We start from the raw sequence: 115343 nt of genomic DNA, 5'->3' as shown, positions 1-115343 counted from the left end.
GTGGTGAGGCGGACGAAGGGATAATAGGCCCGCACCCGCGTCGTGATCGCCTCGCCGCTGACATAGGCCTCGAACCGATCGCGCAGGAATTTTGTGTTGCGCTCGTAGATCTCTTCGAGACGGGCGACCGCCGCGGATGCTTCGGAGAAGGATTTGGTGGCGATGGAGGGTGGAGATTGCATCGTTCGACCGCCGGGTTGTTGCGCCTGAGTCGAACTATAACAAAGAACGAGGTCGCGTAGGGTGGGCAAAGCGGAGCGTGCCCACCTTCTTCAATTTCCGCGGGGAATGGTGGGCAGGGCGTTTTGCGCCGTTGCCCACCCACGAGATCGAATCTGCCGCTCGAGATCCCGGATACACGCTAAGCGCGCTCCGGGATGGCGCGCTTTTCGCGCGTCACTTCTCGCGGAAGGCCCGCATGAACTGGTCGTGCAGCGGCTTCAACAGGTACGACAGCATGGTGCGGTCGCCGGTCTGGACGAATGCTTCCACCGGCATGCCGGGGATCAGCTTGGAATCGCCGAGCCGGGCAACCTCCTCGGCGGACATCGAGACGCGGATGGTGTAGTAGCTCTGCCCCGTGCGCTGGTCCGTGGTGACGTCGGGCGAGACGCGGCTGACGACGCCATTGAGCTCGGGCGTGGTGCGCTGATTGAACGCGGAGAGACGCAGCAGCGTCTTTTGGCCGATTTGCAGCTTGTCGATATCGACCGGATTGACCTTGGCCTCGACCTGGAGGTCGTCGGCCTGCGGCACGATCAGCATCAAGGTATCGCCCGCAGTGACGACGCCGCCGACGGTATGCACTGTCGATTGCAGCACCATGCCGTCCTGCGGCGCGCGAATGTCGACGCGGCGGAGCTGGTCTTCGGCGGCGACTTTACGCTCGATCAGCTCGCCGCTCTTGTCGTTGGTCTCGCGCAGATCCTTGGAGACCTCGCTCACCATGTCCTTGTCGACCTGGATGATCTGAAGCTCGGTCTCGGTGATCTTGCCCTTGGCTTGTGCTCGCGAAGCGATGTACTGCGCACGTTCGCCGTTGAGGCGGGCGCTGTCGCGCTCGAGCGTGGTCAGGCGCGAGATCTGCACCAGATGCTTGTCATAGAGATCGCGCACGCCGGTCAGCTCCTGCTGCACCAGCACGATCTCCTTGTCCTTGGCTTTCTCCTGCGCCTGGAGACCCTCGATCTCCTCGTTGAGCTGCTGAATGCGCTCGCGGAGCTGCGCCTTCTGGCCGGCGCGGCCATTGACGCGAACGTCGAACAGCTTGCTTTCGCTGTCGAGCAGCGTCTTGACGTCCGGGTCGGCGGCACGATCGAGCAACGATTGCGGGAACTCGATCTTGTCGAGACCACGCTGCTCGGCCTGAAGCCGCGCAGCGCGCGCCTGCGCGGCGTCGAGATTCTTGACGACGATGGCGAGGTTGGCCTTGGTGACGGTGTCGTCGAGCCGCACCACGATGTCGCCGGCCTTGACCACGTCGCCGTCATGGGCGCGCACCTCGCCGACCACGCCGCCGGTCGGGTGCTGCACCTTCTTGACGTTGGATTCGACCACGACCTGGCCCGGCGCGATCAGCGCGCCGGAGATCAGCACCGTCGAGGCCCAGCCGCCGAGGCCGACGGCGAGGAACGCCACGATTCCGATCCCGAGGATCAAATGAAATCGGATCGATTCCCGCACGGTCTTGTTCGCAGCAGGCTTCGTTCCGCCAACCGTCATCGTGCTCATGGTTTGGCCACTCCGCCTTCGCTGACGATCTTGATCGGCGCCGGCGGCGCCACGCGGGGCTGAAGCACCTGGGCGAGCACCTGCTCCTTAGGACCGAAAGCCTGCATGCGGCCGTCGCGAAGCACCAGGATCTGGTCGACCGCCTCCACGCCGATTGGGCGATGCGCGACCACGACGACGATCGCACCGCGTTCGCGGGCGCTGCGGATCGCGCGGGTCAGCGCCTCGTCACCTTCGGTGTCGAGATTGGAATTGGGCTCGTCCAGCACGATCAGGAACGGATTGCCGTAGAGCGCGCGCGCCAGCGCCACGCGCTGGGCCTGGCCGGCCGAGAGCGCAGCGCCCTGCTCGCCAACTTGCGTGTTGTAGCCCTCGCGCATCTTGATGATCATCTCATGCACGCCGGCTTCCTTGGCTGCCGAGATGATGCCGTCGGAGGTCGCCTCCGGATCGAAACGGCTGATGTTCTGCGCGATGGTGCCGCCGAACAGCTCGACGTCCTGCGGCAGATAGCCGATGTAGCGACCGAGCACGTCGGACGACCATTGGTCGAGCGCCGCGCCGTCGAGCCGGACCTTGCCGCGGACCGGGTGCCAGACGCCGACCAGCGCGCGGATCAGCGAGGATTTGCCCGAGCCGCTCGGTCCGATCACGCCGAGGCCGTTGCCGGCTTCGAGCGCGAAGGTGACGTCCTGGACGATGAGGCGCTGGTCGCCCGGCGCCACCATGGCGACGCCTTCGATCGACAGACGGCTGGTGGGCGCCTGCAACTGGGTCGGGGTTGCCTGCGCCGGCATCTGTTCCAGGAGGCGGCTGAGGCGATGCCAGCTCTGGCGGGCCGCGACGAAGGACTTCCAGTGCGCGATCGCGAGATCGACCGGCGCCAGCGCGCGGGCCGAGAGGATCGAGCCCGCGATGATGATGCCGGCGGTCGCCTCCTGGTGGATGACGAGATAGGCGCCGACCGCAAGCACCGCCGATTGCAGCATCATGCGCAGCACTTTGGCGATCGCGCCGAGACCGCCGGCGACGTCGCTCGCACGCTGATTGCCGGCGAGGTATTTTTCGTTGGCCTCGCTCCAGCGCTGGTTCAAGCGGCCGGCCATGCCCATCGAGACCAGCACTTCGGCATTGCGGCGGCTGGACTGAGCTAGGTCGTTGCGCTGGGCGGCGAGGCCCATTGCCTCCTTCGCCGGCTGGCGGGACAGGAACTCGGTGACCAGCGTCAGGCCGACCAGGATGAGGGCCCCGACCAGCGCGGTCACGCCGATCATGACATGGAAGGCGAAGCAGATGCCGAGATAAAGCGGCAGCCAGGGCAGATCGAAGAACGCGCTCGGGCCGGCGCTGCCGAGGAAGGAGCGGACATTGTCGAGGTCGCGCAACGGCTGCAGCCCTTCGTTGCGGTTGCCGACCAGGAGCGGCAGGCGCACGATGGTGTCGAACACGCGCTTGTTCAGGGCTTCGTCGAGCGCCGTGCCGACCCGTCCCAGGATGCGGCTGCGGATCATGTCGAGCACGCCCTGCGCCATATAGAGGCCGCCGGCAAGGACGATCAGGCCGACGAGGGTCGGGATGCTGCGGCTCGGCAGCACGCGGTCGTAGACCTCCAGCATGAAGATCGACCCGGTCAGATAGAGCAGGTTGATCATGCAGCTCATGAAGCCGACGCCGAGGAACGCCGTGCGGCAGGCACGCAGCGCCTCACCGAGCTCTGAACGGCGGAGGCCGGGAACGGCTGCCATCAATCTGATCTCTTTCGGGTAAGGGGCAAAACCCCTGATTTCCAAAGCCCTGATTGCAAAGGCAAATCGAGGCGTACTCGCCGCGGATTAATATCGGGTATTCCCCGCGTGCAACGCAATCGAATTCATCCGGGCTCTGGTCACATCTACCCCGGATGGCCCGATGCGCAAGTCCGGTATTTCACAGTCTTTGCGGCTTTTTCTAGCAAAGACGGCCGCCTCTCCCCAAAGCGCGCGGGGAGAGGCGGCCGTTCCGCGTCAATCGAACCTGTTAAAGCCGGCCGCCGCCGCGCACCAGCCGCACCACCAGCAGCAGAATGATGGCACCGATGGCGGAATAGATGATCTCCGAGACCAGCCCGAGGCCGAGATGGATGCCGAGCTTCGGGAACAGGAAGCTCGCAACGAACGCGCCGGCAATGCCGATCACGATGTCGCCGATGATGCCGAACCCGCTCCCCCGCACGACCTTGCCGGCGAGCCAGCCGGCGACCAGGCCGACGAACAGGATGATGATGAGGCTTTGACCAGAAATGTACATAAGTTGAAGTCCCTCTCCGTGAACGGGGGGCATGGAACCGGAAACGGGATGAATGGAGTCTGAATGGTGTTCGGGGCGAACCGAGACGAAGTCATTCAGACACAAAACGCGAAAACAACCCCATGCACAGTAGAAATGCCCCTCCGGCGCGGCCCGGAGTGGATTGTGACAACACCAAGCCGGCGCAGAGGATTTTCAAAGGAAACCGCTCGAAGCCGCCGGCTCGGCGAGAGCTTTGTCATGCCGGCAGATTGGGCACCCGGTCGTGATAGTCGGTGACGCGCTGGAAGGCGGCGCCGATGGTGAGCAGGGTTGCTTCATCGAAGGAGCGGCCGATCAGCTGCATGCCAACCGGCAGGCCACTCTTGGTGAAGCCCGACGGCACGGTGAGCGACGGCAGGCCCAAAAAGTTCACCGGGCGGGTGAACAGCGTCAGCCGCTGCAACAGCGCCGGCGCGTTGGGTCCGCCGCCGACATCGCTTTCCTCGATGGTTGGCGCCGGTATCGGCGAGGCCGGGGCGATGATCGCATCGACGGCTGATGTCGCGGAATTGTGCGCAGCGAGTGCCGGGCCGCGCCAGCGCATCGCCTCGAGATAGGTGACCGCGGGAACGGCGAGACCGTTCTGAAGCCGCATCAACGTCTGCGCGCCGTAATCCTGCGGACGCTCGATCATCCAGCGCTTGTGGAAAGCGGCGGCTTCGGCGGCGAGCACCAGCTGGCTCGCGGAGGACAATTGCCGCTGGTCCGGCAACTCGACCTTGACGATGTCGGCGCCTTCGCGCTTGAGCACCGCGATGGTCTCGTCCAGCACGCGCGCAACCTCGCTGTCGAGATCGTCGACATAGAAGGATGCGGGCACGCCGATCTTGAGGCCCGTCAGCGAGCCCTTGGTCGCGGCCACATAATCCGACAGCGGCGCGTGGCTGCAGGTCGCATCCTCCGGATCGGGCCCGGCCATCAGCGCCAGCAACAAGGCGCAGTCCTCTGCGGTGCGTGCGAGCGGGCCGACCGTGTCGAGCGATTGTGACAGCGGCATTGCGCCGGCGCGGCTGACGCGGCCGACCGTGGTCTTCAATCCGGTAACGCCGCAGAAATGCGCGGGCATCCGGATCGAGCCGCCGGTGTCGGAGCCCAGCGCCGCATAGGTCAGCCGCGCCGCGACCGCCGAGCCGGAGCCCGACGACGAGCCGCCGGTGATATGCGCGACATTCCAGGGATTGCGCACCGGGCCGTAATGCGCATTGTGGCCGGTCGGGCCATAGGCGAACTCGGCCAGATGCAGCGTGCCGAGGCGGATTTGCCCGGCATCCTTCAGTCGCTGCAAGGCGGTCGAGGTCACCGTCGGCACGAAGTCGCGACGGATCAGCGAGCCGCAGGTCGCGACCTTGCCGGCGTCATAATACATGTCCTTGTGCGCGAGCGGCACGCCGTGCAGCGGACCGCGCACCTCGCCCCTGGCGAGCTCGGCATCCGCGGCTTCGGCGGCCTTCAGCGCGGCTTCGGACTCGATCGACATGAAGGCGTTGAGATGCGGCTGCCATTGCGCGATGCGATGCAACAGCGCGCGCGTCACCTCATGCGAGGATAATTGCTTCATCGCGATCGCACGCGCGACCTCGGTGAGCGTCATCAATGCGGGCTCAGAGCTCATTTCGACACTTTCTGCATCTGCGCAAGCGGAAAGAGTGCGGGCTCGAGGTCGAACGGCAGCGTGCCGGCGACGGCCGCGAAGCCTTCGAAGGCCGGTCCAATCGAATTGGAGATCCGGGTCGCGATCTCATCGTCCACGGCAATGCCGGCGATTTGCGCAATCGGCCTGATTTCCTTCGGTGTCGGTCTCGTCATGCGGTCATCTCCGTGGGCGCGAGGCGGCCCATATTATCCAGTGATCGAGTGAGCGCGGCAAGCACCGCTGTCGTAGGGTGGATATGGCTACGCTCGCGGCTCCACCTCCACTGTCGTCCCGGCGCAGGCCGGGGCCCATAGCCACAGGATTGGGTTTGGCGACGGCGGCCAACTCCGATCTCGCACAACAACTTCTGCTGCGGAGTATGAGTCCCGGCCTGCGCCGGGACGACACTGTAGTTGAGGCGCGACCGAGAACTCTCACGCCCTACTTCGTCAGCAGCGCATAGGCGCCGGTCCAGCCGTCCGGCGGCGGATTGGTCTGGAAATCCCTGATGCGTGCCTCGTACAGCTTGAACAGCTTTTCCAGCGTGTCGGCATCCTCGCTGCGGCGGCCACGCGCGATGGCGTTCAGCGCGCCCTGCCAGTCGCGGCCGCGGTAGCAGCCGAGCATCTCGATGGTGATGTTGCGCAGGCGCTGGAACGCAGCGGACTGCATCACGTCTTCGCGGCCGGCGATCGCGTAAATCACCTCCGGCTCGCTCTTGCCCTTGACCATGATGAAGTCGAGCTCGAGGATCGCAAACCTGTCCTTGACGGCGAGCGCGGTGCGGGAGCCGACGATGATCGGGAAGCCATATTCCTTGGTCTGGCCTTCCAGGCGCGAGGCCAGGTTCACGCTGTCGCCGAGCACCGAATAGTTGAATTTCTTGTCGGACCCCATGTTGCCGACCACGCCGATGCCGGTGTTGAGACCGATGCCGACATTGAGCGGAATGTAGACGTGACCGCCCTCGGCGGCCTCCTGCTCGCGCTCCTTGTTGACCTCGTCGATCTTCTCGAGCATGCCGACGGCCGCCTCGCAGGCGTTGACTTCATGCGTCTTGTCGTCGACCGGCGCATTCCAGAACGCCATGATGGCGTCGCCCATGTACTTGTCGATGGTGCCCCTGTGCGCCCGGATCACGTTGGTCAACGGCGTCAGAAAGCGGTTCATCAAGGTGATCAGGCCTTGCGGATCGTGCTTGTAGCTCTCGGAGATGGAGGTGAAGCCGCGCACGTCGGAGAACATGATCGTCATCTCGCGCTCCTCGCCGCCGAGCTTGAGCTTTTCCGGCGACTGCGCGAGCTGTTCGACCAGCTCCGGCGACATGTATTGGGCGAACATGCCGCGGATCTGCACGCGCTGCCGCTGCTCGCGCACGAAGCTTGCGAAGATGAAGGTCAGGTAGATCGCGGTGGTCGACAGCAGCGGATAGGTGAAGTCGATGAGATAGCGGTACTGCGCGTAGAAGAACCAGGACGTGCCGACCAGGATGGCGGCGAACATCGCCCCCGCCAGCACCAGCCGGACCGGGCCGAGATTCGGCGTGAAGATGATGACGAGGATGCCGATGATCATCGCGGCGAGCAATTCGACGCCGAGCGCGTAGTTCGGCTGGGAGATCACGGCGCCGCTCAGCACGCTTTCGAGCACCTGGGCGTGGATCTCGACACCCGGCATGTTCGCCGTCACCGGCGTAGTCTTGAGGTCGTTCAGCCCGACCGCGGAGGTGCCGATCAGCACCAGCTTGCCGTTGATCTTGCCCGGCGGCACGGTGTTGTCGAGCACGTCGGCCGCCGAGACGTAGATCGACGGATCCTGGCGCGCATAGTGCACCCAGAGCTGGCCATTCTTGTCGGTCGGGATCTCGACGCCCTTGAGGCGCACGGCGCGGATGCCGGTCTTGTCGGTGCGAACCAGCAGCGTCGGCGTTCCCGTGACGACCCGCAGGATCTCGAGACTGAGCGAGGGCATGATGTTGCCCTGGGCGCGCATGATCATCGGCACCCGGCGGATCAAGCCGTCGCGTTCGGTCTTGATGGTGAACAGGCCGCGACCGGCCGCGACCTTCTCGATGACGGGAACGTTGCGCAACAGGCCGGGGAATTCGAACAGGAATTTTTCGGCATTGTCTTCGCCGACCGTCGCGACGCCTGTGAAAGGAAGGGTCTTGTCGAGCTCGGCCCCGATCGCCGGCTGGCCGGTCTCGCCCAGCACAACGCGCGAGCGCTTGATCGCATCCGAGAGAATCTGATCGTTGCTGGGTAACTCGCGCAGCTTGGTGCGAGTGACGTCGTCCAGATAACGCATCTGGTTGGCGACCAGATCAGGATTGAGCCGGTCGGGCTCGGAGAATACGACGTCGAATCCGATCGCAACTGCACCGCTGTTGGTGAGGTTGATGATCATGTCCGCAATCCGGGTGCGCGACCACGGCCATTGGCCAAACTTGGCAAGGCTCTTGTCGTCGATGTCGACGATGGTGACCGGCCGCACCGTCTTGTGACGGGGATCGACCAGCTGGAACAGGTCGAAGGTGCGCAGCCGCAATTCCTGGACCGGCGGCGGATCCCAGACGCGCAAGGCCGCAAAGAGGACCAGCAGCACCAGGCACACCAGCCGCGCAAAGCCGAACTTCTGCGCGAACCACCGGCGCCAGATTTTGAGACGTTTCATGATGATGGGATATCACGCTTTCGCGCTGAACGGCAGGGACATCCGGCGGACCGACCACCCGCCCCCCCTCCCCGACACGCCGTCAGGCATGGAGTATGTCGGTCGCCGAGAGGTGCGTGACGCCCTTCAACACGATGGTGTCCGCCGCATCGATCGTGATCAGGGTATCGGCCGGGTTCGTCGGCGAAGCGCTCACATGCTGCGCCATCCAATCGGACATATTGCTGGTGGTCACGACCGCCGTCAGATCGATGCGGTCCTCACCCGAGGTGAAGTTCACGATCGTATCGTGGTTCGAGTCGGCCCCGAATACGAACTGATCGGACCCGACCGTTCCGAAGAACACGTCCTTGCCGCTCGTTCCGGCAAGAGCGACATTGCTCCCGTCCCCGCTTTCACGGAGATTGAAGATCAAATTGAGCGTGTCGGTTGCGCCGTGACCATCGGTCACCGTCAACGTGACTTTGTCGGTCGCAGGCTCGCCGGTGCCTTCATTGTAGGTGACGGTGCCCAGCATCGCATTGATGTCGGCCAAAGAACCCGAGCCCGTCGACGGGCTGACATTGCTGCCCAGCTCCGCGGTGGCCGCCTGAAGCATGAAGGTTTCATTCGCGGCGGCATCCGCATCGGTTACGGTGAGACCTTGAACGAAGATTTGCTCGTCGGTCAGCTGGATCACGCTGATATTGTCGACGTTGATCACGGGCGCATCGTCCGCACCGGTCACGCCCACCGTGAGCGTCGCCGTACCGGTCGCACCATGCACGTCCGTGGTCTGGACCACGAAACTGTCGGTGTAATTGCCTGCCGAGAGGGCGTCGATCGCTGCGGCATTCGGAACATAGCTGTAGCTGCCGTCGGCTGCGACGGTCAGCGAGCCATACAGGCCGGCAACCGTCGTTGTGGCATGATGATCCGCGTTCAGAACGGCATAGGTCAGCGTCGCCGTCTCCCCCGCATCGGCATCGGCGCCCGCCAGCTTTCCGGTGAGATCGGAGAAGCTGTCGGCAGCGGCCGTGTCGGTGAGGGTACCAATATTGAGATTCGACAGCGTCGGCGCGTCGTTCGCGCCGGTGATCGTGACGGTGACCTGCGCCGTGTCGGTTCCGCCGTGATGGTCGTCGAGCGTGATGGTCGAAACCACCGTCGCGGTCTGGCCCTCGCCGAGAAAGTCCAGCGCGCTGTCCTTGATCGAGTAGCTCCAGTCGACGGCGCCGTTGTTCTTGCCGGTCGTCAGAACCGCCAGCGCATTTCCCAGCGCACTTGCCTGCCCCGACGTCAGCGTCAGCTCTGTATGTCCGTCGGAGGCGAGCCAGGTCGCTGATTGCTCCGTGATCGTCGCCGTCGGCCGGTCGGTCAGGTCGACATCGGTGAAATGGATGGTGCCACTCGCCGGCGTCGACTGATCCAGGGTCGAGGATCCCGTCAGACCGGACTGCTCCGCCACGACGGCACTTTGCGAGGTCTCGGCCGGATTGAAGGCCGGGGTGTCGTCGGCCGCGTTGTAGGTGATCAGCGTGCCACCGTGACCGTCGGAGCTGAGGCTGCCGGCGAGATGGGCGTTGCTGTAGTCGGCGCCGACGAGCTTCACCGTGATGGTGTGGTTGTAGGCGTCGCTCACGACGAGATCGCCGGTCAGGGGGTCATACGTCGCCGATGTCCCCGCATCGTAAACGATGCTCGACAGATCCAGCTTGTCGGTCGCGGCGAATCCCGCGACAGAACCGGAGAAGCTCGTCGTGTCGATCTGCAACTCGGCACCATCGCCACCAAAGGTGATGGTCTGCGACACCGTGGCATCGACATCGAGCGTCGCGCCGGCGTCGATCGTGACCGTGCCGGACCCCGACAGCGTGCCGTAAAGCTTCAGGGTCCCCGCGTGAACTTCGATCGCACTGGTGTCGGTGGTGGTGATGGCGCCGGTGATGACCGCCGTGCCCCAGCTCTCGATCTCGCCGGAATTGGTGATGGCAAAGGTCACGCCGTCCGCGCTGGAGACCGATGCGCCGTTGAGGAGATCGATCTCGCCGGCATTATCAATCGTGGACAGCGTGCCGAACACGCTGATTCCCGAAACCGTCCAGGTGCCGCCGCTCTGGTTGTTGAACGTCGCGCTCGCGACCGAGATGTTGCCGTTGATGTGGTCGCTGTTGTTGATCGTGATGGCTCCGCCGGTCTCGACGATCGCGTAAGTCGTCGAGGTCACACTGCCGGCGGCAGCGGGGCCGATGGTGCCGGAATTGTCGATCAGCGCTGTGCCGGTCGCGTTTTCATCGATCGAGATCGCGGCAAAGCCGTTGGCGCCGACGACAGAGCCGGTGTTGATGATATGCGTCGAGCCGGTCGCGCCGGAATCGTCCTGGTCGACGTGAATGCCGAACGAAGTCGTACCGGTGATGTGACCGTTGTTGGTGATGTTGACGGCGCCGCCGCCATGGGAGACGACATCGAGACCGGCCGCCCCGGAAACGCCGCCGCCGATCGTCGCGGCAATGTTGCCCGCGCCAGTCGCGCTGTCGTGCAGCACGATGCCGTTACCGCCCTGGCCGGTGACGTCTCCCGACGTCGTCAGTGTGATGTCGCCGATGCCATTCTGAGTGGCGACGATGCCGTTGTCGTGCCCGGTCAGCGTGCCGGTCGGCGTCAGCACGATATTGCCACCACCGTCGCTGGTCCCGCCAGATGCGTTGAATTCGAGCGCGTTGCCGATCGAGGTCGAGATATTGGCCGCGCCGGTAATCGTGAACGTGCCGTCCTTCGATGACGTTCCCGCGATGGTGCCGGTGAAGCTCTGACCAGCCACCTCGTCGAGCCTGAGCGTATCGGTGCCGCCCGCGAAGGTGACGGTCTGGGCGTCGGCGCCGCCCAGCTCCAGCGTCGCGCCGTCGTCGATGATCAGCGTGCCGGCGCCGGTCAAGCCGCCGGAGAGGTTCAGCGTGCCGGCCTGCACCTCGATGGTGCCGGTGTTGGTCACGACACCTGCAACGCCGTTGCTGCCCGAGACACTATAAAGACTGCCGGAATTGTTCAGGCTACCGCCGTTGATCGCGACGTCGGTCAGATAGAGCTTCGAGGTGCCGTCGACCGTGACCGTTCCGCCATTGTTGGTGACGGTCAGGGACGTGAGCTTCAGGATCCCGCCGCCGATCGCCTTGATATCGGCGGTGTTGACGATGTGCTCGCCGGATATGTCGAGCTCGCCACCATTGGCCTGGAGCAGGTGGCTGTTGGTGATCGTATGCAGCACCGCGGGATCAATCGTCAGCGTGCCGGAGGTGGCGGATATCGTGCCGGTGTTGGCGATATCGGCATCGGTGATGGCGCTCGTGCCGGTGGATTCCAGCGTGCCGGCAATGGTCAGGGTCCCGCCATGGATGGTCGCGCCGGAGAGATCGAGCGTCGAGCCCGATTCGATCGATACCGCACCACCGGTGTTGGTCACCGTCGTCGCGATCAGCTTCAGCGTGCCGTCGTTGATTGCGGTCAGCGCACCGGTGTTGGTGACAGCCTCGCTGTTGATGTCGAGCTCGCCACTGTTGGCCCGGATCGTGCCGCCGTCGTTGCTGATCGCAGGCGTGGACGTCGTCGCCGTCAGCATCAGCAGCCCGCCGATCGCCTCGATCAGATAGCTGTTCGAGATGTTGGCGTCGGTGACCGTCGTGATGCCGGACGAGGCGAGCGTCCCGGCGATGGTGAGCGTGCCGCCGGTCAGAGTGGCGCCGGCGAGCGCCAGCTTCTTGCCGGTCTCGACCTTGACGGTGCCTCCATTGGCGATGGCGGTCGACGACACCGTCGCATCGCCAAATGTCAACGTCACGTCGCTCTCGACCGTCACGGCGCCCTTGTTCAGGGTCGCATGAGCATCGATCGTGCTATCGCCGGTGACATCGATCGCGCCGCCCGAGGCACCGCTAAAGTCGTCGATGGTACCGCCGGAGATCTCCGAGCCGGACAGCGTCAGCGTCTGGCCGTCGTCGATCTTCACCGTGCCGTTGTTGGTGACGATGTCGTTGAGCAGGGTCGCAGCCCCCGCGATCTCCAGCGTGCCGTTGTTGGTGACCGGGCCGCTCTGGATCCTGACGCCGTTCAGAAGCTTGACGGTGTTATCGAGCTCGATGCTCGCATGGTCGGTGATGACCGAGCCCGACACCGCAATGCCGTCCAGCGTCAGCGCGGCGTCGGCGGTGACCGTTGCCACACTGAGCGTGGCACCGCCGTCGATCTTGCTGGCGCCGGTGACGTCGATGCTGCCGTCGCCCTTGACGGCGCCGCCGCTGATCGTGGCGCCGTTCAGGGTCAACACGGCATGGTCATCGACGATGACATTGCCGCCTGCATTGTCGGCGGTCGAGCCCTGCCCCATCGCGAGCGCGGCGTTGGCCAGCACCTCGATGGTGCCCGCATTAATGATCGCCTCATCGTTCAGCGCGTTGCCGGTGCCGCCCACCTTGACGGTCGAGTTGTTCCACAGATTGCCACCGCTCAGCGCAGCGGCTCCCGTGAGATCGACCTCACCATTATTTTGTAGCACGCCGGTGCCGCCGATGCTGGCGTCGTCGATGATCAGTATGCCGCTGATGTCGACAAAAATGCTGCCGGTGTTGGCAACCGTCGTTCCCTGGTCAAGGGTCAATACGCCATTCGCCGACACCAGGATCGAGCCGCTGTTAGTGACGGCTTCGTTCTCGAACGAGTTTCCGGTACCGGAGATATAAAGTCCCGGAAGAGAAGAATTGACCAGGGTAGAGATAACACTGGCCGCACCGTTCGGCACCAGAATCAGCCCTGTAGCCGTGTTGGTGAGCACGCCCCCCTTCAACACGGCACTGCCGGTGAGATTGAACGTGCCGTCGTTGCGCACCATGCCACCGGTGATCGTCGCTCCGTGGAGCGTCATCGCAGCGTCGATCTCGAACGTGCCACCCGCATTGTTGACGTTGCTCTGCAACGCCAGGGTTCCGCCGGACAGTTCGATGAGACCGGAATTGGTGACCGTGGTCAGGGTATCGATGGTGCTATCGGAAGGCAGGATGCCGTCGGTCGTGCCGAGCAGCGTCAGCGTCCCGGCATTGGTGAAGCTGGCGGTCCCCGTGATCGTGATGGAGTTGCCAACCGTAATCTGGGCGTTCTTGAAGTTGTTGAGGATCGAGTCCGCGCTCATGGTGAGCGTCTGCGCGATCGTCAACGTGCTCTTGTTGATGAGCTGCGGCGGCGGGCCGCCAAAGTCGTTCATGGTGATCGACTTGGCGTAGGCCGCCGCGTCGATCGTCACCGGATAGGACGGCGTCAGTCCATGCAGCTGATCGGTGATGACGATGACGTCGTCGTCGATGGTCGGGACCGTGCCGGTTTCCCAGTTGGCGCCGTCCTTCCAGAAGCCGCCCGCGGGAGCGCCCGGAGCGTTCGTCGCGATCCACACCACTGCGGGCGCATCGGTGCCGGTGATCGTGACCGTGATGGTCTGGTCCGCGGTCGCGCCTTGCGAATCCGTGACCGTCACGGTGTAGGTCAGCGTCAGCACCTCGCCCTTCGGGATGAAGTCGGCGAGGTAGACCGGGATGTCCTTCAGCGACCAGTTGATCGTCCCCGTACCGGTTCCGGTGCTGTCATTGCCGGAGGCGATCGAGACCAGCAGGGCATTGGCGAGGAAGTCGGAGATCGCCTTGGGGACGGTGCCATCGGGCAGGACTGCGCTGAACTTGGACACCGACACCGTATGCGTGTCGGTGAGATCGACATCGCTGAAGGTCAACGTGCCCGAGGTCGGCACATTGGTGGTAAGCGGACCGCCCGGGACGCTGGTGCCGCCGGAAAAGGTGATGGTCGGAACGCTGGTGGTGATCACAGGCTTGTCGTTGGTGCCGGTGATCGTGATGGCGATCGTGATCGGGAAGGATTCGGGGTTGACCGAGAAATTGTCGTTGACGAGGATGGTATAGGTCAGCGTCAGCGTTTCGCCGGCCGCGAGGAAGTCGAAGACATGGTCGGGGATCGTATAGGTCCAGACCGCCGAGCCGTTGTTGGTGTTGGCCGCGTCCGGGACGACGCTGATCTGGATCTGCGTCGCGACGATGTCCTGGATCTGCAGCGCGGTGAGCGAGCCGGTGACGTCCTGCTGGTCGGCGTTCTCGTAGACGAAGTTCGGCGCCTGAGCGAGATTCACCGAAACCGTCGGGCGGTCGCCGATATTGAGATCGACGAACGTGATCCGGCCGGACACCGTGTCAGCATTGACGGTGTCGCCGGTTGCATCCGAGCGGTCGGCAGTCGTGCCCGAATGCTCGGTGAGCTTGAACTTCGACGTCACACCGCCGTTGAGATCGAGGCTCCGCGCCTGGGGCGGGCCGGGAAAACGGTCGGCCGTCTTGTTCGCGCCATCTTGCCCCGTGCCGGTGCCGTTGTTGGCGGTGTTGGTGAAGGTCGCGGTCGCCGTGGCACCGGTGTCCGTCTTGATAAAGACGATGTTGCCGTTCTGCGTGATCGTGTCGGTGAAGTTCGTGGTCAGCTTGGTGTTGGTGTTGTTGTCCGTGAACTTCAGCGTGAACACGTCCGTGATCAGCTTCTGCACGTCCGGCGACAGCAGCGCATTGGTGACCGAGACGTTGCCGCCGCTGATCTGCACCATCTGGCCGGCCTGGTTGACCGTCGCGATCGGCAGCAGGGTCAGCTTGTCGAACAGGATGTAGGAGCCGGTGGTGCCGTTCGGCTCGACCAGCACCTGGAAGTTCGCCTGCGGCTGCGGATCGCCGCCACCGGAGGGAACGACGAAGTTGATCTCGGTCAGCACGGCCGTGCCGCGGATGCCCATCGTGGCGACAGGCGTATCGATCTTCATGTCGCCGTGCTTGGCGGTCTCGCCGGCGACGAAGGTGATGGTTCCCGCGACCAGGCTGAGCAGCGAGGAATTGTTCGACCCGTTGGGGTCGTACACCATCTCGTTCAGCACCATCCGCGCGTTGGAGGACAGGCCGAACACGGTTCCGTCGATGAAGGTGACGCCGAGCGTCGAGTCCGAGCCGGTCGAGACCACGTCGCCCTTCTCGACGTTGTCGCCATTGTTCAGGATGACCGAGACGCCGTTGCGGATCGCGGTCGCGCTGCCGGTCAGCTTGGTGACGTGGCCGATGACCTGCGCCGCCGCGGCGCCGGGTGCGGCCTGCGCGACCTGGACGTAGCCGGTGAGCGCGCTGACGATGTCGCCGGTGAGATGGGCGCCGTCGGGCGACGCGATCGCCGCGCGCTTGTCGCCTCTGAAATAGTCATGGACGACGAACTCGTGGCCGTCATGCGACAGCACGAGATCGAGACCCGTGCGCTTGAACTCGCCGTTGAAGATGAGGTTGGGGTCGGCAATGACGACCGCGCCATCGGGCACGTGGCCGTGTGCCTTGGCGGTGAAGGAATCGACATGGTCGTAGGCGGACGTACGGAGACCGTGGCCATCCAATGAGAGCGCGGCGTCAAATTTGCCAGCGTAATTCAACTGGGCACCGTCAATCGGGGTAAAATTTATGTAAGTATCATCCGCCTAAGCTTGCATAGCATTACCAAGTCCTTAGCGAAACCATCTATTGCTTGTGTGATTTCGCATCACTTGGCCGCCGACGACTATGCCTACAGCGACATTCCCAGAGGGGCAGCAGTATTCTTTTGACTATTTCGTAGTCGAATTTGGCTCGTTGCGCGCATTTCCAGTCATCCAAAGTAATCAGCCCCACAAACCTCAGGGCAGATACTTGTCTCATCTCCGCTTCGTAGTGCCCCGTCGCATCCTGCGGCAAATACGGAGCCAAATCTGTGACCCAACTAACAGAACCAGGAAAAATACGGACCGTTAGCCCCAAGGGCCGGCTCCAGCAATCTCACAACTTGTGCTTGCAATTGTCTCAAAGGCAGCCGGACGCTCCGGGATCCTAAAATTTTATGCAATTTGGACAGGCCCGCTTCAGCTTGCCCCGCGGTTTTGGCGTCCGGCCCACGCGCATTAAGCAGACCAGAACGGCTCGTCTCGCACTATCTCCGCGAAAGCAACAAGCCCGGCACGTCGAGGTCGAGAGGGACCTGGCGAAGCCGGTAGGGGATGTCAGATGGAGACCGCCGCTCACCGGCGCGCCTGGCGCGTCATCGCTGCCCTATGGGGATTGATCCTGCTCGGGTCGGCCGCCGATCTTCGGGCCGGCACATTGCTGTCGCCGGGCCCGGGCGTGCTCGTGCGCAAATCCGCCGAGCCGTTCGGCGTGTTCGCCTTCGCCATCTCCACCGGCAGCCTGCGGCAGAAATGGTTCGCGCTGAAGGAGAGGCTCGACGACGACATGGTGCAGCTCGCGCTGTGCGACGGCGATCGCAGCAATTGCGCCTCGCCCGCGGCGCTGAAGCTGCTCGCCATCGTCGACCAGGCCCGCGCCCGCGACGGCCGCGCGCGGCTCGGCGAGACCAACCGCGCCATCAACCTCGCCATCCGCGCCGCCGGTGACGGCGCCGACGACGTCTGGAGCTCGCCGCTCGCGACCTTGGCGCGCGGCGCCGGCGATTGCGAGGACTATGCCATCGCCAAGCTCGCCGCGCTGCGGCTGGCCGGCGTCGCCGCGGAGGATCTCCGCATTGTCGTGGTGCGCGACGTCAGGGCCGGCGAAGAACATGCCGTTGCCGCGGCAAGGCTCGACGGAAGCTGGCTGATGCTGGACAACCGCCGCATGGCCATGGTCGAGGACGACAACGCGCGCACCTATCAGCCGCTGTTCGTGCTCTACCAGTCCGCCGTGCTGAAGTATGTCGACGAGCCCGTGCAGTTCTCGACGACCGCCCCCGAGGCGCACTGAACGATCTCGGAGCCCGCCACAAAGCCATTTCGCAGGCCGATCCCGGACGCTAGCATGGTGCCCTCTGGGCGGGGGCGACTGGAATGCGGTGGATCGTGCTGACTGTGCTCGCGCTGCTGGCTTGGCCGGCGGCACCAGGCTTGGCGCAATCCGGCGCTTCCGACCCCGCCATCGCCGACCGGCTGCCGCTGTTCTCCAAGAACAACTGCCAGCAGATCCGCGACCCCGGCAATCAACTGTTCTGCGGTGACGCCGAGCTGTCTGCCGCCGCCGAGAAGCTGAACACGGCAATCGAGGCGCGGCTCGCCCGCCTGCCCGATCGCCTGCCCGCGATCGAGGAGAATGCGATCTGGATCCGCCAGCGCAATCTCGGCTGCGGCATCGTCGGCCAGAGCGCGATCCGCGCGGAGGATTTCGACCGGGTGAAGGCCTGCCTGCTCAAGGTGACCGAAGATCGGGCCACGATCGTGCGCGATCCCGATTTCGACTGCCTTGCGGCCAACACCGCGGCCGGTGCGCTGATCTGCGCGGACCCGTCGCTGGCGCTCACGGAGACCGAGCTCAACAGCCAGGTGCTCGGCCTGATCCGCAAGCTGGACCCGACCGCAGCCCGCTTTGCCTTCGCCGAATACGGCCGCTGGACGCGCGAGCGCGACCGCAAGTGCAATCTGGTCGGCAAGGAGAACGTGCCGGCCCAGGAGCTTGGCTCCGCGGAAGATTGTCTCGCCGATCATCTCAAGCACAAGACGGACGAGATTGCGGCCGCCAAGGGCGATCCGAAGAAGGTGTTCGGCCGGCAGGTCGCAGCCAGGGAGCCCGACACGGATGCTGTCGATTTCTGCGCCGCGCGCATCCACGCAGCCAATTCGTGCGGCAACTTCCTGCGCATCAACCGCGTCTACGCGCTCGACAGTCAGGTGACCGACCAGGAGGCGCAGGTCACCGGCGAGATCGAAATGGTCGTGCTGGCGCCGTTCGCCGCCTGCAGCAAGGTCGCGTCCACCTGTACCGGCACCTGCTGGGACCCCGGCAGCGGCCGACCGCTACCGGGTGCCGCAAGCAAGGAACGCTCCGCAGCGGCCTTCAACGTCACGCGCCGCCTGCGGATCCAGCGGACGTTTGCTTTCGTGAAAGCCGCCGACGGCTGGCGCTGCCGCGAAGACGAGCTGGCGCCGGTGAACTCGGGGACTGCGGGCGGGGGGTCGTAGATTTTTACCCTCCCCCGGAGGGGAGGGTAAAAGCGAAGCGAACATCAAAACATCAGATTGTCCTTCACCAGCACCCAGCGGCCGCCCTTGACCTGCTGCACCTGGGTGATGGTGTTGGCGAGGTGGTCGGTCTTGGAGAACTTGGTCGGCGGCGAGTTGAAGATGTCGAGGAACTTGTCGCCGGACTCCAGCGCATCGAGCATCTTCTGGCCGGTCAGATCCTTGCCCGCCTTGTTGGCATAGAAGGCGAACGTCTCCACCGCGTTGTAGCCGATGATGGCCTGGGTATTGGCGTCGGTGCTGAACATCTTCTTGTAGTTGGCGAGCCAGTCCTTGACCTTGCCCTTGGCCGTATCCTCATACGGGATCTCGAAGCCCGAGGCCGCATAGAGACCTTCGACCGCCTCCTTGCCGAGCATCGGCACTTCCATCACGTTGGTCGGGGTGGCGCCGAGGAAGGTGACGTCCCAGCCGAGCTTCTTGGCCTCGCCCATCGCGCCGATAGGCTCGCGCAGCACGGCGCCGAGCACCACGAGATCGCAGCCGTCGGACTTCATCTTGGCGACCTGCGCGCTGAAATCGGAGGCGCCGCGCTTGTAGCTCGTGGTCGAAGCCGCCTGCACCTTCATCGCGTTGAGCTGCTGGGTGAAGCCGTCGAGCACGTTCTTGCCGTACTCGTCGTCCTGATACATGATGCAGGGCTTCTGGAAGCTCTTCCACTCCATCATGTATTTCAGCGCAGCGCGCGTGCTCTCGACGTAAGGCAGAAGATTGTTGAACTTCAGCCGCTCCTGCGGCTTGGCGGGATCGAACTTGAAGGTGAACTCCGCCGCCGTCAGCGGGAAGAGTTGAAGCACGCCGGCGTCGAGCAGGATGTCCTGGGCGGCCAGCACGGTCGGCGACCCCATGGCACCGACCATCGCGAAGATCTTGTCACGCTCGATCAGCTTTTGCGAAGCCAGCACCGCCTTCTTCGGATCGTAGCCGCTGTCCTCGATGACCAGACGAATCTTGCGGCCGTTGATGCCGCCGGCCGCATTGATCTCCTCGACCGCCATCTTCATGCCGTTGGAGACCGGCACGCCCCAGCCCTTGATCGGACCGGACAGATCCTGATGGGTGCCGATGACGATCTCGCTCGCCGAGATGCCTTCATTGGTAACCTTGGTCTGCGCCGCGGCCGGCAGGCAAGTCAGCGCAAGCGCGCTCACCGCAAGGCCGAACGCCCTGAACGATTTCGACATTGACGTCTCCTCTCCTAGCGGCCCTGTTTGCGCGAAGGGCGGGGCCATCACTCCTTCGCATCCCGTCTGCGCATGTCCCCGGCCGGAAAGCCGGTATCCGCTTTTCCGCGGCATGCGCCCTCAAGCCACCGCGCGCTCGCGATACATCGCATCGATCTCCGCGGAATAACGCCGGTTCACGAAGCTCCGCTTCAGCTTCATGGTCGGCGTCAGCTCCTCGTCCTCCGGCGTGAGCTGGCGCTCGATCAGATAGAACCTCTTGATCGTCTCGACGCGCGCGAAATTACCGTTGACCTGCTCGATCTCGCGCCAGATCAGATCCTGGATCTCGCGGGCACGGCACAGGCTCGCATAATTGGTGAAGGGGATGTCGTGGTCCTGGGCGAACTTCTCGACATTCTCCTGGTCGATCATGACGAGGCAGGTCAGATACGGCCGCTTGTCACCGATCACGACGGCATCGGAGATGTAGGGCGAGAATTTGAGCTGGTTTTCGATCTCCGACGGCGTGACGTTCTTGCCGCCCGAGGTGATGATGATGTCTTTCATCCGGTCGGTGATCTTGACGAAGCCCTCATTATCGATGGTGCCGACGTCACCGGTGTGCAGCCAGCCGCGCGGATCGATGGTCTCGGCGGTCTTCTCCGGCTGGTTCAGATAGCCCATGAACAGGAAATCACCGCGGATCAGGATCTCGCCGTCAGGCGAAAGCGCGACCTCGCCCCAGGGAACGGCCTTGCCGACCGAGCCAAGCTTGATCCGGTCCGACGGCATCATGGTCGCCACCCCGCAATTCTCGGTCTGACCGTAGACCTCGTGCATGTCGATGCCGAGCGCGAGATACCAGCGGATCAGATCCGGCGCGATCGGCGCGGCTCCGGTGAAGGCGATGCGGCAGCGGTCGAGCCCGATCATGCGGCGGATGTTGCGGAACACCAGCCAGTAGGCCACGCGGTTGGCGACCTTGAGCGACAGCGACGGCGTGCCGCCCTCGAGCTGGCATTCGGTCCTGCGGAAACCGATCGCGATGGCGCGGCGGTAGAACCACTGCTGAAGCGGCGTCGCGTCCTTCAACGCGATGGTGACGGCCGAATAGAATTTCTCCCAGATCCGCGGTACCGCCAGAAACACCGTCGGCTGCACCTCGCGCAGATTGTCCGGTACGGTCTCCGGGCTCTCGGCGAAGTTCATCACCGAGCCGAGCGCGACCGAGATGTAGTAGCCGCCGACCCGTTCGGCGACATGGCAGAGCGGCAGGAAGATCAGGCGCTGATCGTCATCACGCGCGGGAATGAAATCATTGGCATGCCGCATCTGATGCGTGACGCTGCGATTGGCATGCATGGCGCCCTTGGGCGGGCCGGTCGTGCCGGAGGTGTAGACCAGCACCGCGAGATCGTCCGGCCCGCGGCTGTCGATCATGTTGCGCCACAGCACGTCGTTGCCGACCATGGCGTTGCGGCCGAGCGCGCGAAACTCGTCGAGCGACATCACCATGTCGTCGGAGAAGCCGGAGAGGCCCTCCATGTCGAACACGATGATCCTCTGCAGGGACGGACAGCGCGCGCGGCAGGCGAGAATCTTGTCGAGCTGCTCCTCGTCCTCGGCGAAGACCACCTTGGTCGCGGAATCGTTGAGGAGATATTCGACCTGGCTGGAGGCGTCGGTCGGATAGATTCCGGAGGAGACGCCGCCGGCGCAGAGGATGCCCATGTCGGCATAGACCCATTCGGGCACGGCGTTGGCGATAATGGAGGCGACGTCGCCGGGCGCAAAGCCGCAGGCATTGAGGGCGTAGGCGATCTCCTTCGAGATCTCCAGCCAATGGCGCCAGCTTGTCGGCTGCCAGATGCCGAATTTCTTCTCGCGGATCGCAGGGCCATCGCCGCGCGTTTCCGCCGCGAGCACGAAGCTCTTCGCGATCGTGTCGGCGACCGTCAGCACCGCCGCTCTGGCCATGCGCGTTCCCTCCTTGCCGCTCCATCCCTCCGCTGCCGCCTTGCCGGCGGTCTGTGTCGCGGACGGGACACCATATTTAACGCCACGTTTTCTTCTTTTTCCAGCGCCGTTCACCCCTGGCGCCGGCTTCCTTGGCGCCAAGGTAAAATTCCTGGATGTCATGGGAATGCATCAAGCGGTCGCAGCTGTCGTTCATGACGACGCGGCCGATCTCGAGCACGTAGCCGTAATGCGCGGTCTCCAACGCCACCTTGGCGTTCTGCTCGACGAGCAGGATCGACATGCCCTGCTCCTCGTTGACACGGCGGATGATGGTGAAGATCTCCTTCACCAGGAGCGGCGACAGCCCGAGCGAAGGCTCGTCCAGCAACAGCAGCGTCGGCCGGTTCATCAGCGCCCGGCCGATGGCGAGCATCTGCTGCTCGCCGCCGGAGAGCTGGCCGGCCGGCTGGCCGATGCGTTCCCTGAGCCGCGGGAAGTAGCCGTAGACCCGCTCCAGATCCTCCGCCACGCCCTCCCTGTCCGCCCTCGGATAGGCGCCCATCATCAGATTCTCGCGCACCGAGAGGAACGGAAACACCTCGCGGCCTTCCGGCACGTGACTGAGGCCCAGCCGCACGATCTTGTCGGCCTCCATGCGCTGAATCGGCTTGCCCAGAAACTCGATCGAGCCCTTCTGCGGATCGAGAATGCCGGAGATCGTCTTCAGCACCGTGGTTTTGCCGGCACCGTTGGCGCCCAGCAGCGTGACGATGCGGCCGCGCGGCACCTCGAGCGAGATGCCGCGGATCGCCATGATCGGCCCGTAATAGCTCTCGACGTTGGAGAGCTTCAGGATGATATCCGGGGTCACGGCCGCATCCATCGCTTACGCTCCCAGATACGCGGCAACGACGTCGGGATGCTGCTGAACCTCGGCGGGCGAGCCCATCGCCAGCACGCGGCCGTAGTTCAGCGCGATCACCCGGTCGGAGACGCGGTTGACGAGAGACATGTCGTGCTCGACCATCAACACGGTGATGCCGAGCTCGCTCTTCATGTCGCGGATCCAGAACGACATGTCGTCTGTCTCCTCCACATTGAGCCCCGAGGACGGCTCGTCCAGCAGGATCAGCTTCGGCTCGGAGCAGAGCGCGCGCGCGAGCTCGATCACCTTGCGCACGCCGTAGGGCAGGCCCGAGATCAGCTTTTCGCGGTAGGGCTCTAGATCGAGGAATTCGATCACCTGCTCGACCCGGCGGCGGTGGACCTTCTCGTTGGCGCGCACGCTCGGCAGAAACAGCAGCTCCTGCCAGAGCTGCGTCGTCGAATGCCGGTGGCGGCCGACCAGGAGATTGGACAACACGGTCGCATTCTCGAACAGCTCGATGTTCTGGAAGGTGCGGGCAATGCCGAGCCGGGCGATGTCGTAGGGCGCCTCCTCCGTGATGTCCTGGTCCTCGAAATAGATCCTACCCGAGGTCGGCCGGTAGATCCGCGAGATCAGGTTGAAGATCGAGCTCTTGCCGGCGCCGTTCGGCCCGATGATCGAAAGGATCTCGCCCTTCTCGACCGCGAACGAGACCGCATCGACCGCCTTCAGCCCTCCGAAGTGCAGCGAGAGGTTCTCGGCGCGGAAATAGCTCATCGATTCCGCTCCGACTTCACGTAGATCTTCTGCCGCTTGAAGGTCGCGCGCTTGTAGAGCGGGAACAGCTGGAAGAAGAGTTTGATCTTCAGCCAGCGGCCATAGATGCCGAGCGGCTCGAACAGTACGAACAGCATGATGATGATGCCGTAGATCGCGCCCTTCAGGCCGTTGAGCGAGGCGAACGCGGCGACCTTGGACTGCACGTCGGCCGCAGCGTCCTTGCCTGCCCCGAACGTCGCCGCGACGCCGGCGATGATGCCGGGCATGTCGTCCTTCAAATAGGTCAGGAACGGGTCGATCATGACGATGAAGATCGCGCCCAGTACCGCGCCATGCAGGCTGAAGGTTCCGCCGATCAGGATCACGATGATGAACTCGATCGAGAGCTGGAGCGTGAACATCTCCGGCGAGATGAAGGAGAGCTTGTGCGCGAACAGCACGCCGGCAAGGCCGGTGATCGCCGCCGAGATCGCAAACGACTTCACCTTGTAGAGTGCGACGTTGACGCCCATGCTGCGCGCCGCCGTCTCGCTGTCGCGGATCGCGACGAAGGCGCGCCCCGTCGGCGATCGCAGCAGGTTGAGCGTGCCGACGATGGTCAGAACCAGGACGGCGAGGCAGAGATAGTAGAAGGTCGGACTGTCGCGCGGCACGGCAACGCCGAGCAGCGACAGCGTCTTGACCCGCATGCCCTCATTGCCGTTGGTGACGCTTTCCCAGCGCGCCAGGATCTCCTCGACGATCAGGGCGAAGGAGATGGTGGCGATGACGAGGTAGATTCCGGTCAGCCTCAGCGCCGGAAAGCCGACCATCGCGCCGATGGCGCCGGTCAGGAGTCCTGCTGCCAGGAAATAGACCGGGAACGGCACGTTGTACTTCTGCAAATAGGCCGCCGTATAGGCGCCGATCGCGAGGAATGCCGCATGCCCCAGCGACGCCTGACCGGTGAAGCCGGTGAGTATCAGAAGTGCCACGCCGACGGTCGCGTAGATGCAGACGAAGACGAGCTGACTCATCAGATAGCTTGAGAGCGCGTAAGGCGCCGCCAGCAGCACCGCGATCAGGAGGCCGTAGGAGACCACGTAGCCCGAATGCGGAAACAGCCTGATGTCGTCCTCATAGTCGGTCTTGAACAGGAAGCGCATGGCGTTCAGACCTTCTTGCGAACGTGAAGGCCGAACAGGCCTTCGGGCTTGAGCAGCAGCACGGCCAGCAGCACGATGTAGGGCGCGACGTCCTTCCAGCCCTCGGGCAGATAGAAGCCCGCCATGCTCTCGATCACGCCGATCAGGACGCCGCCGACGACGGCGCCGGGAATCGAGCCGAAGCCGCCGAGCACGGCGGCGGGAAACGCTTTCAGGCCCAGCACGAGGCCGACATTGGAGTGGATGAAGGTGATCGGCGCGAGCAGCACGCCTGCGCAGGTCGCGACCGCGGCGCTGATCGCCCAGACGATAGACACCACGCGCTTGACCGGAATGCCCATGTAATAGGCCGCGAGCATGTTCTCGGAAGAAGCCCGCATCGCGGTGCCGAGCGTGGTCTTGTTGAAGAAGATGTAGAGCAGCGCGCACAGGATGACAGTCGCCGCAATCACCGACAGCTTGTCATAGGCGAGCACCAGCGAGCCGATGCGCAGCACGCCCTGGCTGAACGGCGTCTCGATCTTGAGATCGTCGGTGCCCCAGATCATGCCCGCGATCGAGCGCAGGAAGTAGCCGAGGCCGATGGTCGCCATGATGACGGAGAATTGCGGATAGCCGAGGATCGGCCGCACCACGACCCGCTCCGCCAGCATGCCGAACAGCGCCATCGCGGCGACGGCGGCAGCGAACCCCAGCCAATAGTTCAGGCCGAGCATGCCGATGAAGGTGAAGGCGAAGAAGCCGCCCAGCATCATCAGATCGCCCTGGGCGAAATTGACGACCTCGGTGGCCTTGTAGACAAGCACGAAGCCGAGTGCGATCAGGCCGTAGACACAGCCGAGCGCAACACCGCTGACCAGCTGCTGAACGAAATCCAGCATCGCCGCGTCCTCCCGATGCAGCCCGCGGCTCTTGACGACCGCCTGACGCATCTTGTGTCCAGCCGCTACGCAGTCGTTTCGCCGCGTGAGCGCCATTTGTCCCGGCGCCAATTCAGCCTGAACCGTAAAGCGCTGTCAACAAACGGTGACTTGCCTTTAGTCCAAGGTGTAGTCGAAGTCGGATGCTTGAATTTGCGGCAGCGCGATTCACCGTGCCGAAACATCTTCAGGTCATGGTCCCGACCGATGCAAAACCGGATGGTGTGGCCGTCATGAAGCCGGATAGCTCGGCGCTCGAAGTCCGAGGGTTAACGAAACGTTTTGACCGTTTGGCGGTCGATAACCTCGACCTGACCATTCATGCCGGCGAATTCTATGCGCTGGTCGGCCCCAATGGCGCCGGCAAGACCACCACTTTGCGCATGGTTGCAGGCCTGCTCAGGCCCGACGGCGGTGGTGTCTCGATCTTCGGCATCGACGCGCTTCAAGACCCCGTGGCGGCCAAGCAGGTGATGGCGTGGGTCTCCGACGAGCCCATGATCTACGACAAGCTCACCCCGCTCGAATATCTTGAATTCGTCGCCGGCCTCTGGGGCATTGCACCGTCAATCTCGAAACCGGTCGCCGAGGAGCTCCTGAACTCGCTCGGGCTCGAGCCGCACCGGCACGAACGCTGCGAGGGCTTCTCCAAGGGCATGCGCCAGAAGGTCGCTCTCGCCGGCGCGCTGGTGCACGATCCCCGCCTCATCATCCTGGACGAACCGTTGACCGGCCTCGACGCCGTTTCAGCCCGCCATGTGAAAGGGCTGTTGGGCGATCGCGTCCGCGCCGGCTGCACCGTCATCATGACGACGCATATTCTCGAGGTCGCGGAGCGCATGGCCGACCGCATCGGCGTGATCGCCGCCGGCCGCCTGGTTGCCGAGGGCACCTTGACCGAGCTGCGCCAGCAGAACGGCCATGCCGACACCAGCCTGGAAGATCTCTTCATCGCATTGGTGACGCTTCAGGAAGCGGCATGAGCTCGGCGACCGCGTTGTCCTGGTTTGCGCGCCACGAGCTTCGGCTCGCCTGGCGCGAATGGTTCGCCATGATGACAGGCGGCCGGCGCAGGCGCGCCCGCGCCGCCGTGATCGGCCTGCTGTTCTTCGCCGCGCTCCTGCACGTGCCGGCCTGGGCCGTGATCGGCCGTTTCGCCAATCTGCAGCTGCCGCTCGACAAATCCTCGCTGATCGTGATCTCGGCGACGATCCTGCTCGCCTGGACCTTGATGCTGTCGCAGGCGATCGAATCGGTGACGCGGGTGTTTTACGCCCGCGCCGACCTCGATCTCATCATGTCCTCGCCGGCGCGGCTCGCCAATCTGTTCTCGGTGCGCATCGCCGCAATCGCGCTCTCCGTCACCGTGATGGCGCTGTTGTTCTCGACGCCCTTCATCGACGTGCTGGTGATCGGTGGCGGCCCGCGCTGGCTTGCGGCCTTCGGCGTGGTCATCGCGATGGGCCTGTCGGCCGCGGCGATCGCGATCGCCATCACCATCCTGCTGTTTCGCCTGATCGGCCCGGCGCGAACACGCTTCATAGCCCAGATCCTGTCCGCGATCATCGGCGCAGGCTTCGTGATCGCGCTCCAGGTCGCGGCGATCATCTCCTATGGCACGCTGTCGCGCTTCACCATTCTCACGTCCGGGACCCTGGCCGCCCACGCGCCCGACATCGACAGCATCTGGTGGTGGCCGGCGCGAGCGACCATGGGCGACAGCGCGGCGCTGCTGCTGCTGCTTGCCCTCGGGCTGGTGCTGCTGGGAAGCGTGATGGCGATCTTCTCGGGCCGCTTCGCCGACACCGCGATCGATGCCGCCGCCTACGGCACATCCAGCCGCAAGCGCGCGCGGGAGCGGCCGTTCCGCGGCGGCTCGCGGCAGCAGGCGCTGCGGCGCAAGGAGTTCGTGCTGCTCTATCGCGATCCCTGGCTGATCTCGCAAACCCTGATGCAGCTGCTCTACCTGGTGCCGCCGGCGCTGCTGCTGTGGCGCAGCTTTGCCGACAGCTCTGTCGCGTTGACGCTGATCTCGCCCGTCATCGTGATGGCGGCAGGTCAGCTCGCCGGCGGACTCGCCTGGCTGACAATCTCGGGCGAGGACGCGCCTGATCTGGTCGCGACCGCGCCGCTGACGCCGTTGAGCGTCATCCGCGCCAAGATCGAGGTGGTGCTGATCGCGATCGCCGTCATCTTCAGCCCGCTGGTTGCGGCGCTGGTTTTCGCCTCGCCGTTCCAGGCTGCGATCACGGCAGCCATGATCATCGTCAGCGCGGCCTCCGCCACCGCGATCCAGCTCTGGTTTCGGATCCAGGCCCGCCGCAGCCAATTCCGCCGCCGCCAGACCTCGTCGCGGCTTGCCACCTTTGCCGAGGCCTTTTCCTCGATCGGCTGGGCCGCCACCGCTGCGCTGCTGCTCACGCTTCCGACCGCTGGCATCGTCAGCGGCCTGATTACGGCGAGTCTGGTGGCGATGACCTGGAAGGCCAGTCCAAGGCGAGACTAAGGGCGGAGGCGCGGGTGCGACACTGACGCGCTGTTGATCGCGGCCTGTTGGCCACGCGCTGCATTGCACGCTAGACTTTCCCTGACGTCATTGGGGACTGGATATGTGGCGACTCATTTCGGCGGCATTTGCGCTGTTGAGCGCATGTCTCTCACCTGCCCTCGCCCAGCAGCCGCCTCAACGCGGCGAATGCCTGGCGATGGCGAACGCGGCGCCTCGCATCATGCCGGCGGCCTTCCGGCAGGTGGCGGCCGCGCCGGAGGTCGAGATCACCTATGCCGGCCACTCCACCTATTTCATCGACACGCCCGGCGGGGTACGCATCGCGACCGACTACAGCGGCGCCTATCAGGTCGGCCGGCTGCCTGACGTCGTCACCATGAACCGGGCCCACAGCACTCATTACTCCCTCAATCCCGACAAGCGCATTCCCCATGTGCTGCATGGCTGGGGCGAGGACGGCAAGCCGGCCATCGTCTCGGAACGCATCGGCGACACCTTCATCCGCAACGTCACGACCGACATCCGCCGCTATTTCGGCGACGATTCCGGCGCGGACATGATCCGCGACGGCAACTCGATCTTCATCTTCGAGGTCGCGGGCCTCTGCATCGGCCATCTCGGCCATCTCCACCACAAGCTCGACGACAGCCATTTCGCCCAGATCGGGCGACTCGACATCGTGATGGTCCCGATCGACGGCACCTACACCATGTCGCTCGACGGCGTCTCGGAGATCACCAGACGGCTGCGCGCCTCGGTGGTGCTGCCGATGCACCGCTTCGCCACCCCGCTCGACGAATTCATGCGCCGCATCGGCCAGCAGTTCGAGATCGACCGCCGCACCGAGCGTTCCCTGCGGATATCGCGGGATACGCTGCCGTCGACACCGACGGTGATCATCCTCGACGGGGTCTGACGCAATTTTCTCCAAGCCGGCTCGCGGCCGGTCGTGCTGACCTCCTGGCAGGAGGAGATCGACATGACCGACTTTGCGAGATTACTGCACGCGGACGGACCCAACCCCGAACACGCGGCGGCGCTGGGGCTCTATGGCCGTTTCGTCGGTGACTGGAATGCCGAGATCACGGCCCACGGCGCTGATGGAACGAAGCATAGCGCCCCCGGCGAAATCCATTTCGGCTGGGTGCTGGAAGGGCGCGCGGTGCAAGACGTCTGGATCATTCCGCGTCCCGCCGGCAGCCCGGCCTTCCCGATCGCCGGCAATTGGTACGGCACGACGCTGCGCGTCTACGATCCCTCCATGTCGGCGTGGCGGATTTGCTGGTTCGATCCGGCGCGATGCGTGTTCCGTCAGCAGATCGGCCGCGCGCGCGGCGAGGACATCGTGCAGGAGGGCACAACCGAGGCCGGTGATCTCACGCGATGGAGTTTCGTTGACATCACAGGCGATTCCTTTCACTGGCTCGGCGAGGTCAAACCCGCGGCTGCAACGGAATGGCGACTGGTGGTAGAGGTGAGAGCGACACGGCGCAAGGGCTGAAGGCAACGTCGCCGTGCTCGCGACGGAGGGCGCGGTTGCGCAAGGCGCGCTGCTGCGTGACGAGACGAGGTGTTAGGCTCCCCGCCGCAAAGAAGATGAGGGAGCGAACATCGATGGCCGCAAGCGGTCTGCCCGCCAACACCAGCGGGCTATTCGTCGAACCGCGCGAGGACTGGCTCGTGCAACATCAAGAGGAGATCATCGATCTCGCGCGGCCGATCGTCGATCCGCATCATCATCTCTGGAATCGCGGCCAGCGCTATCTGATCGAGGAGATGGCCGCCGACATCGCCTCCGGGCATAACATCATCGCCACCGTCTATGTCGATTGCCGCTCGATGTACCGTGCGCATGGGCCGGAGGCATTCCGGCCCGTCGGAGAGGTCGAGTTCGCCAACGGCGTCGCCGCCATGAGCGCGAGCGGTGGCTATGGCAAGGCGGCGATCTGCGCCGGGATCGTCAGCCATGTGAACCTGCTGCTCGGCGACGCCGCCAAGCCGGTGCTGGAAGCGGAGATCGCTGCCGGCAACGGCCGCTTCCGCGGCATCCGGCATTCGTCCGCCTGGGACGAGGACCCGGTCGTCGCCGGCATGTATGCGAACCGGCCGAAGGGGCTGTTGCAGGACCCGGCCTTCCGCAAGGGCTTTGCCTGCCTCGCGCCCTTGAACCTCAGCTTCGATGCCTGGCTGTTTCATCCGCAAATCGGCGAGCTGACCGAACTCGCCCGCGCCTTCCCCGGCACCAGGATCGTGCTCGATCATTGCGGCGGGCCGGCCGGGGTCGGCCGCTTTGCCGGACGGCGCGAGGAGGTGTTTGCGCAGTGGCGCGCCTCGATCCGGGAGATCGCCAGTTGCGAGAACGTGGTGGTGAAGCTCGGCGGCCTCGCGATGTGCCTGCTCGGCTACGACTTCCATCTGCGCGAGAGGCCGCCGTCGTCCGAGCAGCTTGCCGCGGCGTGGAGGCCTTATGTCGAAACCTGCATCGAGGCCTTCGGCGTGAAGCGGGCGATGTTCGAGAGCAATTTCCCGCCGGACAAGGGCCAGTGCAGCTACCAGGTGATCTTCAATGCCTTCAAGCGCATCGCCTCAGCCTTGAGCGAGGCGGAGAAGACAGCGCTGTTCTCGCAGACCGCGACGGATGTCTACCGGCTCGAACTGCCGTCATGACGCGAAAGAGGGGCCGGGATGTTGGTCCCGCCCCCTCTTCCGTCGTGGCCGCTGGGAAGCGTCCGTGAAAATGATCAGCCGGCACCCATCAGCGTCGCAGGGCGGCGCTCGCCGGGCGAGAGGAACATCCGCTTCAGCTTGTTGACGACGCGGACCATGAAGCCGATGACCGCAGGATTGGTCTTGCGGCAGAAGGCGATCTTCTTGACGTGGCCTTCGACATGCCATTTGGCATGCGCGCCATCGCGGAAGAAGATGACGTCGCCGACGCCATAACGCTTCGGCGGAAGCCCGTCGCTCTCGAGCACGATCGATCCTTCCAGGATCATGATCGTCTCGTCGAAATCATAGTACCAGTTGAAGCGGCCTTCGGTGCAGGACCAGATGATGGTCGAGGAGGTGCCGTCCGAGCTGGTCGAGAGGATGTGCGAACGCGAAACCGGGTTACCCTCGATGATCCAGGCCGGCTCGATCGGCCGCAGCTCCAGATCCACATTGCAACTACCGATTTCAATCAAAGCTCGCGACATCTGCTTCCCCAGGGGATATAATTAAATATGGCCGGGTCTCGGCCCGGATTGTTCGAAAGATGTTGGGAACGCTAGTAGCCGGTTTTTAATTCTTTCTTACGCAGGCCCCGACAATCAGCCGCAAGTTGCAGATGCGAAGCGGTTAACGTCGAGATTTCCCTGCAAATTCGCGCACATGAACCCGACTTTTCCCGGGTGCGACAAAGTGCGCGAGACGACCTGGAAGGAGCCCCACCGATGTCCCTGACCCCAGAGGTTCTGACAACCCAAGGCGAGGTCGTCGCCTGGCTCGGGAGCCTCGATGTCGCGTTCGCGCCAGACGAGGAGCCCTGGTTCACGATCGACGGCGTCGAAAGCCCCAGGCAGATCGGCAGTGACGGCTCCGGCGGCGCCTTCGTGCTGCTGCCGACGGAAAATGTGCTCTACGTCTCATCGGAGGGACGCGCCGGGATCATCGCCGGGAGTTTTGAAGCGTTCATCCAGCTGGTCGTCGCCCGCCCCTATTGGCTGGACATCCTCAAATTCTCTGCCGGCGGCGATCTCCAGGAAATGCGGCGCGCGGCGGACGCGCTGGAAGCGACACTCGACGACGAGGACGACGTCAACGAGGCGCGAGAGGAAATTCGAGCAGGCCTTGACCTGCCGGAGGCGGACGATCCGGTCGGCGCGCTCTACGAGGCCGTCGCGGCGTCCGACGCCATCGTCCGGGCCATGGACGGCAGCCCGTTCACGACTCTGTTCAACCGCTTCAGCATCGACAACAACCCGACGCTGCGCCACGCGGCGGCGTGAGTGACCATTGCTTTGGCCAGTTGTTCACCCCTCCCCAGCGGGGAGAGGTGAAGAGTCCCCGCGCACCAGCGTCGGTTACTTCGCCCACTCGCCCTTGCGAAACACCGGCACCTTGCTGCCGTCGGCCAGGATGCCGTCGATGTCGGTCTCGGCCGAGCCGATCATCCAGTCGATATGGATCAGGCTCTGGTTGCCGCCTTGCGCGGCGATCTGCTGCGGCGTCAGCTGCGCGCCGTTGATGAAGCATTTCGAGTAGCACTGGCCGAGCGCGATGTGAGACGCTGCATTCTCGTCGAACAGCGTGTTGTAGAACAGCAGCCCGCTCTGCGAGATCGGCGAGGAATGCGGCACCAGCGCCACTTCGCCGAGCCGTCGTGCGCCCTCATCGGTGTCGAGCACCTTGTTCAGCACCTCGGCACCGCGTGAGGCCTTGGCGTCGACGATCTTGCCGTCCTCGAAGCGCACCGCGATGTTGTCGATCAGCGTGCCCTGGTAGGACAGCGGCTTCGAGCTCACGACATGGCCATAGACCCGACGGCAATGCGGCGTGGTGAAGACCTCCTCGGTCGGAATGTTGGCGTTGCAGCTGATGCCGTTCTTGGAGAGTGAGGCGCCGCCTTCCCATTCATGGCCGTCGGCCAGCCCGATGGTGAGGTCGGTGCCGGGACCACTGTACTGCAGCGCGCGGAAACGCTGGCCGTTGAGCCAGTTGGTGCGCTCGCGCAGCACCGCATTGTGGCTGGCCCAATTGGCCATCGCGTCCTCGCGATCGACGCGCGAGGCCGCGAAGATCGCATCCGCGAGCTTGCCGATCGCGACCTCTTCGGAATCGTTCGGGAAGACCTGCTTGGCCCAGGACGGGCTCGGATAAGCGATGATGTTCCAGTTGGTGTCGAAATTGACGATCTTTTCCAGCGCCGGCTGATAGGCCATCGAATTGGCCTTGCTGGCGCGCGCCACCTTGGAAGGATCCTCCCCCGACAACAGCATCGGATTGTCGCCGACGATGGCGAGACGGGCGGTGTTGTCCGAGAACGCCTTGGCCATGCCCTCGTAGAGCCAGTTGGCGGCGCGATCAAAACTGCTGTCGTGGCCGTGGCGGTAGCGCGCCAGCGTCATCTCCTCGTCGGAGAGAATCGGCGTCACGATGCCTGCCCCGGCCTTGTAGGCGTGGACGGCGATGCGCCGCACCAGCGGCAGCGCGATCGCCGGCGCCGTCAAGAGCAGATCCTGTCCCGGTCGCAAGCCCAGTCCCACCTTCACCGCCACCTCGGCCAGCCGGTCGAGCTTCACGGGATCGATGGTCGTGGAAGTATCGCGGTGATCAGTCATGCCGGGTCCTCTGCCGAAAGTCTGTCATTCAATCTAAGCCTAGCATCACGAGACACAAGTGTGCGAGCGCCTTGCAAGCCGTGAAAGATACGCAGTTTCACGCATTTTGGTTTTCAACGCGTTGCCGATTTCAGCACCCGGTCGACCATGGCAGGGGCAAGACCGAGGTAATTTTTCGGTGAAGTGAGGGCCTCGATGGTGGCACGATCGATCCGGCTCGACACGCGGGTGTCGGAGGAGAGCGCGTCCGCGAGCGTCAGGCCCTTCTCGTTGGCGAGCCGGCAGGCGTCGTAGACCACGTCGTGCGCATCTTGCCTGCCGATCTGCGGCGCGAGCCCCATCATGACCGCTTCGGCCACAATCAGACCGCGACTAAGGGCAAGGTTGTCGTTCATCTTTGCCTCGTCCACGATGAGGCCGGCGAGCGCAAACTTCGCCTGGTGCAGCGCGCCTGCGGTCAGCACGAAGCTTTCGGGGATCGCCATCCATTCGGCGTGCCAGGGGCCGGTGGCGCGCTCGAAGTCCTGCACCATGGCATCCAGCATCAGGCCCGCCTGCTGGCGCACCGCCTTGGAGGCCGCAAGCATCAGCTCCGAGGAGATCGGGTTGCGCTTCTGCGGCATGGTCGAGGAGGCGCCGCGCCCCTTGACGAAGGGCTCATAGACCTCGGCGAATTCGGTCGAAGCCATGATCATGATGTCGAGGGCGATCTTGCCGAGCGAGCCGGTGACCAGCGCGAGGAAATTGACGGCTTCCGCAAAGCCGTCGCGCGCGACGTGCCAGGTCGAGGCGGGAACACCGAGCTTCAGCTCGGCGCAGAGCGCCTCCTGCACCTCAAACCCCTTGTCGCCAAGCGAAGCCAGCGTGCCGGCGGCACCGGCGAACTGCCCGACCAGAACGCGCGGCTTCAATTGCTTGAGACGGTCGGCGTGGCGATCGAACATCGCAAGCCAGATCGCGGTCTTGTAGCCGAACGTCACCGGCAGTGCCTGCTGGAGATGGGTGCGGCCCGCCATCGGCGTATCGCGATGGCGCTGCGAAAGATCGGCGAGGATTGTTCGCAGCTCGGCGATGTCGCGTTCGATGATCTCGAAGCCTGCGCGCAATTGCAGCACCACGGCAGTGTCCATGATGTCCTGCGTGGTCGCGCCCCAATGCACGTAGCGGCCGGCCTCACCGCACTGCTTCACCAGCTGATGCACGAGCGGCAGGATCGGATAGCCGACGATATCGGTCTCCTGCCGCAAGAGATCGAAGTCGAGCGCGGCGACATCGGTCCGCGCCGAGATCTCGTCGGCGGCCTCTTGCGGGATCACGCCGCACCTTGCCTCCGCCTTCGCCAGCGCCACCTCGATCTCGGCGTAACGCGCGACCAGCGCGACGTCGGAAAACACCTCGCGCATCGCGGGCGTGCCGAAGGCATCGCGAAACAACATGGAATCGAGCACGGTGGTCGAAGCGGGAAAGACGGGCATGGGCGTTTCTTTGCGGCGGTTGTTGTCTCTGGGGACAGCTTACGCGGGCCGCAGCGTTCGGCAATGAACATTCGGACCTAACCACACATCTGATGTCGTCCTGGCTTTCGCCAGGACGTCGATGAGGAGATGTCGGCGTACTCCCGCAACACCACCATCCTGTCCAAATTTTAATTCAGCGCGCTTGCGCACTTGCACTATCACTTGCCTGCGGCGCGCCGTGCCGCCGCATGACGAGGAGACCACAATGTTGAAATCGTTTCGCTTCGTTGCTGGAGCTTGTCTGCTGGCGGGCCTGTCGGCTGCGACATTGACCGCGGTATCGGCGGCGCCGGTTGGCCAGCCGCTCGCGATGACGCAAACAGCACCCGGTCAGATCGAGCAGGTGCGCTGGTACGGACATCGCCGCTGGGGCGGCGGCGCGTTCGTCGGCGGGCTCGCAGCCGGCGCAATCATCGGCGGCGCAGTCGCTGCGCCCTATTATTACGGTTCGCCTTATTACTATGGGCCGGGCTATCCGCCGCCGCCCGCTGCTTACGGACCTCCGGAAGGCGACATCCAATACTGCATGCAGCGCTACAAATCCTATAACCCGAACACGGGGCTCTATCTCGGCAACGACGGCCGGCGCCATCCGTGCCCATGACGATCTGCCATGACGACCCGCCGCGGCATCCGGATATCGTCCGGGTGCCGCGATAATCTGACCAAGACAATCTGACCGAAACCGCCTCATTCCCATTCAGATTGTATTCCTCATCGCAAATGGCATAGCAGCCATCTGGATGTCGCGTTGAACCAGGTCGACCTCCCGGCGGACTCACAGACTTCGAGTCGAAATCCATTTTGATTTCATCATTGCTTGAAGTCACCGTGAGACCTGAGTTTTCGACGTGCAGTTCATGTTCCAGGACCACCTTCTCGACACCGACCGGCGCGAGCTGAGCCGCGAGCAGGTTCCCGTTTCCGTGGAACCGCAGGTCTTCGACCTCGTCGTCCATCTCATGGAAAACCGCGACCGGGTCGTCAGCAAGGACGAGCTGATCGACAAGATCTGGCACGGCCGCAGCGTCTCCGAATCGACATTGACCAGCCGGATCAACGCGGCGCGCAAGGCGGTCGGCGACAGCGGCGCGAGCCAGGCGCTGATCCGCACCATCGCGCGCAAGGGCTTTCGCTTCGTCGGCAACGTCGAGACCAAGTCGGGGACGGTGACGGCGGAACTCCGCCGCAGCGTCACAGCGTCGCACGCCTCGCTTGCGCTATCCGACCGCCCCGCGATCGCCGTGCTGCCCTTCACCAACATGAGCGGCGACCGCGAGCAGGACTATTTCTCCGACGGCATCAGCGAAGACATCATCACCGCATTGTCGAAACTGCGCTGGTTCTTCGTCGTCGCGCGCAATTCCTCCTTCGTCTACAAGGGCCGCGCCGTGCATCTCAACGAGATCGCGCGCGAGCTCGGCGTGCGCTATGTGCTGGAAGGCAGTGTGCGGCGCAGCGGCGATCGTGTGCGGATCTCGGCCCAGCTCAACGACGTCTCGACCGGCGGCCATCTCTGGGCCGAGCGCTACGACCGCAAGCTCGCCGATATCTTTGCCGTGCAGGACGAGATCACCGAAGCCATGGTCGCCGCGATCGAACCGCAGCTTTATGCCGCGGAAAATTTTCGCGCCCAGCAGAAGCCACCGGGCAGCCTCGATGCCTGGGATTTCGTGATGCGCGCACTGTCGCATTACTGGCGCATCACGCGCGAGGACAATGCCTCGGCACAGAGGCTGCTCGAGCAGGCGATCGCGATCGACCCTGCCTATGGCAAGGCGCTGGGCCTGCTCGCGACCAGCCATATCTTCGGCGCCCATATGGGCTGGGCCGACATGGCCGCGACCGTCCCCGTCGCGGAAGCCGCAGCGCTCGCCGCGGTGGAAGCCGATCGCGACGATGCCTGGGCCCATCACGGCCTCGCTTATACCTATTTGTTCCGCCGCCGCTTCGACGACGCGCTGGCGGAATTCGAGCTGGCGCTGACGCTCAACCCGAACTTCGCGATGGCACACGCCTTCTACGGGGTCACGCTGTGCTACGCCGGACGATGGCAGGACGGCGATGCCGCTGCACGCCGCGCGCTGCAACTCAGCCCGCGCGATCCACTCGCCGCGATCTATTGCGGTGTTGCAGCCTACGCCCAGTTCATCGGCCGCAACTACGAGGACGCCATCCAGATGGCGCGGGAATCGATGCGGCAGCGGACCGATTTCGTCGGCGCGCATCGCGTGCTGACGGCCGCCGCCGGCATGACAGGCGATTCCGCGCTTGCCGCCTCCGCGCTGGAAGGATTACGCCGCGCCCAGCCCGGCATCTCGCTCGCCTGGATCACACGGGAGTTGCCGATGCTGCGCGAAGAGGACCGCGCGCATTATCTTGAGGGATTTCGGCGCGCGGGGATGAGGTAACGTATATCCCCTTCCCGTTTGCGGAAGGGAGGCAGCCTCTACTCCTGCATCATCTCGCCGCTACCGCCGAACTCGGCCGGAAAGTCCTTCAGCTTGGGCAAGCCGTCGCGCATCGGCAGCACCGTCTCGGAATAGTTGACGTGGACGCCGGGCGCGAAGGCGAGCGTCGGAATGGTAGCGGTGAAGACGTCGATCAGGGCCAGCGGCGGGTGATTGGTCATGAGATGGCCGCCGCACCTCTTGCAATATTTGCGCTGGCTGAGCGGCGTCTTGGCAAAGGTCCCGACGTTCTCCGCGCCTTCAGTGATGCGCACGGCCTCCGGCTTCCACAGGCTGAAGGCATTCACCGGTCCGCCCGACCACGATCGGCAGGATCGGCAATGGCAATAGCCCATCGCTTCCGGCGCGCCCGTGACCTCGATCGTGACCGCGCCGCAGAAGCAGTGTCCGGCATGTTTCATCTTGGTTCTCCTAAGATGGAAATTCTTGAGCTGGAACTCTTGGATTGGAACTCTTGGATTGGAAATAAAGTCCGGCTGCGCGTCCTCCGATCGGCGGACGCGCGGCGGAGGGCGCGGCAGCTAGGTTGACCGGCGCCAGGGAATAAGCATCGAGACTCGTTGTTTGTACTGCCGGTAGTCGTCGCCAAAGAGATCGACGAGATCGTGCTCCTCCAGCGCGATGCCGACGAAGATGTAGGCCGTGGTCACGGCCGCAAACAGCAGGTGGCCTGCGGTCATGATCGGTGCCGCCCAGAAGGCGATGATGAAGCCGAGATAGATCGGATGACGGACGAATTTGTAGAGCAGCGGCGTCTTGAACCGCGGCGCCGTGGCCTGCTTGCCGACGAGATGGTTGGTCACCTGATGCAATCCGAACAATTCGAAATGATTGATGATGAAGGTCGAGGTGAACACCAGCACCCAGCCCGCGAAGGACAGCGTGATCAACGTCACGGCAAGATCCGGATTTGCGACGTCCCATATGACCGTGCGCAAAGGACGCCACTGCCAGAACAGGAGGAGCAATGACAGGCTCGCGAACAGCACATAGGTCGAGCGCTCGACCGGCTTGGGGACGAATTGCGTCCACCACGCCTTGAAGCGCTGGCGCGCCATCACGCTATGTTGAACCGCAAACAGCGTCATCAGCAGCAGATTGATGATCACGGCTTCGGCCGTGGGCGTGTCGGTTCCAGTGTCGATGGTCTTCGGCACCACCAACCCCATCACGAAGCCGATGGCATAGAGAATGGTGACGAAGAACACGAGATACGCCGCAATTCCGTAAAGAAAGGCGATGAACTTGAAAATGCGCGAGCCCGCAATCTCCGGGCCGATGGAATGAACCTGATGATCGAGTTGGGTCATGGAAAGCTCCGTTGTGCCGGGGCATCGGCACGGCTTGAATCCCTGCACCATGCCGGACCGGAGGCCGGAAGACTTTCGCGGCCGGTTGATTTTCACCTGAGACGACTTTGATTTTTGCTTGAGATGACAGAAACGTGCGATTTGTCTTTGAAAACAATGTGCTCGACGGCGACCTGCGCGAACTGACCTGCGCCGGCACGACCGTGCCGCTGCAGCCGCAGGTGTTCGATCTGCTGCTTTACCTCGTTGCGGAGCGCGCCCGCGTCGTCAGCAAGGACGATTTGATCAGCCAGATCTGGAGCGACCGCATCGTCTCGGATTCCGCACTGAACAGCCGGATCAATGCTGCACGCAAGGCGCTCGGCGACGACGGCGCGACGCAGCGGCTGATCAAGACGATTCCGCGCAAGGGCTTTCGCTTCGTCGGCGAAGTCCGGGAAGAAGCGGCAGCCGGGCCTGCGCCGACCGAAGCGGTGCCGGGCTCGGCGCGCGTCGCGACGGATCGTCCGGGTATCGCCGTGCTCGCTTTTGAGAACATGAGCGGCGACCCCGCCCAGGAATATTTCGGCGACGGAATCAGCGAGGACATTCTCACTGCGCTGTCGAAGCAACGCTGGTTCATCGTGATCGCCCGCAATTCGTCCTTCACCTACAAGGGGCGCGCGGTCCACATCAAGCAGATCGCCGAGGAGCTCGGCGTGCGCTACATCGTCGAGGGCAGCGTACGCAAGGTGGACAACCACGTGCGCATCACAGCACAGCTCAACGACGCCACCACCGGCGGCCACCTCTGGGCCGAGCGCTACGACCGCGAGCTGGTCGACGTCTTCGCGGTGCAGGACGAAATCACCGAACGTATCGTCGCGGCGATCGAACCCCAGATTCACGCGGCCGAGAATTTCCGCACGCATCGCAAGCTGCCTTCGAGCCTGGACGCCTGGGACCTGCTGATGCAGGGACTGTCGCACTACTGGCGGGTGACGCCGCAGGATCACGCCGCGGCGCAGAAGCTGCTCGAGCGCGCGATCGCAATCGATCCGAATTACGGCCAGGCGCTGGCAGTATTCGCCGCAAGCCACATGTTCGGCGTGCATCTGGGCTGGGCCGAACTGGCCACGACGGCACCGATCGCGGAGGACGCCGCGCTCGCCGCGATGCGCTGCGACCACGACAATGCCTGGGCCCATGCCGCGCTCGGCAGCGTCTGCTTCTCGACGAGCCGGCTTGCGGACGCGCTGTCCGAATTCGAGCAGGCGCTCGCGCTCAATCCGAACTTCTCGTTGGCGCAGGGCTATTATGCCCTGGCGCTATCCTATGCCGGACGATCGAGCGACTCGTTCGAAGCGGCGCAAAAGGCGATCAGGCTCTCGCCGCGCGATCCGTCGCTGGCGATCTATTACGGCATCGCCGGCTATGCCCGCTTCACCGAGCGGCACTATGACGAGGCCATCGCTCTCGCGCGCGAGGCGATTCGCCATCGCGGCGATCTCACCGGCGCCTATCGCGTGCTCGCCGTCTCCGCCGGCATGACCGGCGACAGCGCGTTGGCGGACATGGCGCTGGGGGAGCTCCGCCGCACCCAGCCCAATATCTCGCTGGACTGGATCGCGACGCAACTGCCCTGGGCCAATGACGCGGATCGCCAGCACTATCTGGAAGGATTTCGGCGGGCCGGATTGAACTGATCGGCGCTGCCGCTAGGAGGGCTTCCGGCGCAGATGGACGATGACGTCGAGCCGCTCGATCTCGTGGCCGGCAAGCGCGTTCGGCACCTTGCTGAAGGCAAGGCCGCCGGCGACGTCGACCAGAACATCCTCGCCCTCCAGATAGAAGTGCGGATGCACGGAGGTGTCGGTATCGAAGAAGGATTTGATGCCGTCGGCCGCGATCCGGCGCAGCAGGCCGGCTTCGGTGAACTGGTTCAGCGTGTTGTAGACGGTGGCCAGCGACAGCCGCAGATTGGCCGCCATGGCCTCGTCGTAGAGGCCTTCGGCGGTGACATGACGATGCTCTCCCAGCAGCAACATTTTGCCCAGCGCCAGGCGATGCCGCGTGGCCCGCAAGCCGGCATCGCTGAGCAATCGCACGCAACGTGCTCCGGCCTCGTCCGCGACCGGCGCAACGAGATCATCTGTTTCCGTTTCGGGAAGGCCCGAGAGGACGTCCATTGCCGACCGTCTCCGCATGCATGACGTTGCGCGTCCCGCAATCGGATCGCAAACGCATCGGGTTGGCGTTGATCCTGATCAAATTTCCGGCGACCATCTCTGACCTATCGCAAAGCGGCTGCTTCTCGGGTCTGCCAGGATGGCAGCATACGACGAGGGCAGCATGTCAAAACCCATTCCCGATCGGGCGGAAGTCGCGCTCGAATACCCCGACAAGTTCTACGTCGGCACCTTCGAACATTCGTCCCGGTTCGAGGCACGGCTCGACGGCAACGGCGTGGCGCTTGTGCTCGAGCGGCCCGGAACCGAGGATGTGCGCAAGTCGGTGCACCTGCATCTGAACTTTGGCCTGCTCGCCGGCATCCTGCGCGAGCTCGCGACGAGCGTCGCTGCGATTCCAAAGGACGATATCGCACATCGCGAGCTGCTCGTCAGCGCGGTCCGAGAGTTGCAGCAGGCGCTCGAAACCTCGTGAGCGCGGAAGCTACTTGGCTTTGACCTGAGTCGGCTTCGGTGCCGGCACCTGCGCCCATTCCTTGTCGGCGCGGGGACCGTTGAGATCGCCGGTGAGGCCGATGAGCTGGCCTGGCTGAGCGTCGAGGGTCTGCTGCCAGGTCTGGGTCTGGCACAAGAACTTGATCAGGCATCCCTTGAGCTTGAGCCGGTCAGCGGATTCGCGCCAGAGCGTGACCGAGTAGGATTTGCCGTCCTCGGCATTGTAGATGTCGCCGCCGAAGCGACCTTCTGGCGTCGCCTTCAAGCCCATGATGAGCTGATGGCCGAGCAGCACACGGGCGCGCTTGTCGGGATCGGGGTTCTGGCTGTCGCGAAGTGGCTGGCCGCGCTTGTCGGCCGGCTCCTTCATCCAGACGATGAAGCCGCAGATGCGGTCGCGCGCGGGACCGCAGCGCTCGAGCCTGATCCGGGCGCGGCCATCCTCGACCAGCCAGGTGCCGCTGGGATCGGCGGGCGCGGCGGCGCCGGCACGACCGCCAAATGCCATCATCGCGATGGTGATGGCGACGCGCAGCACGAAGCGAAGGAGAATGTTCATCAGCGGCACCTTTCGTTGAGAGGATTGCGGCGTCAGTTCAGTTGCGCCATCAGCGCATCGGCGCCCTTGTCGACGCCGGCATTGGCAGCCGCGAGCGCGCCGACGCTTGCCTTGATGTCGTAGGCTCCCGGATATTGCTTGGTGACGTAGGCGGAGAGCAGGCGTGCGGTCGACGCGTCGAAGATCTCGACGCCGTAGATGACCGATCCGGTCATCATGCCCTCGCCATCGCGCGCGGCCTGCACGCCGTTGTAGACGGCGCCCGCCATGTCGAAGCGGGAGAGCGTGCCGAGCACCGGCGTGTTGGTGACGGCGCCGGTGAGCGTCAGCCTGATCCGCAGCGTCTCAGGCCCGCGCTCGCGCACCAGGGAGAAGCGGCCGCGCAACCGCTCGGCGAAGCGGGTCTGCATGTACGCGGCGAGCGTCGCTTTGTCCTTGTCCGACATGTCGCCGAACTGATGGTCCTTGCCGCGATAGATCACGACGGGCTCGAGGATCACTTTATTATATACGCGCCAGTCGACCGACGTGGAATAGCGGTAGGGCACGCGGCCGGAGGCATCCGACTTGTCGGGCGCCATGTAGGCGGACGACGCCATCTCCGAATAAGGCACGGGTGCGACCGAGGCGCAGCCGGTTACGAGCGCGCCAAGCATCAGCGTTCCCAGACCGCGCAGGGCGATCGAGCGATCCATTGCAAACTCCTCTAACGGCTTTCAGAAAAAGGCCAATCTCGGCAAAGGCCTTTGGCAAATATCGTTGGCAAAGGCCTTTGGGGACCGCAGCCGCGTACGGGACCACACGCGGCTGCGACGCTCACCATTGCCGGCCCATGATTTCGTCCGGGGCCATTTCGGAAGCCTCGGGCCGTCTCAGTGTTCGGGTATATAAAACCGACCAGACGGTTTGTAAAGTGGCAAAACCGTACTCCGACGCATTTGGCCGCAGGCGCGGCTTTGGGCAGTTAACGGATGGATTTCGTTAACGGTGAATCAGGCGCGCTTGCGCTTGCTTGCAGCCTTTGCCGCCGATGCGGCTGCGGGCTTGGCGGAACGTTTCGCCGCCGGCCGTTCCAGGCCAGCCCACTGCGCGTCATCGACCAGACGCGCGAACAGCCGCTGGTGCTCGTCCTTGCTGAGCGGCGACATGCCGAACAACGAACTCAGCAGCAAACCCATCGCGCCGGCCCAACGCAGTATCGCGAGATCAGGGTCGGCGGCCTCTTCCCTGATCGCCGCCATTCGCTCCATCTCGCGCCCACGCGGCAGCGCCATCAGGCTGGGATTCTCGACCATGGCCGCAACCAGCGCCAGCGCCGCGGAATTCGGCGAGGTCGCCGCCTCCCGCACGGTCGCGAGCTGGGTTGCCAAATTGGGATTTGGCGAGGTCGCGCTCACCTTCGCCATATAGGCCGTCGAGAATTCCTCGAAATGCGCCATCTGCCGTTCGAGCAGCGCCTTCAGCACCGCTTCCTTGGTGCGGAACTGGTGCATCACACCGCCCTTGCTGAGGCCGCTCTCGCGCGCGATCGCATCGAGCGTCAGCCGGCCGGGTCCGTCGCGCGCGATGATCGCGATGGCCGCTTCGAGGGCAGCATTGCGAGACCGTTCGGAGCGTGTGGCATTATCCATGGGCCGACTTGTCTCCGTGACAAGACAATGAATCAAGTGAAAACAGGACGCGCTGTACATTTTTTGTGCGAACTCTGTCGAGACTTTCATCTTGCGGCGCGGAACGGGACCGTGTGAGCCTCGCGCCCGGATGGGGACTGGGACGGGCCGGCCGTGGCTTCGCGCGCGAGGAAATCGCGCAGCGTTTACGGCTGGCCGCGCTTGAGAAAGATACGGCATGTCGAAACGAGTGTTGCTTGGTCTCCTCCTGGCTTGCGGCCTCTCGGCCTCGGCGCTGGCGCAAGAGCCGAAAACGGGAGGCGTGATCAATGCGGTGATCCAGCCCGAGCCGCCCGGCCTGATGCTTGCGATGATCCAGAACGGCCCGACCCAGATGGTGTCGGGCAATATCTTCGAAGGCCTGCTGCGCTACAGCCCCAAGCTCGAGCCGCAGCCGGAACTCGCCGAGAGCTGGAGCGTCAGCGAGGACGCCAAGACCTACACGTTCAAGCTGAGGAAAGGCGTCACCTGGCATGACGGCAAGCCCTTCACCGCAGCCGACGTGCTGTTCTCAGTCGAGATGCTGAAGCAGACGCATGCGCGCGCCCGCAACAATCTCGCGCAGGTCGACAAGGTCGAGGCGCCCGACGATAACACGGTCGTCTTCACGCTGAAGCAGCCGTTCGGCCCGTTCCTCGGCATTTTCGAGGTCGGCTCGATGCCGATGGTGCCGAAGCATCTCTATGAAGGCACCGACTGGAAGACCAATCCGTACAACAACGCGCCCATCGGCACCGGCCCCTTCATGTTCAAGGAATGGCAGAAGGGTTCGTTCATTCGGCTGGTCAAGAACCCGAACTATTACGAGAAGGGCAAGCCCTATATCGACGAGATCTACTGGCAGATCATCCCCGACGCCGCTGCGCGCTCGGTGGCGTATGAGACCGGCAAGGTCGACGTGCTGCCCGGCGGCTCCGTCGAGAACTTCGACGTGCCGCGGCTGTCGAAGCTGAAGGACACCTGCGTCACCGGCGCCGGCTGGGAGTTCTTCTCGCCGCTGGCCTGGCTGTGGCTCAACAACCGCCAGGGTCCGCTCGCCGACAAGCGGGTGCGGCAGGCGATCATGTATGCGATCGACCGCGACTTCGCCAAGGACGTGATCTGGAACGGGCTCGGCAAGGTCGCGACCGGCCCCTCGGCCTCGACCATCAAATACTACACCGACGACGTGCCGAAATACCCTTACGACCCGGCCAAGGCCAAGGCGCTGCTGAAGGAAGCCGGCTACAAGGGCGAGAAAATCCGCCTGCTGCCGCTCGCCTATGGCGAGACCTGGCAGCGCTGGGGTGAAGCGGTGAAGCAGAACCTCATGGACGTCGGCATGAGCATCGAGACGATCTCGACCGACGTTGCCGGCGGCAACCAGAAGATCGGCGACTGGGATTACGACATCGCCTTCACCTATCTCTACCAGTACGGCGATCCCGCACTCGGTGTGGGGCGCAACTACGTCTCCAGCGCTATCGCCAAGGGCCAGGTGTTCAACAACGTCGAGGGCTACTCCAACCCCGAGATCGACAAGCTGTTCGCCGACGGCGCGGTCGCAACGCCCGACTCCAAGCGCAAGGAGATCTATGCGAAGGCGCAAAAGCTCCTGGTCGAGGACGTGCCGGTGGCCTGGATGCTCGAGCTGCAATTCCCGACCATCATGCGCTGCAAGGTCAAAAATTTGATCACCACGGGCATCGGGGTCAACGACGGCTTCAAGGACGCATGGCTCGACAAGTGAGCCTCTTACCTCTCCCCGCAAGAGCGGGGCGAGGGAGTTCACCGTCACCGTGGCTCCGGGTCACGCTACCAGGTATGACGCACTAACTATGCTCTCCTTCGTCGCTCAGCGTGTCCTCAAGGGCGTGATCGTCCTGCTCGCGATCGTCGTCCTCAACTTCTTCCTGATCCGGCTCGCACCGGGCGACCCCGCTGTCGTGATGGCGGGCGAGGCCGGCGCCAGCGACCAGGTCTTCGTCCAGCAGCTCCGCGAAAAGTTCGGCCTCGACAAGCCGCTGCCCGAGCAGCTCTTCATCTACGTCAAGGGCATCGCGACCCTCGATCTCGGCTTCTCGTTCCGCCAGCAGGCGCAGGTCTCGAAGCTGATCCTGGAGCGGCTGCCGGCAACGCTGTTATTGACGCTGACGGCATTCGCGATCTCGCTCGCGCTCGGCGTTCTCTTCGGCACCTTCGCCGCCCGCTTCGCCGGGACTTTTCTCGACACCGGCATCACCATCTTTGCGTTGATCTTCTACGCCATGCCGATCTTCTGGGTGGCCCTGATGGGAATTCTGCTGTTCTCGGTCACGGTCGATTGGCTGCCGAGCTTCGGCTACGAGACGGTCGGCGCCAATTTCACCGGCTTTGCCCATGTGGTCGACGTCGCAAAGCACCTGATCATGCCGGCGATGACGCTCGGCCTGTTCTTCATGGCGACCTACACCCGCATGACGCGCGCCTCGATGCTGGAAGTGAAGCGGCTCGACTTCGTCAAGACCGCGCGCGCCAAGGGCCTCTCCGACGCCGTCATCCAGCGCCGCCACGTGCTGCGCAATGCGCTGCTGCCTGTCGTGACGCTCGCGGGCGTGCACGCCGGCACGCTGATCGGCGGCGCCGTCATCACCGAGACCGTGTTCGCCTGGCCCGGCATCGGGCGACTGATGTACGACGCGCTCTTGCAGCGCGACTACAATCTGCTGCTCGGCGTCTTCGTGACCTGCTCGGTCATGGTGCTGATCTTCAATCTCATCACCGACCTCGTCTACCGACTGGTCGACCCGCGCATCGAACTCGCCGCATGAAACAGTTCTGGAAATCGATACTGAAGAGCCCGAGCGGCGTCATCGGGCTGGTCATACTTCTGCTCGCGATCGGGGTCGCGGTGTTCGGACCGTTGCTGTTCCCGAACTCGCCCTGGCGCATGGTGCAGCGGCCGTTCCTGCCGCCGTTCACGCTCTCGACCGTGCCGCTCGGCACCGACGCACTCGGCCGCGACGTGTTCGCCGGCATGATCTTTGGCGCACGCGTCTCCTTGCTGGTCGGACTTGTCTCCACGCTTGTCGCGCTGGTCGTCGGCATTCCCATCGGCGCCATGGCCGGCTATTTCGGCGGCAGGATCGACGACGCCCTGATGCGCTTCACCGAGTTCTTCCAGACCATCCCAAGCTTTGCGCTCGCGATCGTGCTGGTCGCGATCCTGCAACCGTCGATCTATTCGATCGTGACCTCGATCGCGGTGGTGAGCTGGCCGCCGGTCGCCCGCCTCGTCCGCGGCGAGGTGCTGTCGCTCCGCACGCGCGAATATGTCCAGGCCGCCGTCGTCACCGGCCAGAGCAACAGCTGGATCATCCTGCGCGAGATTTTGCCCAACGCGCTGTCACCGGTGATCGTGCTGGCCTCGCTGATGGTGGCAACCGCGATCCTGCTGGAATCCTCGCTCTCGTTCCTTGGCCTCGGCGATCCCAATCTGATCTCCTGGGGCTACATGGTCGGCGCCGGCCGCACCGTGATCCGCCAGGCCTGGTGGATCACCGTGTTTCCCGGCGTCGCAATCCTGATCTCGGTGCTGGGGCTGAACCTGATCGGCGAAGGCCTCAACGACGCGCTCAATCCGCGTCTCTCGCGCGAGGGCCGCTGACGATGACCGCCCCGCCCGCCGTCTCGATCAAGAATCTGCGGATCGCGCTGCCCAAGGGCGCCGAACGTTCCTTCGCCGTCGATGGCGTCTCGCTCGACCTTCGGCCCGGCAAGATCGTCTGCGTCGTCGGCGAATCCGGCTCCGGCAAATCCATGTGCGCGCATGCGCTGATGGGCTTGTTGCCGGATACGGTGAGCGTCACGTCAGGCGAGATCCAGTTCGAAGGCCGCGACCTGCTCAAGCTCGACGACGACGGCTGGCGCGATCTGCGCGGCCGCCGGCTGGCGATGATCTTCCAGGAGCCGATGACCGCGCTCAATCCGTTGATGCGGATCGGCGATCAGATGGCGGAGATGTTCGAGGCCCACGGCCTGCTGACGCCGAAGGAACGGCGCGCGCGAGCGTTGTCGCTGGCGCGCGAGGTCGGCCTGCCCGACCCCGAACGCATCGTGCGCGCCTATCCGCACCAGCTCTCCGGTGGTCAGCGACAGCGCGCCATGATCGCGATGGCGCTCGCGCTCGAACCGGCGGTGCTGGTCGCGGACGAGCCGACCACCGCGCTCGACGTCACCACGCAGGCGCAGATCCTGAAGCTGATCCGCAACCTCCAGCGCAACCGCAATATGGCCGTGATGTTCATCACCCACGACTTTGGCGTGGTCGCCGACATCGCTGACCAGGTCGTAGTGCTCCGCCATGGCAAGGTCGTCGAGGAAGGTCCGGCCGCAACCGTCTTCAACGAACCGCAGCACGACTACACCAAGGCGCTGCTCGCCGCCGTGCCGTCGATGGATCCGCCGGCGCGCGCACCCCTCGACGATCGGGCCAAGGCCGTCGAGGTGATCGGGCTGGACAAGACCTACGTCACCTCAGGCGGCTGGTTTCGCGAGGACCGCCGCGTCGATGCCGCGCGCGCGGTGAACTTCAACATCCTCAAAGGCGAGACGCTGGGCCTCGTCGGTGAATCCGGCTCCGGCAAATCGTCGGTGGCGCGGCTCGTGATGCGGCTGATCGAGGCCGACCGCGGCACGGTGCGGATCGGCGATACGGATCTGACCCAACTCGCGGGCAAGGCGCTGCGCGCCGAGCGCCATCGCATCCAGATGATCTTTCAGGATCCGTTTGCTTCCCTGAATCCACGCCGCAAGATCGGCCACATCATCGCCGATGGCCCGATTGCGGCCGGCATTGATCCGAAGGTGGCATTCGACCGCGCCCGGGATCTCCTGAAGATGGTCGGCCTGGATGCCGGCGCGCTGGAGCGCTATCCGCATGAATTCTCCGGCGGCCAGCGCCAGCGCATCGGCATCGCGCGCGCCCTCGCGCTCGAACCCGAGATCATCGTTGCTGACGAGGCCGTCTCGGCGCTCGACGTCTCCGTGCAGGCGCAGGTCTTGAAGTTGCTCGAGGATCTCAAGGCGCGCCTCGGCCTTTCGATGCTGTTCATCACCCACGATTTGCGTGTCGCCGCCCAGATCTGCGACCGTATCGCGGTGATGCAGCGCGGCGCCATCGTCGAGCTGAAGCCGACCGCGCAGCTGTTCGCCGCGCCGGAGCATTCCTACACGCGGGAAGTGCTCGCGGCCGTGCCAGGACAAAGGGAACGCGCACCGGCAGGGTGAGGTGCGTTTCGCTTTGGTATTCTGGTCCGCTTAGGAACGGAATAGTCACGGGCTTTTTATCCCTCGTGACCGCCCGCACGGCTGCAAAGCTGAGGCCGGCATCCCACATCCGCATGCAATGATTTTCATCATATGATGATGGGTTGCGGATCCAGATGGAGGCCGACATGGGCCAGGTTATTCAGTTCGTCTCGAAATCCGAACGTGAGCGCATTCGCCTCATCCGGGAGGCCCGTGCGATCTACGACAGCATCTTCCCGCCTGCTGATCCCGCTGGCGAGCAATCGAGCGGAGCCAATGTTCGCAGCGACGGGGGCAACCTCGCGTGATCAAGATCATCGCCGTACTTTGCAGCCTCGCCTCGCCGGCAAATTGCCACGAACAGATCGTCACCACCTCGGACTTCGCCGATGTCTCGGTGCAGTCCTGCATGATGGGCGCGCCGCAACTTGCCGAATGGATGAGCCAGCATCCGGCCGAGCGGCTGGCGGGATGGCGCTGTGTGATCGGCCAGCAGACAGGCAGGGGCGCCTAAGGCCAAACGCCACCTGACCGGTGCGGCGCGCTCCGGTTGAACCGTGACGGGCAGGCATCGCCGGGCTAGGATGGCGATGCTGCTTGGCAGAGGGGACGCCGGATGGAGGTTGCCAGCCTCGTTCTTCCCGTATTCGCAATCATCGTCACCGGCTGGCTCGCGGGCGAACTCGGCTATCTCTCCCGCTCGCTTGCCGATGCGCTGGTGCATTTCGCCTACAACGTGGCGATGCCCGCGCTGCTGATCGTCACCATCGCGCAGGAGCCGGCGCGCAATCTGCTGGAATGGCGTTTCCTGCTCGCCTTCGGCGGCGGCTCCCTGATCTGCTTCGTGCTGGTCTTCCTGGCGGTTCGCACGGGTGGGAAGCACGATCTCGCCAGCAGCACGATCCAAGGAATGGCGGCGGCGATGACCAATACCGGCTTCGTGGCGCTGCCGATCCTGCATGCGATCTACGGCCAGCCCGCCGTTCTGCCGGCCGCAGTCGCGACCGTGTTCGTCGCCGCCGTGATGTTTCCGGTCACGGTTATCCTGCTGGAGCGTGGCGCGCACGGGCCTGCGCGGTCCGCGGGGCTGGCGAAGCAGATCCTGCTCAATCCGATGGTGCTGTCGACGCTCATCGGCCTCGTCTGGGCGGTCACGGGCCTGCCGATTCCAGCGGCTGTCGCAGCCTACCTGAACATGATCGCCGCGGCGCTCACGCCCTGCGCACTATTTGCCATCGGGCTCGGCCTGTCGGTCGAAGGCCTGCGATCCAGTCTCGGGACATCATTCGCGCTCGCGGCCGTGAAACTGGTGGTGATGCCGTTGATCGTCTACGGCCTTTGCGTGATCACCGCCCTCAATCCGCTCTACACCGTCGCCGCCGTCATCTGCGCAGCCGTTCCGACGGCGAAAACCGTCTACGTGCTGGCGCATGAACACAAGGTCGAGGAGAAGCTGGTCGCGGCCACGGTCTCGATCACGACCATGCTCTCGGTCGCGACCTTGCTGGTCGCGCTCTACCTTCTCTCCGGCCTGGCGACGAGCACGCGCTGAACGGGGCGGCGGAAGGCTGAAGCGCACCGCAGCCACCCTCTGTGTTACCGCGGATTGGTGTTGCTCCAGCTCGGGACCGCGTTCGTGACGCCAACCGACGGCCAATTATATGTACCGACCGATGGCGCCGTGACCGTGCCGACCGTCTGTCCCGACGACCCGTAAGATGGCCTCGGCTGCGTCGCAGTTACTCCGGAGCCACCATAGGTTGGAGCCATGACATTCGTGCTGTAGTGCCGGCTCGTGCGACCCCTCTTCGCCTCCGCCGCGAACGGCGCGGCAAGCAGGCCAGTCGCGACAAGCGCGTAAATGGCAAACCTGGTCGTTGTCATGACCGATCCCTTCATTCACTGCGGCCTAATGAAATCATGTGTTCATTCGCCGGCGAATTCCCATAGGCCTTCGTTCATAACTCCGTGTGCTCGAAAATGTGCCGACCGTCGCGCTCTTCACGGTCGCAGCCGAATGCCAGTTCCTTGAAAGCAATGACCGCCATGTCTATCACGACCGTGACCGCCTTCGGATCGACCCGAATCAGCGCTAGTGCATTACCCCTCAATGGCCTTCCTGGACGCGAACAGCATGACCGGCCCCGAACTGAAGCAGCTCCGCGACGACCTCTCCGAGGCCATCGAGCGCAAGCTCACCGCGGCCGACATGGCGAAACTCTGTGCATTGCCGGAGAAGGATGGCGCCGACACGATCCGGCGCTGGGAGGTGCGCGGCCCGACGGTCGCCGCGACCAAGGTGCTCCGCGTGCTCGCGATGGCGAGCGAGCGCTATCCGATCCTGGAGAAGTTCGACATCTTCGATCGCCACGACGTGCGCGAGGAAGACCGCCCCGCAAAGCGCGCCGCCTTCCGCGCGCAGATGCGCGACGAGGTGCGGCGGCGTCTTGGTTAACGAGACGCGCCCGCAAGTTACCGCAACGCGCTCGAATTAAGCCTTCCTTCACCGCTTCTTAAGTCGGCATTAAGCACGAAAATCAATTGCAGCCCAATAAGTTAGGTTGGGCATCGCTGTGCCATGCATGTGACAGCATTTTCGTCAAAAGCGAGCTATCTGCAAAACCAACGCGGCGCGGACAGCGCGCTTGCCGGGACCTTAGTGCTGGAGTTTGGACGATGAAGAAGATTCTGTTTGCAACCGTTGCGCTGCTCGTGTTGGGCGCGGCTGCCCCGGCGATTGGTGCCGATCTCGGCGCCCGCCCCTATTACAACAAGGCCCCGGCCTATGCCGCGCCGATCTACAACTGGACCGGTTTCTACATCGGCGGCCATATCGGCGGCGCGTTCTCCAGCGACAACAATTTCAACGGCCTCTCCACCGGCAACAACGGCAACGGCCGTTTCCTCGGCGGCGTACAGGTCGGTGCCGACTGGCAGGTCAATCCGAACTTCGTGGTTGGCGTCGAAGGCCAGTATTCCTGGCTCTCCGGCAATGTCGGCGCGGTGTTCCCGGGCGGCGTGGCCTACACCAACGACCAGCGTGGCCTCGGCTCGATCACCGGCCGCGTCGGCTACACCTGGGGACCGGGCCTGGTCTACGTGAAGGGCGGCTACGCCTATTCGGACAACAACGAGAAGGTCACCGTCGCTGGCGTGCCGACCGCCTTCATCATCGATGGCGATCACCGCAACGGCTACACCATCGGCGCCGGCCTCGAATACATGTTCGCGCCGAGCTGGTCGGCCAAGGCCGAGTACCAGTACTACAATTTCGGCGACTCACACTTCACCGCGGGTCCGCTGGTCGGCACCGGCAACTTCACCACCGACGACCACACCTTCAAGGCGGGCCTCAACTACCGTTTCAATTGGGCCAGCCCGGTCGTCGCGCGCTACTGATCGCGCCTGAGAAGATCCCCTTCGCTTTCGAGGGCCGGCATCGCTGCCGGCCCTTTCTTTTTTCGCCCTGCGGAACTAGCCAAGCGTTTGTGCAACTTGCGATTTTTTAACCCGCGCCAAGGATACTCCGCGACGAAAATATAAGATTACGGGTGTGGGGGAGTTTCGATGGCGATCCGTCTGGGCGTTGGCCGTGTCCTCGGCCGTCTCAAGCCGCGTTTCAAAATGCCGAAATGGGGCCTGCGTGGCAGCCTGATTGCGGCCTTCGCCGTGATCGCAGGCATGGGCCTCGTGATCGCAGCCGGCGCCGGCTTCGTTTTCAGCCATCTCGGCTCGACCATGATGGATTTGAGCGGCCGCGACATCCCGCGCCTCTCTGCCAGCCTTCAGCTTGCCTCGCAAAGCGCAACGCTCGCCGCGCAAGGACCAGGCCTGCTGGCATCGCCCAGCCCCGATGCGCTGAACGAGCGTACCAAGAGCGTGAAGGACATCCAGCAGCTCGCGATGGGCAAGCTCGGCGAGATCATTGAGCTCGGCGCCGACCAGCAGACCGCGAACGCGCTCCGCGACACCGCCAAGAGCATCGACGAAGCCACACAGAGCCTCGTCTCGGCGGCACGCGAGCGGCTCGACACCGGCGCGTTGCACGACAAGCAGTATGAAGCACTGCGCAAGGCCCAGCTCGCCTTCGTCGGCGCTGCCGGCCCGGCGATGCTGGATGCGCAAACCCGCCTCAACGCGATCCTGGGCGCGGCGGAGGTGTCGGCCGACGACGCCACCGAAGCCGCACGCACGGTCTCACAGGTCTCGACCGTCTCCGCCAACGGCAATTTGATGGCCGCCGACATGATGGCGGCACTCTCGGCCAACAGCAGCGATACGCTCGAGGCGATCGAGAAGGAATTCAAGACGACCCGCGACCGCGTCAAGTCCAACCTCGAGGACCTTCCGAACATTCCCTCGATGCAGACCGTACGCGACGCCGTGGAGAAGCTGCTCGCCTTCGGCGAAGGCAAGAGCGGCGTGTTCAAGATCCGCCAGAAGGAGCTCGATTCCATCGACTACGGCCAGACCATCCTGGACGAAACCCGCAAGCTCAATGTCGGCCTCGGCATCAGCGTGCAGGCGCTCGTCGACGGCGTACAGAAGGAGACCAATGCGTCGACCTTCCAGGCGCGCCAGGAGATCTCACTCGCCACGACAGCGATGCTGGCTTTGGGCGGGCTCACCTTGATCGGCTCGGCGCTGTTCGTCTGGCTCTATGTCGGGCGCAACATCCTGCGCCGCATCCGCGAGCTTCAGCGCGCCATGCAGCTGCTGTCGGCCGGCGATCTCGACACCGAGATCGTCCGCTCCCGGCAGAACGACGAGATCGGCGCGATGAAGGAAACGCTGACGGTGTTCCGCGACAGCATGATCGGAGCGCGGGCGCTTGCGGGCGAGCAGGACAAGGATCGCGTCGTCAAGGCCGAGCGGGCCGCGCATATGGAAGCGAAGATCGCGGAGTTCGAAGGCACGGTGCGCACCGCGCTCGACAATCTCGCGCAATCGGCCAATTCGATGCAGACGACCGCGCAGAGCATGTCGAACACCGCCGACCAGTCCAACGCTCTGGTGAACGCGGTCGCTTCCGCCGCCGAGGAAACCTCGGTCAACGTGCAGACCGTGTCATCGGGTACCGAGCAGCTGTCGTCCTCGATCGAGGAGATCAGCAAGCAGGTCGTCACCTCGGCCGCGATCGCCAAGAAGGCGGTCGATGAGGCCGGCGCCACCGACACCACGGTGCAGAGCCTCGCCGACAGCGCGAGCCGCATCAGCGTCGTGGTCGACCTGATTCAGACGATTGCGTCGCAGACCAATCTGCTCGCGCTCAACGCCACCATCGAGGCGGCGCGCGCAGGCGAGGCCGGCCGCGGCTTTGCGGTGGTCGCATCCGAGGTGAAGAGCCTCGCGAGCCAGACCGCGAAGGCGACGGAAGAGATCCGAACCCAGATCGCCAGCATGCAGCAGGTCACGACGTCTGCCGTCGGCGCCATCCAGGGCATCGGCCGGATCATCGGCGAGATCAACGACGTCACCACGACCATTGCGGCCGCGGTCGAGGAACAGGGCGCGGCGACGCGCGAGATCGCCCGCAACATCCAGCATGCGGCCGGCGGCACCAGCGAGGTCTCCAGCAACATCGTCGGCGTCTCGACGGCTTCGGCCGAGGCCGGCGCCGCGGCGACCGAGGTGCTGAGTGCATCGGATGCGCTCCGCCGTGAGGCCGACATGCTGCGCGGAGAGATCGACGCGTTCCTCAACAACATGCGGGCGGCCTGATTGTCATTCCGGGGCGCCTCGAAGAGGCGAAACCGGAATCTCGCGCAGTCACCTCCGGATTCCGGGTTCGCGCTAGGCGCGCCCCGGAATGACGGCGTTTTTGGCAGGCTTCAACCGGCGCACGGAAAAAGCCGCGGTATGATGGCCATGCGACGACCGCCTCGCGTCCTTTTTCGGCTGGCGCCCTGCCCGCGCTGGGTTTAAGCCGGTAACATGAACGCAAAAACCGACACCGTGCAGTCCTCGGCCGAGGCCCTGCGCTATCCCTGGGACCAGCATCCCGGCCCTGAAGAGGTCGTCGAGGTCAGGCCCGGCGTGTTGTGGGCGCGGCTGAAGCTGCCGTTCCGCCTCAACCATGTGAACATCTACCTGCTCGCCGATGGCGACGGTTATGCGATGGTCGATGCCGGCTTCGGCAACGAGGAGACGATCGAGGCCTGGACGAAGCTGTTCGAAGGCCCGCTGAAAGGCGTCAACATCACGCGCCTGATCGTCACGCACTCGCATCCCGACCATGTCGGCCTCGCGGGCTGGATCGTGGAACGGTTCAACTGCCCGCTGGTGATGTCGCAGGTCGAATATCTACAATCGGTCTATCACCAGAACCGCGGCACCGAAGAACGGCGCGAGGCGCAGCGCCTGTTCTTCCGCCGCCACGGCATGGACGAGTCGCTCACCGAAAAGCTGCTCGGTCGCGGTCAGGAATATCTCACGCGCGTTTCGGTCTTGCCGCCGTCATATCGCCGCATCTCCCACGGCGACGAGATCGTGATCGGCACGCGGCGCTTCAAGGTGATCACCGGCGGCGGCCACGCGCTCGACCAGGTGATGCTGTATTGCGCCGACGACAAGCTCTTCCTCTCCGCCGACCAGGTGCTGAGCAAGATCTCGCCGAATGTCAGTGTTTGGGCGGTCGAGCCCGACCAGAACTCGCTCGGCGAATATCTGGCTTCACTTGCAAGCCTCACCACCACCCTGCCCTATGATCTCTTGGTGCTGCCCGGTCACGGCGTGCCGTTCTATGGGCTCAAGACCCGCATCAAGCAGCTCGCCGACCATCACGAGGAGCGCTGCCGCCTGATCGCGGAAGCCTGCCGCGAAGTGCCGCAGACCTCGCGCGCGCTGGTGCCTGTCGTCTTCAACAAGCACGTGCTGGACGAGCACCAGATGGGCTTCGCCGCCGGCGAGCTCGTCGCCCACGTCAACTACATGATCGTCGAGGGCCGACTGACCGCCGAGACCAAGGACGGCGTGCTGCAGTTCAGGACGACGTGAGGCGTTGTCTTCGCCTCGTCCGGCTTGCGGGCGCGGTGAACAGACGGATGCTGCAAAGCAGCATTATAAGTCGCGCGAACTTGATCGGGATCAAGTTGCGGCGTGCCGGATAGGGCATTTTGCCCAAATGCCCCTCACCGCCAAATGTGGGATAGCGCATAGACATTAGAGCTGGAAAAGCTCTAAGAAGATGCGGCCCTTTTGGCCAGTTCCGTCTTAGGTTTTGCCGATGGATTACGCCCAGTTCTTCAATTCCGCCCTCGATCGTCTCCATTCCGAACGGCGCTATCGCGTGTTCGCCGACCTCGAGCGCACCGCCGGCCGGTTCCCGCACGCGATCTGGCACTCGCCCAAGGGCAAGCGCGACGTCGTGATCTGGTGCTCCAACGACTACCTCGGCATGGGACAGCACCCGAAGGTGGTCGGCGCCATGGTCGAGACCGCAACACGCGTCGGCACCGGCGCGGGCGGCACCCGCAACATCGCGGGCACGCATCATCCGCTGGTGCAGCTCGAGGCCGAGCTCGCCGACCTCCACGGCAAGGAAGCCGCGCTGCTGTTCACCTCGGGTTATGTCTCGAACCAGACCGGCATCGCAACCATCGCAAAGCTCATTCCGAACTGCCTGATCCTGTCGGACGAGCTCAACCACAATTCGATGATCGAGGGCATCCGCCAGTCAGGCTGCGAGCGGCAAGTGTTCCGCCACAACGATCTCGCCGATCTCGAAGCGCAGTTGAAGGCCGCGGGCCCGAACCGGCCGAAACTGATCGCCTGCGAAAGCCTCTATTCGATGGACGGCGACGTCGCTCCGCTCGCAAAGATCTGCGATCTCGCCGAAAAATATAACGCGATGACCTATGTCGACGAGGTCCATGCCGTCGGCATGTATGGCCCGCGCGGCGGCGGCATTGCCGAGCGTGACGGCGTCATGCACCGCATCGACATTCTCGAAGGCACGCTGGCAAAGGCCTACGGCTGCCTCGGCGGCTACATCGCGGCCAATGGCCAGATCATCGACGCGGTGCGCTCCTACGCGCCGGGCTTCATCTTCACCACCGCGCTGCCGCCGGCGATCTGCTCGGCCGCAACCGCTGCGATCAAGCATCTGAAGACCTCGAGCTGGGAGCGCGAGCGCCATCAGGATCGCGCCGCACGCGTCAAGGCCATCCTCAACGCCGCCGGCCTGCCTGTGATGTCGAGCGACACCCACATCGTGCCGCTGTTCGTCGGTGATCCCGAGAAGTGCAAACAGGCCTCCGACCTGCTGCTCGAGGAGCACGGCATCTACATCCAGCCGATCAACTATCCGACCGTCGCCAAGGGCAGCGAACGCCTGCGCATCACGCCCTCGCCCTATCACGACGACGGCCTGATCGATCAGCTCGCCGAAGCGCTGCTGCAGGTGTGGGACCGTCTGGGTCTGCCGCTGCGCGAGAAGTCGCTCGCGGCGGAATGATGGTCGTCCTGGCGAAAGCCAGGACCCATTACCCCGACTATCAATTGTTAAAGGCCGCCGGAGCTGCCGGTGCGCTCATAAACCACGCCTTGTGGTCATAGGTCCTGGCTTTCGCCAGGACGACGCTGGGGTCGACACCTTAACGACAACCCCAGTTCCCACCCCAGCCAGCCATTTCGCTGTCGCCTCGCCCCTCCCAACGCGCTAGATTTGCAAGCGAAAATGAGATCGGGCGCTACCGCGCCCAGGGAGAGCCACGCTCGCCATGCTGCACGACTGGGGCGTGATCGCCGCCGCCTTCGGCTATATCGGCTTCCTGTTCCTGGTGGCGAGCCATGGCGATCGCCGCTCGTCCGCCAAGCCCGGCCGCGCGTCCGGGCTGATCTATCCGCTATCGCTGGCGATCTACTGCACCTCCTGGACCTTCTTCGGCTCAGTCGGCTTTGCCACCCGCACCGCGACCGACTTCCTTGCGATCTATGTCGGCCCGATCCTGATGATCGGCCTCGGCGCCGGCGTGCTGCGCCGCGTGATCCAGCTTGCGAAAGCGCACAACATCACATCGATCGCCGACTTCATCGGTGCGCGCTACGGCAAGAGCCAGGCGGTGGCCGCAACCGTGGCGCTGATCGCGATCATCGGCTCGGTGCCCTACATCGCACTCCAGCTCAAGGCGGTGGCCTCCTCCCTCGAAGTCATCCTGAGCGAGGACCAGGCGTTCTCCCACATTCCGATCCTCGGCGACATTGCGCTGATGGTGACGTTGGCGATGGCAGCCTTCGCGGTGCTGTTCGGCACGCGGCAGACCGACGCCACCGAGCATCAGCACGGCCTGATGCTCGCGGTCGCGACCGAGTCCATCATCAAGCTGACTGCTTTCCTCACCGCCGGCATCTTCGTCACCTTCTGGATGTTCTCGCCACACGAATTGATCGAGCGCGCGATGAAGACGCCGGAAGCGGTGCGCGCCATCGACTATTCGCCGTCGATCGGCAACTTCCTGACCATGACGCTGCTGTCGCTGTGCGCGATCATGCTGCTGCCGCGGCAATTCCACGTCAGCGTGGTGGAGAATTCCTCTGACGCCGAGGTCAGCCGCGCGCGCTGGCTGTTCCCGCTCTATCTCGTCGCCATCAATGTGTTCGTGATCCCGATCGCGCTCGCTGGCCTCGTCACCTTTCCGTTCGGCGCGGTCGATCCCGACATGTATGTGCTGGCCCTGCCGATGGAGGGCGGCGCGGGACTGCTCAGCGTCGCCGTCTTCGTCGGCGGCCTGTCGGCGGCCACGGCCATGGTGATCGTCGAATGCGTCGCGCTCTCCATCATGGTCTCGAACGACCTCGTGGTGCCGCTGGTGCTGCAACGACGGCCCGAGGGGCGCGCGGGGGGAAGTGATTTCGGCGACTTCCTGCTGCGCTCGCGGCGGCTTGCCATCTTCGCCATCATGGTGATGGCCTATTTCTATTATCGCGCACTCGGCAACACTCAGCTTGCGGCGATCGGCCTCTTGTCCTTTGCCGCCATCGCACAGCTCGCGCCCAGCTTCTTCGGCGGCCTGTTGTGGCGGCGCGCGACCGCGCGCGGCGCCATCGGCGGCATGCTGGTCGGCTTCGCGGTGTGGCTCTACACCCTGTTCATCCCAAGCTTCATGGATTCCTCGACATCAGGCATCCTGCTGCTGCAGCACGGCCCGTTCGGGATCGAGGCGCTGCGGCCGCAGGCGCTGTTCGGCGCCGACCTGCCGCCGCTGATGCATGGCGTGGTCTGGTCGCTCTCGCTCAACATTCTCACCTACGTGCTGCTGTCGCTGGCGCGGCAGCCCTCGTCCATCGAGCTGGTGCAGGCCGATCTGTTCGTGCCCAACACCCTCGCCCCAATCGCCCCGAACTTCCGCCGCTGGCGCACCACTATCACGGTGCAGGACATCCAGACCACGGTCGCGCAATATCTCGGGCCCGATCGCGCCCGGCAGTCGTTCGAGGCGTTCTCGGCACGGCGCAATATACGGCTGGAATCTGGAGCGCCCGCCGATTTCGAGCTGCTGCAGCACGCCGAGCACCTGATCGCCTCGTCGATCGGGGCCGCATCCTCGCGCCTCGTGATGTCGCTGCTACTCCGCAAGCGAACCGTGTCCGCGAAGGCCGCACTGAAGCTGCTCGACGATTCCCATGCGGCATTGCACTTCAACCGCGAGATTCTCCAGACCGCGCTGAACCATGTGCGCCAGGGCATCGCGGTGTTCGACGGCGACCTCCAGCTGATCTGCTCCAACCGGCAGTTCGGCGACCTCCTCAACGTTCCCCCGCATTTCATCCAGTTCGGCACACCCTTGCGCGAAATCCTCGAATTCATGGGCGTGAGCGATCCGGCCGGTGAGGGTGATCGCGAGGCAATGATCGAACAGCGGCTTATAGCCTACACCACCGACAGCGAGCCCTACCTCGAGCGCCTGCCGGAACGGCACATGGTGATCGAGGTGCTCACCAACCGCATGCCCGGCGGCGGCTTCGTCATCACCTTCACCGACGTCACGCCGACCTTCGAGGCGGCGGAGGCGCTGGAGCGCGCCAACGCCACGCTGGAAAAGCGCGTGCGCGACCGTACCGAGGAGTTGACGCGGCTGAACTCCGAGCTGGCTCTGGCCAAGAGCACCGCGGAGGACGCCAGCATCTCAAAGACGCGCTTCCTCGCGGCGGCCAGCCACGACATTCTCCAGCCGCTGAACGCGGCGCGGCTCTATGTCACGAGCCTTGTCGAGCGCCAGCACAATGGCGAGGAGACGCGGCTGGTCGAGAACATCGACGAATCGCTGCAGGCCATCGAGGAAATCCTGGGCGCGCTGCTCGACATCTCCAGGCTCGATGCCGGCGCGATGACAACTTCGATCTCGAGCTTCAAGATGGCCGATCTGATGCGCTCGCTGGAGATCGAGTTCGCTCCGATCGCGCGCGCCAAGGGGCTCGAGCTCAGCTTCGTGCCCTGCTCGCTGCCGATCGAGTCGGACCGCTTGTTGTTGCGGCGGTTGTTGCAGAACCTGATCTCGAACGCGATCAAATATACGCCGCGGGGACGCGTGCTGGTCGGTTGCCGCCGCCACGGCGCCTCGCTCAAGATCTGCGTCTACGACACCGGCGTCGGCATTCCCGCGGTCAAACGCGGCGAGATCTTCAAGGAATTCCACCGCCTCGAGCAGGGCGCGCGGATCGCGCGCGGGCTAGGTCTGGGACTCTCGATCGTCGAGCGGCTCGCGCGCGTGCTGGGCCACACCATCACCATCGACGCCAATGCCGGCGGCGGCTCGCTGTTCTCCGTGACGGTGCCTACCGCGAAGGCCGTGACGCTGACCGCGGCGGTGACCAGCGCAACACCGCTGGCGCGCACCTCGATCTCCGGGGCACTGATCGTCTGCATCGAGAACGACGCCGCGATCCTCGACGGCATGCGGACGCTGCTGAAGACCTGGGACGCCGAGGTGATCGCGGTCGCCGATCCCGAAGGCGCGATCACCGCGATCGAGGCCGCCGGCCGGCGCGTCACCGGACTGCTCGTCGACTATCACCTCGACCGCGGCAACGGCATCGCCGCCATCCGCGACATCCGCCGCCGCTTCGGCGACACTATTCCCGCGATCCTGATTACCGCGGATCGCAGCCCCGCCGTGCAGATGGCGGCCCGCGATGAGAAAATCGCCGTACTGAACAAGCCGGTGAAGCCGGCTTCGCTGCGCGCTTTGCTCGGGCAGTGGCGGACGCAGCAGATGGTGGCGGCGGAATAGAGCTCAAGCGCCGCCGTCGGCATCGATGACGGCCTTGGCAAAGGCCTGCGGGGCTTCCTGCGGCAGATTGTGGCCGATGCCGCCGGTGATCAGGCGATAGTCGTAGCGGCCGGAGAACTTCTTGGCGTAGGCGCTTGGATCGGGGTGCGGCGCGCCGTTGGCATCGCCTTCCATCGTGATCGCAGGCACGTCGATGACCGGAGCTGCCGCGAGCTTCTTCTCGATCTCGTCGTACTTCGCTTCGCCCTTAACAAGCCCAAGCCGCCAACGGTAATTGTGGATCGTAATCGCGACATGATCCTTGTTCTCGAAAGCCTTCGCACTGCGATCGAAAGTGGCGTCGTCGAACTTCCACTGCGGCGAGGCCAGCTTCCAGATCAGCTTCGCGAAGTCATGCGTGTACTTCTCGTAGCCGGCGCGGCCGCGCTCGGTCGCGAAATAGAACTGGTACCACCATTGCAGCTCGGCGGACGGCGGCAGCGGCGCGCTGCCCGCCGCCTGGCTGGAGATCAGATAGCCGCTGACCGACACCAGCGCGCGGCAGCGCTCCGGCCACAGCGCCGCGATGATATCGGCGGTGCGCGCGCCCCAGTCGAAGCCGGCGATAACGGCCTTCTTGATGTCGAGCGCATCCATCAACGCAATGATGTCGACGGCGAGCGCGGCCGGCTCGCCGTTGCGCAGCGTCTCGCTGGAGAGGAAGTTCGTCGAACCGTAGCCGCGCAGATAAGGGATGATGACGCGATAGCCGGCCCGCGCCAGGATCGGCGCAACATCGACGAAGCTGTGAATGTCGTAGGGCCAGCCGTGGAGCAGGATCGCCACCGGGCCGGTCGCGGGACCGGCTTCGGCATAGCCGACGTTGAGGACACCGGCATTGATCTGCTTGATCGGGCCGAAGGACGTGTTGGTCGCGGAAGATCGTGGCGTCTCGGTTTCGGCGCGCGCAAGGTCGATCATGCCGAGGCCGACGGCGACGCTCCCCGCGGCAATGCCGAGGAACTGGCGGCGATGCTGGTCGATGATCCGTTTCATGATCTGGCTACCTTGTTGATGGTTACCGGCGGCGAGGCAATGCGTGGGGGCGCCGTTGTCCGCGTGGCTCGGCTCTTCTTGCCGTCGCGCAACTGCCTATCAGCGCCAGCGGCGGAGGGCCCGTTTGGAGTTGTGAGAAGTTGTGAGGCCGGCAGGGAACCCGGTCGCGGGGATCTGCAAGCATGACTTGCTTACGTCCTCGGGGAACCCGCGTCGACGCACTCTCCTGTGAGATCGCCGGGCTGTTGCGGTCAAGAACTCGTCATTGCGAGCGCTGCGAAGCAATCCAGAGTCTTTCCGCGCAGACAAGTTGAACGCTACGGGGCGCAAATTGGCGGCGCAGCGTTCTCACGACTTCGCGAATTTTACGAAGGTTTCTTGGACGAGGTGGGCTGCGCAGACGTCTCCGCTGAACGGATCAGCTGCTGGAGGCGACTCTGACGCGCGTCGTCTCGTGGTGGCGGATCACTTCCTTGATGATGAAGGCTAGGAACTTTTCGGCGAAGTCCGGATCAAGGTTGGCGGCCCGTGCAAGTGAGCGAAGTCTCTCTACCTGCTGTCTCTCGCGAGCCGGATCAGAGGACGGCAGCCGAAGGCGAGCTTTCAATTCCCCGACCTGTTGGGTGCACCTAAATCGTTCAGCGAGGATGTGGACTAAAGCTGCATCCAGGTTGTCGATGCTATCGCGAAGAGCTTGCAGTTCTGGTTGAGTTTCCATTATCGCGGTTCCGGCGGTCACATGCGGCTCTTCCAGGCTAACCCAGATTCAGGCACGTCTAAAACGCAAAGGGCAAATGGGTGACCTGCCAGGTCGGACTCGTATCGGACATCCGCGAGTTAACGAGTAAGTGCCCCTACCCCGTAGGCGCGCCCTGCTTCCACTGGCCGCCGGCAATCTTTGCGGCTGCGATCACCGCCTGGGTGCGGCTCTCGACGCCGAGCTTTTGCAGGATCGCCGAAACGTGGGCCTTGATGGTTGCCTCGGAGACGCCGAGCTCGTAGGCGATCTGCTTGTTGAGCAGTCCCTCCGACAGCATCATCAAGACCCGCACCTGCTGCGGCGTCAGCGTCACCAGGCGGTCGCGCAAGCGGGTCATGTCGGGGTCGGCGGCGGCCGACAGGTCGGTGTCGGCGGGAACCCAGACGTCCCCCTCCATCACCTTGAGAATGGCATCGCGCAGCGTCTCGACGCCGAACCGCTTCGGAATGAAGCCGGAGGCGCCGAAATCGAGCGAGCGGCGGATCGTGGCGCTGTCGTCGGAGGCCGAGACGATCACCACCGGGATGGCCGGATATTGCGCACGGAGGTAGATCAGGCCGGAGAAGCCGGAGATGCCGGGCATCGAGAGGTCGAGCAGGACCAGGTCGACGTCCGAGGTCTGTTCCAGCAATTTGGTCAAATCCTCGAATGAGCCGGCCTCGTCGATCTTCGCCGTGCTCAGGACGCCCGCCACCGCTTGCCGCAGCGCATCGCGGAACAGCGGATGGTCATCGGCGATGACGAGATGGGTGGAAGGAGCGTTCATCGATCTCTTGCTGTCGTTCGTCACCCGGCCAGTAGTCCGGACCGGCGCAATGGTCAATTCTTCCCCGACCGGCCGTGGCATGCAAGGGCACATTCTTCCTTTGCCGGAAAGGGGTTAATCCGCATACCTACGCCGTGATGCCGCACAATAGGTCCGCACCGTCAGTTGCGCGTCAGTGCGAAAGGCCGAAAGTCGTATTGGGGCGGGTTTCACGCCGATGTTACCTTGGGGGCAAGACCCAGGTTGATCCGGCATGCCCGGAACAGCCGGGATGCGAGGAAACGAAATTCGGGGAGCGCATTCACGATGTCCACAATGGCTGCAACGTCGGCACGATCGACCGGCATGACGAAGGATGAGCGGTTCGTCATCCTCGCATCGTCGCTCGGCACCGTCTTCGAGTGGTACGACTTCTATCTCTACGGGTCGCTGGCCGGCATCATCGGCACGCAGTTCTTCACCATCGCGGGCGCCGACGGCAAGCCGATGTTCGACCAGGCCACGCGCGACATCTTCGCGCTGCTGGCCTTCGCCGCAGGCTTCCTGGTCCGCCCGTTCGGCGCCATCGTGTTCGGCCGTGTCGGCGACATCGTCGGCCGCAAATACACCTTCCTCGTCACCATCCTGATCATGGGTCTGTCGACTTTCATCGTCGGCCTGTTGCCGGGTGCCGCGCAGATCGGCATTGCGGCGCCGATCACCCTGATCGGCCTGCGCCTGTTGCAAGGCCTCGCGCTCGGCGGTGAGTATGGCGGTGCGGCAACCTATGTCGCCGAGCATGCGCCGCAAGGCAAGCGCGGCTACTACACCTCATTCATCCAGACCACGGCAACGCTTGGCCTGTTCCTGTCGCTGCTGGTGATCCTGTTCACCCGCACCGCAACCGGCGAGGCCGCCTTTGCCGGTGCACCCGGCGCCTATTGGGGCGGTTGGCGTATTCCGTTCCTGGTGTCGGTCGCGCTGCTCGGCATCTCGGTCTGGATCCGTCTGCGCCTGAACGAATCGCCGGTGTTCCAGCGGATGAAGGAGGAAGGCAAGACGTCCAAGGCGCCGCTGACGGAAGCCTTCGCGAACTGGGCCAACGCCAAGATCGTGATCCTGGCGCTGCTCGGCCTGACCATGGGCCAGGCGGTGATCTGGTACACGGGCCAGTTCTACGCGCTGTTCTTCCTGCAATCGATCCTGAAGGTCGACGGCTACACCGCCAACCTGCTGATCGCCTGGTCGCTGTTGCTCGGCACCGGCTTCTTCCTGGTGTTCGGCGCGCTGTCCGACCGGATCGGCCGCAAGCCGATCATCCTGGCGGGCTGCCTGATCGGCGCACTGACCCTGTTCCCGATCTTCAAGATGATCTCGAGCAACGCCAATCCGGCGCTGGAAAAGGCCTACGAGACGGTCAAGGTGCAGGTCGTCGCGGATCCCGCAGGCTGCGGCGATCTCTTCAACCCGGTCGGCACCCGCGTCTTCACCGCACCTTGCGATACGGCCCGCGCCTTCCTCGCCCAGTCGTCGGTGAAATACTCGACCGTTCCGGGACCTGCCGGCGCGGTGAAGGTCGTCGTCAACGACAAGGAGGTGCCCTACACGGATGCCAAGACGTCAAACCCCGCGATCACCGCGGCGGTGCTGGCGGCGGGCTATCCGAAGGCGGGTGACGCCGGCATCGTCAAGATGTCGAACCCGCTCGACATCTTCCGTCCGCAGGTGGCGGCCCTCATCGGACTGCTGTTCATCCTCGTGATCTACGTCACCATGGTGTACGGCCCAATCGCGGCGATGCTGGTCGAACTGTTCCCGACCCGCATCCGCTACACCTCGATGTCGCTGCCTTATCACATCGGCAACGGCTGGTTCGGCGGCCTCCTGCCAGCGACCGCCTTCGCGATCACCGCATCGACCGGCGATATCTACTCCGGCCTGTGGTACCCGGTCGGCTTCGCGTTGATTACGGCTGTTGTCGGCTTCCTCTTCGTGCCTGAGACGAAGGACGTCGACATCACCAAGATGTAAGTCGCATCGCACGACGCAGACAAAACAGCCGGCCGCGGAGCGATCCGCGGCCGGTTTGCTTTTCCAGCAGCGCTACTTGTTGCTGCCAATGAATTGCAGCACGATTTCGCGCCGGTGCGGACGGGCGCGATGCTCGATCAGATAGATCGCCTGCCAGGTGCCGAGCGCGAGCCTGCCGCTAAGCACCGGCACATGCAGCGATGTCTGCGTCAGCATGGTCTTGATGTGCGCGGGCATGTCGTCGGGGCCCTCGGTATCATGAGTCCAGGGCACGTTTTCAGGCGCAAGACGCGCGAGTGCGGTGGTGAGATCGACGAGGACGGAAGGGTCGGCATTCTCCTGGATCGTCAGCGAGGCCGAGGTGTGGCGGATGAACAGTGTCAACGCGCCATCACCCGCGCGCGCCTCAGCGACAAATTTCGCAATCTCGCTGGTGAGATCGGTGAAGCTGCGACCGTTCGTCTGCACGGTCAGCAGCGACGAGACGATCGTGGTGGCTTGCACGGACGATGGCGCGGAACGCGTGACGGATTTGGCTGATGTCATCAGATGTCTCTCGTAGCCGTCGTCCTGGCGAAAGCCAGAGGACGACAACTCAAATCTTCCCCGACACGTCCTTCTGCACGCGGTTGGCCATGTCGATCAGCCGGCGCCAGGCCTTTTCGAGGAACGACATCATACGGTCCATGTCCTGGTCGCTCGGCAGCGGGATCTCGAGCTTGCGATCGCCCTCGGCGACCTTCGGTTCGGCCTTCTTCAGGGGATCGGATTTCGGCAGCGCCTCGTCGATCTTGCCGGAGACGGTCGGCCCGGCGGCGAGCTGCCCCTTGAGCTTCTCGACCTCGGCCTGGAGCCGGCCGATCTCGGCATCAAGCGCGGAGCGCTCGTCGGGCACGGCGTAGCAGGCCCAGCCGGCGTCGTTCTTGGTGCAGGTCGAGACCGTGCCGGTGCGGCTGTCGAGCCGCAGCACGCCCTCGGGGATTGGCGTCATGCTGTAGCGCCCGTTGTCGCCGTCGGGCGCCGATTGCGCGGCAACCAGACCGCCGCCAAAAGTCGTCACAGCAAGCGTCGTCACAGCGAGGATCGCCGCCGCAAGCCATGATGTTGTGGATGATTTCGCCGGTCTCATCGCGCTCTCCGCCACGCCGCGCAGGCTGGCACATGCTCAGAATTCTACACCCCGGCGGTCGGCGGCGCATCGCCGGTCCGCTTGAATCCGCCACCAAAAATGAGCCTGCGAAATCAACGGTAGCCGCAGTCTGTTTGATCCCGCCAGCAGAGCAAAATGTCGGCCATATCGGCGGATCGCGCGGAGAGCTGCTGCGGTGCGGCGTCACGCTGTGTGCAGCGCTGACGTGCAAGACAATATCTCCAATCAAATCAGATACATAATCGAACACGACGCGATCGTGACTTGGCTTGACTTGATTATGTGCGGTCAGTATGGTCCGCGCGGCTTTTGAGGGTGGCGGGCGTAATTTCCATTCAACCGCAGCGTTTCGGGTCTTCGTGGCATGGCTCAAGACACGGGACACAGCGAGAATGGAGATCGCGATAGATCGCCCGAGGAAGCTGCGCTTTCCGAACGGCTCGGTAATCTTGATCAGCGGTTGTCCGAATTTCGCGACCGCCACGTCAAGACCGAGCAACCCGCAGGTGACGGTGAAGACGGAGCGGCCAGAGCCTCGGCGATGGCGCTTGGTTTTCGGTTATCCTCCGAGTTGATCGCCGGGGTCGTTGTCGGAGCGGGGATTGGCTGGGGGTTCGACCGCTTGCTGTCGACGTCGCCTTTCGGATTTATCGTGTTCACGCTGCTGGGCTTCGTGGCCGGCGTGGTGAACGTGGTGAGAACGGCGGGCGCGGGTCAAAACAGGCGCGGTGGTTCTTAAGCCGATCCGACCAGGAGAGGAATTGTCGCGCCGGCTTCGCCGGTGCGGGCCGGCCCGCACCGGCAGACCGAGACACGCCGGCTAGCCCGGCAGACCAAGAGATGCCGCGCCGATGAAAATCGATCCGATCCACCAGTTCAACATCGAGCCTCTCTTCACGATCGGCCATATCGGCAATCACACGATCGCCTTCACCAATTCATCGCTCTACATGCTGGTGGCCGTCGCGATCATCTCGATCCTGATGCTTGCCAGCGGCACCCAGCTGGTTCCCGGGCGCCTGCAGTCGGTCGCCGAAATCTCCTACGAGTTCGTCGCCTCGACCATCCGCTCGACGGCCGGCTCGGAAGGCATGAAGTTCTTCCCGCTGATCTTCTCGCTGTTCATGTTCATCTGTGTCTCGAACCTGGTCGGCATCATCCCCTATACCTTCACGATCTCGAGCCACCTGATCGTGACCGCGGCGCTCGCGCTTTTGGTGTTCTTCACCGTCCTGATCTACGGCGTCGCCAAGAACGGCCTGAAATTCTTCTCGATTTTCGTGCCGCACGGCGTCCCCGGCTACATCCTGCCGCTGGTGATGTTCATCGAGATCCTGTCGTTCTTCCTGCGGCCGGTCTCCCACAGCGTCCGTCTGTTCGCCAACATGCTGGCCGGCCACATCGCGCTGAAGGTGTTCGCGGGCTTCGTCGCCATGCTCGGCTTCTCGCTCGGCGCGCTGGGCTGGGTCGGCGGCGTGCTGCCGCTCGCGCTCACGATCGCCCTGTACGCCCTCGAGATCCTGGTCGCGTTCCTGCAAGCCTATGTGTTTGCGATCCTGACCTGCATCTACCTCAACGACGCCATTCATCCGGGACACTAAGCGGTCCGGGGAATTTCCACCCAAAACCCAATCTTTCTTCCAAGGAGTCTAAAATGGATCCGGCAGCAGCAAAACTTATCGGCGCGGGCATCGCATGCATCGGCATGGGCGGCGCAGGCGTCGGCGTGGGCGTGATCTTCGGCAACTACCTCGCCGCAGCCGTCCGCAATCCGTCGGCTGCTCAGGGCCAGTTCGGCAACCTGATCTTCGGCTTCGCCGTGACCGAAGCGCTCGGCATTTTCTCGCTGCTGATCGCACTGCTGCTGCTGTTCGTTCCGCTCTGAGGACGAATTTTCGCGCCGCTTCAACCGAAGCGGCGCGCAGGACGGCAACAGGAGTAATCCATGGCTGAGAGTCATGGCGGGGCGAAAAGTCCGGCGGCGGGCGCCCACACCGAGACCGAAGGCGGTCACGGTGGCGGTTTTCCGCCGTTCGAGAGCAGCACCTATGCTTCGCAGCTGGTGTGGCTCGCGATCTTCTTCGTCGCGCTTTACGTGATCGTGTCCAAGCTTGCTCTGCCGAAGGTCGGCGGTGCGATCGAGGCGCGTCAGAACAAGATCGAGGGTGACCTCGCCGAGGCGCAGAAGCTGAAGGATCAGTCCGAGGCGGCGCTGAAGGCCTATGAAGGCGAGCTCGCTTCGGCGCGTTCGCGGGCGCAGGCGATCGGCAACGAATCCCGAGACAAGGCAAATGCGCAGGCGGAAGCCGAGCGCAAGGCGCTGGAAGAGCAACTGGCGGCCAAGCTCGCCGAGGCGGAGAAGACTATCGCCTCGACCCGCGCGACCGCCATGGGCAACGTCCGCGGCATCGCAGCCGATGCGGCAGGCACCATCGTGCAGCAGCTCACCGGCGTGGTTCCGGACGCGGCGTCGGTCAATGCCGCCGTTGATGCGTCCTTGAAGGGTTAGTCGATATGTTCTTCGATCCTGAAACCTGGGTCGCCATAGCCTTCGTGATCCTGATGGTGGTGTTCGGCTATCTCGGGGTCTTCAAGAAGGCGATGGTTGCGCTCGACCATCGCGCCGACCGCATCAAGGCCGAGCTCGACGACGCGACGCGCCTCAAGCAGGAAGCCGCCAAGGTGCTTGCCGACTACAAGGCGCGCACCGCCACGGCCGAGCGCGAGGCTGCCGACATCATCGCCAACGCCAAGTCCGAAGCAGAGCGCATCGCGACCGAGGCCAAGGCGAAGGTGGAAGACTTCGTCGCCCGGCGTACCAAGACCGCGGAGAGCAAGATCGCGCTCGCCGAGGCCCAGGCGCTCGCCGACGTCCGTGCGGCAGCCGCGGAAGCCGCCGTCCAGGCCGCCTCCACGATCCTGTCGCAGTCGGTCAAGGGCCAGGTTGCCGACGATCTGCTCGCCAAGGGCATCACCGAGGTTCGCCAGAAGCTGAACTGAGGACAGACGCCTCACCGATCAAAAAGCCGGCGCGGTGAGCGCCGGCTTTTTTGTTTGGCTGGATATTTTCTCATCGTCATGCCCTGGCTTGTTCGGGGCATCCACGTCTTGGCCGCCAAAAAGAGCGTGGATGGCCGGGACAAGCCCGGCCATGACGGCTGAATTCCTCAATGCGCTACTTCTTCTTCCGCGCTCTCGGTTCCGGCGCGAGCGCCTGCGGGTCAAAGCCGACATAGAAGATGTAGGAATCGGCAACCGCGGCCGACGGCACCGGATAGGACAAGTCCTCGGCGACGAAGGTGAAGGGCGCGCTGCCGCCCTCCGACATCCCGACGGTGGTCCGGTAGGCTTTCGAGGCGATCACCTTCTCGCCGACGCCGCCCTGCACGACGGCGACGCGGATCGGCACCTCCACGGTCGCCGGTGCACCGGCGGGCCCCGCGATCACGCGGCCCTGGATGCCGATACGCGCGGTGATCTCGCCACCGTTGCGGACACACTCACGCGCCATCTTGGTGATCGAGGCCTGGAAGCGCACGTCGTTGCCGACGGCCGGCTTGCCCGTCGCCCCGACACCATAGGTCGACGCTCCGGCGCGCACCGTGACTTGCGGGCAATCGATCTCATCATCGGCCGCAGGCTGCCCCGGCGCAGGCGCCGGCTTGGACTCGGCGGGTTCGTCGGATTTGCCGCCGAACAGGCTCTTGAAGCGGTCGGTCAGCGACTGCGCCGCAACCGGCGAGACGGAGGCGAACGACACCGACAGCGCCAGCGCGATCACCGGACCCCGCCGCAGCGCCTTCCGCAATGATCGAAGCTCCCTCATGAACGGCAATACTCCATGACAAACACCCCGGCCGATCGGCCGGCTTGCGCGGGTTATATCGCCAAAATCGGCGATCCCAAGGCGAGAAAACCAGGCAGGAAAAAAGGCTGACCTCCAGGAGCTCGGAGACCCGGCTCAGCCGCGGAAATCCTCGTGCAGCAGGCCGAACAGCAGATGGTCCTGCCAGACCCCGTTGATGCAGAGATAACGGCGCGCCAGCCCTTCGCGGGAGAAGCCGCACTTCTCCAGCACCCGGATCGACGGCGCATTGGTGGGGATGCAGGCCGCCTCGACGCGGTGCAAATTGAGCTCGCCGAACAGTGTCGGCAGCAGCACCCGCAGCGCGGCCGTCATGTAACCGCGATGGGCGTGGGGCTGGCCGACCCAGTATCCGATGGTGCCGGCCTGGACGATGCCGCGCCGGACATTCGCGAGCGTGATGCCGCCGACCATGGCGCCATCGAGTTCGCGGAAGACCAGAAACGGATAGGAACGGTCCGCGGCAATGTCCTCAGAATAGCGGCGCAGGCGGCGGCGAAAGCCGGACCGGGTCAGGTCGTCCGACGGCCAGATCGGCTCCCACGGTGTCAGGTAGTCGCGGCTGGTCTCGCGCAAGTGCGCCCACTGCAAGAAGTCCGACATCTGCGGCGCGCGCAGCAACAGGCCGTTGCCGCGAGGGGCGAGAGCAGCAGGTCCACTGGATGGCAGGCGAAAGAGGGCCATGGTGATGCTTCCCGGGGGGCGTCCGTTGCGCGGCTCCTAGTGCAGCCGCGCCTTGGCACGCGCCCGGGTTAATCCTTCCGCAAAAGACACCGCCGTGTCCAGACCCCTGCCGCTGCCCAATGCGACAACTGCAGGGCGGCTACGCGAAAGCAGCGCACGCGCCGCATCGCGCGTGGATTCGACGCTGACGGCGTCGATCCGGGCCACCAGCTCCTGCACCGTCTGCGGCCGTCCATAGGCCAGGACGTGCCGGGCGAGCTGTTCCGCGCGCGACGAGCAGCTCTCAAGCGCCATCAACAGGCCCGCCTTCATCTGCGCCTTGGCGCGAGCGATCTCTGCCTCGGTCAGGGTCTCGACCGAATCATTCATGATGTCGACCACGACTTCCATCATTTCCGGCGCGTCGGCCGGATCGGTACCGGTGTAGAGGCCGAAGAAACCGGTGTCGGTATAGGGTGCGTGGAAGGAGTAGATGGAGTAGCAGAGGCCGCGCTTCTCGCGCACCTCCTGGAACAGCCGCGACGACATTCCGCCGCCGAGGATGTTGGTGAAGACCTGGAGCGAGAACAGCGACAAATCGGTCTGCGGCACGCCTTCCAGCGCCAGCGTCAGATGGGCCTGCTCGAGCTCGCGATGCACGACCTTGGCGCCGCCCTTGCCGAACTGGGCAACCTGCGGTTTCGGCCCCGGCGTCGCATCAAAACTTGCAAAACGCTTCTCGACCTCGGCGACGACTTGGCTGTGATCGACGGCGCCGGCCGCCGCCACCACCATGTCGGGGCCGCGGTAGTGCGTCGAGAGATAGTCGCGCAGCGAGTCGCGGTTGAAGGCGCGCAAGGTCTTGGCGGTGCCGAGCAGCGAGCGCCCCATCGGCTGGTCGGGATAGCAGAGCTCATTGAGATGCTCGAACACGACGTCGTCGGGCGTGTCCTGGGCCGCGCCGATCTCCTGCACGATGACGTTCTTCTCGCGCTCGAGCTCGTCGGGCTCGAAGGCGGGATTGGCCAGGATGTCGGCGAGCACGTCGAGCGCCAGCGGCACGTCGGCCTTCATCACCCGGGCATAATAGGATGTCGTCTCGGTCGAGGTGCCCGCATTGAGGTCGCCGCCGACCGCCTCGATCTCCTCCACGATCTCGCGCGAGGAGCGCCCGGTCGTGCCTTTGAACGCCATATGCTCGAGCAGGTGCGAGATGCCATGCTCGTTCGGCTTCTCATCGCGGCCGCCGACGCCGGCCCAGACGCCGAGCGCGGCGGTCTCCAGCTGGGGCATGTTGTCGGTAACGACGGTCAGGCCGGAGGCAAGCTTGGAGATCTCGACGCTCATCCGGCAACTCCCTGTCTTGCGGCGCGGCTGACCGACAGCACGAACCGCTCCACCTCGCTCTGGTCGTTCTTCATCACCTTCATATGTTCGGATTTGGTCATGAGGCCGTCGAGCCAGGCCGGCAGTTGCGGCCGCTGGCCGCAGGCGGCCGCCACGGCATCGGGGAATTTGGCGGGGTGCGCGGTGGAGAGCACGATGTTGGGCACGGTCGTGTCCGTGGTGTCGCGATCGGCGACCGCGAGGGCCACGGCCGTATGCGGATCGACGAGCTCGCCGGCCTCGCGCCAGGCGGCGCGGATCGCAGCCGCGGTTTCGGTCTCATCGGCGCGACCGGCGTCGAATTCCTCGCGGATCGCAGCGAGCGCGGCGTCGGGCAGGACGAAGCGCCCCGACTGTTTCAGAGAATCCATCAGCCGGCGCACGCTCGCCGCATCGCGCTTGCTTGCCTCGAACAGCAGCCGCTCGAAATTCGACGAGATCTGGATATCCATCGAGGGCGAGGCGGTGGCATGCACCTCGCGCACTTCGTAGATGCCGGTCTTGAGCGTACGTGCGAGGATGTCATTGACGTTGGCGGCAATGCGCAGGGTCCGCACCGGAAGCCCCATGCGCTTGGCGACGTAGCCGGCAAAAATATCGCCGAAATTGCCGGTCGGCACGATGAAATCCACCGCGCGCGCCGGCGCGCCGGCGGCAACCGCCGAGGTGAAATAATAGACCACCTGCGCGACGATGCGCGCCCAGTTGATGGAATTGACGCCGGACAGCGACGTCGCATCGCGGAAGCGATGGTTGTTGAACATCCCTTTCACGAGCGCCTGGCAGTCGTCGAAATTGCCCTCGATGGCGAGCGCGTGGACGTTGGCGGCCCCCGTCGTCGTCATCATGCGCTGCTGCACCTCGGAGATGCGCTTGTGCGGAAACAGCACGATGAGGTCGACATTCTCCAGACCCGCGAAGGCTTCGACCGCGGCGCCGCCGGTGTCGCCAGACGTTGCGACCACGATGGTGGTGCGCTGGCCGCGCTTGGCGAGCACATGGTCCATCAGCCGCGAGATCAGCTGCATCGCCACGTCCTTGAACGCGAGCGTCGGGCCGTGGAACAGCTCCAGCACGAATTGATGCGGTGACATCTGGCGCAGCGGCACCACCGCCGGATGGCGGAAGGTGGCATAGGCCTCGTTCGCCATGCGGCCGAGCTCGGCGTCCGAGATCTCGCCGCCGACGAAGGGCCGGATGATTTCGACTGCGACTTCCCAATAGGGGCGACCAAAGAAGCCGGCGATGGTCTCGGCCGAGAGCTGCGGCCAGGTCACCGGCACATACAGGCCGCCGTCGCGGGCAAGCCCAGTCAGCATCACGTCGCAGAAGCCAAGCTCAGGGGCCTCGCCCCGGGTCGAAATATAACGAGTCAAACTGCCCTCCAAAGGCCGGCTCAGCCAAATCGGCGCCTTAAGCCTTTGATTTCACGATGTTCCTAGTCCGCGGCCAGAGGCCTCCGGCACCATAGAGTGTTTTGCGGGGCGGCACCATGCCCAACGAAAAAGGGCTGCGGCGATGCCGCAGCCCTCTCTTGGAAGGTCTGTCGTTGATGTGTGCAGACCCGGTTTTCCGCGTTGGGGCGCCTTCCCCCGAAGATCGTGGGTCGAGCTATCGTCACCTGTCACGAGATCGTCAAGATCAAAACGGTCCGCTGGCGCCAAATGTTCCTGTTTTTCCCGGCATGCCCCAGCGTCCCGACCGTCAAACTGCCCGCCGCGCGGCCTCAATGCCGCATTTTCCCAAGCTGCTGCATCGAGCCAGGAACGAACGCGTCGGCGGCCCATTGTGACGGCGGATCGGATCCGCCGTCTTCCACGCATTGCCCGGAGGCGCGGCGGGGCCGGTTCGTCGGCCGGACCGGCTGCACATCCTGGAGCAGCCGGTTCGGTCCTTGACGGTCAATTCATCCCGATTTCCACCGCGATCCGGATCAGATCGGAGTGGTTCTTGGCCCCTAACTTCTGCTTGAGCAGCGAGGTGGTGTTGGCGACCGTCTTGTAGGAGATGCCGAGCGCCCCGGCGACCTCGACGATCTTGTTGCCGCGTCCGAGCAGGCGGAGAATCTCGAGCTCCCGCGGCGTCATCTGCGAGGCCGGGTTGGCCTTGATCGCAGCGCCCGAGAACGTCACGGCCTCGGCCAGTTGGGGGGAGATGAAATTATCGCCTGCAACCACCTTGCGCACAGCCTTGAGCAGAATCCGGGGATCGTCGCCCTTGGAGACATAGCCCTGCGCCCCGAGCTCCACCGCGCGGACCACGAAGGCCGGATCGTCGTTCATGCTGAACATGATGATCTTGGCGTCCGGATCGTCCTTGCGGATCCGGCGCATCAACTCGAAGCCGGAGACGTCGGGCAGGCTGATGTCGATCACCGTCACATCGGGACGCTTGCTGATATAGGCCCGGTGCCCGGATTTGGCGTCGCTCGCCTCGTCGATGCGGATCGACTGGTCGGACGCAAACAGGGTGCGACACCCTGATAGCACCACGGGATGGTCGTCGACGATCAGGACTTTGGTCGCCGGCTTGGCGGTATCTTGCATCGCGCGCTCTCTGTTTTTTTGACTCATAGACCGACGGGAACAAATGGAAAGAGAAAATCCCGCCAATGCGCGTTAGAATTGACCTAATGTGGCAACGGCTCTCGTTCAGAACCCAACTATTTCTTCCGCTCGGCTTGAGCTTTCTCGCCGCGCTGGCCATGGGCGGCGTCCTGCTCCAGACATTTGCGACAGGTCAGCTGGCCGACGAGAGCGAGCCGGGACGGCGCTCGGCACAGACGATCGCTGTCGCGCTCAACAGCGCTCTCGGCGCCTCGGATAATCCACGGAAGGTGCTCGACGCCTTCGTCCATTCCCTGGATCCCTCCTCGGATATTCAATTCCGGCCCGTGGAAGCCGGTTCTGTGCCCTCTGCGAAGGACAGCCTGCAGGGCGTGCATGGCGTGCCGCAATGGTTCGTGGGCCTGATCGCCATCCCGGACATGAACGCGGCCTCTCCTGTCATGATCGACAGCAGGCACGTCGGCGACATCTTGTTCATGCCCGACCTGTCGGCCGATCTGTTCGAGAAATGGATCGGCTTTCTCGCATTGATGGGCCTCATTGCGGTGCTGATGGTGCTGACCGGAACGACCGCCTATGTCTTCGCAGGATCCGCATTGCGGTCCTTGCAAGATCTCGGCGCGGGCCTGACTCGCATCCGGCGCGGCGATTATGCGACGCCGATCCCGGTCGCAGGATCGCCGGAAATCCGGCAGAGCTGCGCGGAAGCCAATGCCCTCGCTGCGACGCTCGCGCAATTGAGCCAGGACAATCGCGATCTCTTGCATCGATTGGTGTCGCTCCAGGACAATGAGCGGCGCGACCTCGCCCGCGAGCTGCATGACGAGCTTGGCCCGCTGCTGTTCAGCATCCGCGCCGGCACGATCGCATTGAGCGACGCCTCGCCGCGGACGGGACACCTCGGCAACTCCGTGCAAGAGGTGATGCGATCGGTCGAAGCGCTCCAGCAAACCAACCGCCGCATCCTCGACCGGCTGCGGCCGCTCTACATCGAGGAATTGGGGCTCGAGGCCAGCATGCAGACGCTGCTCCGGAATTTTCGCAGACAGGCGCCGCATATTGGCCTCACGGCGACGATCGATCCTGATCTCAACGGCGTCGACGGGCCGCTGGCCCAGACCGTCTACCGCGTGATCCAGGAGGCCTTGACCAACGTGCTGCGCCACGCCGGGGCACGCAATGCCCATGTGGAGGCGGCGATCGCCGGCGATGCGCTCGCGGTCGAGGTCTCCGACGACGGCGGCGGCTTTCCCGCCGACAATGTCTTCGGCCGCGGCTTGACCGGCATGCATGAACGGGTGCGTGCGCTCAGCGGATCGTTGTCACTGCTGCGCGCGAATGAACGAACCTATGTGCGCTGTCGCCTGCCGGTAGGAATCGTGCGAGACGGGACGGCGCTTTAGGTTATTGCCGAGGCGGGATCTCCGCGCAAACGCGTTTCGCGTTTGTCGCGAGGGAAAACCGCTGCACGCTTTTCCTGATTATGCTCTAGCAGGCGCAGCCGTCGTGCGAGCCCTGCTGCGCCGGTTCGCACAGCGTGCTGTAGATCTTGCCTTCCGCGCTGAAGCGAAAGAATGCGCGGATGCGCAGCGCGCCTGCGACGGAATATTCGAGATCGATGCCGTGTTGCGCAGGCTGGATTTCCTCCAGGCCGAAGCCAGCCAAGGAGAAGGCGCTGAGTTTGGGTCCCCAATAGGTTTCGAGCTCGCGCCGGCCGCGATAGAGCTGCGTGCCGTTGCACGTACATTCCACCTCGCCGTCATCGGCATAGAGGTCGAGCAACGTCGCGAGGTCGCCCTTGCGGCAGGCATCCACCCAATCGACGACAAGTCCCATTTGATCGAAATCGCGCACGCCAGCAATCCTGTTTGCCGCGGAAAAATTCAGAGGCGGCTTAGGATCACCCTCGTGAATATGCGCTGAATAATAAAGCCCGGACGATACCGGGTTCGCACCGGGAACCTACGGAGCCGCGCCGCTCTGGCGGCGTGTCCTCACCCAGACGGCAAAGGCGATCAGCACGGCGCCGGCAAGCGCGAACCAGGTGATGGCGTATTGCAGATGGTCATCCTTCAAATGCACGTCGAGCGCCCCCGGACGCGGAATGCCGTTCTCGGGCGCCGGCTGCTCGAGATCGACATAGAACGGGGCGACCGCGCCCCAACGAAGCGTGCTTGCGATCGCCTGATGGTCGCGCACGAACCACAGCCGCTTGTCGCGGTTCTCGGCCGGCGTGAGCCAGCCTGGCGCTTCCGGAAAGCGCAGATAGCCCGTGAGCGCGACGGGCGCGCCGGTGACGAGCTTCTTCACCGCGCGGTCCTCGACGCCGCGATCCTGCATGGTGTTCTCGACGAAGCCCGCGTCGATCACGACGATCTCACCGCCCGCCAGCCGTGCCGGCAGGAAGGCCCAGGTGCCGGGGCCGGAGGCATCCTTGCGCACCGCAGAACCGGACGAATAGACCATCGCATCCGGCAAGGCGGCATAGGTTGCGGTGAAGCTGACACGGCGAAATTCGTCGCGCGCAGGCGTCAGCACGGCCCATTGCGCAGGCGGCGGCAGTGCGACAGGTGCTGTCGCAAGACGTTCGGTGAGGGCTGCGATCAGTTCATGCTTGGTGGCGCGACGCTGCAATTGCCAGAGTCCGAGCGCGACGAAGGCTGCCGTCAGCAGGAGCGTGAACAGCATGAAGCCGGCCACGCGGGGCTTACGCGCCGTTTCGTTCATTTCGTGCGGTCGATCAGCCGGCCCGGCGCCGCCTTGTGGTGGAATTGCAATGCGATCAGCAGTGATTTCATGGAGCGTAACGGCAGAAGCGTGGTTGCGAGGATCAGCGGAAACCACAGCACGGCATGCAGCCAGAACGGCGGCTGGTACTTGACCTCGACCACGAGCGCGCAGCCGACCACGATCGCGCCGGCCAGCATGATGATGAAGATCGCCGGACCATCGCCGGCGTCGATGAAGGCGTAGTCCAGGCCGCAGCGGTTGCAGGACGGCGCGAGCGTCAGGAAGCCCGCATAGAGCTTGCCATCGCCGCAGCGCGGACATTTGCAGGCGAGCCCACGCAGCGCGCTTTGCAGGACGGTGGGCTGGGCTTCAGGCGTGCCGGCGGTTTCATTCATGGCGCAAGTCTATCACAGTTTCAGCGGAGGCCTTGGCTACTGGAATTGGCTAATGGAAAGCGAAAGGGCGACCCTGCGGCCGCCCTTTCTCAATCGATCTGTCGCGGTTCAGTGCGCGCCGTGGGCCATGGTCTCGGCGCCGTGTCCCCAGACATAGATGCACAGGAACAGGAACAGCCAGACCACGTCGACGAAGTGCCAGTACCATGCGGCGAACTCGAAGCCGAGATGCTGGGTCGGCGTGAAGTGGCCGGCATAGGCGCGCGCCAGGCACACGATCAGGAAGATGGTACCGACCAGCACGTGGAAACCGTGGAAACCGGTCGCCATGAAGAAGGTGGCGCCATAGACGTTGCCGCCGAAGGAGAATGCCGCGTGGCTGTACTCATAGGCCTGCACACAAGTGAAGGTCGCGCCCAGCAGCACGGTGAGGATCAGGCCGTACTTCAGGCCCTGACGATCGTTCTCGAGCAGCGCGTGATGCGCCCAGGTGACCGTGGTGCCTGATGTGAGCAGGATCAGCGTGTTGAGCAGCGGCAGATGCCAGGGATCGAAGGTCTCGATGCCATGCGGCGGCCAGGTGCCCGGCACCGAGCAGGCGCCGGCGGCAGTGCCGAGTCCGCAACCGAACACGGCGTCGCGGGTGGCGTGGACCGCGTCGGCCGGGAACAGCGCCGCGTTGAAATAGGCCCAGAACCAGGCGACGAAGAACATCACCTCGGAAGCGATGAACAGGATCATGCCGTAGCGGTGGTGCAGCTGCACGACCCGGGTGTGGTCGCCCTTGTACTGGGCTTCCTTGATCACGTCGCCCCACCAGCTCGCCATGGTGTAGAGCACGCCCACCGTGCCGACGCCGAACACGATCGGAGCGGCCGAGAACATGTGGTGCATCCAGGAGATCGCGCCGACCGCCATGATGAAGGCCGAGACGGAGCCGACCGCCGGCCACGGAGAGGGATCGACCAGATGGTAGTCGTGATGCTTGCCTTGCGCGGTAGCCATTGCGGTCTGTCTCCTCAATCCCGTGCCTGTCCGGCACTTATCCCCTTAGTCCAACCCCTGAGCGTCAACCCGGCGGCTGGAGATTTCCCTTGCGTTTGTCGTCATCACCGGATGCGAGCGGCTTCACCACCGGATCCTTCACCGGATAGAACGTGTAGGACAGCGTGATCGTGCCGAGCCCGTCATTGTCATGATCGTCGACGATCGACGGATCGACGTAGAACACCACAGGCATCTCGCGCTTCTCGCCGGGCGCCATGGTCTGCTCGGTGAAGCAGAAGCAGTTGATCTTCTGGAAGTAGGACCCGACTGTCAGCGGCGCGACGTTGTAGGCAGCCTGCCCTGAGGTGGTTCGCGCAGCCTGGTTGGTCACGGTGTAATAGATCGTGGTGACCTGGCCGATATTGACCTCGACCTCGGTCTGCTCCGGCTCGAACTTCCAGGGCAGGCCGGGCGCGACATTGGAATCGAACCGCACCGCGATCTTGCGCGCGATCGGGCCGGTGGTGGGCGCCGAGGTCGCGACCTGGGTCGTGCCGTTGAAGCCGGTGGCGCGGCAGAACCAGTTGTAGAACGGCACCGCGGCGTAGGACGCACCGACCATCAGCGCGACCACGCCGCCGCAGATCGAAGCGACCAGCACATCGCGGCCCAAGCCCCCTGAACGGCCTTTGCTGGCCGTTCGGCTCTGATCCCGCGATATGGTCGGCTTCTGATCCATCTCTGTCATATCGGCCGAACTAAGACCCCCGGTCCTTTGACCATGGTGACGGCGAAAAACAAGACAACGAGCACGCCGAGCGCGAGTGCGATCGCAATCGAGCGCTGGCGACGGCTCTTCTTCTGCGCCTCGGTGAGGACGATTCCATCTGGCTCGGGTTTGTCAGCCATTCCTGCCTCATGCGCCCCCAACCATCGGAGCAAGCGCCCGGACCACGACCTCGGCCAGCAAGGTCGCGAACAGCGCGAACAGATACAGGATCGAGAATGCAAACAGTTTTCGCGTCGCGCGCAGCGACTGGCTGCGCTCGCGGCGCATATAGACGTTGATCGCGAACACCAGCATGCCGGCGCCGAGCACCAGCGAGGTGATGCCGTAGATGGCGTCGAAATAGCCGAGCGCCCAGGGCGCCGCGGCCACCGCGATCAGCACGATGGTGTAGAGCAGGATCTGGAGACGGGTCGCATCGGGACCGGCGACATTGGGCAGCATCGGAATGCCGGCGCGGGCGTAGTCGTCCGAGCGGAACAGCGCCAGCGCCCAGAAGTGCGGCGGCGTCCAGAAGAAGATGATGGCGAACAGCAGCAGCGGCTCGACGTCGACCTTGCCGGTCACCGCGGCCCAGGCCACCACCGGCGGCAGCGCACCGGCGGCGCCGCCGATCACGATGTTCTGCGCAGTCCAGCGCTTCAGGCCCATCGTGTAGATCACGACGTAGAAGAAGATGGTGAAGGCGAGCAGCGCGCCCGCGATCCAATTGACGAGGATGCCGAGCGTCATCACCGAGAAAAAGGCGAGCGTCATGCCGAACGCCATCGCCTCGGGCCGGGTGATGCGGCCGCGCGGGATCGGGCGGTTGGCGGTGCGCGACATCTTGGCGTCGATGTCGCCTTCGAGCGCCATGTTGAGTGCGCCCGACGCCCCCGCGCCGACGGCGATGCAGAGCAGCGAGGTGATCGCCAGCACCCAGTGGAAGTGTCCCGGCGCCATCGCCATCCCGACCAGCGCAGTGAAGATCACGAGCGACATCACCCGCGGCTTCAGCAGCGCGAGATAGTCGCCAACCTCCGCCTCGGAGATGCGGGGATTGATGTCGATAGCGTTCTGGTCGAGGACGGACACGAATTCAACTCGCTTCGTTACAGAGCCGCGGCGCCCGTCTCGGGCGCCGCGGAAATTGGCTTACTGCACGCGGGGCAGCACTTCGAACTGGTGGAAGGGCGGCGGCGAGGACAGCGTCCACTCCAGCGTGGTGGCGCCCGCACCCCAGGGATTGTCGCCCGCCGGAACCTTCTTCATGAAGGCGTCGAGCACGCAGTAGAGGAAGATCAGCACGCCGAAGCCGGAGATGTAGGAGCCGATCGACGAGATCAGGTTCCAGCCGGCGAACGCGTCCGGATAGTCGACATAGCGGCGCGGCATGCCCGACAGGCCGAGGAAATGCTGCGGGAAGAACACCAGGTTGACGCCGATGAAAGTGACCCAGAAGTGTGTCTTGGCGATCGACTCGTTGTACATGTAGCCCGTCATCTTCGGGAACCAGTAGTACCAGCCCGCGAAGATCGCGAACACCGCGCCGAGCGACAGCACGTAGTGGAAGTGCGCAACGACGTAGTAAGTCTCTTGCAGCACGCGATCGACGCCGGCATTCGCCAGCACGACACCGGTGACGCCGCCGACCGTGAACAGGAAGATGAAGCCCACCGCCCAGATCATCGGCGCGCGGAACTCGATCGAGCCGCCCCACATCGTGGCGATCCAGGAGAAGATCTTCACGCCGGTCGGAACCGCGATGACCATCGTGGCGGCGACGAAATAGGCCTGCGTCGCCGACGACATGCCGACCGTGTACATGTGATGCGCCCACACCACGAAGCCGATGCCGCCGATCGCGACCATGGCGTAGGCCATGCCGAGATAGCCGAACACGGGCTTGCGCGAGAAGGTGGAGACGATCTGGCTGATCATGCCGAAGCCGGGCAGGATCAGGATGTACACCTCGGGGTGACCGAAGAACCAGAACAGGTGCTGGAACAGCACGGGATCGCCGCCGCCGTCGGGCGCGAAGAAGGTCGTGCCGAAATTGCGGTCGGTAAGCAGCATGGTGATGGCGCCGGCAAGCACCGGCAGCGACAGCAGCAGCAGGAACACGGTCACCAGGATCGACCACACGAACAGCGGCATCTTGTGCAGGGTCATGCCCGGCGCGCGCATGTTGAAGATCGTGGTGATGAAGTTGATGGCACCGAGGATCGACGAGGCGCCCGCCAGATGGAGCGACAGGATCGCGAAGTCGACGGCCGGACCGGGGTGACCGGTGCTCGACAGCGGCACATACATGGTCCAGCCGGCACCGACGCCGTTCGCGCCCGGCTCGCCCTCGACGAAGGTCGACATCAGCAGCAGCCCGAAGGAGGCCGGCAGCAGCCAGAACGAGATGTTGTTCATGCGCGGGAACGCCATGTCGGGCGCACCGATCATCAGCGGCACAAACCAGTTGCCGAAGCCGCCGATCATCGCGGGCATGACCATGAAGAAGATCATGATCAGTCCGTGCGAGGTCACGAACACGTTATAAGTGTGCGTCTCGTGGAATATCTGCACGCCCGGGTACATCAACTCAGCACGGATCGCGACCGACATCGCGGCACCGATGATGCCGGCGATGACCGCGAAGATCAGGTACATCGTGCCGATGTCCTTGTGGTTGGTCGAATAGACGTAGCGCCGCCATCCGGTCGGATGGGCGTGCTCGTGGTCATGTCCGTGGTCTTGCGCGTGATCGCCGTGTGCCGCTGCGCTGGTTGCCATTTTCAAATCCTGCCTTGCGTCCCGTTCGGACCTTATGAGGTCCCGCCCTTTATGTCGCTTTCAGTCCCCTCGAGCCGTCACCCGGCGCCTACTGCGTCGGGCCGGCTGCGGAGGCGAAAGTGCTGGTGCCGCCGCTCGCATATTTCTTCTTCGCCGATTCAACCCAGGAGGCGAACTCCTGATCGTTCACCACGCGAATGGCGATCGGCATGAAGGCGTGATCCTTGCCGCAGAGCTCCGAGCACTGGCCGTAGAACATGCCGGTCTTGGTGGCCTTGAACCAGGTCTCGTTCAGCCGCCCCGGAATGGCGTCGATCTTGACGCCGAAAGCCGGCAGCGCGAACGCGTGGATGACGTCGGCACCGGTAACCTGGACACGAATCACCTTGTTGACCGGCACCACCATCTCGTTGTCGACACCGAGCAGACGGGGCTGCTTGTCCTGGGCCATCAGCGAGTCGAACTCGAACTTGCCGTTGTCAGGATAAGCATAGGACCAGTACCACTGCTTGCCCGTCGCCTTGACGGTCAGGTCCGCTTTCGGCACGTCGAGCTCGAGGAACAGCAGGCGGAACGACGGCACCGCGATGCCGACTAGGATCAGCACCGGCACCAGGGTCCACACCACCTCGATCAGCGTGTTGTGGGTGGTCCGCGACGGCACCGGATTGGCCTTCGCGTTGAACTTCATCACCACGATCACCAGCAGCGCCAGCACGAACAGCGTGATGACGATGATCAGCACGGACAAGAAGTTATGGAACCAGACGATGTTGTCCATCACCGGGGAGCCGGAGCCCTGCAGGTGCCATTCCCACGGCTCGGGCTGTCCAAGCTCGGCAAATGCCGCGCCGCCCGTCACCAGCGTGATGCCAGCGGCCATCAAGGCGATGGTGGCCATTCCCAGCAACTGCCGGCCCACCCGACTCATCGACATCCTCATGCCGTTCGCGCTCCCCTTACGAAATCACCCCAAGTGCATCCCCCTATTTTTGGGGAACGCTTATTCGATCCGCCCGTCTGACAAACCGCCGCTCAAGAATACCTCTAAGAGGAATTGGGGCCAGATCGCTAGAACGCCGAAATCAAGCCTCTCAAACCATAATTCTTGATCTATCGCAATGCAGTCTTGAGCCCACTCTGTCAGCCATCACCGGCAAGATATTTCCCAGCAAGATCAGACAAAAATACCGTTTCCCGGGATGCCGCCGCTTGACAGCGGAATTGCCCGCGGTAGGCACTGAGACCGGGCCGCGCAGAAAGCTGATTCGTGGCGCCGATGGCGGCCGAGGCGGCGCGGAATTTGCTTGTGAATTGCCTTCAAGACGCCGTCATTCCCGTATCAGTCCACCAGCGCGAGCGATCCGAGCGAGCAGAGGGACCGACCCCGATGGGGCTTTCGAGATGCATGGCAAGATCGGCCATATGGCCGGCTGATGGCCTCACGGCTCTGATCGGCGTCCTGGCTGTCGCCATTTTGCTTGCCTTGCCTGGCCTTGCCCATGCGCAAGGCGCGGTGCGCTCGGTCCATGGCGACTGGCAGATCCGCTGCGACACCCCGCCCGGCGCCCAGGCGGAGCAATGCGCCCTGATCCAGAGCGTGGTGGCCGAAGACCGCTCCAACGCCGGCCTCACGGTGATCGTGCTCAAGACCGCCGACCAGAAGAGCCGCCTGATGCGCGTGGTCGCCCCGCTCGGCGTCCTGCTGCCGTCCGGTCTCGGGTTGAAGCTCGACAACCAGGACGTCGGCCGCGCCGGCTTCGTCCGCTGCCTGCCCAATGGCTGCGTCGCCGAGGTCGTTATGGACGACAAGCTGCTCGGCCAGCTCCGCAGCGCCAAGACTGCGACCTTCATCATCTTCGAAACACCCGAGGAAGGCATCGGCTTCCCGCTCAGCCTGAACGGGCTCGGCGAGGGCTACGACAAGCTGCCGTAGGAACCCTATTGTTTCCGTAATGTGAGGCCTCGCGCCCTCGCGGAACCGTTCCGAAACCATTATCTTGCCGCACATCCCCCGATAATGGACGGACGCATGACCAACCCTGCCACAACTTCCCTGCTCGACCGCGCCAATCTCGACCGCGATCAGGTTCGCCACGAGGTCGCACGCGGCCTTGCCGGTGCCGACGACGGCGAATTGTTCCTGGAATACAGCCAGACCGAAGCGCTGATGTTCGACAATGGGCGGCTGAAGCAGGCGACCTACGACACCTCGCAGGGCTTTGGCCTGCGCGCCGTCAAGGACGACGCGGTCGGCTACGCCCACTCCTCCGACGTGTCGCTGCCGGCGCTGATTCGCGCCGCCGACGCGGTCGCAGCCGTGCGCGGCGGCTATTCCGGCAACTTTGCCGCCCCGCCGGCACATACCAATGTGCGGCTCTACGGCGACGACAATCCGCTGGATGCCCCAGGCTTCGAGACCAAGGTCAAGCTGCTCGCCGAGATCGACGCGTATTTGCGCGACAAGGATCCGCGGGTCCGGCAGGTCAGCGTCAGCTTAGGGGCGACCTGGCAGGTGGTCGAGATCCTGCGTCCCGACGGCGAGAGCTATCGCGACATCCGCCCGCTCGTGCGCGTCAACATTTCCGTCGTCGCCGGCCAGGGCGACCGCCAGGAGAGCGGCAGCAAGGGCTATGGCGGCCGCGCCGGCTATGCGGAATTCATCGAGAGCAAGAACTGGCGCGATGCCGCCGACGGCGCGCTGCGCGAGGCGCTGGTCAATCTGGAATCGATTCCCGCCCCCGCCGGCGAGATGGACGTCGTGCTGGGCGCCGGTTGGCCCGGCGTGATGTTGCATGAAGCGGTTGGCCACGGCCTCGAAGGCGACTTCAACCGCAAGAAGACGTCCGCGTTTGCCGGCCTGATGGGCCAGCAGGTCGCAGCCAAGGGCGTCACCGTGGTTGACGACGGCACCATGGCTTCGCGGCGTGGCTCGCTGTCGATCGACGACGAGGGCACGCCGACCAATCGCACCGTGCTGATCGAGGACGGCATCCTGGTCGGCTACATGCAGGATCGCCAGAACGCGCGGCTGATGAACATGAAGCCGACCGGCAACGGCCGCCGCCAAGGCTATGCCCATGTGCCGATGCCGCGCATGACCAACACCTACATGCTTGCAGGCGACCGCGACCCGGCCGAGATTCTCGCGTCCGTGAAGAACGGTGTGTTTGCCGCGAATTTCGGCGGCGGACAGGTCGACATCACCTCGGGCAAATACGTGTTCCAGTGCACCGAGGCCTACAAGATCGAGAACGGCAAGATCGGCGCGCCGCTGAAGGGCGCCATGCTGATCGGCAACGGGCCGACCGACCTGCATCGCATCCGCATGATCGGCAACGATCTCGCGCTCGATACCGGCATCGGCACCTGCGGCAAGAACGGCCAGGGCGTGCCGGTTGGCGTCGGCCAGCCGTCGCTTCTGATGGAACGCATTACGGTGGGTGGAACGGGCGCATGAGCGTTGAGAAAGTAACTGCCGCGCCGAAGCGGAAGAGCAGCGGCTGGGCCGCACAGCTCACACAGCTCGCCGGCATCGTTGCGGCGGTGTTCATCGCCAAGGGCGCGCTGGCCGAACCGTTCTACGTGCCGTCGGGCTCGATGGAGCCGACGCTGTTGATCGGCGACGCACTGCTCGCCTCGAAATTCCCCTATGGCTACGGCACCTCGTCGCTGCCGATCCAGATCAACCTGCCTGAGACCGGCCGCGTGTTCGCGGAGACGCCGAAGCAGGGCGACGTCGTCGTATTCCGCTGGCCCGGCGACCGCTCGCAGGCCTGGGTCAAGCGTGTCGTGGGTCTGCCCGGTGACCGCATCCAGATGCGTCAGGGTCAGCTCTTCATCAACGACCGCCCCGCCGAATTGAAGCCGGATGGTCTTGGCGCCGCCGAGGACGACAATGGCGGCAGCGAGCCCGCTTACCGCTACGTCGAGACGCTGCCGAACGGCGTCAAGCACCTGATCTTCAAGATGCGCGACAACGGTCCGCTCGACAACACGCAGGAAGTGACGGTGCCGGCCGGCCATCTGTTCGTGCTCGGCGACAACCGTGACAACTCGGCCGACAGCCGCGTGCCGCTGCGCTCCGGCGGCGTCGGCCTGCTGCCGGTCGACAATCTGGTCGGCCGCGCGGATGCCGTGCTCGGCTCCTGGGATCTCGGCATGCGCGGCCAGCCGGTGTGGACCTGGCTCTCCGGTTTCCGCCTCGCTCGGTTCTTTACCGCCGTGCACTGAGTCGATCTCAAGGTCTTGATCAAATGACCTTCGACGACGTCAGAAAACTTACGCTGACGTGGCCGGAGGTCGAGGACGGCACCTCCTACGGCACGCCAGCGCTCAAAGTGCGCAAGAAGATGCTGGTGCGCCTGAAAGAGGACGGCGACAGTCTGGTGATGCCGGACGTCCCGATCGACGAGCGCGCGATGCTGGTCGAGAGCCAACCGAAAATCTTTTACGTCTCCGATCACTATGCTGACTATCCGATCGTGCTGATCCGCCTGTCCAAGGCGAAGCGCGTGATCGTGGAGCCGCTGCTGCGACGGCGTTGGCGCGCGCTGGCCTCGAAGGCGGCGCGGGCGGATTATGATGCACGCGTGAGCGCGTGACGGTTGCCATGGATGAGCCCCGCTTCCTCGCACTGGCGCTGAAGAACCCGGTCAACATCGCAATTCTCGATGAACTCCGCCGCCTCGCATTGCCGGACGCGTGGCTGGTTTCGGGCTGCCTTGTGCAAACGGTGTGGAACGTGCTCACCGGCCGCGCCGTCGATCACGGCATCGCCGACTACGACATCTTCTACTTCGATCCTGATACCTCGTGGGACGCGGAGGACGCCGTGATCCGCCAGTTGCAAGCGCGGCTCGACCATCTCGGCGTCAGGATCGAGACCCGCAACCAGGCGCGCGTGCATTTGTGGTACCCGGCCAAGCACGCCCTGCCCTATCCGCCCCTGTCGTGCTCGACGGACGGTATCGACCGTTTCCTGACGCAGAATACGCAAGTGGGCGTGAGGCGCACGCACGACGGTTACGAGGTCTATGCGCCGCATGGCTTCGATGATGTCGCGCGCCTGATTGCACGCCCTAATCCCGGCTCGAATTTCTCCGCAACGAATTACGCGGTGAAAGCTCAGAGATGGAAATCGTTGTGGCCGGAGGTGACAGTGATTGCCGCAGAGTGAGCCCTGTCTCCGCGTCGTGGCCGGACTTGACCCGGCCATCCACATATAGTCGCGATTGAGGAAGCCCGTGGATGCCCGGGCTTGTCCGGGACAAGCCCGGGCATGACGACCGAGTCGCAGTTTGTCTACCTCACCACGCCCGACGTGAACCCGGCCTTCCGCCGCGGCGGCTTGATCTCCTTTTTCAGGAAGCAGCGGGCTTCGCGGCCGGTGTAGCCGGGACGGGCATAGGTAAAGGCGCGGCACTTGTTATCGCCGGTACAGGCGGCCTTGCAGGCCTCTTCGCCTTCGCCCTCCTTGAGGTCGAAATTGCGCAAATCACCGCCGGGGCGGTCGATCGAGGTCTCGACGCCCTCGACGCGCGGCTCGATCACGCCGGCGCCACGCACCCCGGAGATGCAGCAATTGGCGGGCTGTCGCGGCGGCACGGTATTCTTGAGCCAGCACACCGCCGCGGCACCGTCGATGTCGGGATAGCTGAAGCTCCACGCGCGGCACTTGCGATCGCGCTCGCAGAGCAGCGCACAGTCCTCGGGATCGCCTGACGTGACCGGCGTGTTGAAATAGTCGCCGCCGGGCCGGTCGAACGCCGTCTGGGCGCGCGCAGGCCCGCTCGCCAGGACCAGCGAAAGCTCGGCATAGGCCACCACGCATGCCAAGACGCATGCCAAGGCTCTTGCCATCAAGACCTTTGCCATGACGGCCCCAGGCAGGCGGCCCTTCCCCATCGGAACAGCTTTCGAGTTATTGACGACGCTCAGGTTTTTTCAGCCGGTCATTTGATCGCCGCAAACCTGTATGGGCGATGAACGGCTGAAGCCTCGCTCGTTGGCCTATTGTCTAGAGCCGTGCCGACGCGATCGGAACGGATATGGCTCTAGAACGCGTATTCCGCGTAGGCCGGTTCCACCGAGCCGTTCCAGGCGCCATTGAACTTCTCGAGCATCTCCTCGGCCGGGGTCCGGCCGGAATCGATGATGCGATCGAGCGGCTCCAGATACCGCGTTTCGTCGCGACCGATCGCGTCGATGCGGCCGCGCCGCCGCAGGCCGGCATGTGCCAGAACGAGGCATTCCTTGGCGATCTCGAACAGATAGCGGTCCTTGATCCGCGCCTTGAAGCCGAAGCGCGGCACGTCGTCGCGCAGCGCCTGGCGTTCGGCAGCAGTCCAGTGCTTCACCAGGTCCCAGGCCGCATCGAGCGACACGTCGTCATAGAGCAGCCCGGCCCAGAACGCCGACAGCGCCGGCAGACGGCCCCAGGGGCCACCGTCGGAGCCGCGCATCTCGAGATAGCGCTTCAGCCGCACTTCCGGGAAGATCGTCGAGAGATGGTTCGCCCAGTCCGACAAAGTGGGACGCTCGCCAGGCAGATTGTTGTTGCGGCCATCGAAGAAGGCGCGGAACGAGGAGCCCGACACGTCGATATAATCGTCGCCGCGCTTGACGAAATACATGGGCACGTCGAGCGCATAGTCGACATAGCGCTCAAAGCCCATGCCGTCCTCAAACGCCCACGGCATCATGCCCGCGCGCGCATTGTCGGTGTCGCGCCAGATCTCGGAGCGGAAGGACAGGAAGCCGTTCGGCTTGCCCTCGGTGAACGGCGAATTGGCGAACAGTGCGGTCGCGACCGGCTGCAGCGCCAGCGAGACGCGCAGCTTCTTGACCATGTCGGCTTCGGAGGAAAAGTCGAGATTGGTCTGCACCGTGCAGGTCCGGTACATCATGTCGAGGCCGTATTGGCCGACCTTCGGCATGTAATTGGTCATGATCTTGTAGCGGCCCTTGGGCATCACCGGGATGTCGGCGCGCGACCATGACGGCGTCATGCCGAGACCGAGGAAGCCGATGCCAAGCGGGGTCGCGATCTCGCGCACCTGCGCCAGGTGCGCCATCAGCTCGCTCTGAGTCTGGTGCACGTTCTCGACCGGCGCGCCTGACAGTTCGAACTGTCCGCCGGGTTCGAGCGAGATCGCGCCGCCTCCAGTGACATCATAGAGACCGATGATGTTGCCCTTCTCCATGATCGGCTCCCAGCCAAGCAGGAGCTTCATGCCTTCGAGCAGTGCACCGATGCCGCGCGCGCCTTCGTAAGGCACCGGTCGATGACCTTCGAGCGTGAACGGCGTCTTCTCGTGCTCGGTGCCCATGCGGAATTCGGACGGGTCCTTGCAGCCGGCCTCGAACCACGCGACGAGTTCGTCGCGCGATTGCAGCGGCGTCATATCGATCTGGTCTCGCGCCATATCAAACTCTAATCAAAAAGCGCTTCGATCGAATGCGCGCGGGTGACGGGATGGCCCGCGAACCCACCGGGCGCGCGGACGTTCTGGTTTGCCGCGCGATCATCGCGATGGCGTAGTTTCGTTGGCGTGGACGACGGGCGGCAGCTTCATCTCGCCGCACGAGCAACCCAGGCGATCGAGCAGACCGCTGAGCTTGACCGCATCTGCATCGGACAGTTTCGAGCCGACATATTTTTCAATCGCGGCCGAATAGGCGCCCCACATCCGCTTTTGCAATTCGCGGCCCGCTTCCGTGATCTCCACGAATTGGCCGCGCTTGTCGATCTTACATTCTCGCCGCGAGGCAAGCCCCTCGTCGACCAGGCGGTCGATCAGGCGCGAGGTGGAATATTGCGGGATCAGCATTTGCCGCTCGAGTTCCACCGGCCGGAGTTCACCGGACGGCGCACGCGACAATTCGAGCAGCGCGTCGTACCATGCCAGCGGCGGGAACCCCGCCTTCTTCAGATCCTGCTCGACGCAATCGAGCACGCGGCTCTGCACCCGCATCAGGCGGATCCAGGCACTGGTGGCCTCGGTCGATGGTTTGCGTTTCATGGTCCCACTCAAACTCGTCGTCCGCTTCTTACCTCACTCGATGCACCTGCATCAATCTTGACCATTCCATGCAGATGCATGTAGGCATTCTTTCGCCCCACCCAAGCGTCAAGAGAAGGAAATTCCATGAAACTGTATTACTCGCCCGGCGCCTGCTCGCTGTCCCCCCATATCGCGCTCCTCGAGGCCGACCTGCCCTATGAACTGGTCAAGGTCGATATCCGGGCCAAGAAGCTCGAGAACGGTGAAGACTATCTGAAGGTCAATCCGAAGGGTCAGGTCCCCGCGTTGGGCCTCGACAGCGGCGAGATCGTGACGGAAGGCCCGGTCATTGTCCAGATGATCGCCGACAAGGCCCCGGCCAAGGCGTTAGCGCCCGCGCGCGACAGTTCCGAGCGCTACAAGCTGCTCGAATGGCTGAACTTCCTCACCTCCGAGGTCCACAAGAGCTTTGGCCCGATGTTCGCCCCGGCACTGAACGACGAAGCCAAGGCGTTCTTCAAGGACCGCGTCATGGGCAAGCTAAAGCACATCGACAGCCAGCTCGCTGGCAAGGACTACCTCATGGGCAAGCAGTTCTCCGTGGCCGACGGCTATCTCTTCACGATGCTGACCTGGGGCGACCGGATGAAGTTCGATCTCTCGGCGATGCCACACCTGACCGCCTACAAGGCCCGCGTCGCGGCGCGGCCGAAGGTGCAGGAAGCCCTCGAGAAGGAAGGACTTGCGCAGGCGAAGTGAGCCCACGCAGGACGCAACACGCGAAAGGCCGGATCGACGATCCGGCCTTTCTTGTTTCGAGTGCGTAGCCCGGATTGCGCTGCGCTCCATCCGGGCTACAAGACGATCAGGCCGCCGTCTTCTTCGGCGCAAAACGGCCGTAGAAGGTTTCGCCCTTGGCGGCCATCTCTTCCAGCAGCTTCGGCGGCGTGAAGCGCGAACCGTACTTCGCCTCGAGCTTGTGGCAGAGCTCGACGAACTTCTTGGTCCCCATGAAGTCGATATAGGACAGCGTGCCGCCGGTGAACGGCGCGAAGCCAAACCCGAGGATCGAGCCGACATCCGCTTCGCGCGGATCGGTGATGACGTGATCCTCGACCGTGCGCGCGGCTTCCACCGCCTGCACCACCAGGAAGCGCTGCTTCAGTTCCTCGATATCGAGCGTGTCGGGGTCGAGCTGCTTCGGCTGCAGCGCCGAGAGACCCGGCCACAGGCTCTTCTGGCCCTTGCCCTCAGGATAGTCATAGAAGCCCTTCTTGTTCTTGCGGCCAAGGCGGCCCTGCTTCTCGACCATCTCGACCATCAGCTTCTTCTGATCGGGGTTGATGGCGTTGGGGCCGAGATCGGCTTCCGTCGCCTTCATGATCTTGAGGCCGAGGTCGAGCGCGACTTCGTCCGACAGCGAGAGCGGGCCGACCGGCATGCCGGCCATCTTGGCGCAGTTCTCAATCATCGCCGGAGGCACGCCTTCGAGGAACATCTCGTTGCCTTCGGCAACATAGCGGCCGACGCAGCGGTTGGCGAAGAACCCTCTGGAGTCGTTGACGACGATCGGCGTCTTGCCGATCTGCCGGACATAATCCAGCGCGGTCGCAAGTGCGACATCGCCGGTGTTCTTGCCGAGGATGATCTCGACCAGCATCATCTTCTCGACTGGCGAGAAGAAGTGGATGCCGACGAACTTGCCCTGATCCTTGAAGCCTTCGGCCAGCGAGGTGATCGGCAGCGTCGAGGTGTTCGACGCGAAGATGACGTCCGGCTTCAGATACTCCTGCGCCTTGGCAAAAGTGTCCGCCTTGACCTTGCGGTCCTCGAACACGGCCTCGATGACGAGGTCGACGTCCTTCAACGCGGCATAGTCTGCGGTCGGCGTAATGCGTGCGAGCAGCTTCTCGGCATCATCAGGCTTGGCGCGACCCTTCTTGATCTGGTCCTCGATCACCTTCTGCGCGTGCGCCTTGCCCTTGTCGGCGCTTTCCTGGTCACGGTCGATCAGGACCACGTCGAGGCCGGCGCGGGCCGAGACGTAACCGACGCTGGCACCCATGAAGCCGGCACCGATCACGGCGATCTTCTTCACCTTGGTCGGCGGCACGTCCTTCGGACGGCGCGCGCCCTTGTTCAGCTCCTGCATCGACAGGAACAGGCTGCGGATCATCGCCGCCGCTTCCTTCGAGCGCAACACGGACGTGAAGTAGCGCGACTCGACGCGTAATGCGGCGTCGATCGGCAACTGCAGGCCTTCATAGACGCAGCTCATGATCGCGCGCGCGGCCGGATAGTTGTCGTAGGTCTCGCGGCGATAGATTGCGTTGCCTGCCGGGAACATCATCATGCCGGCCTTGGAAAACACCGGGCCGCCCGGGAGCTTGAACCCCTTTTCGTCCCAAGGCGCGACAGCCTTGCCGCCACCCTTGATCCAGTCCTTCGCCGTCTTGATCAGATCGGCAGCCGGGACGATGGTGTGGATCAGATTCAACGCCTTGGCCTTCTCGATGGTGACCGGATCGCCCTTGAGCAGGATCGTCATCGCATCCTGCGGCGGTACCAGGCGCGGCACGCGCTGCGTGCCGCCGGCGCCCGGGAACAGGCCGACCTTGACCTCGGGCAGGCCGAGGCGCGTCTTGGGATTCTCAGCGGCCACGCGATAGTGGCAGCACAGCGTGATCTCGAAGCCGCCGCCGAGCGCGAGGCCGTTGATCGCGGCCGCCCACGGCTTGCCCGAGGTTTCGATCGAGCGCAGCACCTGCGAGAAGCGCCGGCTCTGGTCGAACAGCATCTGGTTCGCGGCGGTCTCACCCTGCTCCTTGAACACCTTCGCGTAGGCCTGGTTCATGCCTTCGAGCATGGAGAGGTCAGCGCCGGCGCAGAAGGCTTCCTTGGCGGAGGTGATGACGACGCCCTTCACCGCGGCGTCGGCCGTGGTTGCCTTGACGATCGCGTCGAGCTCGCTGGTCGAGGTCTCGTCGAGCACGTTCATCGAACGGCCCGGGATGTCCCAGGTGACGAGCGCGATGCCGTCGGAATCGGTCTCAACCTTGAAGTTCTTGTAAGCCATGTTGGTTGCTCCCCTACCCTTAGACGCGCTCGATGATGGTCGCGGTGCCCATGCCGCCGCCGATGCACAGCGTGACCAGCGCGGTGGACTTGTTGGTGCGCTCGAGCTCGTCGAGCACGGTGCCCAAGATCATCGCGCCGGTTGCGCCAAGGGGATGGCCGAGCGCGATGGCGCCGCCATTGACGTTGATCTTGGCGTTGTCGATGTCGAAGGCCTGGATGTAGCGCAGCACGACCGAGGCAAAGGCCTCGTTGAGCTCGAACAGGTCGATGTCCGACTTCTTCATGCCGGAACGGGCGAACAGCTTTTCGGTGACGTCGACCGGACCGGTCAGCATCATCGCCGGCTCGGAGCCGATATTGGCGAACGCGCGGATTTTTGCGCGCGGTTTCAGCCCGTACTTGCTGCCTGCTTCCTTGCTGCCGAGCAGGACGGCACCGGCGCCGTCGACGATACCGGAGGAGTTGCCGGCGTGATGCACGTAATTGACGCGCTCGATCTCCGGATGCGACTGCAGCGCGACGCCATCAAAGCCGCCCATCTGCGCCATCATCGTGAATGACGGCTGCAGCTGCGCCAACGACTGCATCGTCGTCGAGGGACGCATGTGCTCGTCCTTGGCGAGGATGGTGAGGCCGTTGATGTCCTTCACCGGCACGATCGACTTGTCGAAGCGGCCTTCATCCCAGGACTTCGCCGCGCGCTGCTGGCTCTGCACGGCGTAGGCATCGACGTCGTCGCGCGAGAAGCCGTATTTGGTGGCGATCAGATCAGCCGAGACGCCCTGCGGCATGAAATAAGCCGGCACCGCCATCGAGGGATCCATCGGCCAGGCGCCGCCGGAGGCGCCGATGCCGACGCGGCTCATGGATTCGGCGCCGCCGCCGATCACGAGGTCATGCTGGCCGCTCATCACCTGCGCGGCGGCAAAGTTCACGGCATCGAGGCCGGAGGCACAGAAGCGGCTGATTTGCACGCCGGGGACGGCTTCGCCGAGACCCGCCTTCAGCGCGGCAAAGCGCGCGATGTCGGAGCCGGCTTCGCCGACCGGATCGACCACGCCGAGCACGACGTCGTCGACGGAATCTTCCGGCAAGTTGTTGCGGTCCTTCAGCGCCTTCAGCGGCACGGTCGCGAGTGCGAGCGCGGTGACTTCGTGCAGCGCGCCGTCCGCCTTGCCGCGGCCGCGGGGGGTGCGAACGTGGTCGTATATGAATGCCTCAGGCATGACGCCCTCCTGATCTGGTGTTCGAATTTCGATGGTGCGGAAGCAAGCTCAGAACGCTTCCGCCGGCAATTCCATGATGGTGGCGCAGCCGGACTGGATGCGCGCGAGATTGGCCGCGGTCTCCGGCAGCATCCGCTCCATGAAGAAGCGGCCGGTCACCAGCTTGGTCGAGAGATAGGGCGTGGTACCGCCCGCGGCAATCTTGGCTTGCGTCACCTTGGCCATCTTCGCCCACATGTAACCAAGCGCAACGAAGCCGAAGAGATGCAGGTAATCGGTTGCGGCGGCGCCGGCATTGTCCGGCTTGGCCATCGCATTCTGCATCAGCCACGTCGTGGCCTGCTGGAGATGCCCGAGCGAGGTCGACAGCGGGGTGATGAAGGGTTTGAGCGCCTCGTCGCCGCCGTTCTCCTTGGCGAAGGCCATGACCTCGCCGAAGAAAGCCATGATGGCGCGGCCGCCGTCGCGCGGCAGCTTGCGGCCGACGAGGTCGAGCGCCTGGATGCCGTTGGCGCCTTCATAGATCATCGCGATGCGCGCATCGCGCACGAACTGCTCCATGCCTTGCTCGGCGATGTAGCCGTGGCCGCCATACATCTGCTGCGCCTGCACCGCATTGGCAAAGCCGTAATCGGTGAGGAAGCCCTTCAGCACCGGCGTCATCAGGCCCATGTGGTCGTCGGCGGCCTGACGGTCCTTCGGATCCTCGGAGCGATGGGCGACGTCGCTCTTCAGTGCGGTCCACATCACGAAGGCGCGCGCGGCCTCGTTGAAGGCGCGGATCGACAGCAGCGTGCGGCGCACGTCGGGATGCACGATGATGGGGTCGGCCGCCTTGTCCGGCGCCTTGGCGCCAGTCAGCGCGCGGCCCTGGATGCGCTCGCGGGCATAGGCGACCGCGTTCTGATAGGCGACCTCGGACTGCGCGAGACCCTGAACGGCGACGCCGAGGCGGGCCTCGTTCATCATCACGAACATGCCCTGCATGCCCTTGTTCTCTTCGCCGATCAGCCAGCCGGTGGCATTGTCGTAGTTCATCACGCAGGTCGAATTGCCGTGGATGCCCATCTTGTGCTCGATCGAGCCGCAGACGACGCCATTGCGTGCGCCGACCGAACCATCGGCATTGACCAGGAATTTCGGCACCACGAACAGCGACACGCCCTTGATGCCGGCGGGTGCGCCCTCGATGCGGGCGAGCACGAGGTGGATGATGTTGGGCGCGAGGTCATGTTCGCCGGCCGAGATGAAGATCTTGGTGCCCGTGATCTTGAAGCTGCCGTCGGCCTGGCGCACCGCCTTGGTGCGGAGCATCCCGAGATCGGTGCCGCAATGCGGCTCGGTGAGGTTCATGGTGCCGGTCCATTCGCCGGCCACCATCTTCGGCACGTAGGTCTGCTTCTGCTCCGGCGAGCCATGGACGATCAGTGCCGCGGTCGCGCCCATGGTGAGGCCGCCATACATCGAGAACGCCATGTTGGCCGAGATCTGGAATTCGTTGACGGCCTGCGAGAGCGTCACCGGCAGGCCCTGGCCGCCGAACTCCTGCGGCGCGGAAAGGCCGAGCCAGCCGCCTTCGGCAACCTGCTTGAAGGCGTCCTTGAAACCCTTCGGCGTGGTGACGCTGCCGTCATCGGCGCGCTTGCAGCCTTCGAGATCGCCGACGCGATTGAGCGGCTGCAGCACCTCTTCGGCGAGCTTGGCGGCTTCGCCGAGAATGGCCTCGCGCACGTCGCTCGACGCATCGGAGAAGCCGGCCAGATTGTCGTAGCGGTCGATCTGGAAGACGTCGTTGAGCAGGAAGTTCACGTCTTCGACGGGGGCTTTATAGATCGGCATTGCGGTCTCCCGGCATGGGCTTGGAAGTGATGGAATTCTCTAGGATTGGGCCGCGAGCTGCTCCGCCATCAGGCGGTGCAGCATGTTGATGGCCTTGAGCGGGCGCACCATCACCTTGAAGCGGGTGATGCGTCCCTCGGCATCGAAGGTGATGATGTCGACACCGTTGATCTCGATGCCGTCGATGATCGTCTTGAATTCAAGCACGGCGCCGTCAGCGCTTGTCCACTCGCCGACATAGGTAAAGCCGGGACCGCCCAGCACCTTCTCGGCGCTGGCGAGATATTTGAAGGTGATGTCGCGGCCGCGCTGGGGCGAATGCACCACGGGGCTTTCGAACACGGCATCAGGATGCAGCAGGTCCCACAGCGCTTTGCTGGCTTCAGCGCGGTCATGGGACTTCATGTAGGCGTACCAGGAGTCGAGGCCGCTCATTCTCAGTTGCCTCCCTAAAGGCCCAGGTCAAAAGCGCGAAAACAACCCCATGCACAGTAGCAAGAAGATTGATTCCGCTGGGTTTTCGGGTCGGGTCCGTGGCCCGACCTCAATCTCGCCTCATATGCACATTGACGCATATGCACCGATACGCATAAAGTCAAGCCAATTGGTCGGAACTTCTCAAGGGAGCTGGTGCCATGGCGCTCGGCGACGCGATCCTCGCATGCCTGACGGAACGTCCGATGACGGGCTACGAGCTCGCCAAGACATTCGATTCCTCGATCGGCTTCTTCTGGAAAGCCGACCACCAGCAGATCTATCGCGAGCTCTCCAAGCTGCGCGACCGCGGCTACATCCAGGGCCGCGAGGTCGTGCAATCAGGCAAGCCCAATAAGCTCATTTATACGCTGACTCCCGAAGGCCGAACAGCGCTGCGGCACTGGGCCGCGCGGCCGAGCACCCCGCCTTCGATCAAGGACGACCTCCTGGTCCGGCTGCATGCGCTCGACAGCATCGACATCGAACCGATCCGCACCGACCTGATGGACCGCCTGGAGCACCATCGCGACCGGCACGAAAACTACGAGCGGATCCTGAAGAAACGTTTTCCCGAAGGGACCGCGTCTGACGTGCTCGACCTCGGCAATCTGCTGCTGCTCCAGCTCGGCGCCCGGCACGAGCGGTTGGTCGCCGACTTCTGCGAGGAAGCGCTCGAGGCTCTGTCGGCGATGAGCGGCAAGGGAACGGTGGTCCCGCTGGAGGATGGCAAGCGGGAGAAGGGCTGAGCGACGTAGGCGGTGTCGATAACCTCTCCCGCTTGCGGGAGAGGTCGCGCCGAAGGCGCGGGTGAGGGCTTTCTCCTCTTGGGGGTCCTCGATTGCGGAAGCACCCTCTCCCCAACCCTCCCCCGCAAGCGGGGGAGGGAGCGCACTGCCCATTTGGCGAAGCAAGCCTCCACCCAACGGCCCCCGCCGCCCAACTTTAAGACACCGGCGACGCGTTCCTTAACCCGTTATTTACCGTAACAGGAAAAAGTCGGTTTTCGAGGCAGACGACCCGCGCCAAATCCGATTGTCTTTGCAACCGGCACGCGTGGGGAGACTGGAGGCGCCGGGTGGGGCGCCGGAGTCGGAACCGGACAGAGTCATGAATTCGCGCGTATCGTGGAGTGTTGACGGCATCGATCCATCCGTCCGGGAGCGGGCCGAAGCTGCTGCGCGCCGCGCAGGCATGTCCCTCAACGATTGGCTGAACTCCACGCTCGGCGAGACTGCCGCGCCGAACTTCCGCGAGCCCTACGATCAGCGTCAGGAGCAGCGTCCCGATCCGCGCTCGGCGCCGATGCCGAGCCAAGGAACCAGTCAGGGAACCAGTCAGGAAAGCCGCGAAGTCGCCGACATCCATCAGCGGCTCGACGCGATCACCCAGCAGATCGAACGAATTTCCAAGCCCGCAGCGCCGCGCCGAGACTCTTCTCGCGAACAAGACACTTCTCGTGAAAGAGACGTGTCGCGCGAGCAGGGCGTCGCCCGCCAGCTCAACGACGCGATCTCGCGGCTCGATGCCCGCCTGTCGCAGATCTCGCGGTCCCAGCAGCCTCAGGCGCAGCAGCCGCAGCCGCCGCGACCGGCACCGGCCCCCGTCGAACCGCGCCAGCGTCAGGCCGACGCGGTCGAGCGCGCAGCCGCACAGGTGTATCGCAGCTCACCTCCCCTGAGCCCCGCGTCGTTCGACGTCGCGGTCGCCGAGATCACCGCACGCCAGAGCGAGCTCGATGGATTCGCACCGCGGCAGGTGCCGCCGCGCGCTGCGCCGTCGATCGCGCCTTCTGCCGCTCCCTATGCGCCGCCGATGGCGCCGCCTGCGCCTGCCTATGCTCCGCCGCCACCGCAGCCGGGGCCGGACTTCTCGTCGCTCGAACGCCATCTGCTCAAGATCACGAGCCAGATCGAGTCGCTGCAGCGCCCCGACCATACCGAGCAGGCGATCAACGGCTTCCGTGCCGAGCTCGCCGAGATCCGCAACGCCATCACCGAGGCGATGCCGCGCCGCGCGATCGAATCGATCGAGAACGAGATCCGCTCGCTGCACCGGCGCATCGACGAGACCCGCTCCAACGGCACCGACGGCCAGGTCCTGTCCGGCATCGAACGCGCCCTGTCCGACATCAAGCAGGTGCTGCGCACGCTGACGCCGGCCGAGCAGCTCGCCGGCTATGACGAGGCGATCCGCAATCTCGGCGCCAAGCTCGACCTGATCCTGCGCGCCAATGACGATCCCTCGACGGTGCGCCAGCTCGAGGGCGCGATCTCGGCGTTGCGCGGCATCGTCTCGAACGTCGCCTCCAACGAAGCCCTCGCACGTCTCTCCGAGGACGTGCAGCTGCTGTCGTCCAAGGTCGACCAGATCACCCGTTCGTCCGGCCACAGCGACAGCTTTGCCGTGCTGGAGCAGCGCATCGCCGCGCTCACCGCTGCGCTGGAAACGCGCGAACGGCCGCAGCCCGCAGAGAGCACCGAGCATCTGGAAGCCGCAATCCGCGCGCTGTCCGATCGTTTCGACCGCATGCAGGTCGGCAACGACTCGGCCTCGACCTTCGCGCATCTCGAGCAGCGCGTCTCCTATCTGCTGGAGCGGTTAGAGGCCGCCTCGGACTCGCGCGGCGGCAATTTCAGCCGTGTCGAGGATGGGCTGCACGACATCCTGCGGCACCTGGAGCGCCAGCAGGCGACCTATTCCGCGCTGGCCGAGAGCCGCAATTCGGCGCCCATTCCCGATTCCGGCATGGTCGACCTCGTCAAGCGCGAGCTGTCCGACATCCGCTTCAGCCAGGCCGAGACCAACCGCAGCACGCAGGATTCGCTGGAGGCCGTGCACAGTACGCTCGGCCATGTCGTCGATCGCCTTACCATGATCGAGGGCGATCTGCGCGCGGTGCGCACCGCACCGCCGGCCCCTGCGCCAATGCCGATGGCTGCGCCCATGCCAGCGGCTGCGCCCATGCCAATGGCCGCTCCGGTCGAGCCGCCGCCTATGGCGCGCGAGCAACGGTCGCAGCCGCAGCAACCGAATTACGATCCGAAGCCCGAGCTGCCGAATCCCGCCGCCGCGCAGCAGCCGGCACACTCGGCCTTCGTCGCCGCGCCGCGTGAATTCCACGCCGCCGCGCCCGCAGCGCCGCCGCCGATGCCGCCGCGCGCGATCAGCGAGATCCTGGAGCCGCATACGGCGCCCGCTCGCGCCGCGATCGCGCCCGAGCTGCCGCCGGATCATCCGCTCGAACCCGGCACGCGTCCGAGCGGCCGCCCCGCCACGCCGTCCGAGCGCATTGCCGCGTCCGAAAGCGCGATCGCCGAAATCCCGACCGCACCGAAGGAGCCGGTGTCGTCGTCGAGCTTCATCGCCGCCGCGCGCCGCGCCGCGCAGGCTGCCGCCGCGCAGCCGCCGGAGAAGCCCGCTCGCGGCGTCAAGGCCGCGATCGCAGCGCGCACCAAGGACAAGAGCCAAGGGAAAGGAACAGCCGCGGCTCAAGAAGGCGGCTCGACCATCACGTCGAAAATCCGCTCGCTGCTGGTTGGCGCGAGCGTGGTCGTGATCGTGCTCGGCACCTTCAAGATGGCGATGAACCTGCTCGAAGGCGCCAGCGCGCCGCCGGCGCCGCAGGCGATGGAAAATACCAGCCAACCCGCGCCACAGGCGCCGCCGCTCGAGACCAAGCCGGCTGCGCCCGAGCAGGTCACGCCGTCGATGACCTCGCCGACGCCGATCGGGAAGCAGTCCCAGAACAATGCCGCACCGGCGACGAACGCCGGCAACGCGGCTTCTGTTGACATTCCGCCCGCGCCCGCCGCAGCGCCGGCCTCGCCCGCGGCGAACAGCGACGTCACCGGCGCGCTGTCGGGCACGAGCCGTGCGCGGCTTGGCGTCGTCCAGGTGCCGCCGAGCGAGAAACTGCCTGACGGCATCGGCGGACCTAGCCTGCGCACCGCCGCGATGAAGGGCGATGCGACGGCGGCTTACGAGATCGGCGTGCGCTTTGCCGAAGGCAAGGGTGTGGCCTCGAATTACGAGGAAGCGGTGAAGTGGTACGACCGCGCGGCGCAGGCCGGCGTCGTGCCCGCGACCTTCCGCCTCGGCACGCTCTACGAAAAGGGCCTCGGCGTGAAGAAGGACGCCGACATCGCCCGCCGCTACTACACGCAGGCCGCCGAGCGCGGCAATGCCAAGGCGATGCACAATCTCGCAGTGCTCGACGCCGACGGCGGTGGCCGCGGCGCCAACTACAAGAGCGCGGCGCAGTGGTTCCGGAAAGCGGCCGATCGCGGCGTCGCCGACAGCCAGTTCAACCTCGGCATCCTCTATGCCCGCGGCATCGGCGTCGAACAGAACCTCGCCGAGTCCTACAAATGGTTCACCCTCGCGGCTGGACAGGGCGATGCGGATGCGGCCACCAAGCGCGACGACGTCGCCAAGCGCCTCGACCCGCAATCGCTCGCCGCCGCCAAGCTTGCGATCCAGACCTTCAGCGCCGAGCCGCAGCCCGACGACGCCGTCAACGTCCAGACGCCCGCCGGCGGCTGGGATAGCGCCCCGGCGGCTGCCGCCAAGCCCGCGCCGAAGCCGGTCGCGATGAAGCGCTCGGCGTCGGCGGCGCATTGAGGTAGACTCAGTCGAGCCGCGCGCTCGGTGCACCTCTCCCGCTTGCGGGAGAGGTCGGCACGTAGTGCCGGGTGAGGGTTCTATCCTCTAGGGGACTGTCCCGTTGCGGAGACACCCTCTCCCCACCCCTCCCCCGCAAGCGGGGGAGGGAGCGCACCTCCGTCGTCGCAACGATCGAGCCTCGCTCAGGCTCTCCTCTCCCCCATTCACCACGCACAAATTTCCGGGTCCCGTCCCGCAGCAAATTCCGCTATTGAGGGGCGCGGCATGCCCTTCCTGCGAGCGCTCCGCGAAATCGATCCGTCTCGCCGGAGCGTGGGTCCGATGCAGCTCTACCTTCCGATCGCCGATCTTCCGGTCAATGTGTTCCTGGTTTTGGCGATGGGCGCGGCCGTCGGCTTCGTCTCCGGCATGTTCGGGATCGGCGGCGGCTTCCTGATGACGCCGCTCTTGATCTTCATCGGCATCACGCCGGCGGTCGCAGTCGCCTCGGTTGCGAGCCACATCGCGGCCTCGTCGTTTTCCGGGGCGCTGACCTATTGGCGGCGGCGCGCGATCGATCCGGCACTGGCCAGCGTCTTGTTGTGCGGCGGCGTCACCGGCACCGCGCTCGGCGTGTGGACGTTCACGCAGCTGCGCGCGCTCGGCCAGCTCGACCTGATGATTGCGCTCTCTTACGTGGTGCTGCTCACCACGGTCGGCAGCCTGATGTTCTCCGAAGGCCTGCGCGCCCTGATGCGGACCCGGCGCGGCGCCGTGCCGCCGCGGCGCACGCATAACTGGATCCACGGCCTGCCGCTGAAGATGCGGTTCAAGCGATCGAAGATCTATCTGTCGGTCATCCCGGTGGTCGTCATCGGCATCGTGATCGGCTTCATCGGCGCCATCATGGGCATCGGCGGCGGCTTCATCCTGGTGCCGGTCATGATCTATCTGTTGCGGGTGCCGACCTCGACGGTGATCGGGACCTCGATGGTGCTGACGCTGGTCACCATGCTGTTCGCAACCATGCTGCATGCGGTGACCAATCATCTCGTCGACGCCGTGCTGGCGCTGATTTTGATGGTCGGTGGCGTCACCGGCGCGCAGTTCGGCGCCCGCGCCGGCCAGAAGATCCGCGGCGAGCAGTTGCGGTTGCTGCTGGGCCTGTTGATCCTCTCGGTCGGCGTCCGCTTCGCCATCGAGCTGGTGATCCGCCCCGAGGACCTCTTCACCATCCGCGAATTGGGGGTGAGCGGATGATGCGCGCGGTTCTCGCAGGTCTGCTCATTCTGCTGCTCGGCGCGTCGGCGCAGGCCGAGCGGCTGATCGTGTCCGTTTCCAACCATCGCGTCACCGTGACGCCGAATTATTCCGGCGAGGAGCTGGTGCTGTTCGGCTCGGTCGAGAAGGATGCCGCCACGCCCGCCGACCGCAGCGCCTACGACCTCGTGGTCACCGTGATGGGCCCGCGCGCCGACATGGTGACGCGGCGCAAGGAGCGCGAATTCGGCATCTGGATCAACACCGACTACCGGCAGTTCCTGCAGGTGCCGAGCTATCTGGCGCTGTTCGCCAATCGCCCGTTCGACGTCATCACCTCGCCGGAGATCGCGCGGCGGCAGCAGATCGGGCTCAACAACGTGCTGCTGACCCAGCGCGTCGGCGGCGATTACGCCGACGTGGTGCCGAACGACGCGTTCCGCTCCGCCTTCATCCGCCTGCGCACCCAGCGCGGCCTGTATCGCGAGGATGCAAGCGCGGTGACCTTTTTGACGCCGACGCTGTTCCGCACCGGCATCCCGCTGCCGGCGGAGGTGCCGATCGGCACCTATGAGGTCGAGATCAAGCTGTTCGCGAACGGCGCCCTCGTCGGCAAGACCGAGACTGCGTTCGAGATCGTCAAGGTCGGGTTCGAGCAGTTCGTGGCAACGACGGCGCGGCAGAACGGGCTGGTCTATGGCCTCGTCACGGCGGCAATGGCGCTGATGACGGGGTGGATGGCGTCGATTGTGTTCAAGAAGGATTGAGCTAGCAGCGGGAGCTGCTCACTCGCCGTCATGCCCGGGCTTGTCCCGGGCATCCACGTTCTTGGTGCGGCGACGAAGTCGTGGATGGCCGGGGCAAGCCCGGCCACGACGAGGAGGGATGGTGCGCCGCCGCTTAACCTCACGGCGCCTCGATCACCGTCGCCACGCCCGGCTCCAGCAGCCGCAGCCGCGTTCCGAAACCGAGCACGTCGAACGTCTTGCGCAGATCCTCGCCGTTCTGGCGGAAATGCGCCCAGCCTTCGGTGTGCACGGGCACGATCATCGCATCGGGGAAGGCGCGCGCGGTCTCGATGGTATCGTTGGTGTCCATGGTGAGATGGAACGGCCCGCGTGTCTGCGCGGCCCCCGCGAAGGGCAGCACCACGCCGCATTTGAAGCGGCGCGCGACCTCGGCGACGCCGTCGAACCAGGTGGTGTCGCCGCTGATATAGACTGCGCTTGTGTCCTTGCGGCTCGACTGCACCACGAAGCCGATGACGTCACCCGACAGCGGCTCGATGCCGGCCGGGCCGTGACGCGCCGGCGTCGCGGTGATGGTCAGCGTGTTGCCGTCGTCGTCCTTCAGGTGCGCGGCTGCCCAGGGCGCGAGGCCCTCGACATGGCCGCCGAGACGTTTGGCGCCGGTCTCCGTCGTCAGCGCCCGCGGCGCCTTGAGCAGATAGTCGCGGCCGGATTTGTCGAGATTGTCGGAGTGCTGGTCGTGGCTGAGCAGCACGGCATCGATCGGGCCGATCGCATCGGCCTTCACGGCGGGACCGCTGGTCTTCTCCAGCTTCACATGCGGCAGCTGGTAGGCACCGGGCGCATCGAAGGTGGGATCGGTGAGCAGGCGAAAGCCGTCGATCTCGATCAGCGCGGTGGGGCCGCCGATCAGGGTGATGGACACAGGCATGAGGGGAACTCCTCTTACACGATGGGCTTGGCGGGGCGCGTCACCAGGTAAATGCCGAGCGCCACCGGAATGATCCCGAGCAGGTCACGCGCCTCGACATGTTCGCCGAGCACGATAAAGGCGAACAGCATGCCCAGCGGCGGCATCAGGAAATGGTAGGCGCTGGCCGCGGTCGCGCCACACACTTTGAGGAGATGAAACCAGAGCCAGTAGGCGAGGATCGAGCCGCCCAGCACGAGGAACGCAAAGGCGCCGATCAGGCTTGGCGTAAGGTCGATCGCGTGCACGTCGGCGAAGGTCAGCGCAACCGGCGTCAGCACGATGCCGGCGGCGAGATTCTGCACGCCGTTGCCGATCCACAACGATCCCTTCGGCGCCAGCAGCTTGAACAGGATGGTGCCGGCGACGATGGAGGCGAGCGAGGCCAGCGTGAAGATGATGCCGTGCAGGCTGTCGGTGCCGACCGTGAGGCGATGCCAGACGATCAGCGTGACGCCGATGATGCCGAGCAGCAGGCCGCTGGCCTTGCGCCAGGTCATGCCCTCGCCGAGCAGCAGCGCCGCGAGCGCGGCCGTGAACACCGGATTGGCCGAGACGATCAGCCCGCCGAGGCCGGCGGAGACCGATTGCAGGCCGGTGTAGCCGAGCCCGAGATAGAGCGCGTTGTTGGCAATGCCGAGCACGGCGAAGATCAAGGCGTCGCGCCAAGACAACGACCAGTCGCCGCGGATAGCCGTGGCGCCGAGGATGAGAATGCCGGCGAGCGAGAAGCGCGCGGCGAGCAGGATCAGCGGCGGACAATGGGTGACGCCGATCTTGCCGGCGACGAAGGCATAGCTCCAGAGCAGGCAGAACACGCCGATGGCGAGCGGCAACGTGTTGAAGCGGCTGCTGGGAACCGAAATCGAGGGAGCGAGGGACATGGGGGCATTCTCGGATGTTTTTCTTCTGGCCCTCGATCTAGGGAGCCGGCTTGCTATTTGGAAATTAAATGATTAACTCGCAATCAGTGGATTTTCGAATGGAGGCCCCGATGCTCGACCTGGAGCTTTTGCGCAGCTTCGTCTCGGTGGTCGAGGCCGGCGGCTTCACCCGCGCGAGCGAGCGCGTCCATCGCACGCAATCGACCGTCAGCCAGCAGATCAAGCGGCTGGAGGAGGATGTCGGCCAGGTGCTGCTGCACCGTGACGGCAAGGACGTGCGCCCGACCGAGGCCGGCGAGCGGCTGCTGTCCTATGCGCGGCGGCTGCTCACACTTGCGGAAGAGGCGCGCGACGTGCTGCGCGACGAAGGCGAAGGCGCGATCCGGCTCGGCATCCCCGAGGATTTTGCCGCCTATCGGCTGGCAAAGCTGCTCGGCGCGTTCTCGCGCTCGCATCCGAACCTGCGGCTCGATGTCCGCGCCGACCAGAGCAAGAACCTCAGTCGCGACCTCGAACGCGGCGAACTCGACCTTGCACTGTTCAAGCGCGAGGCCGGCGCAAAGGGAGCGATTGCGGTGTGGCCGGAGGAGGTGCACTGGGTCACCAGCAAGAGCCATCCGGTCGACGTCAACGTATCCTCGGTGCCGCTGATCGGCTTTCCGCTCGGCTGCCTCTACCGCGCCGGCGCGATCCATGCGCTGGAAAGCGCCGGCCGCGCCTGGCACATGTCGTATTCGTCATCGAGCCTCGCCGGCATCCAGGCCGCGGTCGCCGCCGGCATGGGCCTGAGCATTCTGTCGGAGATGTCGATCCAGGCGGACCATCGCGTGCTGACGGCCAAGGACGGCTTTGCGCCGATCAACCGCACCGAAGTGGCGCTGATGGCCGCGCCCAACGCGAGCTCCGCGACGCTGCGGCTGGCGGACCGGCTCGCGGAATTTTGCGAGGACGTGCAGGCGAAGGCGGCATGACGGGCTTGCCGCCTCTCCCGCTTGCGGGAGGGGGAGAGCAGTCGTGCGAGTAGCCGCGTAGCCCGGCCTTCAATAACACCGCGACGCTGCGATCGCGTGCACGCGGCGATCGCCGAGCAGATGCGCGACAAAGCTGGTCTTCGGAAAGATCTTGGCAAACGCCGCATCGCGGATGCTGAGGCCGCCGGCATAGGCGCCGAAGGCGGGCATCACGGCGCGCATGCCATCGCTGGCGAAACAGCGCCGCTCCATCGAACGGCCGCGCGCGGAGACGCGGGCCTTGGGATGGAGATGGCCGGCGATCTCGCCATGCGCGCCGGTCGGCTCGTGGCGGAAGGTGATTTGGCCGATCGCGATTTCGTCGGCGACGGTGCCGCCGAGATCGCGCGGCAGCATCGGATCGTGATTGCCCGAGATCCAGATCCAGTCGCGGCCGGTCTGCAGTGCGGCGACGGTATCGCGGTCATCGGCCGAGAGGCGCTCATGCGCGGCGCGATCGTGAAAACTGTCGCCGAGCGCGATGACTATTTTGGGATTATGGCGGGAGATGACAGCAGCGAGCCGGCTGAGCGTTGCCAGCGTGTCGTAGGGCGGCAGCAGCACGCCGCGCGTGGCGAAGCTGGAACCTTTTTCGAGATGCAGGTCGGAGACCACGAGCAGGCGCTGCTCTTCCCAGACCAGCGCGCCGGAGAGATCGGCCGCAAAAGTCACATCGCTGATGCTGACCCTGGAAACGCGCATGTCCTCGACATCCTCTGAAACCAGCGCGCCCAACGTCACGTCAAAACCTGCTTCTATCCCATCGCCTCTTTGACCAGCTCGTCGGCGGCCTCCGCCAGCAGCTCGTCACCAGCTTCGCCATAAACTGACTCGCGGCCGATTTCCAGCATGACGGGGACGGCGAGCGGGGAGACATGGTCGAGTTCCCGATGGGTGATGCGGCCCTGGATACGTATCAGCATGTCACTGAGCCGGCGCAGATCGAGCAGGCCGGTGGCGGCATCCGCACGCGCGGCGCGCAGCAAGACGTGATCGGCCTGGTGTTTGCGCAGCACGTCGTAGACGAGGTCGGTCGAGAACAGCACCTGGCGGCGGCTCTTCTCTTCGCCGGTGTGGCGGCGCGCGATCAGGCCGGAGATGATCGCGCAATTGCGGAAGGTGCGCTTCATCAATGCGGACTCGGCAAGCCAGGCTTCGAGATCGTCGCCGAGCATATCGGGATCGAACAGCGCGTTGAGATCGATCCGACCATCACGGATCATGAAGGAGAGATCTCCGAGCGCCCAGATCGCCACTGCATATTCATTGGCGACGAAACCGAGTGGCCGGGCGCGGGCGCGCTCCAGCCGGCGCGTCAGCAGCATGCCGAGGGTCTGATGCGCGAGGCGGCCTTCGAAGGGATAGCAGACGATATAATGCTTGTTGGCGCGCGGAAAGCTCTCGACCAGGAGCTCGCGCACCGCGGGCACGCGCGAGACGTCTTTTTGCAGCGACAGCCAGTCGCGCACCTGCTCCGGCAGGCCCTTCCACGCGCTGAAATCATCGAGCAGCCGGCGCACGCGCTCGGCGAGATAGGTCGAGAGCGGAAACTTGCCGCCCATATAGGACGGCACCTTCGGGTCCTTGTCATGCGCGCGCGAGACATAGACCTGGTCCTCGACCAGGGTTTCGTAGCGCACCACCTCGCCGCTGAACACGAAGGTGTCGCCGGGCGAGAGGCCCTCGATGAAGGCCTCCTCGATCTCGCCGAGCAGCCTGCCGCCGCGCGCGATCACGCCGGTCGATCCGGCTCCGCCGCCGCGCGAGCGCACCAGCCGCACCTTCAGCATGTCGTCCTCGACGATGGTGCCGACGTTCATGCGGTAGCTCTGCCGCACTTTCGGGTTCGCGACACGCCAGCGTCCCTCTTTGTCCTGCTTGATGCGGGCGAAGCGCTCATAGGTTTTCAAGGCGTAGCCGCCGGAGGCGACGAAATCGACGACGTCGTCGAAATCCTGCCGCGACAGGTTTGCGTAAGGGGCGGCGGTGCGGACCTCGGCATAGAGTTCATCGGAGAGAAACGGCTCGCCGCAGGCGCAGCCGAGCACGTGCTGGGCCAGCACGTCGAGCGCGCCGATCCGGAGCGGCGGCGTGTCCTGCGCATTCTCGGCGATGGCGTCGATGGCGACGCGGCATTCCAGCACCTCGAAGCGGTTGGCCGGCACCAGCACCGCACGCGAGGCTTCATCGAGGCGGTGGTTGGCACGGCCGATGCGCTGCATCAGGCGCGACGAGCCCTTGGGTGCGCCGATATTGACGACGAGATCGACGTCGCCCCAGTCGACGCCGAGATCGAGCGAGGAGGTGCAGACCACGCCGCGCAATCTGCCGGCCGACATGGCGTCCTCGACCTTGCGGCGTTGCGCGACATCGAGCGAGCCGTGATGCAGGGCGATCGCAAGGTTGTCGTCGTTCATGCTCCAGAGATTCTGGAACAGCATCTCGGCCTGGCTGCGCGTGTTGACGAACACCAGCGTGGTCTTGTTGGCCTTGATCAGCTCGTAGATCTCGGGGAGCGCATGGCGCGCGCTGTGGCCGGCCCAAGGCAATCGCTCGCGCGTATCGAGCATCTCGACCTCCGGCGGCGCTGCGCCGCCGGCGATGACGATGTCGGCAGCTAGCTCCTTGCCCTCCGGCTGCGGCACCAGGAAACGCGCGAGCTGATCGGGCTCGGCCACGGTCGCCGACAAGCCGATCGTGCGCATCTGCGGCGCCAGCCGCCACAGCCGCGCCAGCCCTAGCGAGAGCAGGTCGCCGCGCTTCGACGTCACCAGCGCGTGCAGCTCGTCGAGCACGACACGCTTCAAGGAGGAGAACAGGAACGGCGCGTCGTCGGAGGAAAGCAGCAGCGCGAGCTGCTCCGGCGTCGTCAGCAGAATGTCGGGCGGATAGCGCCGCTGGCGCTGGCGCCGCGACACCGGCGTGTCGCCGGTTCGGGTCTCGACCTTGATCGGCAGGCCCATCTCGGCGATCGGACGTTCCAGATTACGCGCGATGTCGACGGCGAGCGCCTTCAGTGGCGAGATGTAGAGCGTGTGCAGCCCGGCGCTGCGCTGCACGGAACGGCCGGTGGAGACGACAGACTTTGCGGGAGAGGCCGGTGCGGCACTCAGCTCCACCAGCGTCGGCAAAAAGCCCGCCAGCGTCTTGCCGGCGCCGGTCGGCGCGATCAGCAGGGCTGAGCGGTCCTCGCGCGCCTTCTCCAGCAGCGCCAGCTGATGCTCGCGCGGCGACCAGCCGCGAGCCGAAAACCATTGCTGGAAGCGGTCGGGCAGACGTGCGGCCGGCTCGGCCGATATTTTGAGGATACGGGGCGGCACGACTTCACAGGTAAGCCGTGCCGGCGGGTTCGTCGAGGGGGCGAAGCTCTCGGAGGGTGGGCAAGCCGTGCCCACCCTTGCGGAGCCGGCCTATTCAACCACCGGCTTATCCGAGACGTCCCAGTCCTTGCCGTTGAAGGCCTGGATGAACAGCGTCTTCATCGGCGTGTAGTCATCAGGGGTGTAGCTGTAACTGACGCCATCGAGGAAGAAGGGCGAGTGGAAGCCGTTGAGAGTCGAGGCCTGCTTCAGCACGTTCGCGCGGGTCAGGTCATCGCCGCAGCGGCGTAGAATCTCGCCCATGGTGACCGCCTGGCCGTAGCCGGCATAGGCAATCGTGTTATCGGGCGCGACGTTCGGCAAATAGTTCTTGCGCAGCTCCTCAAATGCCGTCGGGCCTGGATCCTTCTCCCAACGGCCAGGCCCTGCATCCTTCGAATAGCTGATTGCGACGATGTCCTTGGCATTTTCAAAGCCCGCGGCGCCGAGGATGGATTTGCCGGTCGAACCGGCCGACAACAACTGCAGCGGCTTCCAGCCGAGCTCGGCCGCTTTCCGGATTGACTGCGACGATGCCTTGCCGGTGGAGATGTTGTAGAAGACGTCCGCGCCCGATTTCGAGAGGTTGATCAGCTGGGAATCGATCGTGGGATCGGTGAGATCGTAGGTCTGCTCCATGATCACCTGCGCGGCGCCGCCGGCATCAGCTAGCACTTTCTTGAACGGCCCCAGGAAGTCGCGGCCGAAATCGTCGTTCTGGTAGAGAATGCCGATCTTGGCGTTCGGCTTCACGCTCACGACGTGGCGCGCCAGGATGCGCGCCTCGGTCGGATAGAGCGGCAGGCCCGCCATCGTCCACTTGAACTCTTTTGGGTTATTCCATTTCGACGCGCCGGTGTTGAGGAGGAGCTGCGGCACGCCCTTGGCGTTCAGATATTTGTGCACGGCCGTCTGCGGCGCGGTGCCGAGCGAGCCGTAGAGCGCGAGCACTTCTTCCTGCTCGACGAGGCGCCGCGTCGCCTCGACGCATTTCGGCGCGCTGTAGGCGTCGTCCATGGTGAGAAACTTGATCTTGCGCCCGTTGATGCCGCCCTTCTCGTTCAGCATCTGGAAATAGGCTTCGCCAATGCGCCCGAGCACGCCGTAGAGCGAGCCGGGACCGGAATGCGGCACGGTCTGTCCGATCTTTATCTCGGTGTCGCTGGCGCCGGAATCGTATTTCTTCTCCGCCGCCCAGACATACGGCGCGGGCAGAACGGATGCAGCAAGGGTGGCGAGCGCGCCGGCGCTGATGTCGCGCCGCGATGGATTCTTTGTCATTGTTGTTTCTCTCCCTGGTGCGCGCATTGTGCTGGGAACGCAGCACCGCTCGCAAGTGGGAAGTCGCAGCTTCGCGACGCAATGACGCTCAAATTGCAGAGTGCTTAGCGCCTAGACTCAAGTTTTCTCCGCAACGACGACGAGACCGCGCACCGGCTCGTTGTTCTCGATACGCGGCGATGCCGGCTCGAGCGTCAGCAGCTTGAGTCCGGCCTTGGCAAGCGCGCCGCGGACATATTCCGCCGAGTGGGCATAGCGCAGGCCTTCGCCGAGCACGATGCCATCGCCGTCATGCGTCTCCAGCGTGAAGGCGAGCACGCCGCCGGATACGAGCACGCGTTTGGCTTCACTGAGCACCGGCGCGAGATCGGAGAGATAGACGAACGCATCCGCGGCGACGACGAGGTTCGCGCTTGCGTCAGCCTTGGTGCGCAGACCCTCGATCATGTCGGCGACTTCGAGCTCGGCATAAAGCTCGGTGGCGCGCGCCTCCCTGATCATGCCGGGCGACAGATCGATGCCGATGAAATGATCGACCTGCTTGGCAAAGGCGGCCGCCGCAAGCCCGGTGCCGCAGCCGAGATCGATGGTGCACTTGAAAAATGCAGGCTTCTTTGCCGCGACACGCGCGGCCAGCACCGCCTTGAAGATCAGGCTGGGGGCGCGATAGCCGAGATCGTTGATCAGCGCATGCTCGAAGCGTGGCGCGTATTGGTCGAACAGCGCCTGCACATAAGCCTTCGGCATCTCCGCCATCTCAGTGTCGCCGAGGCGCATCAGATGCAGCCCTGCGCCGTGCTGATCCCCGGGATCGGACTCGCGCGCCTTGCGAAAGGCCGCGATGGCCTTGTCGCGCTCGCCGAGCTGCTGGCGGATTTCGCCGAGCGTGAACCAGGCCGAGGTGAAGTCTGGCGCGAGCTCGATTGCCTGCTCGATCAGATCGGCGGCGGCGGGCAGGTCGCCCTTGAGCTGGAGGTCGCGCGCGAACTCGAAACGGCGGTCGGCCATGAGATCGCCGGAGGTCAGAAACAGGCGGAGCGGCATTGGGAACCAGGGAGCAAAGCGGATGGTGACTCGAAGATGCGGTGATGCGACCTATATAACAGGCATGCGCCCGCAAGACATCCTGCTGCCAACTGCTGACGGCCTGTGCTGCAAGCTCGGCGGCTTCCATATCGACCCCGTCCGCCCGGTCGAGCGGGCCGTGATCACCCACGGCCATTCCGACCATGCCCGCGCCGGCCATGGCGCGGTGCTGGCGACGCAGGAAACCCTGGACATGATGCGGCTGCGCTACGGTGAGAATTTTGCCGGATCGACGCAAGTCATCAGCTATGGCGAGGAGATCCGGCTCGGCGACGTCAAGGTCAAATTTCATCCGGCCGGCCATGTGCTGGGCTCGGCGCAGATCGCGGTGACCGCCAAGGACACCTGTATCGTCGCCTCCGGCGATTACAAGGACGCGCCCGACCCCACCTGCGTCCCGTTCGAACTGGTGCCCTGCGATGTCTTCATCACCGAGGCGACGTTTGGCCTGCCGGTGTTCCGGCACGGCGATGCCGCGGACGAAGTGAAGAAGCTCTTGGCCTCGGTCGCGCTGTTTCCGGAGCGCGCGCATCTCGTCGGCGCCTATTCCCTCGGCAAGGCGCAGCGCGTGATCGCGCTGTTGCGGCAGGCCGGCTATGACGCGCCGATCTACCTGCACGGCGCGATGGAGACGATCACGCATTACTATCAGAGTCGCGGCATCGATCTCGGCGAGCTCCGGCCGGCGATGGGCGTGAAGAAGGCGGGGCTCGCCGGCACCATCACGCTCGCACCGCCCTCGGCCACCTCCGACCTGTGGACGCGCCGCTTCCCTGATCCCGTCACGGCGTTCGCATCCGGATGGATGCGCGTGCGCGCCCGTGCCCGGCAGCGCGGCATCGAACTTCCGCTGGTGATTTCCGATCATGCCGATTGGGACGGCCTCACTGCAACGATTGCCGCAACCGGCGCCGGCGAGATCTGGGTCACCCACGGCCAGGAAGACGCGCTGGTGCATTGGTGCAAGAGCCGGGGCTTGCGGGCGCAGCCACTCGATCTCGTCGGCTATGGCGAGGAAGAGGAAAGCGGGCCGCCGGTTCAGCGTGAGGCCGAAGCATGAACCGCTTCGCCGAGCTCCTCGACCGCCTCGCCTACGAGCCCGGCCGCAACAACAAGCTGCGCCTGCTCACCGGCTATTTCCGCGCGGTCGGCGATCCCGACCGCGGCTACGCGCTGGCCGCGCTCACCGGCGCGTTGAGCTTCAAGCATGCCAAGCCGGCGCTGATCCGCGATTTGATCGCGTCGCGTACCGATGAAGTGCTGTTCGGGTTGAGCTACGATTACGTCGGCGATCTCTCGGAGACGGTTGCGCTGATGTGGCCGAAGGCGGCACTGGCCACCCACAACAACCCGCCGCCACCGACGCTGACCGAAGTCGTCACCACGCTCCGCACGCTCGGCAAGACGGAGCTGCCAAAGCAGCTCGAGCGCTGGCTCGACGAGCTCGATGAGACCGGACGCTGGGCGCTGCTGAAGCTCGTCACCGGCGCCCTGCGCATCGGCATCTCCGCGCGGCTGGCCAAGACGGCAGCCGCCGCGCTCGGCGACAAGGACCCGCATGAGATCGAGCTGATCTGGCCGGGTCTCACCCCGCCTTATCTCGACCTGTTCGCCTGGCTCGAAGGCCGTGCCGACAAGCCGGTCAATCGCGATCCCGCACCGTTCCGCCCGGTGATGCTGGCGCATGCGATCGAGGACAGCGATTTCGCGAGCCTCGATCCGGCGGACTACATCGCCGAATGGAAATGGGACGGCATCCGCGTGCAGGCGGTCGCCGGCCGCGATGACCATGGGCAGATCACTGCGCGACTCTATTCGCGCACCGGTGAGGACATCACGGGAAGCTTTCCGGATCTCGTGCCGTCGCTGCGACTGCCGGGCGCCATCGACGGCGAGCTGCTGATCCTGCGCGAGGGCCGCGTGCAGAGCTTCAACGTCCTGCAACAGCGGCTCAACCGCAAGATCGTTTCACCAAAGCTGATCAAGGAGTTTCCGATCCACTTACGCGCCTACGATCTGCTCGGCGACGACGAAAACGATCTGCGCGAGCTGCCGTTCGCGGAGCGGCGCGAGCGGCTGGAGACATTCATCAGGAAACTCGACGACCCCCGCATCGATCTCTCGCCCACCGTCCCCTTCGCAAGCTGGGACGCGCTCACCGCCGCACGCGCCGATCCCACCAGCGCCGACGCGGGTGAGGATGCCGACGCTGTCGAGGGCGTGATGCTGAAGCGGCGCGATGCGCCCTATCTGCCGGGACGACCAAAAGGCCAATGGTGGAAGTGGAAGCGCGATCCGCACATCATCGACGCCGTGCTGATGTATGCGCAGCGCGGCCACGGCAAGCGCTCGTCCTATTATTCCGATTACACCTTTGGTGTCTGGACCGAGACCGAGAACGGCGAGGAGCTGGTGCCGGTCGGAAAGGCCTATTTCGGCTTCACCGACGAGGAGTTGCTGCAAATCGATCGCTTCGTCCGCCGCAACACCACGGAAAAGTTCGGCCCCGTCCGCCATGTCGTGCACGAGGGCGACAAGGGGCTGGTGCTGGAGGTCGCATTCGAGGGCCTGCAGCGCTCGCCGCGCCACAAATCGGGCGTCGCCATGCGCTTTCCCCGCATCAGCCGCCTGCGCTGGGACAAGCCGCCGCGGGAAGCGGACAGGCTGGAAACGCTGGAAAAGATACTGAAAGTTGAGGCCGCGGAGATTGAGGCATAATCAGGTGCGCTCCCTCTCCCGCTTGCGGGAGAGGGTTGGGGAGAGGGTGTGATCTTCCCCCGAAAAAGTGGACGGGTTTAGGCGGCTTTTAGCTCCATTTCGCTCGGGGCGATATATCCGATGGCG

General features: G+C 64.5%; 102 protein-coding genes (1 of these 102 running past the window's edge). 45 read left to right on the top strand and 57 right to left on the bottom strand.

All coding sequences use genetic code 11. The features are described 5' to 3' along the window. From JQ587_RS17285 to JQ587_RS17250, 8 genes are all read right to left on the bottom strand, one after another. A protein-coding gene (locus tag JQ587_RS17285; protein WP_212302684.1) for an AMP nucleosidase crosses the window boundary here: on the bottom strand, positions 1-182 show its beginning. The gene continues 1288 nt to the left of window position 1, outside the view; the window shows 182 of its 1470 coding nt (coding positions 1-182); its start codon is at positions 180-182; its stop codon lies off the left edge, out of view. 214 nt (positions 183-396) lie between these two features. Then, a complete protein-coding gene (locus tag JQ587_RS17280) occupies positions 397-1731 on the bottom strand; it encodes an HlyD family type I secretion periplasmic adaptor subunit (RefSeq protein WP_212302685.1) in 1335 nt (444 codons plus the stop codon). Then, positions 1728-3476: a type I secretion system permease/ATPase gene (locus tag JQ587_RS17275; protein WP_212426047.1), complete on the bottom strand. Its 1749-nt coding sequence runs from the start codon at positions 3474-3476 to the stop codon at positions 1728-1730. Before JQ587_RS17275 ends, JQ587_RS17280 begins: the two co-directional genes overlap by 4 nt. Before the next feature lie 271 nt (positions 3477-3747). Continuing rightward, complete coding sequence (locus JQ587_RS17270) at positions 3748-4017, bottom strand: GlsB/YeaQ/YmgE family stress response membrane protein (protein ID WP_212302687.1); 270 nt, start codon at positions 4015-4017, stop codon at positions 3748-3750. Positions 4018-4255: 238 nt separating this feature from the next. Continuing rightward, positions 4256-5671: an amidase gene (locus JQ587_RS17265; RefSeq protein ID WP_212302688.1), complete on the bottom strand. Its 1416-nt coding sequence runs from the start codon at positions 5669-5671 to the stop codon at positions 4256-4258. After that, entirely contained in the window at positions 5668-5865 is a 198-nt protein-coding gene (locus JQ587_RS17260; protein WP_212302689.1) for a hypothetical protein, read from the bottom strand. The genes JQ587_RS17265 and JQ587_RS17260 overlap by 4 nt, the downstream gene beginning before the upstream one ends. Positions 5866-6133: 268 nt before the next feature. Then, on the bottom strand, positions 6134-8365 hold the full coding sequence (locus JQ587_RS17255; protein WP_212426046.1) for a CHASE2 domain-containing protein: 2232 nt from the start codon (positions 8363-8365) through the stop codon (positions 6134-6136). A gap of 82 nt (positions 8366-8447) precedes the next feature. After that, positions 8448-15848: a VCBS domain-containing protein gene (locus JQ587_RS17250; protein WP_212426045.1), complete on the bottom strand. Its 7401-nt coding sequence runs from the start codon at positions 15846-15848 to the stop codon at positions 8448-8450. A 604-nt stretch (positions 15849-16452) separates the two neighbouring features. Here JQ587_RS17250 and JQ587_RS17245 point away from each other — a divergent pair. Next, positions 16453-17184, top strand: a complete 732-nt coding sequence (locus tag JQ587_RS17245; protein WP_212302692.1) for a transglutaminase-like cysteine peptidase — start codon at positions 16453-16455, stop codon at positions 17182-17184. An 83-nt stretch (positions 17185-17267) separates the two neighbouring features. Then, positions 17268-18392 carry a lysozyme inhibitor LprI family protein gene (locus tag JQ587_RS17240; protein ID WP_212426044.1) on the top strand — a complete coding sequence of 375 codons (1125 nt, stop codon included), beginning with the start codon at positions 17268-17270 and terminating at the stop codon, positions 18390-18392. A gap of 44 nt (positions 18393-18436) precedes the next feature. Here JQ587_RS17240 and JQ587_RS17235 read toward each other — a convergent pair whose 3' ends face one another. The 6 genes from JQ587_RS17235 to JQ587_RS17210 all read right to left on the bottom strand — a co-directional run bounded on the left by JQ587_RS17235 (position 18437) and on the right by JQ587_RS17210 (position 25251). Further along, on the bottom strand, positions 18437-19636 hold the full coding sequence (locus JQ587_RS17235; RefSeq protein WP_212426043.1) for an ABC transporter substrate-binding protein: 1200 nt from the start codon (positions 19634-19636) through the stop codon (positions 18437-18439). Positions 19637-19756: 120 nt separating this feature from the next. After that, positions 19757-21595 (bottom strand): AMP-dependent synthetase/ligase, encoded by a 1839-nt coding sequence (locus tag JQ587_RS17230; RefSeq protein ID WP_212426042.1) that lies wholly within the window; start codon positions 21593-21595, stop codon positions 19757-19759. 76 nt (positions 21596-21671) lie between these two features. Beyond that, positions 21672-22460 carry an ABC transporter ATP-binding protein gene (locus JQ587_RS17225; RefSeq protein ID WP_212302696.1) on the bottom strand — a complete coding sequence of 263 codons (789 nt, stop codon included), beginning with the start codon at positions 22458-22460 and terminating at the stop codon, positions 21672-21674. Positions 22461-22463: 3 nt separating this feature from the next. Beyond that, positions 22464-23222 (bottom strand): ABC transporter ATP-binding protein, encoded by a 759-nt coding sequence (locus JQ587_RS17220; protein WP_212302697.1) that lies wholly within the window; start codon positions 23220-23222, stop codon positions 22464-22466. Further along, entirely contained in the window at positions 23219-24370 is a 1152-nt protein-coding gene (locus JQ587_RS17215; RefSeq protein ID WP_212302698.1) for a branched-chain amino acid ABC transporter permease, read from the bottom strand. Before JQ587_RS17215 ends, JQ587_RS17220 begins: the two co-directional genes overlap by 4 nt. A gap of 5 nt (positions 24371-24375) precedes the next feature. Then, a complete protein-coding gene (locus tag JQ587_RS17210; RefSeq protein WP_212302892.1) occupies positions 24376-25251 on the bottom strand; it encodes a branched-chain amino acid ABC transporter permease in 876 nt (291 codons plus the stop codon). A 272-nt stretch (positions 25252-25523) separates the two neighbouring features. Between JQ587_RS17210 and JQ587_RS17205 the strand changes: the two genes are divergently transcribed. The 5 genes from JQ587_RS17205 (at position 25524) to JQ587_RS17185 (ending at position 30466) form a co-directional block, all read left to right on the top strand. Then, positions 25524-26273 carry an ABC transporter ATP-binding protein gene (locus JQ587_RS17205; protein WP_212302893.1) on the top strand — a complete coding sequence of 250 codons (750 nt, stop codon included), beginning with the start codon at positions 25524-25526 and terminating at the stop codon, positions 26271-26273. Beyond that, positions 26270-27796, top strand: a complete 1527-nt coding sequence (locus tag JQ587_RS17200; protein ID WP_212426041.1) for a permease — start codon at positions 26270-26272, stop codon at positions 27794-27796. The genes JQ587_RS17205 and JQ587_RS17200 overlap by 4 nt, the downstream gene beginning before the upstream one ends. A 103-nt stretch (positions 27797-27899) precedes the next feature. After that, on the top strand, positions 27900-28715 hold the full coding sequence (locus JQ587_RS17195) for an MBL fold metallo-hydrolase (RefSeq protein WP_212426040.1): 816 nt from the start codon (positions 27900-27902) through the stop codon (positions 28713-28715). Between the two features lie 63 nt (positions 28716-28778). Next, complete coding sequence (locus JQ587_RS17190; RefSeq protein WP_212426039.1) at positions 28779-29300, top strand: hypothetical protein; 522 nt, start codon at positions 28779-28781, stop codon at positions 29298-29300. 113 nt (positions 29301-29413) lie between these two features. After that, entirely contained in the window at positions 29414-30466 is a 1053-nt protein-coding gene (locus JQ587_RS17185; RefSeq protein ID WP_212426038.1) for an amidohydrolase family protein, read from the top strand. A 74-nt stretch (positions 30467-30540) separates the two neighbouring features. Here the strand turns inward: JQ587_RS17185 and JQ587_RS17180 are convergent, their stop codons facing one another. After that, positions 30541-30996 (bottom strand): cupin domain-containing protein, encoded by a 456-nt coding sequence (locus tag JQ587_RS17180; RefSeq protein WP_212426037.1) that lies wholly within the window; start codon positions 30994-30996, stop codon positions 30541-30543. Between the two features lie 237 nt (positions 30997-31233). Here JQ587_RS17180 and JQ587_RS17175 point away from each other — a divergent pair, with 237 nt between their 5' ends. Next, positions 31234-31788 carry a hypothetical protein gene (locus tag JQ587_RS17175; protein ID WP_212426036.1) on the top strand — a complete coding sequence of 185 codons (555 nt, stop codon included), beginning with the start codon at positions 31234-31236 and terminating at the stop codon, positions 31786-31788. 75 nt (positions 31789-31863) lie between these two features. Here the strand turns inward: JQ587_RS17175 and JQ587_RS17170 are convergent, their stop codons facing one another. Together JQ587_RS17170 and pcaB are read right to left on the bottom strand one after the other, a co-directional pair. Further along, a complete protein-coding gene (locus JQ587_RS17170) occupies positions 31864-33120 on the bottom strand; it encodes an aminopeptidase (RefSeq protein ID WP_212302705.1) in 1257 nt (418 codons plus the stop codon). A gap of 113 nt (positions 33121-33233) precedes the next feature. Further along, on the bottom strand, positions 33234-34595 hold the full coding sequence (pcaB, locus tag JQ587_RS17165; protein ID WP_212426035.1) for a 3-carboxy-cis,cis-muconate cycloisomerase: 1362 nt from the start codon (positions 34593-34595) through the stop codon (positions 33234-33236). A 247-nt stretch (positions 34596-34842) separates the two neighbouring features. Between pcaB and JQ587_RS17160 the strand changes: the two genes are divergently transcribed. Together JQ587_RS17160 and JQ587_RS17155 are read left to right on the top strand one after the other, a co-directional pair. Then, entirely contained in the window at positions 34843-35241 is a 399-nt protein-coding gene (locus tag JQ587_RS17160; protein WP_212426034.1) for a BA14K family protein, read from the top strand. Between the two features lie 247 nt (positions 35242-35488). Beyond that, positions 35489-37048, top strand: coding sequence for a winged helix-turn-helix domain-containing protein (locus JQ587_RS17155; RefSeq protein WP_212426033.1), 1560 nt, complete (start codon positions 35489-35491; stop codon positions 37046-37048). Positions 37049-37086: 38 nt separating this feature from the next. On the opposite strand, the gene JQ587_RS17150 is transcribed toward JQ587_RS17155, so the two are convergent. Both JQ587_RS17150 and mddA read right to left on the bottom strand, forming a co-directional pair. Beyond that, positions 37087-37509: a GFA family protein gene (locus JQ587_RS17150; protein WP_212426032.1), complete on the bottom strand. Its 423-nt coding sequence runs from the start codon at positions 37507-37509 to the stop codon at positions 37087-37089. Positions 37510-37629: 120 nt separating this feature from the next. Beyond that, positions 37630-38418: a methanethiol S-methyltransferase gene (gene mddA / locus JQ587_RS17145; protein ID WP_212426031.1), complete on the bottom strand. Its 789-nt coding sequence runs from the start codon at positions 38416-38418 to the stop codon at positions 37630-37632. A gap of 134 nt (positions 38419-38552) precedes the next feature. Between mddA and JQ587_RS17140 the strand changes: the two genes are divergently transcribed. Beyond that, entirely contained in the window at positions 38553-40103 is a 1551-nt protein-coding gene (locus JQ587_RS17140) for a winged helix-turn-helix domain-containing tetratricopeptide repeat protein (RefSeq protein WP_212426030.1), read from the top strand. 12 nt (positions 40104-40115) lie between these two features. Here the strand turns inward: JQ587_RS17140 and irrA are convergent, their stop codons facing one another. Next, positions 40116-40586, bottom strand: a complete 471-nt coding sequence (gene irrA / locus JQ587_RS17135) for an iron response transcriptional regulator IrrA (RefSeq protein WP_212426029.1) — start codon at positions 40584-40586, stop codon at positions 40116-40118. A gap of 163 nt (positions 40587-40749) precedes the next feature. On the opposite strand from irrA, the gene JQ587_RS17130 reads away from it, so the two are divergent. Continuing rightward, positions 40750-41061 carry a hypothetical protein gene (locus JQ587_RS17130; protein WP_212426028.1) on the top strand — a complete coding sequence of 104 codons (312 nt, stop codon included), beginning with the start codon at positions 40750-40752 and terminating at the stop codon, positions 41059-41061. A gap of 9 nt (positions 41062-41070) precedes the next feature. Here JQ587_RS17130 and JQ587_RS17125 read toward each other — a convergent pair whose 3' ends face one another. The 3 genes from JQ587_RS17125 to JQ587_RS17115 form a co-directional block, all read right to left on the bottom strand. Then, complete coding sequence (locus tag JQ587_RS17125) at positions 41071-41640, bottom strand: DUF2147 domain-containing protein (protein WP_212426027.1); 570 nt, start codon at positions 41638-41640, stop codon at positions 41071-41073. Between the two features lie 32 nt (positions 41641-41672). Continuing rightward, positions 41673-42335: a DUF3313 domain-containing protein gene (locus tag JQ587_RS17120; RefSeq protein WP_212426026.1), complete on the bottom strand. Its 663-nt coding sequence runs from the start codon at positions 42333-42335 to the stop codon at positions 41673-41675. Positions 42336-42632: 297 nt separating this feature from the next. Beyond that, positions 42633-43271 carry a TetR/AcrR family transcriptional regulator gene (locus JQ587_RS17115; RefSeq protein ID WP_212426025.1) on the bottom strand — a complete coding sequence of 213 codons (639 nt, stop codon included), beginning with the start codon at positions 43269-43271 and terminating at the stop codon, positions 42633-42635. Positions 43272-43488: 217 nt separating this feature from the next. Between JQ587_RS17115 and JQ587_RS17110 the strand changes: the two genes are divergently transcribed. From JQ587_RS17110 to JQ587_RS17080, 7 genes are all read left to right on the top strand, one after another. Continuing rightward, positions 43489-45039: an ABC transporter substrate-binding protein gene (locus JQ587_RS17110; protein WP_212426024.1), complete on the top strand. Its 1551-nt coding sequence runs from the start codon at positions 43489-43491 to the stop codon at positions 45037-45039. An 88-nt stretch (positions 45040-45127) separates the two neighbouring features. After that, complete coding sequence (locus JQ587_RS17105) at positions 45128-46099, top strand: ABC transporter permease (RefSeq protein ID WP_212426023.1); 972 nt, start codon at positions 45128-45130, stop codon at positions 46097-46099. Next, positions 46096-46935 carry an ABC transporter permease gene (locus JQ587_RS17100; protein ID WP_212302719.1) on the top strand — a complete coding sequence of 280 codons (840 nt, stop codon included), beginning with the start codon at positions 46096-46098 and terminating at the stop codon, positions 46933-46935. Before JQ587_RS17105 ends, JQ587_RS17100 begins: the two co-directional genes overlap by 4 nt. Before the next feature lie 2 nt (positions 46936-46937). Continuing rightward, positions 46938-48557 carry an ABC transporter ATP-binding protein gene (locus JQ587_RS17095; RefSeq protein ID WP_212426022.1) on the top strand — a complete coding sequence of 540 codons (1620 nt, stop codon included), beginning with the start codon at positions 46938-46940 and terminating at the stop codon, positions 48555-48557. 143 nt (positions 48558-48700) lie between these two features. Then, positions 48701-48886 carry a hypothetical protein gene (locus JQ587_RS17090; RefSeq protein WP_212302913.1) on the top strand — a complete coding sequence of 62 codons (186 nt, stop codon included), beginning with the start codon at positions 48701-48703 and terminating at the stop codon, positions 48884-48886. Then, positions 48883-49092, top strand: coding sequence for a hypothetical protein (locus JQ587_RS17085; protein WP_212302721.1), 210 nt, complete (start codon positions 48883-48885; stop codon positions 49090-49092). Before JQ587_RS17090 ends, JQ587_RS17085 begins: the two co-directional genes overlap by 4 nt. A 102-nt stretch (positions 49093-49194) precedes the next feature. Then, complete coding sequence (locus JQ587_RS17080; protein ID WP_212426021.1) at positions 49195-50130, top strand: AEC family transporter; 936 nt, start codon at positions 49195-49197, stop codon at positions 50128-50130. Between the two features lie 44 nt (positions 50131-50174). Here the strand turns inward: JQ587_RS17080 and JQ587_RS17075 are convergent, their stop codons facing one another. Continuing rightward, positions 50175-50462 carry a hypothetical protein gene (locus tag JQ587_RS17075; protein ID WP_212426020.1) on the bottom strand — a complete coding sequence of 96 codons (288 nt, stop codon included), beginning with the start codon at positions 50460-50462 and terminating at the stop codon, positions 50175-50177. 250 nt (positions 50463-50712) lie between these two features. Between JQ587_RS17075 and JQ587_RS17070 the strand changes: the two genes are divergently transcribed. From JQ587_RS17070 to JQ587_RS17045, 6 genes are all read left to right on the top strand, one after another. Further along, complete coding sequence (locus JQ587_RS17070) at positions 50713-51033, top strand: hypothetical protein (protein ID WP_212302723.1); 321 nt, start codon at positions 50713-50715, stop codon at positions 51031-51033. A 221-nt stretch (positions 51034-51254) separates the two neighbouring features. Then, positions 51255-51977 carry an outer membrane protein gene (locus JQ587_RS17065; protein ID WP_212302724.1) on the top strand — a complete coding sequence of 241 codons (723 nt, stop codon included), beginning with the start codon at positions 51255-51257 and terminating at the stop codon, positions 51975-51977. A gap of 168 nt (positions 51978-52145) precedes the next feature. Continuing rightward, positions 52146-54299 carry a methyl-accepting chemotaxis protein gene (locus tag JQ587_RS17060; RefSeq protein ID WP_212426019.1) on the top strand — a complete coding sequence of 718 codons (2154 nt, stop codon included), beginning with the start codon at positions 52146-52148 and terminating at the stop codon, positions 54297-54299. Positions 54300-54512: 213 nt separating this feature from the next. Beyond that, on the top strand, positions 54513-55574 hold the full coding sequence (locus tag JQ587_RS17055) for an MBL fold metallo-hydrolase (protein WP_212302726.1): 1062 nt from the start codon (positions 54513-54515) through the stop codon (positions 55572-55574). Between the two features lie 229 nt (positions 55575-55803). After that, positions 55804-57033 carry a 5-aminolevulinate synthase gene (gene hemA, locus JQ587_RS17050; RefSeq protein WP_212302727.1) on the top strand — a complete coding sequence of 410 codons (1230 nt, stop codon included), beginning with the start codon at positions 55804-55806 and terminating at the stop codon, positions 57031-57033. 265 nt (positions 57034-57298) lie between these two features. Further along, positions 57299-60808: a PAS domain-containing hybrid sensor histidine kinase/response regulator gene (locus tag JQ587_RS17045; protein ID WP_212302728.1), complete on the top strand. Its 3510-nt coding sequence runs from the start codon at positions 57299-57301 to the stop codon at positions 60806-60808. Between the two features lie 3 nt (positions 60809-60811). Here the strand turns inward: JQ587_RS17045 and JQ587_RS17040 are convergent, their stop codons facing one another. The 3 genes from JQ587_RS17040 to JQ587_RS17030 all read right to left on the bottom strand — a co-directional run bounded on the left by JQ587_RS17040 (position 60812) and on the right by JQ587_RS17030 (position 63369). Continuing rightward, a complete protein-coding gene (locus tag JQ587_RS17040; RefSeq protein WP_212302729.1) occupies positions 60812-61843 on the bottom strand; it encodes an alpha/beta fold hydrolase in 1032 nt (343 codons plus the stop codon). A 418-nt stretch (positions 61844-62261) separates the two neighbouring features. After that, the gene (locus tag JQ587_RS17035) at positions 62262-62561 is read right to left on the bottom strand and encodes a chorismate mutase (protein WP_212302895.1); all 300 of its coding nucleotides are present in this window, start codon (positions 62559-62561) and stop codon (positions 62262-62264) included. 136 nt (positions 62562-62697) lie between these two features. Continuing rightward, entirely contained in the window at positions 62698-63369 is a 672-nt protein-coding gene (locus tag JQ587_RS17030; protein ID WP_212302730.1) for a response regulator, read from the bottom strand. Between the two features lie 345 nt (positions 63370-63714). Here JQ587_RS17030 and JQ587_RS17025 point away from each other — a divergent pair, with 345 nt between their 5' ends. Next, entirely contained in the window at positions 63715-65379 is a 1665-nt protein-coding gene (locus JQ587_RS17025; protein ID WP_212302897.1) for an MFS transporter, read from the top strand. Between the two features lie 72 nt (positions 65380-65451). Here JQ587_RS17025 and JQ587_RS17020 read toward each other — a convergent pair whose 3' ends face one another. After that, positions 65452-65925, bottom strand: a complete 474-nt coding sequence (locus tag JQ587_RS17020) for a secondary thiamine-phosphate synthase enzyme YjbQ (RefSeq protein ID WP_212302731.1) — start codon at positions 65923-65925, stop codon at positions 65452-65454. Between the two features lie 49 nt (positions 65926-65974). Then, positions 65975-66508 carry a hypothetical protein gene (locus JQ587_RS17015; RefSeq protein WP_212302732.1) on the bottom strand — a complete coding sequence of 178 codons (534 nt, stop codon included), beginning with the start codon at positions 66506-66508 and terminating at the stop codon, positions 65975-65977. A gap of 385 nt (positions 66509-66893) precedes the next feature. Here JQ587_RS17015 and JQ587_RS17010 point away from each other — a divergent pair, with 385 nt between their 5' ends. The 5 genes from JQ587_RS17010 to JQ587_RS16990 all read left to right on the top strand — a co-directional run bounded on the left by JQ587_RS17010 (position 66894) and on the right by JQ587_RS16990 (position 69529). After that, positions 66894-67268 (top strand): AtpZ/AtpI family protein, encoded by a 375-nt coding sequence (locus JQ587_RS17010; protein ID WP_212302733.1) that lies wholly within the window; start codon positions 66894-66896, stop codon positions 67266-67268. A gap of 112 nt (positions 67269-67380) precedes the next feature. Beyond that, on the top strand, positions 67381-68130 hold the full coding sequence (locus tag JQ587_RS17005) for a F0F1 ATP synthase subunit A (protein ID WP_212302734.1): 750 nt from the start codon (positions 67381-67383) through the stop codon (positions 68128-68130). Positions 68131-68183: 53 nt separating this feature from the next. Next, positions 68184-68414 carry a F0F1 ATP synthase subunit C gene (locus tag JQ587_RS17000; RefSeq protein ID WP_007599451.1) on the top strand — a complete coding sequence of 77 codons (231 nt, stop codon included), beginning with the start codon at positions 68184-68186 and terminating at the stop codon, positions 68412-68414. 60 nt (positions 68415-68474) lie between these two features. Further along, positions 68475-69038 carry a F0F1 ATP synthase subunit B gene (locus tag JQ587_RS16995; protein ID WP_212302735.1) on the top strand — a complete coding sequence of 188 codons (564 nt, stop codon included), beginning with the start codon at positions 68475-68477 and terminating at the stop codon, positions 69036-69038. 5 nt (positions 69039-69043) lie between these two features. Then, positions 69044-69529, top strand: a complete 486-nt coding sequence (locus tag JQ587_RS16990; protein ID WP_212302736.1) for a F0F1 ATP synthase subunit B family protein — start codon at positions 69044-69046, stop codon at positions 69527-69529. 18 nt (positions 69530-69547) lie between these two features. Here JQ587_RS16990 and JQ587_RS36910 read toward each other — a convergent pair whose 3' ends face one another. The 6 genes from JQ587_RS36910 to JQ587_RS16965 form a co-directional block, all read right to left on the bottom strand. Beyond that, positions 69548-69682: a hypothetical protein gene (locus tag JQ587_RS36910; RefSeq protein ID WP_283815637.1), complete on the bottom strand. Its 135-nt coding sequence runs from the start codon at positions 69680-69682 to the stop codon at positions 69548-69550. A gap of 22 nt (positions 69683-69704) precedes the next feature. Further along, on the bottom strand, positions 69705-70355 hold the full coding sequence (locus tag JQ587_RS16985) for a hypothetical protein (RefSeq protein ID WP_212302737.1): 651 nt from the start codon (positions 70353-70355) through the stop codon (positions 69705-69707). 135 nt (positions 70356-70490) lie between these two features. Beyond that, the gene (locus tag JQ587_RS16980) at positions 70491-71078 is read right to left on the bottom strand and encodes a GNAT family N-acetyltransferase (RefSeq protein WP_094973334.1); all 588 of its coding nucleotides are present in this window, start codon (positions 71076-71078) and stop codon (positions 70491-70493) included. A gap of 36 nt (positions 71079-71114) precedes the next feature. Then, the gene (locus JQ587_RS16975) at positions 71115-72404 is read right to left on the bottom strand and encodes a M16 family metallopeptidase (RefSeq protein WP_212302738.1); all 1290 of its coding nucleotides are present in this window, start codon (positions 72402-72404) and stop codon (positions 71115-71117) included. Continuing rightward, positions 72401-73819 (bottom strand): threonine synthase, encoded by a 1419-nt coding sequence (gene thrC / locus JQ587_RS16970; RefSeq protein WP_212302739.1) that lies wholly within the window; start codon positions 73817-73819, stop codon positions 72401-72403. The genes JQ587_RS16975 and thrC overlap by 4 nt, the downstream gene beginning before the upstream one ends. A gap of 525 nt (positions 73820-74344) precedes the next feature. Beyond that, positions 74345-74989 carry a response regulator transcription factor gene (locus JQ587_RS16965; protein ID WP_212302740.1) on the bottom strand — a complete coding sequence of 215 codons (645 nt, stop codon included), beginning with the start codon at positions 74987-74989 and terminating at the stop codon, positions 74345-74347. 86 nt (positions 74990-75075) lie between these two features. Here JQ587_RS16965 and JQ587_RS16960 point away from each other — a divergent pair, with 86 nt between their 5' ends. Continuing rightward, complete coding sequence (locus JQ587_RS16960) at positions 75076-76413, top strand: histidine kinase (RefSeq protein ID WP_212426018.1); 1338 nt, start codon at positions 75076-75078, stop codon at positions 76411-76413. A gap of 85 nt (positions 76414-76498) precedes the next feature. Here the strand turns inward: JQ587_RS16960 and JQ587_RS16955 are convergent, their stop codons facing one another. From JQ587_RS16955 to coxB, 9 genes are all read right to left on the bottom strand, one after another. Continuing rightward, positions 76499-76864, bottom strand: coding sequence for a nuclear transport factor 2 family protein (locus JQ587_RS16955; RefSeq protein WP_212302742.1), 366 nt, complete (start codon positions 76862-76864; stop codon positions 76499-76501). Between the two features lie 108 nt (positions 76865-76972). Then, entirely contained in the window at positions 76973-77737 is a 765-nt protein-coding gene (locus tag JQ587_RS16950; RefSeq protein ID WP_212302743.1) for an SURF1 family protein, read from the bottom strand. Next, complete coding sequence (locus tag JQ587_RS16945) at positions 77734-78135, bottom strand: DUF983 domain-containing protein (RefSeq protein WP_212426017.1); 402 nt, start codon at positions 78133-78135, stop codon at positions 77734-77736. The genes JQ587_RS16950 and JQ587_RS16945 overlap by 4 nt, the downstream gene beginning before the upstream one ends. Positions 78136-78243: 108 nt before the next feature. Next, complete coding sequence (locus tag JQ587_RS16940) at positions 78244-79140, bottom strand: cytochrome c oxidase subunit 3 (protein ID WP_212302745.1); 897 nt, start codon at positions 79138-79140, stop codon at positions 78244-78246. 64 nt (positions 79141-79204) lie between these two features. After that, positions 79205-79861: a cytochrome c oxidase assembly protein gene (locus JQ587_RS16935; protein ID WP_212302746.1), complete on the bottom strand. Its 657-nt coding sequence runs from the start codon at positions 79859-79861 to the stop codon at positions 79205-79207. Positions 79862-79866: 5 nt separating this feature from the next. Beyond that, positions 79867-80031, bottom strand: coding sequence for a cytochrome c oxidase system small membrane protein (locus tag JQ587_RS16930; RefSeq protein WP_212302747.1), 165 nt, complete (start codon positions 80029-80031; stop codon positions 79867-79869). 7 nt (positions 80032-80038) lie between these two features. Beyond that, positions 80039-80983, bottom strand: a complete 945-nt coding sequence (locus tag JQ587_RS16925; protein WP_212302748.1) for a heme o synthase — start codon at positions 80981-80983, stop codon at positions 80039-80041. A gap of 60 nt (positions 80984-81043) precedes the next feature. Then, positions 81044-82672: a cytochrome c oxidase subunit I gene (ctaD, locus tag JQ587_RS16920; protein WP_212302749.1), complete on the bottom strand. Its 1629-nt coding sequence runs from the start codon at positions 82670-82672 to the stop codon at positions 81044-81046. An 88-nt stretch (positions 82673-82760) separates the two neighbouring features. Next, on the bottom strand, positions 82761-83615 hold the full coding sequence (coxB, locus tag JQ587_RS16915) for a cytochrome c oxidase subunit II (protein WP_212302750.1): 855 nt from the start codon (positions 83613-83615) through the stop codon (positions 82761-82763). A 447-nt stretch (positions 83616-84062) separates the two neighbouring features. Between coxB and JQ587_RS16910 the strand changes: the two genes are divergently transcribed. The 5 genes from JQ587_RS16910 to JQ587_RS16890 all read left to right on the top strand — a co-directional run bounded on the left by JQ587_RS16910 (position 84063) and on the right by JQ587_RS16890 (position 87851). Further along, the gene (locus JQ587_RS16910; protein WP_212426016.1) at positions 84063-84608 is read left to right on the top strand and encodes an invasion associated locus B family protein; all 546 of its coding nucleotides are present in this window, start codon (positions 84063-84065) and stop codon (positions 84606-84608) included. Between the two features lie 96 nt (positions 84609-84704). Further along, the gene (gene tldD, locus JQ587_RS16905) at positions 84705-86132 is read left to right on the top strand and encodes a metalloprotease TldD (protein ID WP_212426015.1); all 1428 of its coding nucleotides are present in this window, start codon (positions 84705-84707) and stop codon (positions 86130-86132) included. Further along, positions 86129-86905, top strand: coding sequence for a signal peptidase I (lepB, locus tag JQ587_RS16900; protein WP_212302754.1), 777 nt, complete (start codon positions 86129-86131; stop codon positions 86903-86905). The genes tldD and lepB overlap by 4 nt, the downstream gene beginning before the upstream one ends. Before the next feature lie 23 nt (positions 86906-86928). Further along, positions 86929-87276: an MmcQ/YjbR family DNA-binding protein gene (locus tag JQ587_RS16895; RefSeq protein ID WP_212302755.1), complete on the top strand. Its 348-nt coding sequence runs from the start codon at positions 86929-86931 to the stop codon at positions 87274-87276. An 8-nt stretch (positions 87277-87284) separates the two neighbouring features. Then, on the top strand, positions 87285-87851 hold the full coding sequence (locus JQ587_RS16890) for a nucleotidyltransferase family protein (protein WP_212426014.1): 567 nt from the start codon (positions 87285-87287) through the stop codon (positions 87849-87851). A gap of 125 nt (positions 87852-87976) precedes the next feature. On the opposite strand, the gene JQ587_RS16885 is transcribed toward JQ587_RS16890, so the two are convergent. The 3 genes from JQ587_RS16885 to JQ587_RS16875 form a co-directional block, all read right to left on the bottom strand. After that, positions 87977-88579, bottom strand: coding sequence for a PAN domain-containing protein (locus JQ587_RS16885; RefSeq protein WP_212302758.1), 603 nt, complete (start codon positions 88577-88579; stop codon positions 87977-87979). Positions 88580-88728: 149 nt separating this feature from the next. Then, positions 88729-90099 carry a glutamate--cysteine ligase gene (locus JQ587_RS16880; RefSeq protein WP_212426013.1) on the bottom strand — a complete coding sequence of 457 codons (1371 nt, stop codon included), beginning with the start codon at positions 90097-90099 and terminating at the stop codon, positions 88729-88731. Positions 90100-90198: 99 nt separating this feature from the next. Continuing rightward, complete coding sequence (locus JQ587_RS16875; RefSeq protein ID WP_212302761.1) at positions 90199-90696, bottom strand: MarR family winged helix-turn-helix transcriptional regulator; 498 nt, start codon at positions 90694-90696, stop codon at positions 90199-90201. Between the two features lie 126 nt (positions 90697-90822). On the opposite strand from JQ587_RS16875, the gene gstA reads away from it, so the two are divergent. Next, positions 90823-91437 carry a glutathione transferase GstA gene (gene gstA, locus JQ587_RS16870; RefSeq protein ID WP_212426012.1) on the top strand — a complete coding sequence of 205 codons (615 nt, stop codon included), beginning with the start codon at positions 90823-90825 and terminating at the stop codon, positions 91435-91437. Positions 91438-91543: 106 nt separating this feature from the next. On the opposite strand, the gene JQ587_RS16865 is transcribed toward gstA, so the two are convergent. The 4 genes from JQ587_RS16865 to JQ587_RS16850 are packed head-to-tail and all read right to left on the bottom strand — an operon-like array spanning position 91544 to position 97256. Further along, a complete protein-coding gene (locus JQ587_RS16865; protein ID WP_212426011.1) occupies positions 91544-93754 on the bottom strand; it encodes an FAD-dependent oxidoreductase in 2211 nt (736 codons plus the stop codon). A 19-nt stretch (positions 93755-93773) separates the two neighbouring features. Continuing rightward, complete coding sequence (locus JQ587_RS16860) at positions 93774-94982, bottom strand: acetyl-CoA C-acetyltransferase (protein ID WP_212302765.1); 1209 nt, start codon at positions 94980-94982, stop codon at positions 93774-93776. A gap of 48 nt (positions 94983-95030) precedes the next feature. After that, positions 95031-96821: an acyl-CoA dehydrogenase C-terminal domain-containing protein gene (locus JQ587_RS16855; protein ID WP_212426010.1), complete on the bottom strand. Its 1791-nt coding sequence runs from the start codon at positions 96819-96821 to the stop codon at positions 95031-95033. 39 nt (positions 96822-96860) lie between these two features. Beyond that, positions 96861-97256: a nuclear transport factor 2 family protein gene (locus JQ587_RS16850; protein ID WP_212302768.1), complete on the bottom strand. Its 396-nt coding sequence runs from the start codon at positions 97254-97256 to the stop codon at positions 96861-96863. A 200-nt stretch (positions 97257-97456) separates the two neighbouring features. On the opposite strand from JQ587_RS16850, the gene JQ587_RS16845 reads away from it, so the two are divergent. From JQ587_RS16845 to JQ587_RS16830, 4 genes are all read left to right on the top strand, one after another. Next, on the top strand, positions 97457-98044 hold the full coding sequence (locus tag JQ587_RS16845; protein WP_212302769.1) for a PadR family transcriptional regulator: 588 nt from the start codon (positions 97457-97459) through the stop codon (positions 98042-98044). A 361-nt stretch (positions 98045-98405) separates the two neighbouring features. Next, positions 98406-101918, top strand: coding sequence for a tetratricopeptide repeat protein (locus JQ587_RS16840; protein ID WP_212426009.1), 3513 nt, complete (start codon positions 98406-98408; stop codon positions 101916-101918). Positions 101919-102242: 324 nt separating this feature from the next. Next, positions 102243-103160 carry a sulfite exporter TauE/SafE family protein gene (locus tag JQ587_RS16835; RefSeq protein ID WP_212426008.1) on the top strand — a complete coding sequence of 306 codons (918 nt, stop codon included), beginning with the start codon at positions 102243-102245 and terminating at the stop codon, positions 103158-103160. Beyond that, positions 103157-103927: a TIGR02186 family protein gene (locus JQ587_RS16830; protein ID WP_212426007.1), complete on the top strand. Its 771-nt coding sequence runs from the start codon at positions 103157-103159 to the stop codon at positions 103925-103927. The genes JQ587_RS16835 and JQ587_RS16830 overlap by 4 nt, the downstream gene beginning before the upstream one ends. Positions 103928-104066: 139 nt before the next feature. On the opposite strand, the gene JQ587_RS16825 is transcribed toward JQ587_RS16830, so the two are convergent. Then, positions 104067-104840, bottom strand: coding sequence for an MBL fold metallo-hydrolase (locus JQ587_RS16825; protein WP_212426006.1), 774 nt, complete (start codon positions 104838-104840; stop codon positions 104067-104069). A 14-nt stretch (positions 104841-104854) separates the two neighbouring features. After that, positions 104855-105763: a DMT family transporter gene (locus JQ587_RS16820; RefSeq protein ID WP_212302777.1), complete on the bottom strand. Its 909-nt coding sequence runs from the start codon at positions 105761-105763 to the stop codon at positions 104855-104857. Positions 105764-105873: 110 nt separating this feature from the next. Between JQ587_RS16820 and JQ587_RS16815 the strand changes: the two genes are divergently transcribed. Further along, the gene (locus JQ587_RS16815) at positions 105874-106734 is read left to right on the top strand and encodes a LysR family transcriptional regulator (RefSeq protein WP_212426005.1); all 861 of its coding nucleotides are present in this window, start codon (positions 105874-105876) and stop codon (positions 106732-106734) included. 69 nt (positions 106735-106803) lie between these two features. Here the strand turns inward: JQ587_RS16815 and pdeM are convergent, their stop codons facing one another. From pdeM to JQ587_RS16795, 4 genes are all read right to left on the bottom strand, one after another. Continuing rightward, the gene (gene pdeM / locus JQ587_RS16810; protein ID WP_212426004.1) at positions 106804-107475 is read right to left on the bottom strand and encodes a ligase-associated DNA damage response endonuclease PdeM; all 672 of its coding nucleotides are present in this window, start codon (positions 107473-107475) and stop codon (positions 106804-106806) included. 53 nt (positions 107476-107528) lie between these two features. After that, positions 107529-110093 (bottom strand): ligase-associated DNA damage response DEXH box helicase, encoded by a 2565-nt coding sequence (locus JQ587_RS16805; protein WP_212426003.1) that lies wholly within the window; start codon positions 110091-110093, stop codon positions 107529-107531. A 90-nt stretch (positions 110094-110183) separates the two neighbouring features. Beyond that, positions 110184-111413, bottom strand: coding sequence for an ABC transporter substrate-binding protein (locus tag JQ587_RS16800; protein WP_212426002.1), 1230 nt, complete (start codon positions 111411-111413; stop codon positions 110184-110186). Positions 111414-111530: 117 nt separating this feature from the next. Further along, a complete protein-coding gene (locus tag JQ587_RS16795; protein WP_212426001.1) occupies positions 111531-112457 on the bottom strand; it encodes a class I SAM-dependent DNA methyltransferase in 927 nt (308 codons plus the stop codon). A gap of 64 nt (positions 112458-112521) precedes the next feature. Between JQ587_RS16795 and JQ587_RS16790 the strand changes: the two genes are divergently transcribed. Both JQ587_RS16790 and JQ587_RS16785 read left to right on the top strand, forming a co-directional pair. Further along, a complete protein-coding gene (locus tag JQ587_RS16790; protein WP_212426000.1) occupies positions 112522-113559 on the top strand; it encodes a ligase-associated DNA damage response exonuclease in 1038 nt (345 codons plus the stop codon). Then, positions 113556-115217 carry an ATP-dependent DNA ligase gene (locus JQ587_RS16785; RefSeq protein ID WP_212425999.1) on the top strand — a complete coding sequence of 554 codons (1662 nt, stop codon included), beginning with the start codon at positions 113556-113558 and terminating at the stop codon, positions 115215-115217. The genes JQ587_RS16790 and JQ587_RS16785 overlap by 4 nt, the downstream gene beginning before the upstream one ends. The last annotated feature ends 126 nt before the right edge of the window (positions 115218-115343 follow it).

Source organism: Bradyrhizobium manausense, from assembly GCF_018130615.1.
Classification (GTDB): Bacteria; Pseudomonadota; Alphaproteobacteria; order Rhizobiales; family Xanthobacteraceae; genus Bradyrhizobium; species Bradyrhizobium manausense_A.
The sequence above is the reverse complement of the archived record's forward strand: the minus strand, read 5'-3'. Positions and strand labels throughout refer to the sequence as shown.

Bases quoted from the DNA above. Each gene is read 5' to 3' on its own strand.
- JQ587_RS16890 (WP_212426014.1), top strand. From the start codon at position 87,285: ATGGATGAGCCCCGCTTCCTCGCACTGGCGCTGAAGAACCCGGTCAAC.
- JQ587_RS17100 (WP_212302719.1), top strand. From the start codon at position 46,096: ATGAAACAGTTCTGGAAATCGATACTGAAGAGCCCGAGCGGCGTCATC.
- JQ587_RS16910 (WP_212426016.1), top strand. From the start codon at position 84,063: ATGGGGCTTTCGAGATGCATGGCAAGATCGGCCATATGGCCGGCTGAT.
- JQ587_RS17265 (WP_212302688.1), bottom strand. From the start codon at position 5,671: ATGAGCTCTGAGCCCGCATTGATGACGCTCACCGAGGTCGCGCGTGCG.
- JQ587_RS16835 (WP_212426008.1), top strand. From the start codon at position 102,243: ATGCAGCTCTACCTTCCGATCGCCGATCTTCCGGTCAATGTGTTCCTG.
- JQ587_RS17160 (WP_212426034.1), top strand. From the start codon at position 34,843: ATGTTGAAATCGTTTCGCTTCGTTGCTGGAGCTTGTCTGCTGGCGGGC.
- JQ587_RS16990 (WP_212302736.1), top strand. From the start codon at position 69,044: ATGTTCTTCGATCCTGAAACCTGGGTCGCCATAGCCTTCGTGATCCTG.
- JQ587_RS17030 (WP_212302730.1), bottom strand. From the start codon at position 63,369: ATGAACGCTCCTTCCACCCATCTCGTCATCGCCGATGACCATCCGCTG.
- JQ587_RS16825 (WP_212426006.1), bottom strand. From the start codon at position 104,840: ATGCCTGTGTCCATCACCCTGATCGGCGGCCCCACCGCGCTGATCGAG.
- irrA (WP_212426029.1), bottom strand. From the start codon at position 40,586: ATGGACGTCCTCTCGGGCCTTCCCGAAACGGAAACAGATGATCTCGTT.
- JQ587_RS17270 (WP_212302687.1), bottom strand. From the start codon at position 4,017: ATGTACATTTCTGGTCAAAGCCTCATCATCATCCTGTTCGTCGGCCTG.
- coxB (WP_212302750.1), bottom strand. From the start codon at position 83,615: ATGAGGATGTCGATGAGTCGGGTGGGCCGGCAGTTGCTGGGAATGGCC.
- JQ587_RS16795 (WP_212426001.1), bottom strand. From the start codon at position 112,457: ATGCCGCTCCGCCTGTTTCTGACCTCCGGCGATCTCATGGCCGACCGC.
- JQ587_RS16975 (WP_212302738.1), bottom strand. From the start codon at position 72,404: ATGAGCGTCGAGATCTCCAAGCTTGCCTCCGGCCTGACCGTCGTTACC.
- JQ587_RS17220 (WP_212302697.1), bottom strand. From the start codon at position 23,222: ATGAGCTATTTCCGCGCCGAGAACCTCTCGCTGCACTTCGGAGGGCTG.
- JQ587_RS16855 (WP_212426010.1), bottom strand. From the start codon at position 96,821: ATGCCGATCTATAAAGCCCCCGTCGAAGACGTGAACTTCCTGCTCAAC.
- JQ587_RS16860 (WP_212302765.1), bottom strand. From the start codon at position 94,982: ATGCCTGAGGCATTCATATACGACCACGTTCGCACCCCCCGCGGCCGC.
- JQ587_RS17105 (WP_212426023.1), top strand. From the start codon at position 45,128: ATGCTCTCCTTCGTCGCTCAGCGTGTCCTCAAGGGCGTGATCGTCCTG.
- JQ587_RS16790 (WP_212426000.1), top strand. From the start codon at position 112,522: ATGCGCCCGCAAGACATCCTGCTGCCAACTGCTGACGGCCTGTGCTGC.
- JQ587_RS17255 (WP_212426046.1), bottom strand. From the start codon at position 8,365: ATGAAACGTCTCAAAATCTGGCGCCGGTGGTTCGCGCAGAAGTTCGGC.
- JQ587_RS17055 (WP_212302726.1), top strand. From the start codon at position 54,513: ATGAACGCAAAAACCGACACCGTGCAGTCCTCGGCCGAGGCCCTGCGC.
- JQ587_RS17110 (WP_212426024.1), top strand. From the start codon at position 43,489: ATGTCGAAACGAGTGTTGCTTGGTCTCCTCCTGGCTTGCGGCCTCTCG.
- JQ587_RS17015 (WP_212302732.1), bottom strand. From the start codon at position 66,508: ATGAGACCGGCGAAATCATCCACAACATCATGGCTTGCGGCGGCGATC.
- JQ587_RS17125 (WP_212426027.1), bottom strand. From the start codon at position 41,640: ATGAACATTCTCCTTCGCTTCGTGCTGCGCGTCGCCATCACCATCGCG.
- JQ587_RS16785 (WP_212425999.1), top strand. From the start codon at position 113,556: ATGAACCGCTTCGCCGAGCTCCTCGACCGCCTCGCCTACGAGCCCGGC.
- JQ587_RS16960 (WP_212426018.1), top strand. From the start codon at position 75,076: ATGTGGCAACGGCTCTCGTTCAGAACCCAACTATTTCTTCCGCTCGGC.
- JQ587_RS17215 (WP_212302698.1), bottom strand. From the start codon at position 24,370: ATGCGCTTCCTGTTCAAGACCGACTATGAGGACGACATCAGGCTGTTT.
- pdeM (WP_212426004.1), bottom strand. From the start codon at position 107,475: ATGCGCGTTTCCAGGGTCAGCATCAGCGATGTGACTTTTGCGGCCGAT.
- JQ587_RS17020 (WP_212302731.1), bottom strand. From the start codon at position 65,925: ATGACATCAGCCAAATCCGTCACGCGTTCCGCGCCATCGTCCGTGCAA.
- JQ587_RS16945 (WP_212426017.1), bottom strand. From the start codon at position 78,135: ATGAATGAAACCGCCGGCACGCCTGAAGCCCAGCCCACCGTCCTGCAA.
- JQ587_RS17035 (WP_212302895.1), bottom strand. From the start codon at position 62,561: ATGGAAACTCAACCAGAACTGCAAGCTCTTCGCGATAGCATCGACAAC.
- JQ587_RS17230 (WP_212426042.1), bottom strand. From the start codon at position 21,595: ATGGCCAGAGCGGCGGTGCTGACGGTCGCCGACACGATCGCGAAGAGC.
- hemA (WP_212302727.1), top strand. From the start codon at position 55,804: ATGGATTACGCCCAGTTCTTCAATTCCGCCCTCGATCGTCTCCATTCC.
- JQ587_RS17210 (WP_212302892.1), bottom strand. From the start codon at position 25,251: ATGCTGGATTTCGTTCAGCAGCTGGTCAGCGGTGTTGCGCTCGGCTGT.
- JQ587_RS17275 (WP_212426047.1), bottom strand. From the start codon at position 3,476: ATGGCAGCCGTTCCCGGCCTCCGCCGTTCAGAGCTCGGTGAGGCGCTG.
- tldD (WP_212426015.1), top strand. From the start codon at position 84,705: ATGACCAACCCTGCCACAACTTCCCTGCTCGACCGCGCCAATCTCGAC.
- lepB (WP_212302754.1), top strand. From the start codon at position 86,129: ATGAGCGTTGAGAAAGTAACTGCCGCGCCGAAGCGGAAGAGCAGCGGC.
- JQ587_RS16815 (WP_212426005.1), top strand. From the start codon at position 105,874: ATGCTCGACCTGGAGCTTTTGCGCAGCTTCGTCTCGGTGGTCGAGGCC.
- JQ587_RS17065 (WP_212302724.1), top strand. From the start codon at position 51,255: ATGAAGAAGATTCTGTTTGCAACCGTTGCGCTGCTCGTGTTGGGCGCG.
- JQ587_RS17175 (WP_212426036.1), top strand. From the start codon at position 31,234: ATGTCCCTGACCCCAGAGGTTCTGACAACCCAAGGCGAGGTCGTCGCC.
- JQ587_RS17235 (WP_212426043.1), bottom strand. From the start codon at position 19,636: ATGTCGAAATCGTTCAGGGCGTTCGGCCTTGCGGTGAGCGCGCTTGCG.
- JQ587_RS16965 (WP_212302740.1), bottom strand. From the start codon at position 74,989: ATGCAAGATACCGCCAAGCCGGCGACCAAAGTCCTGATCGTCGACGAC.
- JQ587_RS17195 (WP_212426040.1), top strand. From the start codon at position 27,900: ATGTGGCGACTCATTTCGGCGGCATTTGCGCTGTTGAGCGCATGTCTC.
- JQ587_RS16940 (WP_212302745.1), bottom strand. From the start codon at position 79,140: ATGGCTACCGCGCAAGGCAAGCATCACGACTACCATCTGGTCGATCCC.
- JQ587_RS16935 (WP_212302746.1), bottom strand. From the start codon at position 79,861: ATGGATCAGAAGCCGACCATATCGCGGGATCAGAGCCGAACGGCCAGC.
- JQ587_RS17075 (WP_212426020.1), bottom strand. From the start codon at position 50,462: ATGACAACGACCAGGTTTGCCATTTACGCGCTTGTCGCGACTGGCCTG.
- JQ587_RS16995 (WP_212302735.1), top strand. From the start codon at position 68,475: ATGGCTGAGAGTCATGGCGGGGCGAAAAGTCCGGCGGCGGGCGCCCAC.
- JQ587_RS17280 (WP_212302685.1), bottom strand. From the start codon at position 1,731: ATGAGCACGATGACGGTTGGCGGAACGAAGCCTGCTGCGAACAAGACC.
- JQ587_RS36910 (WP_283815637.1), bottom strand. From the start codon at position 69,682: ATGGCCGGGCTTGTCCCGGCCATCCACGCTCTTTTTGGCGGCCAAGAC.
- JQ587_RS17115 (WP_212426025.1), bottom strand. From the start codon at position 43,271: ATGGATAATGCCACACGCTCCGAACGGTCTCGCAATGCTGCCCTCGAA.
- JQ587_RS17025 (WP_212302897.1), top strand. From the start codon at position 63,715: ATGACGAAGGATGAGCGGTTCGTCATCCTCGCATCGTCGCTCGGCACC.
- JQ587_RS17010 (WP_212302733.1), top strand. From the start codon at position 66,894: ATGGCTCAAGACACGGGACACAGCGAGAATGGAGATCGCGATAGATCG.
- gstA (WP_212426012.1), top strand. From the start codon at position 90,823: ATGAAACTGTATTACTCGCCCGGCGCCTGCTCGCTGTCCCCCCATATC.
- JQ587_RS16980 (WP_094973334.1), bottom strand. From the start codon at position 71,078: ATGGCCCTCTTTCGCCTGCCATCCAGTGGACCTGCTGCTCTCGCCCCT.
- JQ587_RS17150 (WP_212426032.1), bottom strand. From the start codon at position 37,509: ATGAAACATGCCGGACACTGCTTCTGCGGCGCGGTCACGATCGAGGTC.
- JQ587_RS16880 (WP_212426013.1), bottom strand. From the start codon at position 90,099: ATGGCGCGAGACCAGATCGATATGACGCCGCTGCAATCGCGCGACGAA.
- JQ587_RS17205 (WP_212302893.1), top strand. From the start codon at position 25,524: ATGAAGCCGGATAGCTCGGCGCTCGAAGTCCGAGGGTTAACGAAACGT.
- JQ587_RS17260 (WP_212302689.1), bottom strand. From the start codon at position 5,865: ATGACGAGACCGACACCGAAGGAAATCAGGCCGATTGCGCAAATCGCC.
- JQ587_RS17225 (WP_212302696.1), bottom strand. From the start codon at position 22,460: ATGGATGCGGCCGTGACCCCGGATATCATCCTGAAGCTCTCCAACGTC.
- JQ587_RS16930 (WP_212302747.1), bottom strand. From the start codon at position 80,031: ATGGCTGACAAACCCGAGCCAGATGGAATCGTCCTCACCGAGGCGCAG.
- JQ587_RS17080 (WP_212426021.1), top strand. From the start codon at position 49,195: ATGGAGGTTGCCAGCCTCGTTCTTCCCGTATTCGCAATCATCGTCACC.
- JQ587_RS16845 (WP_212302769.1), top strand. From the start codon at position 97,457: ATGGCGCTCGGCGACGCGATCCTCGCATGCCTGACGGAACGTCCGATG.
- JQ587_RS17120 (WP_212426026.1), bottom strand. From the start codon at position 42,335: ATGGATCGCTCGATCGCCCTGCGCGGTCTGGGAACGCTGATGCTTGGC.
- JQ587_RS17070 (WP_212302723.1), top strand. From the start codon at position 50,713: ATGACCGGCCCCGAACTGAAGCAGCTCCGCGACGACCTCTCCGAGGCC.
- JQ587_RS17040 (WP_212302729.1), bottom strand. From the start codon at position 61,843: ATGAAACGGATCATCGACCAGCATCGCCGCCAGTTCCTCGGCATTGCC.
- JQ587_RS16840 (WP_212426009.1), top strand. From the start codon at position 98,406: ATGAATTCGCGCGTATCGTGGAGTGTTGACGGCATCGATCCATCCGTC.
- JQ587_RS17185 (WP_212426038.1), top strand. From the start codon at position 29,414: ATGGCCGCAAGCGGTCTGCCCGCCAACACCAGCGGGCTATTCGTCGAA.
- JQ587_RS16895 (WP_212302755.1), top strand. From the start codon at position 86,929: ATGACCTTCGACGACGTCAGAAAACTTACGCTGACGTGGCCGGAGGTC.
- JQ587_RS16820 (WP_212302777.1), bottom strand. From the start codon at position 105,763: ATGTCCCTCGCTCCCTCGATTTCGGTTCCCAGCAGCCGCTTCAACACG.
- JQ587_RS16950 (WP_212302743.1), bottom strand. From the start codon at position 77,737: ATGAACGAAACGGCGCGTAAGCCCCGCGTGGCCGGCTTCATGCTGTTC.
- JQ587_RS17005 (WP_212302734.1), top strand. From the start codon at position 67,381: ATGAAAATCGATCCGATCCACCAGTTCAACATCGAGCCTCTCTTCACG.
- JQ587_RS17060 (WP_212426019.1), top strand. From the start codon at position 52,146: ATGGCGATCCGTCTGGGCGTTGGCCGTGTCCTCGGCCGTCTCAAGCCG.
- JQ587_RS17170 (WP_212302705.1), bottom strand. From the start codon at position 33,120: ATGACTGATCACCGCGATACTTCCACGACCATCGATCCCGTGAAGCTC.
- JQ587_RS17190 (WP_212426039.1), top strand. From the start codon at position 28,779: ATGACCGACTTTGCGAGATTACTGCACGCGGACGGACCCAACCCCGAA.
- ctaD (WP_212302749.1), bottom strand. From the start codon at position 82,672: ATGGCAACCAGCGCAGCGGCACACGGCGATCACGCGCAAGACCACGGA.
- JQ587_RS17000 (WP_007599451.1), top strand. From the start codon at position 68,184: ATGGATCCGGCAGCAGCAAAACTTATCGGCGCGGGCATCGCATGCATC.
- JQ587_RS16885 (WP_212302758.1), bottom strand. From the start codon at position 88,579: ATGGGGAAGGGCCGCCTGCCTGGGGCCGTCATGGCAAAGGTCTTGATG.
- JQ587_RS17095 (WP_212426022.1), top strand. From the start codon at position 46,938: ATGACCGCCCCGCCCGCCGTCTCGATCAAGAATCTGCGGATCGCGCTG.
- JQ587_RS17045 (WP_212302728.1), top strand. From the start codon at position 57,299: ATGCTGCACGACTGGGGCGTGATCGCCGCCGCCTTCGGCTATATCGGC.
- JQ587_RS16800 (WP_212426002.1), bottom strand. From the start codon at position 111,413: ATGACAAAGAATCCATCGCGGCGCGACATCAGCGCCGGCGCGCTCGCC.
- JQ587_RS17200 (WP_212426041.1), top strand. From the start codon at position 26,270: ATGAGCTCGGCGACCGCGTTGTCCTGGTTTGCGCGCCACGAGCTTCGG.
- JQ587_RS16865 (WP_212426011.1), bottom strand. From the start codon at position 93,754: ATGGCTTACAAGAACTTCAAGGTTGAGACCGATTCCGACGGCATCGCG.
- JQ587_RS17130 (WP_212426028.1), top strand. From the start codon at position 40,750: ATGTCAAAACCCATTCCCGATCGGGCGGAAGTCGCGCTCGAATACCCC.
- JQ587_RS16985 (WP_212302737.1), bottom strand. From the start codon at position 70,355: ATGAGGGAGCTTCGATCATTGCGGAAGGCGCTGCGGCGGGGTCCGGTG.
- JQ587_RS16830 (WP_212426007.1), top strand. From the start codon at position 103,157: ATGATGCGCGCGGTTCTCGCAGGTCTGCTCATTCTGCTGCTCGGCGCG.
- JQ587_RS17245 (WP_212302692.1), top strand. From the start codon at position 16,453: ATGGAGACCGCCGCTCACCGGCGCGCCTGGCGCGTCATCGCTGCCCTA.
- pcaB (WP_212426035.1), bottom strand. From the start codon at position 34,595: ATGCCCGTCTTTCCCGCTTCGACCACCGTGCTCGATTCCATGTTGTTT.
- JQ587_RS17240 (WP_212426044.1), top strand. From the start codon at position 17,268: ATGCGGTGGATCGTGCTGACTGTGCTCGCGCTGCTGGCTTGGCCGGCG.
- JQ587_RS16875 (WP_212302761.1), bottom strand. From the start codon at position 90,696: ATGAAACGCAAACCATCGACCGAGGCCACCAGTGCCTGGATCCGCCTG.
- JQ587_RS17180 (WP_212426037.1), bottom strand. From the start codon at position 30,996: ATGTCGCGAGCTTTGATTGAAATCGGTAGTTGCAATGTGGATCTGGAG.
- mddA (WP_212426031.1), bottom strand. From the start codon at position 38,418: ATGACCCAACTCGATCATCAGGTTCATTCCATCGGCCCGGAGATTGCG.
- JQ587_RS16850 (WP_212302768.1), bottom strand. From the start codon at position 97,256: ATGAGCGGCCTCGACTCCTGGTACGCCTACATGAAGTCCCATGACCGC.